General features: G+C 69.4%; 110 protein-coding genes, 1 pseudogene and 1 riboswitch (2 of these 112 running past the window's edge). Of the genes and pseudogenes, 76 read left to right on the top strand and 35 right to left on the bottom strand.

Features of this window, described 5'->3' with window-relative positions:
* The 5 genes from murD to ACRSBM_RS05610 form a co-directional block, all read left to right on the top strand.
* Positions 1–1,098, top strand: partial view of a UDP-N-acetylmuramoyl-L-alanine--D-glutamate ligase gene (gene murD, locus ACRSBM_RS05590; RefSeq protein ID WP_434440364.1) — the 3' portion only. Its footprint begins 276 nt before the window's first position; the window shows 1,098 of its 1,374 coding nt (coding positions 277–1,374); its start codon lies beyond the left edge, outside the window; the stop codon is at positions 1,096–1,098.
* A gap of 67 nt (positions 1,099–1,165) precedes the next feature.
* Positions 1,166–2,632, top strand: a complete 1,467-nt coding sequence (ftsW, locus tag ACRSBM_RS05595; RefSeq protein ID WP_434440366.1) for a putative lipid II flippase FtsW — start codon at positions 1,166–1,168, stop codon at positions 2,630–2,632.
* Between the two features lie 36 nt (positions 2,633–2,668).
* Positions 2,669–3,772, top strand: coding sequence for an undecaprenyldiphospho-muramoylpentapeptide beta-N-acetylglucosaminyltransferase (gene murG / locus ACRSBM_RS05600; RefSeq protein WP_434440368.1), 1,104 nt, complete (start codon positions 2,669–2,671; stop codon positions 3,770–3,772).
* Positions 3,769–5,136, top strand: coding sequence for a UDP-N-acetylmuramate--L-alanine ligase (gene murC / locus ACRSBM_RS05605; RefSeq protein ID WP_434440370.1), 1,368 nt, complete (start codon positions 3,769–3,771; stop codon positions 5,134–5,136). The genes murG and murC overlap by 4 nt, the downstream gene beginning before the upstream one ends.
* Positions 5,133–5,882: a cell division protein FtsQ/DivIB gene (locus ACRSBM_RS05610; protein WP_434440371.1), complete on the top strand. Its 750-nt coding sequence runs from the start codon at positions 5,133–5,135 to the stop codon at positions 5,880–5,882. The genes murC and ACRSBM_RS05610 overlap by 4 nt, the downstream gene beginning before the upstream one ends.
* A 126-nt stretch (positions 5,883–6,008) precedes the next feature.
* On the opposite strand, the gene ACRSBM_RS05615 is transcribed toward ACRSBM_RS05610, so the two are convergent.
* On the bottom strand, positions 6,009–6,134 hold the full coding sequence (locus ACRSBM_RS05615) for a hypothetical protein (RefSeq protein ID WP_434440373.1): 126 nt from the start codon (positions 6,132–6,134) through the stop codon (positions 6,009–6,011).
* Between the two features lie 518 nt (positions 6,135–6,652).
* On the opposite strand from ACRSBM_RS05615, the gene ftsZ reads away from it, so the two are divergent.
* The 7 genes from ftsZ to ACRSBM_RS05650 all read left to right on the top strand — a co-directional run bounded on the left by ftsZ (position 6,653) and on the right by ACRSBM_RS05650 (position 12,271).
* Entirely contained in the window at positions 6,653–8,011 is a 1,359-nt protein-coding gene (gene ftsZ / locus ACRSBM_RS05620) for a cell division protein FtsZ (protein WP_434440375.1), read from the top strand.
* 457 nt (positions 8,012–8,468) lie between these two features.
* Positions 8,469–9,173, top strand: coding sequence for a peptidoglycan editing factor PgeF (gene pgeF, locus ACRSBM_RS05625; RefSeq protein ID WP_434440377.1), 705 nt, complete (start codon positions 8,469–8,471; stop codon positions 9,171–9,173).
* Positions 9,170–9,880: a YggS family pyridoxal phosphate-dependent enzyme gene (locus ACRSBM_RS05630; RefSeq protein ID WP_434440379.1), complete on the top strand. Its 711-nt coding sequence runs from the start codon at positions 9,170–9,172 to the stop codon at positions 9,878–9,880. The genes pgeF and ACRSBM_RS05630 overlap by 4 nt, the downstream gene beginning before the upstream one ends.
* Before the next feature lie 68 nt (positions 9,881–9,948).
* Positions 9,949–10,602, top strand: coding sequence for a cell division protein SepF (locus ACRSBM_RS05635; protein ID WP_434440381.1), 654 nt, complete (start codon positions 9,949–9,951; stop codon positions 10,600–10,602).
* A 19-nt stretch (positions 10,603–10,621) separates the two neighbouring features.
* On the top strand, positions 10,622–10,897 hold the full coding sequence (locus ACRSBM_RS05640) for a YggT family protein (RefSeq protein ID WP_434452976.1): 276 nt from the start codon (positions 10,622–10,624) through the stop codon (positions 10,895–10,897).
* A 48-nt stretch (positions 10,898–10,945) separates the two neighbouring features.
* Positions 10,946–11,761, top strand: coding sequence for a DivIVA-like cell division protein Wag31 (wag31, locus tag ACRSBM_RS05645; protein WP_434440383.1), 816 nt, complete (start codon positions 10,946–10,948; stop codon positions 11,759–11,761).
* 15 nt (positions 11,762–11,776) lie between these two features.
* On the top strand, positions 11,777–12,271 hold the full coding sequence (locus ACRSBM_RS05650; RefSeq protein WP_434440385.1) for a hypothetical protein: 495 nt from the start codon (positions 11,777–11,779) through the stop codon (positions 12,269–12,271).
* On the opposite strand, the gene ACRSBM_RS05655 is transcribed toward ACRSBM_RS05650, so the two are convergent.
* Positions 12,259–12,903, bottom strand: a complete 645-nt coding sequence (locus tag ACRSBM_RS05655) for a hypothetical protein (protein WP_434440387.1) — start codon at positions 12,901–12,903, stop codon at positions 12,259–12,261. The two genes, ACRSBM_RS05650 and ACRSBM_RS05655, sit on opposite strands and share 13 nt — an antisense overlap.
* A 143-nt stretch (positions 12,904–13,046) precedes the next feature.
* On the opposite strand from ACRSBM_RS05655, the gene ACRSBM_RS05660 reads away from it, so the two are divergent.
* Entirely contained in the window at positions 13,047–13,790 is a 744-nt protein-coding gene (locus ACRSBM_RS05660) for an alpha/beta fold hydrolase (protein ID WP_434440389.1), read from the top strand.
* Positions 13,791–13,799: 9 nt separating this feature from the next.
* Positions 13,800–14,402 carry a TetR/AcrR family transcriptional regulator gene (locus ACRSBM_RS05665; RefSeq protein WP_434440390.1) on the top strand — a complete coding sequence of 201 codons (603 nt, stop codon included), beginning with the start codon at positions 13,800–13,802 and terminating at the stop codon, positions 14,400–14,402.
* Between the two features lie 21 nt (positions 14,403–14,423).
* Here the strand turns inward: ACRSBM_RS05665 and ACRSBM_RS05670 are convergent, their stop codons facing one another.
* Positions 14,424–14,768: a DoxX family protein gene (locus ACRSBM_RS05670; protein WP_434440392.1), complete on the bottom strand. Its 345-nt coding sequence runs from the start codon at positions 14,766–14,768 to the stop codon at positions 14,424–14,426.
* Between the two features lie 265 nt (positions 14,769–15,033).
* Between ACRSBM_RS05670 and ileS the strand changes: the two genes are divergently transcribed.
* Positions 15,034–18,138 (top strand): isoleucine--tRNA ligase, encoded by a 3,105-nt coding sequence (ileS, locus tag ACRSBM_RS05675; protein WP_434440394.1) that lies wholly within the window; start codon positions 15,034–15,036, stop codon positions 18,136–18,138.
* A gap of 119 nt (positions 18,139–18,257) precedes the next feature.
* Positions 18,258–19,196 carry a hypothetical protein gene (locus tag ACRSBM_RS05680; protein ID WP_434440396.1) on the top strand — a complete coding sequence of 313 codons (939 nt, stop codon included), beginning with the start codon at positions 18,258–18,260 and terminating at the stop codon, positions 19,194–19,196.
* Between the two features lie 251 nt (positions 19,197–19,447).
* On the opposite strand, the gene ACRSBM_RS05685 is transcribed toward ACRSBM_RS05680, so the two are convergent.
* Positions 19,448–19,906: an SRPBCC family protein gene (locus tag ACRSBM_RS05685; protein WP_434440398.1), complete on the bottom strand. Its 459-nt coding sequence runs from the start codon at positions 19,904–19,906 to the stop codon at positions 19,448–19,450.
* A gap of 64 nt (positions 19,907–19,970) precedes the next feature.
* Here ACRSBM_RS05685 and ACRSBM_RS05690 point away from each other — a divergent pair, with 64 nt between their 5' ends.
* Entirely contained in the window at positions 19,971–20,504 is a 534-nt protein-coding gene (locus ACRSBM_RS05690) for a TetR/AcrR family transcriptional regulator (protein ID WP_434440400.1), read from the top strand.
* 24 nt (positions 20,505–20,528) lie between these two features.
* On the opposite strand, the gene ACRSBM_RS05695 is transcribed toward ACRSBM_RS05690, so the two are convergent.
* Complete coding sequence (locus ACRSBM_RS05695) at positions 20,529–21,461, bottom strand: M28 family metallopeptidase (protein WP_434440402.1); 933 nt, start codon at positions 21,459–21,461, stop codon at positions 20,529–20,531.
* A 140-nt stretch (positions 21,462–21,601) separates the two neighbouring features.
* Between ACRSBM_RS05695 and ACRSBM_RS05700 the strand changes: the two genes are divergently transcribed.
* From ACRSBM_RS05700 to ACRSBM_RS05720, 5 genes are all read left to right on the top strand, one after another.
* Positions 21,602–23,080, top strand: coding sequence for a potassium/proton antiporter (locus ACRSBM_RS05700; protein WP_434440404.1), 1,479 nt, complete (start codon positions 21,602–21,604; stop codon positions 23,078–23,080).
* 73 nt (positions 23,081–23,153) lie between these two features.
* A riboswitch (SAM riboswitch) is annotated at positions 23,154–23,268 on the top strand.
* A 37-nt stretch (positions 23,269–23,305) separates the two neighbouring features.
* A complete protein-coding gene (locus ACRSBM_RS05705) occupies positions 23,306–24,670 on the top strand; it encodes an aminotransferase class V-fold PLP-dependent enzyme (protein WP_434440405.1) in 1,365 nt (454 codons plus the stop codon).
* A gap of 24 nt (positions 24,671–24,694) precedes the next feature.
* On the top strand, positions 24,695–25,441 hold the full coding sequence (gene lspA, locus ACRSBM_RS05710) for a signal peptidase II (protein ID WP_434440407.1): 747 nt from the start codon (positions 24,695–24,697) through the stop codon (positions 25,439–25,441).
* A gap of 143 nt (positions 25,442–25,584) precedes the next feature.
* Positions 25,585–26,469: an RluA family pseudouridine synthase gene (locus tag ACRSBM_RS05715; RefSeq protein WP_434452977.1), complete on the top strand. Its 885-nt coding sequence runs from the start codon at positions 25,585–25,587 to the stop codon at positions 26,467–26,469.
* Positions 26,470–26,542: 73 nt separating this feature from the next.
* Complete coding sequence (locus ACRSBM_RS05720; RefSeq protein ID WP_434440409.1) at positions 26,543–27,148, top strand: NAD(P)-dependent oxidoreductase; 606 nt, start codon at positions 26,543–26,545, stop codon at positions 27,146–27,148.
* On the opposite strand, the gene ACRSBM_RS05725 is transcribed toward ACRSBM_RS05720, so the two are convergent.
* On the bottom strand, positions 27,137–28,036 hold the full coding sequence (locus tag ACRSBM_RS05725; protein ID WP_434440411.1) for a LysR family transcriptional regulator: 900 nt from the start codon (positions 28,034–28,036) through the stop codon (positions 27,137–27,139). The genes ACRSBM_RS05720 and ACRSBM_RS05725 overlap by 12 nt on opposite strands.
* A 23-nt stretch (positions 28,037–28,059) precedes the next feature.
* Between ACRSBM_RS05725 and ACRSBM_RS05730 the strand changes: the two genes are divergently transcribed.
* Positions 28,060–28,836 carry an inositol monophosphatase family protein gene (locus ACRSBM_RS05730; RefSeq protein ID WP_434440413.1) on the top strand — a complete coding sequence of 259 codons (777 nt, stop codon included), beginning with the start codon at positions 28,060–28,062 and terminating at the stop codon, positions 28,834–28,836.
* Here the strand turns inward: ACRSBM_RS05730 and ACRSBM_RS05735 are convergent.
* Positions 28,833–29,657, bottom strand: a complete 825-nt coding sequence (locus tag ACRSBM_RS05735) for an AsnC family protein (RefSeq protein ID WP_434440414.1) — start codon at positions 29,655–29,657, stop codon at positions 28,833–28,835. The genes ACRSBM_RS05730 and ACRSBM_RS05735 overlap by 4 nt on opposite strands.
* A gap of 215 nt (positions 29,658–29,872) precedes the next feature.
* On the opposite strand from ACRSBM_RS05735, the gene dnaE reads away from it, so the two are divergent.
* The 3 genes from dnaE (at position 29,873) to ACRSBM_RS05750 (ending at position 35,912) form a co-directional block, all read left to right on the top strand.
* Positions 29,873–33,385 (top strand): DNA polymerase III subunit alpha, encoded by a 3,513-nt coding sequence (dnaE, locus tag ACRSBM_RS05740; protein ID WP_434452978.1) that lies wholly within the window; start codon positions 29,873–29,875, stop codon positions 33,383–33,385.
* A 54-nt stretch (positions 33,386–33,439) separates the two neighbouring features.
* A complete protein-coding gene (locus tag ACRSBM_RS05745; protein WP_434440416.1) occupies positions 33,440–34,645 on the top strand; it encodes a cytochrome P450 family protein in 1,206 nt (401 codons plus the stop codon).
* 64 nt (positions 34,646–34,709) lie between these two features.
* Positions 34,710–35,912, top strand: coding sequence for an adenosylmethionine--8-amino-7-oxononanoate transaminase (locus tag ACRSBM_RS05750; RefSeq protein ID WP_434452979.1), 1,203 nt, complete (start codon positions 34,710–34,712; stop codon positions 35,910–35,912).
* Here ACRSBM_RS05750 and ACRSBM_RS05755 read toward each other — a convergent pair.
* Positions 35,885–36,127, bottom strand: coding sequence for a glutaredoxin family protein (locus tag ACRSBM_RS05755; RefSeq protein WP_434440418.1), 243 nt, complete (start codon positions 36,125–36,127; stop codon positions 35,885–35,887). The two genes, ACRSBM_RS05750 and ACRSBM_RS05755, sit on opposite strands and share 28 nt — an antisense overlap.
* Before the next feature lie 36 nt (positions 36,128–36,163).
* On the opposite strand from ACRSBM_RS05755, the gene bioD reads away from it, so the two are divergent.
* The 4 genes from bioD to ACRSBM_RS05775 all read left to right on the top strand — a co-directional run bounded on the left by bioD (position 36,164) and on the right by ACRSBM_RS05775 (position 38,765).
* Positions 36,164–36,883, top strand: coding sequence for a dethiobiotin synthase (gene bioD, locus ACRSBM_RS05760; RefSeq protein WP_434440419.1), 720 nt, complete (start codon positions 36,164–36,166; stop codon positions 36,881–36,883).
* Between the two features lie 70 nt (positions 36,884–36,953).
* The gene (bioB, locus tag ACRSBM_RS05765) at positions 36,954–37,970 is read left to right on the top strand and encodes a biotin synthase BioB (protein WP_434440421.1); all 1,017 of its coding nucleotides are present in this window, start codon (positions 36,954–36,956) and stop codon (positions 37,968–37,970) included.
* Positions 37,970–38,158, top strand: coding sequence for a hypothetical protein (locus ACRSBM_RS05770; protein ID WP_434440423.1), 189 nt, complete (start codon positions 37,970–37,972; stop codon positions 38,156–38,158). Before bioB ends, ACRSBM_RS05770 begins: the two co-directional genes overlap by 1 nt.
* Before the next feature lie 13 nt (positions 38,159–38,171).
* Positions 38,172–38,765 carry a DUF2567 domain-containing protein gene (locus tag ACRSBM_RS05775; protein WP_434440425.1) on the top strand — a complete coding sequence of 198 codons (594 nt, stop codon included), beginning with the start codon at positions 38,172–38,174 and terminating at the stop codon, positions 38,763–38,765.
* 24 nt (positions 38,766–38,789) lie between these two features.
* Here the strand turns inward: ACRSBM_RS05775 and ACRSBM_RS05780 are convergent, their stop codons facing one another.
* From ACRSBM_RS05780 to ACRSBM_RS05795, 4 genes are all read right to left on the bottom strand, one after another.
* Positions 38,790–39,512 (bottom strand): putative hydro-lyase, encoded by a 723-nt coding sequence (locus ACRSBM_RS05780; protein ID WP_434440427.1) that lies wholly within the window; start codon positions 39,510–39,512, stop codon positions 38,790–38,792.
* A complete protein-coding gene (locus ACRSBM_RS05785; protein ID WP_434440429.1) occupies positions 39,509–40,753 on the bottom strand; it encodes an MFS transporter in 1,245 nt (414 codons plus the stop codon). The genes ACRSBM_RS05780 and ACRSBM_RS05785 overlap by 4 nt, the downstream gene beginning before the upstream one ends.
* A 356-nt stretch (positions 40,754–41,109) precedes the next feature.
* Positions 41,110–41,790: an LON peptidase substrate-binding domain-containing protein gene (locus ACRSBM_RS05790; protein WP_434440430.1), complete on the bottom strand. Its 681-nt coding sequence runs from the start codon at positions 41,788–41,790 to the stop codon at positions 41,110–41,112.
* A 10-nt stretch (positions 41,791–41,800) separates the two neighbouring features.
* Positions 41,801–42,469 carry an NUDIX hydrolase gene (locus ACRSBM_RS05795; RefSeq protein ID WP_434452982.1) on the bottom strand — a complete coding sequence of 223 codons (669 nt, stop codon included), beginning with the start codon at positions 42,467–42,469 and terminating at the stop codon, positions 41,801–41,803.
* A gap of 100 nt (positions 42,470–42,569) precedes the next feature.
* Between ACRSBM_RS05795 and nadA the strand changes: the two genes are divergently transcribed.
* From nadA to nadC, 3 genes are read left to right on the top strand one after another with little or no spacing between them, the layout of a single operon-like run.
* Positions 42,570–43,589 (top strand): quinolinate synthase NadA, encoded by a 1,020-nt coding sequence (nadA, locus tag ACRSBM_RS05800; RefSeq protein WP_434440432.1) that lies wholly within the window; start codon positions 42,570–42,572, stop codon positions 43,587–43,589.
* Positions 43,589–45,202 (top strand): L-aspartate oxidase, encoded by a 1,614-nt coding sequence (locus tag ACRSBM_RS05805; RefSeq protein WP_434440434.1) that lies wholly within the window; start codon positions 43,589–43,591, stop codon positions 45,200–45,202. The genes nadA and ACRSBM_RS05805 overlap by 1 nt, the downstream gene beginning before the upstream one ends.
* Positions 45,199–46,035: a carboxylating nicotinate-nucleotide diphosphorylase gene (gene nadC, locus ACRSBM_RS05810; protein WP_434440435.1), complete on the top strand. Its 837-nt coding sequence runs from the start codon at positions 45,199–45,201 to the stop codon at positions 46,033–46,035. The genes ACRSBM_RS05805 and nadC overlap by 4 nt, the downstream gene beginning before the upstream one ends.
* Here nadC and ACRSBM_RS05815 read toward each other — a convergent pair.
* Genes ACRSBM_RS05815 through ACRSBM_RS05825 form a run of 3 tightly spaced genes read right to left on the bottom strand, consistent with a single transcriptional unit; the run spans position 46,006 to position 47,661 of the window.
* Positions 46,006–46,434, bottom strand: coding sequence for a hypothetical protein (locus ACRSBM_RS05815; protein ID WP_434440437.1), 429 nt, complete (start codon positions 46,432–46,434; stop codon positions 46,006–46,008). The genes nadC and ACRSBM_RS05815 overlap by 30 nt on opposite strands.
* 40 nt (positions 46,435–46,474) lie before the next feature.
* Positions 46,475–46,882 (bottom strand): cupin domain-containing protein, encoded by a 408-nt coding sequence (locus ACRSBM_RS05820; RefSeq protein ID WP_434440439.1) that lies wholly within the window; start codon positions 46,880–46,882, stop codon positions 46,475–46,477.
* Between the two features lie 5 nt (positions 46,883–46,887).
* Positions 46,888–47,661, bottom strand: a complete 774-nt coding sequence (locus tag ACRSBM_RS05825) for a carbon-nitrogen hydrolase family protein (RefSeq protein ID WP_434440440.1) — start codon at positions 47,659–47,661, stop codon at positions 46,888–46,890.
* A 24-nt stretch (positions 47,662–47,685) separates the two neighbouring features.
* Between ACRSBM_RS05825 and ACRSBM_RS05830 the strand changes: the two genes are divergently transcribed.
* Positions 47,686–49,185: an ABC transporter substrate-binding protein gene (locus ACRSBM_RS05830; protein WP_434440442.1), complete on the top strand. Its 1,500-nt coding sequence runs from the start codon at positions 47,686–47,688 to the stop codon at positions 49,183–49,185.
* Here the strand turns inward: ACRSBM_RS05830 and ACRSBM_RS05835 are convergent.
* Together ACRSBM_RS05835 and ACRSBM_RS05840 are read right to left on the bottom strand one after the other, a co-directional pair.
* A complete protein-coding gene (locus tag ACRSBM_RS05835) occupies positions 49,178–49,669 on the bottom strand; it encodes a hypothetical protein (protein WP_434440444.1) in 492 nt (163 codons plus the stop codon). The two genes, ACRSBM_RS05830 and ACRSBM_RS05835, sit on opposite strands and share 8 nt — an antisense overlap.
* A gap of 10 nt (positions 49,670–49,679) precedes the next feature.
* The gene (locus tag ACRSBM_RS05840; protein WP_434440445.1) at positions 49,680–50,168 is read right to left on the bottom strand and encodes a hypothetical protein; all 489 of its coding nucleotides are present in this window, start codon (positions 50,166–50,168) and stop codon (positions 49,680–49,682) included.
* A gap of 27 nt (positions 50,169–50,195) precedes the next feature.
* On the opposite strand from ACRSBM_RS05840, the gene ACRSBM_RS05845 reads away from it, so the two are divergent.
* Complete coding sequence (locus ACRSBM_RS05845) at positions 50,196–51,320, top strand: aminotransferase class V-fold PLP-dependent enzyme (RefSeq protein WP_434440447.1); 1,125 nt, start codon at positions 50,196–50,198, stop codon at positions 51,318–51,320.
* A 279-nt stretch (positions 51,321–51,599) separates the two neighbouring features.
* Here ACRSBM_RS05845 and ACRSBM_RS05850 read toward each other — a convergent pair whose 3' ends face one another.
* Positions 51,600–52,898, bottom strand: a complete 1,299-nt coding sequence (locus ACRSBM_RS05850) for a M14 family metallopeptidase (protein ID WP_434440449.1) — start codon at positions 52,896–52,898, stop codon at positions 51,600–51,602.
* A gap of 132 nt (positions 52,899–53,030) precedes the next feature.
* On the opposite strand from ACRSBM_RS05850, the gene hisD reads away from it, so the two are divergent.
* Genes hisD through ACRSBM_RS05870 form a run of 4 tightly spaced genes read left to right on the top strand, consistent with a single transcriptional unit; the run spans position 53,031 to position 56,201 of the window.
* A complete protein-coding gene (gene hisD, locus ACRSBM_RS05855) occupies positions 53,031–54,347 on the top strand; it encodes a histidinol dehydrogenase (RefSeq protein ID WP_434440451.1) in 1,317 nt (438 codons plus the stop codon).
* Complete coding sequence (locus ACRSBM_RS05860) at positions 54,344–55,450, top strand: histidinol-phosphate transaminase (protein ID WP_434440453.1); 1,107 nt, start codon at positions 54,344–54,346, stop codon at positions 55,448–55,450. Before hisD ends, ACRSBM_RS05860 begins: the two co-directional genes overlap by 4 nt.
* Positions 55,447–56,046, top strand: a complete 600-nt coding sequence (gene hisB, locus ACRSBM_RS05865) for an imidazoleglycerol-phosphate dehydratase HisB (protein WP_030471230.1) — start codon at positions 55,447–55,449, stop codon at positions 56,044–56,046. Before ACRSBM_RS05860 ends, hisB begins: the two co-directional genes overlap by 4 nt.
* Positions 56,046–56,201 (top strand): hypothetical protein, encoded by a 156-nt coding sequence (locus tag ACRSBM_RS05870; protein WP_360041591.1) that lies wholly within the window; start codon positions 56,046–56,048, stop codon positions 56,199–56,201. The genes hisB and ACRSBM_RS05870 overlap by 1 nt, the downstream gene beginning before the upstream one ends.
* Here ACRSBM_RS05870 and ACRSBM_RS05875 read toward each other — a convergent pair.
* The 3 genes and pseudogenes from ACRSBM_RS05875 to ACRSBM_RS05885 all read right to left on the bottom strand — a co-directional run bounded on the left by ACRSBM_RS05875 (position 56,198) and on the right by ACRSBM_RS05885 (position 57,212).
* Complete coding sequence (locus tag ACRSBM_RS05875) at positions 56,198–56,461, bottom strand: hypothetical protein (protein ID WP_434453500.1); 264 nt, start codon at positions 56,459–56,461, stop codon at positions 56,198–56,200. The genes ACRSBM_RS05870 and ACRSBM_RS05875 overlap by 4 nt on opposite strands.
* Before the next feature lie 56 nt (positions 56,462–56,517).
* A pseudogene (locus ACRSBM_RS05880) lies at positions 56,518–56,733 on the bottom strand (hypothetical protein); the annotation flags it as partial.
* Complete coding sequence (locus ACRSBM_RS05885) at positions 56,688–57,212, bottom strand: RNA 2'-phosphotransferase (RefSeq protein WP_434440455.1); 525 nt, start codon at positions 57,210–57,212, stop codon at positions 56,688–56,690. The gene ACRSBM_RS05885 and the pseudogene ACRSBM_RS05880, both read right to left, overlap by 46 nt.
* A 54-nt stretch (positions 57,213–57,266) precedes the next feature.
* Between ACRSBM_RS05885 and ACRSBM_RS05890 the strand changes: the two genes are divergently transcribed.
* A complete protein-coding gene (locus ACRSBM_RS05890; RefSeq protein ID WP_434440457.1) occupies positions 57,267–58,142 on the top strand; it encodes an alpha/beta fold hydrolase in 876 nt (291 codons plus the stop codon).
* Here the strand turns inward: ACRSBM_RS05890 and soxR are convergent.
* The gene (gene soxR, locus ACRSBM_RS05895) at positions 58,086–58,532 is read right to left on the bottom strand and encodes a redox-sensitive transcriptional activator SoxR (RefSeq protein WP_434452983.1); all 447 of its coding nucleotides are present in this window, start codon (positions 58,530–58,532) and stop codon (positions 58,086–58,088) included. The genes ACRSBM_RS05890 and soxR overlap by 57 nt on opposite strands.
* Positions 58,533–58,605: 73 nt before the next feature.
* On the opposite strand from soxR, the gene ACRSBM_RS05900 reads away from it, so the two are divergent.
* The 6 genes from ACRSBM_RS05900 to priA all read left to right on the top strand — a co-directional run bounded on the left by ACRSBM_RS05900 (position 58,606) and on the right by priA (position 63,325).
* Positions 58,606–59,268 (top strand): thiamine pyrophosphate-dependent enzyme, encoded by a 663-nt coding sequence (locus ACRSBM_RS05900; RefSeq protein ID WP_434440458.1) that lies wholly within the window; start codon positions 58,606–58,608, stop codon positions 59,266–59,268.
* Entirely contained in the window at positions 59,268–60,161 is an 894-nt protein-coding gene (locus ACRSBM_RS05905) for a transketolase family protein (protein WP_434440460.1), read from the top strand. Before ACRSBM_RS05900 ends, ACRSBM_RS05905 begins: the two co-directional genes overlap by 1 nt.
* Before the next feature lie 98 nt (positions 60,162–60,259).
* Complete coding sequence (locus ACRSBM_RS05910) at positions 60,260–61,036, top strand: hypothetical protein (RefSeq protein WP_434440462.1); 777 nt, start codon at positions 60,260–60,262, stop codon at positions 61,034–61,036.
* An 8-nt stretch (positions 61,037–61,044) separates the two neighbouring features.
* Positions 61,045–61,857, top strand: coding sequence for a hypothetical protein (locus ACRSBM_RS05915; RefSeq protein WP_434440464.1), 813 nt, complete (start codon positions 61,045–61,047; stop codon positions 61,855–61,857).
* Positions 61,858–61,867: 10 nt separating this feature from the next.
* Positions 61,868–62,503: an imidazole glycerol phosphate synthase subunit HisH gene (gene hisH / locus ACRSBM_RS05920; protein ID WP_434440466.1), complete on the top strand. Its 636-nt coding sequence runs from the start codon at positions 61,868–61,870 to the stop codon at positions 62,501–62,503.
* A gap of 90 nt (positions 62,504–62,593) precedes the next feature.
* Positions 62,594–63,325, top strand: coding sequence for a bifunctional 1-(5-phosphoribosyl)-5-((5-phosphoribosylamino)methylideneamino)imidazole-4-carboxamide isomerase/phosphoribosylanthranilate isomerase PriA (priA, locus tag ACRSBM_RS05925; RefSeq protein WP_434440467.1), 732 nt, complete (start codon positions 62,594–62,596; stop codon positions 63,323–63,325).
* Here the strand turns inward: priA and ACRSBM_RS05930 are convergent.
* Together ACRSBM_RS05930 and ACRSBM_RS05935 are read right to left on the bottom strand one after the other, a co-directional pair.
* Positions 63,291–63,992: a Clp protease N-terminal domain-containing protein gene (locus ACRSBM_RS05930; RefSeq protein WP_434440469.1), complete on the bottom strand. Its 702-nt coding sequence runs from the start codon at positions 63,990–63,992 to the stop codon at positions 63,291–63,293. The genes priA and ACRSBM_RS05930 overlap by 35 nt on opposite strands.
* A 671-nt stretch (positions 63,993–64,663) precedes the next feature.
* A complete protein-coding gene (locus tag ACRSBM_RS05935; RefSeq protein WP_434440471.1) occupies positions 64,664–65,044 on the bottom strand; it encodes a PPOX class F420-dependent oxidoreductase in 381 nt (126 codons plus the stop codon).
* Between the two features lie 45 nt (positions 65,045–65,089).
* Here ACRSBM_RS05935 and hisF point away from each other — a divergent pair, with 45 nt between their 5' ends.
* Genes hisF through ACRSBM_RS05960 form a run of 5 tightly spaced genes read left to right on the top strand, consistent with a single transcriptional unit; the run spans position 65,090 to position 69,023 of the window.
* Positions 65,090–65,848, top strand: coding sequence for an imidazole glycerol phosphate synthase subunit HisF (hisF, locus tag ACRSBM_RS05940; protein ID WP_434440472.1), 759 nt, complete (start codon positions 65,090–65,092; stop codon positions 65,846–65,848).
* Positions 65,845–66,204, top strand: coding sequence for a hypothetical protein (locus tag ACRSBM_RS05945; protein WP_434440474.1), 360 nt, complete (start codon positions 65,845–65,847; stop codon positions 66,202–66,204). Before hisF ends, ACRSBM_RS05945 begins: the two co-directional genes overlap by 4 nt.
* Positions 66,201–66,551 (top strand): phosphoribosyl-AMP cyclohydrolase, encoded by a 351-nt coding sequence (hisI, locus tag ACRSBM_RS05950; protein WP_434440476.1) that lies wholly within the window; start codon positions 66,201–66,203, stop codon positions 66,549–66,551. Before ACRSBM_RS05945 ends, hisI begins: the two co-directional genes overlap by 4 nt.
* A gap of 31 nt (positions 66,552–66,582) precedes the next feature.
* Positions 66,583–66,936: a hypothetical protein gene (locus ACRSBM_RS05955; protein ID WP_434440478.1), complete on the top strand. Its 354-nt coding sequence runs from the start codon at positions 66,583–66,585 to the stop codon at positions 66,934–66,936.
* Complete coding sequence (locus ACRSBM_RS05960; RefSeq protein ID WP_434440480.1) at positions 66,933–69,023, top strand: caspase, EACC1-associated type; 2,091 nt, start codon at positions 66,933–66,935, stop codon at positions 69,021–69,023. The genes ACRSBM_RS05955 and ACRSBM_RS05960 overlap by 4 nt, the downstream gene beginning before the upstream one ends.
* 5 nt (positions 69,024–69,028) lie before the next feature.
* Here ACRSBM_RS05960 and ACRSBM_RS05965 read toward each other — a convergent pair whose 3' ends face one another.
* Positions 69,029–69,640, bottom strand: coding sequence for a TetR family transcriptional regulator (locus ACRSBM_RS05965; protein WP_434440482.1), 612 nt, complete (start codon positions 69,638–69,640; stop codon positions 69,029–69,031).
* A gap of 38 nt (positions 69,641–69,678) precedes the next feature.
* Here ACRSBM_RS05965 and ACRSBM_RS05970 point away from each other — a divergent pair, with 38 nt between their 5' ends.
* The 6 genes from ACRSBM_RS05970 to ACRSBM_RS05995 all read left to right on the top strand — a co-directional run bounded on the left by ACRSBM_RS05970 (position 69,679) and on the right by ACRSBM_RS05995 (position 75,431).
* Positions 69,679–71,217: an anthranilate synthase component I gene (locus ACRSBM_RS05970; protein WP_434440484.1), complete on the top strand. Its 1,539-nt coding sequence runs from the start codon at positions 69,679–69,681 to the stop codon at positions 71,215–71,217.
* Positions 71,207–71,608, top strand: coding sequence for a Trp biosynthesis-associated membrane protein (locus tag ACRSBM_RS05975; protein ID WP_434440486.1), 402 nt, complete (start codon positions 71,207–71,209; stop codon positions 71,606–71,608). Before ACRSBM_RS05970 ends, ACRSBM_RS05975 begins: the two co-directional genes overlap by 11 nt.
* Positions 71,609–71,740: 132 nt before the next feature.
* A complete protein-coding gene (trpC, locus tag ACRSBM_RS05980; protein ID WP_434440488.1) occupies positions 71,741–72,550 on the top strand; it encodes an indole-3-glycerol phosphate synthase TrpC in 810 nt (269 codons plus the stop codon).
* Between the two features lie 35 nt (positions 72,551–72,585).
* Positions 72,586–73,806, top strand: coding sequence for a tryptophan synthase subunit beta (gene trpB, locus ACRSBM_RS05985; protein ID WP_434440490.1), 1,221 nt, complete (start codon positions 72,586–72,588; stop codon positions 73,804–73,806).
* Positions 73,806–74,594: a tryptophan synthase subunit alpha gene (gene trpA / locus ACRSBM_RS05990; RefSeq protein ID WP_434440492.1), complete on the top strand. Its 789-nt coding sequence runs from the start codon at positions 73,806–73,808 to the stop codon at positions 74,592–74,594. Before trpB ends, trpA begins: the two co-directional genes overlap by 1 nt.
* 276 nt (positions 74,595–74,870) lie before the next feature.
* On the top strand, positions 74,871–75,431 hold the full coding sequence (locus tag ACRSBM_RS05995) for a Uma2 family endonuclease (protein WP_434440494.1): 561 nt from the start codon (positions 74,871–74,873) through the stop codon (positions 75,429–75,431).
* On the opposite strand, the gene ACRSBM_RS06000 is transcribed toward ACRSBM_RS05995, so the two are convergent.
* A complete protein-coding gene (locus ACRSBM_RS06000) occupies positions 75,428–76,576 on the bottom strand; it encodes an FAD-dependent monooxygenase (protein ID WP_434440496.1) in 1,149 nt (382 codons plus the stop codon). The genes ACRSBM_RS05995 and ACRSBM_RS06000 overlap by 4 nt on opposite strands.
* A gap of 248 nt (positions 76,577–76,824) precedes the next feature.
* Between ACRSBM_RS06000 and lgt the strand changes: the two genes are divergently transcribed.
* From lgt to ACRSBM_RS06015, 3 genes are read left to right on the top strand one after another with little or no spacing between them, the layout of a single operon-like run.
* Entirely contained in the window at positions 76,825–77,796 is a 972-nt protein-coding gene (lgt, locus tag ACRSBM_RS06005; RefSeq protein ID WP_434452984.1) for a prolipoprotein diacylglyceryl transferase, read from the top strand.
* 3 nt (positions 77,797–77,799) lie between these two features.
* Entirely contained in the window at positions 77,800–78,462 is a 663-nt protein-coding gene (locus tag ACRSBM_RS06010; RefSeq protein WP_434440497.1) for a response regulator transcription factor, read from the top strand.
* Positions 78,463–78,510: 48 nt separating this feature from the next.
* Positions 78,511–79,884, top strand: a complete 1,374-nt coding sequence (locus tag ACRSBM_RS06015) for an ATP-binding protein (protein WP_434440499.1) — start codon at positions 78,511–78,513, stop codon at positions 79,882–79,884.
* Here the strand turns inward: ACRSBM_RS06015 and ACRSBM_RS06020 are convergent.
* Positions 79,853–80,752 carry a TAXI family TRAP transporter solute-binding subunit gene (locus ACRSBM_RS06020; RefSeq protein ID WP_434440501.1) on the bottom strand — a complete coding sequence of 300 codons (900 nt, stop codon included), beginning with the start codon at positions 80,750–80,752 and terminating at the stop codon, positions 79,853–79,855. The genes ACRSBM_RS06015 and ACRSBM_RS06020 overlap by 32 nt on opposite strands.
* A 112-nt stretch (positions 80,753–80,864) precedes the next feature.
* Between ACRSBM_RS06020 and dctA the strand changes: the two genes are divergently transcribed.
* From dctA to ACRSBM_RS06055, 7 genes are all read left to right on the top strand, one after another.
* Positions 80,865–82,223, top strand: a complete 1,359-nt coding sequence (gene dctA, locus ACRSBM_RS06025) for a C4-dicarboxylate transporter DctA (RefSeq protein ID WP_434440502.1) — start codon at positions 80,865–80,867, stop codon at positions 82,221–82,223.
* Positions 82,224–82,765: 542 nt separating this feature from the next.
* Positions 82,766–87,289: a glutamate synthase large subunit gene (gene gltB, locus ACRSBM_RS06030; RefSeq protein ID WP_434440503.1), complete on the top strand. Its 4,524-nt coding sequence runs from the start codon at positions 82,766–82,768 to the stop codon at positions 87,287–87,289.
* Positions 87,282–88,787, top strand: coding sequence for a glutamate synthase subunit beta (locus ACRSBM_RS06035; protein WP_434440505.1), 1,506 nt, complete (start codon positions 87,282–87,284; stop codon positions 88,785–88,787). The genes gltB and ACRSBM_RS06035 overlap by 8 nt, the downstream gene beginning before the upstream one ends.
* 407 nt (positions 88,788–89,194) lie before the next feature.
* Positions 89,195–89,509, top strand: coding sequence for a hypothetical protein (locus tag ACRSBM_RS06040; RefSeq protein ID WP_434440506.1), 315 nt, complete (start codon positions 89,195–89,197; stop codon positions 89,507–89,509).
* Between the two features lie 57 nt (positions 89,510–89,566).
* The gene (locus ACRSBM_RS06045) at positions 89,567–90,139 is read left to right on the top strand and encodes a carbonic anhydrase (RefSeq protein ID WP_434440507.1); all 573 of its coding nucleotides are present in this window, start codon (positions 89,567–89,569) and stop codon (positions 90,137–90,139) included.
* A gap of 12 nt (positions 90,140–90,151) precedes the next feature.
* The gene (locus ACRSBM_RS06050) at positions 90,152–91,480 is read left to right on the top strand and encodes a SulP family inorganic anion transporter (RefSeq protein ID WP_434440509.1); all 1,329 of its coding nucleotides are present in this window, start codon (positions 90,152–90,154) and stop codon (positions 91,478–91,480) included.
* Positions 91,481–91,647: 167 nt separating this feature from the next.
* Positions 91,648–92,472 carry a DNA/RNA non-specific endonuclease gene (locus ACRSBM_RS06055; protein WP_434440510.1) on the top strand — a complete coding sequence of 275 codons (825 nt, stop codon included), beginning with the start codon at positions 91,648–91,650 and terminating at the stop codon, positions 92,470–92,472.
* On the opposite strand, the gene ACRSBM_RS06060 is transcribed toward ACRSBM_RS06055, so the two are convergent.
* Together ACRSBM_RS06060 and ACRSBM_RS06065 are read right to left on the bottom strand one after the other, a co-directional pair.
* Positions 92,462–95,326, bottom strand: coding sequence for an NACHT domain-containing protein (locus ACRSBM_RS06060; protein ID WP_434440511.1), 2,865 nt, complete (start codon positions 95,324–95,326; stop codon positions 92,462–92,464). The genes ACRSBM_RS06055 and ACRSBM_RS06060 overlap by 11 nt on opposite strands.
* 81 nt (positions 95,327–95,407) lie before the next feature.
* Complete coding sequence (locus ACRSBM_RS06065; protein ID WP_434440513.1) at positions 95,408–97,330, bottom strand: helicase-associated domain-containing protein; 1,923 nt, start codon at positions 97,328–97,330, stop codon at positions 95,408–95,410.
* A gap of 76 nt (positions 97,331–97,406) precedes the next feature.
* On the opposite strand from ACRSBM_RS06065, the gene ACRSBM_RS06070 reads away from it, so the two are divergent.
* Positions 97,407–98,054 (top strand): DUF2461 domain-containing protein, encoded by a 648-nt coding sequence (locus ACRSBM_RS06070; RefSeq protein ID WP_434440515.1) that lies wholly within the window; start codon positions 97,407–97,409, stop codon positions 98,052–98,054.
* Here ACRSBM_RS06070 and ACRSBM_RS06075 read toward each other — a convergent pair.
* Complete coding sequence (locus ACRSBM_RS06075) at positions 98,002–98,346, bottom strand: VanZ family protein (RefSeq protein WP_434440517.1); 345 nt, start codon at positions 98,344–98,346, stop codon at positions 98,002–98,004. The genes ACRSBM_RS06070 and ACRSBM_RS06075 overlap by 53 nt on opposite strands.
* 64 nt (positions 98,347–98,410) lie before the next feature.
* On the opposite strand from ACRSBM_RS06075, the gene pyk reads away from it, so the two are divergent.
* The 4 genes from pyk (at position 98,411) to ACRSBM_RS06095 (ending at position 102,265) form a co-directional block, all read left to right on the top strand.
* The gene (gene pyk, locus ACRSBM_RS06080) at positions 98,411–99,835 is read left to right on the top strand and encodes a pyruvate kinase (protein WP_434440519.1); all 1,425 of its coding nucleotides are present in this window, start codon (positions 98,411–98,413) and stop codon (positions 99,833–99,835) included.
* Positions 99,836–99,937: 102 nt separating this feature from the next.
* The gene (gene tesB / locus ACRSBM_RS06085; protein WP_434440521.1) at positions 99,938–100,849 is read left to right on the top strand and encodes an acyl-CoA thioesterase II; all 912 of its coding nucleotides are present in this window, start codon (positions 99,938–99,940) and stop codon (positions 100,847–100,849) included.
* Positions 100,850–100,959: 110 nt separating this feature from the next.
* Positions 100,960–101,523: a Uma2 family endonuclease gene (locus ACRSBM_RS06090; protein WP_434440523.1), complete on the top strand. Its 564-nt coding sequence runs from the start codon at positions 100,960–100,962 to the stop codon at positions 101,521–101,523.
* Positions 101,524–101,707: 184 nt separating this feature from the next.
* The gene (locus ACRSBM_RS06095; protein ID WP_434440525.1) at positions 101,708–102,265 is read left to right on the top strand and encodes a Uma2 family endonuclease; all 558 of its coding nucleotides are present in this window, start codon (positions 101,708–101,710) and stop codon (positions 102,263–102,265) included.
* Here the strand turns inward: ACRSBM_RS06095 and ACRSBM_RS06100 are convergent.
* Positions 102,262–102,771, bottom strand: coding sequence for an Lrp/AsnC family transcriptional regulator (locus ACRSBM_RS06100; protein ID WP_434440527.1), 510 nt, complete (start codon positions 102,769–102,771; stop codon positions 102,262–102,264). The genes ACRSBM_RS06095 and ACRSBM_RS06100 overlap by 4 nt on opposite strands.
* 59 nt (positions 102,772–102,830) lie before the next feature.
* On the opposite strand from ACRSBM_RS06100, the gene ACRSBM_RS06105 reads away from it, so the two are divergent.
* A complete protein-coding gene (locus ACRSBM_RS06105) occupies positions 102,831–103,424 on the top strand; it encodes a LysE family translocator (RefSeq protein WP_434440529.1) in 594 nt (197 codons plus the stop codon).
* Here ACRSBM_RS06105 and ACRSBM_RS06110 read toward each other — a convergent pair.
* The gene (locus ACRSBM_RS06110) at positions 103,407–103,709 is read right to left on the bottom strand and encodes a DUF2218 domain-containing protein (protein ID WP_434440531.1); all 303 of its coding nucleotides are present in this window, start codon (positions 103,707–103,709) and stop codon (positions 103,407–103,409) included. The two genes, ACRSBM_RS06105 and ACRSBM_RS06110, sit on opposite strands and share 18 nt — an antisense overlap.
* Positions 103,710–103,830: 121 nt before the next feature.
* Between ACRSBM_RS06110 and gndA the strand changes: the two genes are divergently transcribed.
* Both gndA and dacB read left to right on the top strand, forming a co-directional pair.
* Positions 103,831–105,261 (top strand): NADP-dependent phosphogluconate dehydrogenase, encoded by a 1,431-nt coding sequence (gene gndA, locus ACRSBM_RS06115; RefSeq protein WP_434440533.1) that lies wholly within the window; start codon positions 103,831–103,833, stop codon positions 105,259–105,261.
* Positions 105,258–106,784 carry a D-alanyl-D-alanine carboxypeptidase/D-alanyl-D-alanine endopeptidase gene (gene dacB, locus ACRSBM_RS06120; protein ID WP_434440535.1) on the top strand — a complete coding sequence of 509 codons (1,527 nt, stop codon included), beginning with the start codon at positions 105,258–105,260 and terminating at the stop codon, positions 106,782–106,784. Before gndA ends, dacB begins: the two co-directional genes overlap by 4 nt.
* A 54-nt stretch (positions 106,785–106,838) precedes the next feature.
* On the opposite strand, the gene ACRSBM_RS06125 is transcribed toward dacB, so the two are convergent.
* From ACRSBM_RS06125 to ACRSBM_RS06135, 3 genes are all read right to left on the bottom strand, one after another.
* Positions 106,839–109,052, bottom strand: coding sequence for a SulP family inorganic anion transporter (locus ACRSBM_RS06125; RefSeq protein WP_434440537.1), 2,214 nt, complete (start codon positions 109,050–109,052; stop codon positions 106,839–106,841).
* 147 nt (positions 109,053–109,199) lie between these two features.
* Entirely contained in the window at positions 109,200–110,819 is a 1,620-nt protein-coding gene (locus ACRSBM_RS06130; RefSeq protein WP_434440539.1) for an IS1634 family transposase, read from the bottom strand.
* Between the two features lie 386 nt (positions 110,820–111,205).
* Positions 111,206–111,523 (bottom strand): hypothetical protein, encoded by a 318-nt coding sequence (locus tag ACRSBM_RS06135; protein ID WP_434440541.1) that lies wholly within the window; start codon positions 111,521–111,523, stop codon positions 111,206–111,208.
* Positions 111,524–111,670: 147 nt separating this feature from the next.
* On the opposite strand from ACRSBM_RS06135, the gene ACRSBM_RS06140 reads away from it, so the two are divergent.
* Positions 111,671–112,078: the beginning of a helix-turn-helix domain-containing protein gene (locus tag ACRSBM_RS06140; RefSeq protein ID WP_434440543.1), read on the top strand. It continues 441 nt past the right edge of the window; 408 of the gene's 849 nt are visible here — the first part of the coding sequence; its start codon is at positions 111,671–111,673; the stop codon falls past the right edge of the window.

The raw sequence follows: 112,078 nt of genomic DNA on the forward strand, positions 1-112,078 counted from the left end.
GGCGAGGTCGAGCTGGCCTGGCGGATGGCGGCGGAGCTGGCCGACCCGCCGGTGTGGCTCGCGGTGACGGGCACGAACGGCAAGACCACGACGGTCGGCATGCTGGAGTCGATCCTGCACGCGGTCGGCGCGGACGCCGTGGCCTGCGGCAACGTCGGCCTGCCCGTCGTGGACGCCCTGCTGGCCGGGCACCGGGTGCTCGCGGTGGAGCTGTCGAGCTTCCAGCTGCACTGGGCGCCGTCGGTGCGGCCGCAGGCGGGTGCGTTGCTCAACCTCGCCGAGGACCACCTCGACTGGCACGGCGGCATGGACGCGTACGCCCAGGCCAAGGCCCGGATCCTCACCGGTGACGTGGCGATCGGCTGGCTCGGCGACGACCTGGTCGCCGACCTGCTGGAGGCCTCGCCCGCCCGTGACCAGGTCGGGTTCACCCTGGACGAGCCGGAGGCCGGTCAGCTCGGCGTGCGCGACGGCTGGCTGGTCGACCGCGCGTTCGCCGACGACGAGCCGTTGGTCGAGGTCGCGAAGATCCGTCCGGCCGGTCCTCCGGGCATCGCGGACGCCCTGGCCGCCACGGCACTGGCGCGCGCGTACGGCGTGCCGTCCGAGGCCGTGCGCGAGGGCTTGGAGGCGTTCGAACCGGCCGCGCACCGCGCCGTGCTCGTCACCGTCGACGCGGCCGGCGTCCAGTACGTCAACGACTCGAAGGCGACGAACCCGCACGCGGCCGTGGCGTCGTTGCGGGCGTTCGACAGCGTCGTCTGGATCGCGGGCGGGTTGCTGAAGGGCGCGTCGGTCGAGGAGATGGTGCGCGGCGAGGCGCACCGGTTGCGCGGGGTCGTGCTGATCGGCGCGGACCGCGCGGTGATCGCCGAAGCCCTGGCCCGGTACGCGCCGGACGTGCCGGTGCGCGTGCTCGACGCCGCCGGCGACGAGGAGCCGATGCTCGCGGTGGTCCAGGCCGCGCAGGAGCTCGCGCGGCCCGGTGACACGGTCCTGCTCGCCCCCTCGGCGGCGTCGATGGACATGTTCAGCGACTACGCCCACCGCGGGCAGGCGTTCACGGACGCCGTCCAGCGGCTGACGGGTGGCCGGTAGGGTTCGAAGAGCGCGACACGCCCCAGGAATCCCCGATCGAGCGCTTGACACAGGAGACGATGATCTGGTGACCGTCGTCGCCGACAAGCCGAGGAGCAAGCGGAAGGTTCGTCCCGCGGGCCGCGTCGCCTCGTTGCGCAGCGGTATGACCGCGTGGCTGAGCCGCCCGCTCGCCGACTTCCACCTGCTGCTCGCGATCTTCGGCATGCTCACCGTGCTCGGCCTGGTGATGGTGCTGTCGGCCTCGGCGCCCGGACAGGTCGCCTCCGGTGTTTCCCCGTACAGCGTGTTCCAGAAGCAGCTCATCTACGTCTGCGTCGGCGCGGTGCTGTTCTGGGTGACGCTGAGGTTCCCGTTGCGCAGGCTCCGGCACTTCTCGACGGCCGCGATGGGCATCGGCGTGGTGTTGCTGGCGCTGGTGCTGACGCCGCTGGGCGACGTCCGCGGTGGTGCCCGGTCGTGGTTCACGGTCGGGCCGATCTCGTTCCAGCCGATCGAGGCCGTGAAGCTCGCGCTGGCGTTGTGGGGCGCGCACGTCCTGGTCACCAAGAGGGCGTTGCTGTCGCAGTACCGGCACCTGCTGGTGCCCGTCGTGCCGGTCGCGATGCTGGTGTTCGCGCTGGTCATGCTGCAGCCCGACCTCGGCGGCACGATCACGCTCGGCGTGGTGCTGATCAGCCTGCTGTGGTTCGTGGGCGCGCCGATGAGGTTGTTCGGCGTGATCGCCGGTGGCGCGGTGGCGGGTGCCGTCGTGCTCGCGATCGGCGCCGCGTACCGGCTGCAGCGCGTCACGACGTTCCTCAACCCGGACGCCGACCCGCTGGGCGCCGGCCTGCAGGCCCGCCAGGCGATGTTCGCGCTCGCCGAGGGCGGCCTGTTCGGCAGGGGGCTCGCGCAGGGCAGCTCGCAGTGGCGGTACCTGCCCAACGTCGAGTCGGACTTCATCTTCGCCGTCATCGGCGAGGAGCTCGGGTTCGTCGGGTGTGCGCTGGTGCTCGCGCTGTTCGGCGGCCTCGCGTGGGTCGGCCTGCGGGTGGCGTCGCGCAACACCGACCCGTGGATCCGGATCGTGTCCGCCACGCTGACGGTGTGGCTGGTCGCGCAGGCCGCGATCAACATCGGCTACGTCGTGCGGCTGCTGCCCGTCACGGGCATCACGCTGCCGATGATCTCCTCCGGCGGCACCTCGATCGTCACGACCATGGTGGTGTTCGGCATCCTGGCGAACTGCGCCCGGCACGAGCCCGAGGCCGTGTCGGCGCTGCGGTCGCTCGGTCCCGGCCGCGTCGGCGGGCTGCTCAAGCTGCCCGCGCCCGAGGCGTACCGGCCTCCGCCCAAGCGCAAGCCCGTCCGCCCGTCGACGCCTCCGCGCGCACCGGGCAGGCGTACGCAGCAACTTCCCGTGGTCGACGAACGTCGTATGGCTGGGCGGTCCGCTCCGCCCTCGGAGTACCGTCGCCGCGAAACACGACGGGTGAACCAGAGCCGCTCCGAGCCTGGCCGGTCGACCCGCGGTCGCGGGCGATACAACTGATGTGAATCCTCAGCCAACACAAATTCGGGAGAAGTCTTGACCGGGCACCCTGCCCCCAGTGGTCCGTGCGTCGTGGTCGCCGGCGGTGGCACCGCCGGACACATCGAGCCGGCACTGGCGCTGGCCGACGCGGTCATGCGGCTGCGACCGGACGCGCGCGTCGTCGCGCTCGGCACCGAACGCGGTCTGGAAAGCAAGATCGTGCCGGCCCGCGGGTACCCGCTGGAGCTGATCCCGCCGGTGCCGATGCCGCGCAAGCCCACGATGGACCTGCTGAAGCTGCCGCTGAACGTGCGCGGTGCGGTGAAGCAGACGCGTGAAGTGCTGGACCGCGTCGGCGCGGACGTCGTCGTCGGCTTCGGCGGTTACGTGGCGCTGCCCGCGTACCTGGCCGCACGCGGCCGCGTGCCGATCGTCGTGCACGAGGCGAACGCCAAGGCCGGTCTCGCGAACAAGGTCGGCGCCAAGTTCGCCGCCCACGTCGCGGCGGCGGTGCCGGACTCGGGTCTCGCCGACGCGGAGGTCATCGGCATCCCGCTGCGCCAGTCGATCACGTCGCTGGACCGCGCGGCGCTGCGCGACGAGGCCCGCCGGTTCTTCGGCCTCGACCCGCACGCGCCGACGCTGCTGGTGTTCGGCGGTTCGCAGGGCGCGCGTTCGATCAACGAGGCCGTGGCGCCCGTCGCGGCCGAGTTCGCGCGAGCCGGCGTTGGCGTGCTGCACGCGTACGGCCCCAAGAACAACATTGCGGTGCAACAGGTTCCGGGCGCTCCGGCGTACGTGCCGGTGCCGTACCTGGAGCGCATGGACCTGGCGTACGCGGCGGCGGACGCCGTGCTGTGCCGCTCGGGAGCGATGACCGTCGCCGAGGTGTCGGCCGTCGGCCTGCCCGCGGTGTTCGTGCCGCTGCCCCACGGCAACGGCGAGCAGGCGTTGAACGCCGGTCCGGTCGTGTCCGCCGGCGGCGGCCTGCTGGTGCCGGACCACGAGCTCACGCCGCAGCAGGTCGCGTCGCTGGTCGTTCCGCTGGTGGCCGACCGTGACCGCCTCGCTCAGATGTCCGCGGCGACGCTCGGCACCGGCCGTCGCGAGGCGGACGAGGTCCTCGCCCGCATCGTGCTGGAGGTGATCAAGAAGTGAGCCTCGAACGCGTTCACCTCGTCGGCATCGGTGGTGCCGGCATGAGCGGCATCGCCAGGATCCTGCTGGCCCGCGGAGTGAAGGTGTCCGGTTCGGACGCCAAGGACTCGCGGACCGTGCTGGCACTGCGCGCCCAGGGCGCGCGCATCGCCGTGGGCCACGACGCCGCGAACCTGGACCAGCTCGCCGGCGGCCCGACCGAGGTCGTCGTGTCGACCGCGATCAAGGACACGAACCCGGAGTACGCGGCGGCGCGGGAGCGCGGCATCACCGTGCTCCGCCGTGCCGAGGCTCTCGCGGCGTTGATGGAAGACCACCGCGTTGTGTGTGTTGCGGGTACGCACGGCAAGACGTCGACCACGTCGATGCTCACCGTCGCGTTGCAGCACTGCCGGGTCGACCCGTCGTTCGCGATCGGTGGTGACCTGAACGAGTCCGGCGCCAACGCCCACCAGGGCACCGGCGGCGTGTTCGTGGCCGAGGCGGACGAGTCCGACGGCTCGTTCCTGTTCTTCTCGCCGTCGGTCGCCGTCGTGACGAACGTCGAGGCCGACCACCTCGACCACCACGGCACCGTTGAGGCGTACACGGCCGTGTTCGACTCGTTCCTCGACCGGATCGTGCCGGGTGGCGTGCTGGTGTCCTGTGTGGACGATCCCGGCGCGGCTCGGTTGATCGAGGAGGCGCGGTCCCGCGGGCTTCGCGTGCGCGAGTACGGCCGTTCCGCCGCGGACGCGCGTCTCGTCGACTACAAGCCGCTCGAGTCCGGTGGCCTGGCGTCGGTCGAGATCGACGGCGTCGCGGTCGAGGTCCGGGTCGCGGTGCCGGGTGAGCACATGGCGTTGAACGCCATCGCCGCTCTGCTGGCCGGTCTCGAGCTGGGCGCGGACCAGGCCGGGCTGCTCGAAGGCCTCGCCGCTTTCGGTGGCGTGCGGCGGCGGTTCGAGTTCAAGGGCCGTGCCGGTGGTGTGTCGGTCTACGACGACTACGCGCACCACCCGACCGAGGTCGACGCGCAGCTGCGGGCCGCACGTCCGGTGGCGGGTGCCGGCCGGGTCGTCGTGGTGTTCCAGCCGCACCTGTACTCGCGCACCCGTACGTTCGCCACCGAGTTCGCCGCCGCTCTGTCGCTGGCGGACGAGGTCGTCGTGCTGGACGTCTACGGCGCTCGCGAGGAGCCGGAGCCGGGCGTGACCGGTGCGTTGGTCGCGGACCAGGTCACGGCGTCCGTGCACTACGAGCCGTCGTTCGACCGCGTACCGGCCCTGGTGGCCTCGCTCGTCCGCGAGGGCGACCTGGTCGTGACCATGGGCGCGGGTGACGTGACGATGCTCGGCCCCGAGATCGTCAGCGCGCTGTCATGAGCGCACCGGTTCGCGGCAGGTCCACGCGAGTTCGCTCCGCGAACCGGAGACCGAAGAGTGCTGAGTACCGGGCGCGGCGCAGGGTGATCCTGCGCCGCCGCCTGGTCGCGCTGCTGACGTTGCTTTCCGTGGTGGCGTTGGTCTACTGCGTCTTCTTCACGCCGTTGCTCGGCGTTCGCCAGGTCGACGTCCGCGGCAACGCCGTGCTCACCGAGGACGAGGTCCGCAACGTCGCGGCGATCGCGTCCAGATCACCGTTGGCGCGCCTGGACCTGGAGGGCATCCACGACCGCGTCGCCGGCATCCCGCGCGTCGCCGCTGTCGAGGTCGAACGCCAGCTGCCCGGCACCGTGCGGCTGCTCGTCACCGAACGGGTTCCGGTCGGCTCGGTGAAGCTGCCCGACGGCTTCCACCTGGTCGACTCCACCGGTAAGGACTACGCGGTCCTGCCGGCGCCCGCACCGGGCGTGCCCGAACTGGTGCTCGCCGCGCCGTCGCCCGCGGACCCGGCCACGCGCGCCGTGGTCGGAGTGCTGAACGAGCTGCCGGAGAAGCTGCGGCCCGACGTCGTGTCCGTGGCCGCCACGTCCGGCGCCGACGTGACGCTGACCTTGAGCGGGAACCGCGTGGTGAAGTGGGGCAGCTCCGAGAACACGGCGCGCAAGGCGGCCGTGCTGCTCGTGCTCCTGTCACGGCCCGGCACCACCTACGACGTGTCGTCGCCGGACCTGGCCACGGTGTCCTAGCTTGCCGGTTCGCACGTCACGGACGCGGTGCCGGCGGCCGTGACGGCGTGGGGAACCGGCGAGGACGCCGGTGCAGGCGCCGGGGGTTCGGCTGGGAGCACAAAAGATTCTCCTGGAGTTCGCCGGTCAGCCGTTCGGCTTCAGCCGGGCCATCGCGACCCGCACGACCAGGCTGCCCAGCCTGCTCGTCACGAGTTCCAACACGATCGCTTCGACGAAGAGCGAACGCACGGATGCGGGTGCGGCTGCCAAGACGTGCCTCCTGTGATGAACGACTACGGTGGTCATCGGAGTGCTGCTCTCCGTATTAGCCACATTGATCGTTGTCACCCGAAGGAAGTACTCGAGGCGGCGTGCCGGCCGACTGGATCGTCCACAAGGGACGTTCCCGCTCCGGTCGTCGAGGAGGCCGGTCAGTGGACATCGTCTGGGGCCGCCGGACGGATCGACCGGCGACCGGCGGGCGCCGCGGGTGGAAAATCGTCGATTGGACGGGCGAGACGATCTCCGATTCGGAGTCCGACTACGCTTGTGGTGCGTCGTCCTCAGGACCGTACGCGCTACTTGACGGCACGACCGGGGAGTAGTAGCGCACAGTGTTGGGACCCTACGGCGTGGCTGCTGGACCGACGCACCGCCGGTGCTTACCGTCCAGCAGGAACATACGGGGTTGACATAACTCTGGACCTCGACGAGAGGTTGAGAGTTTCAATCCGGGTGCATCACCACCCAGCACCACAGCACGGACCACGATCAGGAAGGCGGATCCGATGACGCCCCCGCACAACTACCTCGCGGTGATCAAGGTCGTCGGCATCGGTGGTGGCGGTGTCAACGCCGTCAACCGCATGATCGAGGTCGGGCTCAAGGGCGTCGAGTTCATCGCGGTGAACACCGACGCACAGGCCCTGCTGATGTCTGATGCCGACGTCAAGCTCGACATCGGCCGCGAGTTGACGCGTGGCCTCGGCGCGGGTGCGAACCCCGAGGTCGGGCACAGGGCCGCCGAAGACCACCGTGAGGAGATCGAGGAGGTCCTCAAGGGGGCCGACATGGTCTTCGTGACCGCCGGCGAGGGCGGCGGCACGGGCACCGGCGGCGCGCCGGTGGTGGCCTCGATCGCCCGCAAGCTCGGCGCACTGACCATCGGTGTGGTGACGCGCCCGTTCTCGTTCGAGGGCAAGCGCCGCGCCAAGCAGGCCGAGGACGGCATCCAGGCCCTGCGCAACGAGTGCGACACGCTCATCGTCATCCCGAACGACCGGCTGCTGCAGCTGGGCGACATCGGTGTCAGCCTCATGGACGCGTTCCGGTCGGCCGACGAGGTGCTGCTCTCCGGTGTCCAGGGCATCACCGACCTGATCACGACCCCCGGTCTGATCAACCTGGACTTCGCCGACGTCAAGTCGGTCATGTCCGGCGCGGGTTCGGCGTTGATGGGCATCGGCTCGGCCCGAGGTGAGGGACGAGCCGTCCAGGCCGCGCAGAAGGCGATCAACTCGCCCCTGCTGGAGGCCTCGATGGAGGGCGCCCACGGCGTGCTGCTGTCGATCGCCGGCGGATCCGACCTGGGCCTCTTCGAGATCAACGAGTCCGCTTCGCTGGTCCAGGAGGCCGCGCACCCGGACGCGAACATCATCTTCGGTACGGTCATCGACGACTCGCTCGGCGACGAGGTCAGGGTCACGGTGATCGCCGCCGGGTTCGACAGCGGCGGCCCGACGCACAAGAAGCTGGAGCCGACCGCGCTGTCCTCGCCGCAGCGGACGGCCACCGGGCCGATCGCCTCGGCTTCCGCGGCGCCGACGCACGTGCCGCAGCCGGTCGCGCAGACCCCGCCTCCGGTGGTGCAGGCGCCGCCGGCCCAGCCCGTGGCCCAGCAGGCCCAGCAGGCGCAGCCTGTCCAGCCGGTGCAGCCGGAGGTCCGGCAGGCGCCGCCGGTGTCGCAGCCGCCGGTGTCGCAGCCTCCGACGTCGGTGCCTCTGCAGCCTTCGCCCTCGCAGGGCAACGGGTACGTGCCGGGTGTGCCTCGGTCGCTGTCGCAGAACGGGTCCCTGCCTTCGCGGCCGGTTCCCGTGACGGACGACCCTGATGACGAGGTGGATGTGCCGCCGTTCATGCGGCGGTGACGGTGTAGTTGTGGAGGTGGCCCGGCTTCGGCCGGGCCTTGCCTCTGTCAGGGCCTCAGGCCTTGCCTGGGCTTGCCTCTGCCAGGTCTCGGCCTCGCCTGAGCTTCGCCTTGCCAGGTCGGCCTCGCCTTGCCAGCTCTCGCCTGAACCTCGCCCGGACCGGCAATTCCGCGGTTCCTGATCTTGTCGGACCCCTCGAGTAGCGTTTGGGCTCAGGGGGTCTTCCGTTCGGGGGGACGCCTGCGTCAGCCTGCGGTTCCGGGCCGGGCGGCGCGGAGGCCGCCCTGGTGCGTTGACGACCGCCGGTTGGGGTGTGCGGGCGCGCAGGCCCGTCCTTGGGTGCGCCAGCGACCGCCGGTCGGGGGCATGCGGACGCGCAGCCCATCCCTGATGCGCCGGCGACCGCCAGTCAGGGCGTGGCCAGAGCAGGGCGATCGGCGCGAACTAGGGTGTAGGCGTGCGCATTCGTCGTGTTGTCACCACCCGCGCCGGTGGGGTGTCCAAGGGGCCGTACGAGTCGTTCAACCTCGGCGATCACGTAGGAGACGACCCGAAGGCGGTGGAGGCCAACCGGGTCAGGCTCGCCGAGGGCATCGGGCTGACGCCGGATCGACTGGTGTGGATGGAGCAGGTGCACGGTCGCACGGTCGCCACGGTGGACGGCCCTCAGGACGAGCCGCTCGAGGCCACCGACGCTGTCGTGACGAAACGGGCCGGTCTCGGGCTTGTCGTGTTGACGGCGGACTGCGTGCCGGTGCTGCTCGGCGATCAGGAGGCCGGGGTCGTCGGCGCGGTGCACGCCGGGCGGGTCGGCGCGCGGGTCGGTGTGGTCGTCGAGGCTCTCAAGGCGATGATGGCGCTCGGGGCAGAACTTGAGCGCATCGAGGTTCTGCTGGGGCCTTCGGTCTGCGGCGAGTGTTACGAGGTGCCCGCCGACATGCGGAAGGACGTCGAGAAGCACCTGCCGGGCAGTGCGTCGAAGTCGCGGAAGGGCACGCCCGCGCTGGACCTCCGTGCCGGGCTGTGGAACCAGCTCGCCAGTGCCGGGGTCGGGAAGATCGGTGTGGATCCGCGCTGCACGTTCGAGGAGAAGGATCTCTTCAGCCACCGGCGGCAGGCGCCGACGGGACGGCTCGCGTCGGTGGTCTGGATCGAGCCGTGAACCGGGCAGTGAACCGCGCCGACGAGCTGAAGGCGAACCTCGCGGAGGTCGAGGAACGCATCGCGAAGGCGTGCGAGGCGGCGGGCCGTGAGCGAAACGAAGTGATGTTGCTCGCGGTGACGAAAACCTGGCCGGCCAGCGATGTGGAGATCCTTTACGAGCTCGGGTTGCGGCACTTCGCGGAAAACCGGGACCAGGAAGCGAGTGCGAAGGTCGGCCAATTGAGACATCTCGGCGAAGCGAGATGGCACATGGTCGGGCGATTGCAGCGCAACAAAGCGAAGTCCGTCGTCGAGTGGGCGGATCAGGTCGACTCGGTCGACAGCGTGCGGTTGGCCGAGGCGCTGGCGAAGGCCGCACATGCTCGGGGCAAGAAACTCGACGTGTTGCTGCAGGTCAGCATCGACGGGGATACGTCGCGAGGCGGAATCGCCATCGCCGATGTGGCGGAACTCGCTGGCGTGATCACTCGTTCGGGTGATCTTATTCTGCGAGGTGCGATGACCGTCGCGCCTCTGACGATGGAGCCTTCGCAGGCGTTTGAAGCGTTGGCGTCAGTGGTATCAGGCCTACGTGATGATCATCCCACTGCTACTCGTGTGTCAGCGGGAATGAGCGGCGACCTGGAAGATGCCATCTCGCACGGATCGACCTGTGTGCGTGTCGGAACGGCGTTGCTCGGCAGCCGGCGACTAATCTCGCCATAGGTTGTCGGGAACCTCGGGACCGTCCGCACCGTCCCTATGAGTGGGGAAACCGCCGAGGAGGGGCTGGAATGAGCGCTTTGCACAAGCTGAAGGCCTACTTCGGGATGGTCCCCGCCGAGTACGCAGACGACCCCGGCTACGACGACGACCGAGGTCGCTACGGCGACTACCGGTCCGAGTACGCGGCCGAGGCCGACGACTACGACCCCTACCCGCGGCGCGGCCGCGTGTTCACACCGGGCCGGTCGGAGCTCCAGGGCTCCGGGTACCGGTCCGACATCGACGAGTCGGACGACTACGAGCCGGAGACGCGGCGCGGGGGCAGCCCCTCGGGCACGCGGCGCTGGAGTGCCGATGCACCCGTGCACGGCGCACTCGCGGTCGAGCCGCAGCGCGAGCCCGTGAGCAGGCTGCGTCCCGTCGCCGAGCCGGCAGGCAACCCGTTGGCGCGCATCACCACGCTTCACCCCCGTAACTACAGCGAGGCGCGCACGATCGGGGAGCACTACCGGGACGGCACACCGGTGATCTTGAACCTGACCGACATGGACGACGCGGACGCGAAGCGTCTCGTCGACTTCTCGGCCGGTCTCGCGTTCGCTCTGCGCGGGTCCATGGACAAGATCACCAGCAGGGTGTTCCTTCTCTCACCGCCGAATGTCGACGTGACGGCGGAGGACCGCAGGAAGCTGGCCGAGGGCGGGTTCTCCAACCACGGTTAGAGTTGACCCCGTGGACCCCATCCGTCTCGTCATCTTCTACGTCCTGTTCGCGTTCTCCCTGTTCCTGACCGCGCGTGTCGTGGTCGAGTTGGTGCGGACGTTCGCGCGGGAGTGGCGCCCAGCGGGCGGCGTAGCCGTGACGCTTGAGACCGTCTACACGGTCACCGACCCACCGGTCCGTGCGCTCCGTCGGGTGATCCCGACTGTGCGGATCGGAGGCGTCGGGCTGGACCTATCGATTATTGTGCTGTGGCTGGTCGTTATCATTCTGATGCGATTCGCAGATCCCAGGTGACGGGGAACCGTGGGATGACCGCAGCCCAGGAGTGCGAGAGGTGATCCGATGCCGTTGACCCCCGCTGACGTGCACAACGTTGCATTCAGCAAGCCGCCGATTGGCAAGCGGGGCTACAACGAGGACGAGGTGGACGCGTTCCTCGACCTGGTTGAGGGCGAGCTCGCCCGCTTGATCGAGGAGAACAACGACCTCCGTCAGCAGGTCGAGCAGCTCGACCAGCAGCTCGAGACCACGCGGGCCGACCTCGACGACGCCCGTGTGAAGGCTGCGTCCGGCCCCGTGACGAGCCGTATGCCGGTGGAGGAGCCGCGCCGCCTGGCGCCGGTGCCGCCGCCGTCGGTGATGGAGCAGACGTCCCCTGGTGGTGGCGGAGACCACCACGTGCAGGCCGCGAAGGTCCTGGGTCTCGCCCAGGAGATGGCGGACCGGCTGACGGGCGAGGCGAAGGCCGAAGCGGACGGCATGCTGTCCGAGGCCCGCACGAAGTCCGAGCAGCTGCTGTCCGAGGCCCGCGCCAAGGCCGACACGATGGTCAACGAGGCACGCACGCGTGCCGAGACCATGCTCAACGACGCGCGGACGCGTTCCGAGACGCTGGAGCGGCAGGCCCGTGAGAAGGCCACCGCGCTGGACCGTGACGCGCAGCGCAAGCACGCTGAGGTGATGGGCAACATCACCCAGGAGAAGAACACGCTCGAGAAGCAGATCGACAAGCTGCAGACGTTCGAGCGCGAGTACCGCACGCGACTGAAGACGATGCTCGAGTCATCCCTGCGCGACCTCCAGGACCGCGGCCCGGCCGCTCCGTCCGAGGGGCGTTCCCAGGGCTACTCCTTCGGCGCACGCGCCGAAGCGGGCTGAACTACTGTTCGCTAGGTGCTCTTCGTAGTTCTACTTCTGGTGCTGGCTGCCCTCGGGCTGCTCGTGCCTGCGTTGACCACGTCCAACACGATCTGGGCGTGGTCGTCCGTGGGAGCGAGCGTGCTCGCCGCCCTGGTCCTTGCTTGGGACTGGTGGCGGAGACGACCGGGGGACCCCGCGGCCGACGCGCAGAGTGTAGATCAACTAGCAGCAGCTGATGATCAACGGGTAGTGGTTGCGGCGACAGCCGACACGCCTCCCGCTGATGAGGAACCACCGGAAGAGGACACCGACGCGGCGGACCTGCTCGTTGTGGCCGATCTGGTGGACGAGGTGCGGGTGCTGGACGAGCGGCCCCGATACCACCTGAGCTCGTGTTCCTGGCTCGCCGGGAGGCCCACGCTGGGCCTCCCGGTGCAGGAGGCACGGCAACTGCAGTTCACGCCTTGCGCCTTGTGCACCCCGGACGCGGTGCTGGTGCGCAGGAGCCGTTCCGTTCAGGCGGACTGACGGGTGAGTGAACGTCTCCGGCATGGGTGAGGAAGTCGCCCATGTTCCCGGGGTCGTGTTCCGCAGGCGGAACACGACGACAGCCGAATCTCTAGTTCACGACCAGGACCTTCTGGTCTTTCGAAGTGTCCCTTGGTGATGCGCCGGCCGTCGCGGCAGTGCGCAGCTCGATTTCCCCTGGTGCGTGCCAGCGGTTGAGGTCGACCCTTGCGCGGAACGCGTTGAAGGGCTGGTCGCCGCAGGTGTGTGATCGACGCCGCGAACACGTCGGTCCACCCGTCGGCGTTGTACTCGACGCGGTCGACGGTGAAGTCGGCCGTGTTGTCGACGCAGCCGTAGCCGCCGTTCAGGACGACGACCTTCTGGTCGTGGTACGTGCCGTCGGTGATCAGTTGCCCGTCGTGGCGGGACAGCTCGACCAGGACGTAGTCCTGCAGGCCGTTGTGCTCGGCGTGGATCCTGATCGCGTTGTCGGACCGGCGCAGTCCTACCCGGATCTCCTCGGCCGGCGCCGACCACTGCGCGGACCGGCCGTGGACCGGCCACGCGTTGGGTTCGGCCTCGAAGGAGAACGCCTGCACCGGTGCGACGGCGGTGGTGCTCAGCAAAGCGGCGAGTGCCAGAAAGTTCACGTGATCCCCCAATCACCTCGCCGAGAAGTCTGGCGCGGTGAGCCCGCGTGCGCCATGAGTGGATCTATCCAGGGCACTGGCGCAAGTGGGACGCTGTCCCATATTTTAACGGGACAGCGTCCCACTTAGGTCGAGGAGACATCGTGCCGACGACGTACGTACTGGTCCACGGGGCCTGGCACAGCGGTCAGTGCTGGGCACGGGTGGTGCCGCGGCTGGGAGCGAGCGGCAGCAGGGTGTTCACGCCGACGCTCACCGGGTACGGCGAGACCCGCCACCTGCTGAGGCCGGACGTAGGCCTCGGCACGCACATCGCCGACGTGGTGCGGTTGCTGGTCGACGAGGACCTGAGCGACGTCGTCCTGGTCGGGCACAGCTACGCGGGCATGGTGATCTCCGGCGTGGCCAACCAGGTGCCGGAACGGATCGCGCGGCTCGTCTACCTCGACGCCATGGTGCCTGCCGACGGTGAGAGCGCGTTCGACGTCATGCCCATGCCCCAGGAAATGATCGGCAGCGACTGGCGGGTGCCCGTGCCGCCCGCACCGTTCGGGTTGTTCGGGCTCACCGACGCCGCCGACATCGCGTGGCTGAACACCATGGTCTCCGACCAGTCGGCGCTGTGCCTGCGGGAGCCGGTGGCCATGGACAACCCCGCTCTCGGCGAGATCCCGCGCACGCACGTCCACTGCACGGTGAAGCCGCCCGGGATCGAACCCCGCCCGGTTCCCGCCGTGCAGCCGAACGGCGACCCGGCCGACGTGCGCGAGCTGGCGACGGGCCACGACTGCATGATCACCATGCCCGCCGAACTGGCCGCGCTGCTGCTCGACGTCGGAGCCCCGGCCACTTCGCGGGTGCTCTCCGGGGCGGGCACCGCTGACTAGGATGCGGGCATGAGCGACGCCCCCGGCAGCGCGGAACGACCGCGGCGACGGGCCGACGCACGGCGCAACGCCGGGAGCGTGCTCGACGCCGCGGCCGCCGTGTTCGTCGCCTCCGGCGTCGACGCGCCGATCCGCGAGATCGCCGCCCGCGCCGGGGTGGGCACGGCGACCATCTACCGCCACTACCCGACGCGGGCCGATCTGATCGTGGCCGTCTACCGGTCACAGGTGCGGTCGCTCGTCGAGGCCGGACCCGCTCTGCTGGCCGCCGAACCGAGTCCCCACCGGGCTCTGACGAAGTGGATCGACCAGTTCGTCGACTTCGTCGTCACCAAGCAGGGGCTCGCGTCGGTGCTGCAGTCGAGCGAGTCGTGCTACGACCCGCTGCACGACTACTTCCTCGAACATCTCGTGCCCGTGTGCACGCGGCTGCTGGAAGCGGCCGCGGCGGCCGGTGAGATCGTTCCCGGTCAGGACCCGAACGAGCTGATGCGGGGCGTCGGGAGCATCTGCGCCGGCGCGAACGCGAGCAAAGGCGTCCGGTACGACGTGCGGCACCTCGTGCGGCTGCTGATCAACGGACTGAGGCCCGGCCTCGGCGTCGGCAGCTGACCTGCGGGCAGAACGGGCACCTCACCGGTCCAGGAACAGCAGCAGGATCAGCAACGCCAGCAGCGCCAGGTCCATGACCACGCCGGACGGCTTCGAGTCGTACCGTAGCCGGGTGATCGTGGCGCCGACCATCAGCAGCCCGAGCCCGACGGTGGCCGCGTGCGCCACCCATTGCCACGTGACCAGACCGATGACCAGGCCCGCCGCGCCCGCCCACTCCAGCGCGCCGATGGTGCGCCACAGCGCCGGGTTCATCCGGAAGTGGTCGCGGGCCTCGAGTGACGCCTTCGCCCCGAACAGCTTGCCCGCGCCCGTCGCCACGAACAGCAGGGCCAGCACGATCGACAACGCGATGGTCAACGTCATCCGGCGAGCATACGGTTTGCGCGCACCCGTACCCTGGTGACCACAGGCACCGATCCGGCCATCACCGGGGAGCCTCCGGAAGAACGGACGCGCGAGCGTCTCAGTAGAACCGGACGGGACCGGCCCGTCACAGCCGAAGAACGAGAGGCTCGCCCGCTGTGTTCGTCAAGCAGAGGGGTGAGCAAGCGGGGTGGTACCGCGGCAGGCCGAGCCACATCGGCGTGTCGTCCTCGCGTGTCACATCTGACCGCGAGGAGCAGTGGAGATGGCCTACCCCAGGGCCGGAGCGAACGAGGTCCCGGCGCAGCCGTCCTTTCCGAACCTCGAGCAGGACGTGCTCGGGTACTGGAAGGACGACGAGACCTTCCAGGCGAGCATCGACCGCAACCCGGTGGGCGAGAACGGCGACAACGAGTTCGTCTTCTACGACGGCCCGCCGTTCGCGAACGGCCTGCCGCACTACGGACACCTGCTGACCGGGTACGTCAAGGACGTCGTGCCGCGCTACCAGACCATGCGCGGCAAGCACGTCGAGCGCCGGTTCGGCTGGGACACCCACGGCATGCCCGCCGAGTACGAGGCGGAGAAGCAGCTCGGCATCACGCAGAAGCACGAGATCGACGAGCTCGGCATCGAGAAGTTCAACGAGGCGTGCCGCACGTCCGTGCTGCAGTACACGGACCAGTGGCGCGACTACGTGACGCGGCAGGCGCGCTGGGTCGACTTCGACAACGACTACAAGACGCTCGACCTCGACTACATGGAAAGCGTCATGTGGGCGTTCAAGGCCTTGTGGGACAAGGGCTTGATCTACGAGGGCTTCCGGGTGCTCTGGTACTGCTGGCGCTGCCAGACGCCGCTGTCCAACACCGAGACCAAGATGGACGACGCCTACCGCGACCGCCAGGACCCGGCCGTCACGGTGGCGCTGCGCCTCGAGTCCGGTGAGAAGGCCCTGGTCTGGACGACCACGCCGTGGACGCTGCCGAGCAACCTGGCCGCCGCCGTGCACCCCGACGTCGACTACGTGACGGTCGTGGGCTCGGACGGCGAGAAGTACCTGCTGGCCGAGGCCCGCGTCGCGGCGTACGCGCGTGAGCTGGGCGAGGAGCCCCAGGTCGTCGCCCGCTACCGGGGCTCGGACCTGGTCGGCAAGAAGTACCTGCCGCCGTTCGACTTCTTCGTGGGCCGCGAGAACGCGCACCAGGTGCTGACCGCGGACTACGTCACCACCGACGACGGCACGGGCATCGTCCACATCGCGCCGGCGTTCGGTGAGGACGACAAGGTCGTGACGGACGCGGCGGGCATCGAGGTCGTCGTGCCGGTCGGGCCGGACGGCAAGTTCACCGCCGAGGCCGGCCCGTACGCGGGTGTGCACGTGTTCGAGGCCAACAAGCAGATCATCCGTGACCTGCGCGAGGCTGGTCTGCTGCTGCGCCACGAGACCTACGACCACCCGTACCCGCACTGCTGGCGGTGCGCGAACCCGCTGATCCAGCGCGCGCTGTCGGCGTGGTTCGTCGCGGTCACGCAGTTCAAGGACCGGATGGTCGAGCTGAACCAGCAGATCAACTGGGTGCCGGCGCACATCAAGGACGGCCAGTTCGGCAAGTGGCTCGAGAACGCGCGCGACTGGAACATCTCGCGCAACCGGTACTGGGGCTCGCCGCTGCCCGTCTGGGTGTCGGACAACCCCGAGTTCCCGCGCACGGACGTGTACGGGTCGCTGGACGAGCTGGAGCGCGACTTCGGCGTGCGCCCGGACAACCTGCACCGGCCGTTCATCGACGAGCTCACGCGGCCGAACCCGGACGACCCGAGCGGTCAGTCGGTCATGCGGCGCATCCCGGACGTGCTGGACTGCTGGTTCGAGTCCGGCTCGATGTCGTTCGCGCAGGTGCACTACCCGTTCGAGAACGCGGAGTGGTTCGAGAACCACTACCCCGGCAACTTCATCGTCGAGTACAACGGGCAGACGCGCGGCTGGTTCTACACGATGCACGTGCTCGCGACGGCGTTGTTCGACCGGCCCGCGTTCCGCGACTGCGTGGCGCACGGCATCGTGCTCGGTGACGACGGCCAGAAGATGTCCAAGTCGCTCAAGAACTACCCGGACGTCAACGAGGTCTTCGACCGCGACGGCTCGGACGCCATGCGCTGGTTCCTCATGGCGTCACCGATCCTGCGCGGTGGCGACCTGGTGGTGACCGAGCGCGGCATCCGTGACGCGGTGCGCCAGGCGGTGCTGCCGTTGTGGAACTCCTGGTACTTCCTCGCGTTGTACTCCAACGCTTCCGGTCGCGAGGGCACGTGGCGGACCGACTCGAAGCACGTGCTCGACCGGTACGCGCTGGCGAAGACGCACGACCTGGTGCGCGACGTCCAGGCGGCGATGGACGTCTACGACATCTCCGGCGCGTGCCAGCTGGTGCGTGAGTACCTGGAGGTGCTGACGAACTGGTACGTGCGGCGGTCGCGGCAGCGGTTCTGGGACGGTGACCAGGACGCGATCGACACCCTGCACACCGTGCTGGAGGTCGTCACGCGCGTGGCGGCGCCGTTGCTGCCGTACACGACCGAGGTCGTGTGGCGCGGGCTGACCGGCGGTCGTTCGGTGCACCTGACGGACTTCCCGGCCGTCGCCGACCTTCCGGCGGACGACGACCTGGTGGCGGCGATGGACGAGGTGCGGGACGTCTGCTCGACGGCGTTGTCGCTGCGCAAGGCGAACAAGCTGCGCGTGCGGCTTCCGTTGGCGCGGTTGACCGTCGCGTCGCCGGTGGCGGGCTCCTTGGAGGACTTCGCCGAGATCGTGCGCGACGAGGTCAACGTCAAGGAGGTGTCGCTCTCCACGGACGTCGACGCGTACGGGCAGTTCCAGCTCGTCGTGAACGCGCGCGCCGCCGGTCCGCGGCTCGGGCCGAACGTGCAGAAGGTCATCAAGGCCGTCAAGGCCGGTGACTGGTCCGAAGTGGACGGTCACGTGGTCGCCGCCGGTGTCGAGCTGTTCGAGGGTGAGTACGAACAGCGTTTGGTGGCAACGGATCCGGCTGCCACGGCGGCGCTTCCGGGCGGTGCCGGTGTCGTCGTGCTCGACACGGTGGTGACGCCGGAACTGGAGGCCGAGGGTGTGGCGCGTGACCTGGTGCGCGTTGTGCAGCAGGCACGTAAGGACGCCGCGCTGGACGTGTCCGACCGGATCACGCTGACGCTGGAACTGCCGGACTCGGTGCGTTCCGCCGTGGAGCCGCACCTGCCGTTCGTGCAGGCGGAGACTTTGACGTCTTCGGTGGTGTTCGGTTCGGGTGTTTCCGAGGGCACCGTCGGGGACGGCCTCAAGGTCAAGGTGGCTGTCGCTCGGGTGTGACCGTGGATTCACGCGGGGCCGCTGTCTTCGGATAGCGGCCCCGCGTCATTTCTGTCTTCAGAAAGTGTCAGACCCCCTCGCTACGGTCGAACCAGACCAACCAGCAAGGGGGAAATGCGATGGTCCTGACTGGGGGATGGCGCGTCCTCGCGGGCGCACTGCTCCTTTCGGCCGGTCTGGTGGCGCCCGCCGCCTCGGCCGATCCGGTTGCGGCCTGCACGTCCTGGAACTTCGTCGAACTGCCGGTGCCGCCCGCCGTGCAGAGCAGTGGGGTCGTGGCCGGAGCGGGCTCGTTCGCCGTCGGCAACGGGTCGTTCTGGTCGATGGACGGCACGACGGTGCTGGTGTGGAAGGACGGACAGCAGGTCGACCAGCTGTCCTTCTTCCGCAACGTCGTGCGAGCGCACGACGTGAACTCGTCCGGCGTGGTCGTCCTCTCGGCGTACACGTTCCCGTCGGCCTCGCAGTGGAAAGCCGGCGTGTACGAGTCGCTGCCGGGCTTACCGGGCGAGTACCGGGTCGAGGCGTTCGACGTGAACGAACGCGGCGACGTGCTCGGCCGCTCCGACGGCAAGCCCGTGGTCTGGCCGGCGGACTCCGCTGTGCCGTACCAGGTTCCGGGCACGGACGCGTCCTGGACCGCGGTGGGCATCGCCGACGACGGTTCGGTACTGGCGTCGTCGAGCACCGGCGCACACTGGATCCGCCCGTCCGGCGCTCTCGTCCCGCTCGGTGAGGCGGAAGTGCGGGCGGTGCGGGGCAACTACGCGGTCGGCGTCACGGACTCGAAGGTCGTGCGCTGGGATCTGTCAGGCGCCGCCAGCGAGTCCTTCGCCTTCGCCTCGCGGGCGTTAGCCGTGAACTCGCACGGCCACTTGCTGGGTGCGGCGGCCTGGGGCGACACCCAGGTGTGGGAGACCCCGCAGCGCTCGGTCCCGGTGCCCGCCGGCGGGACGTTCGCGTCGTTGACCGACGAGGGCGACGTCTACGGCACGCTCGGCGCCGATCCGCGCACCCTGGTGCCGCTGCTGCTCGACTGTGCCGGGGGTGCGCGATGAGGCGCTGATCGCGGACCTGGCGGGACGGGCAGCTTTCAGGATCGCTGCCTCGTCCCGCCAGGCTCCGGGCATGCCGTGAGGCGGCCGAGTGCCGGGTTTCCGTTCTGCTGTGGGGGACTGATCTGTGGCACGACGGGCTCGGGTTCGCTGACGGTTGGCGGCCAGGAAGGCCCGCCGCAACCCCGCCAGCACCCACGGCGACCGTTGTGCCGGTGCCGCGAGTGACCCCACGGCCCGGCGGCACAACGCACTCAGGCGCGCTGTGGCCGGCGGTTGGCGAGAATAAAAGCCCGCCGCACCAGCCGCACCCACGGCGACCACCGTGCCGGTGACACGGGCTCACGCCCAGCCGCGCGCTCGACGTTGTCGAACAGGTCCTCCAGGCAGGCGTCGTGCAGCCAGCGGATCACGAAGGCCCACTTCAGGCGTTTGCCGAGGCTGAAGTCGCCGACGAGTTCGTGGCGCAGGACGGTGCCCGACGCCGACAGGGTGTGGGTGCCGTCGCCGTCGCCGAAGGTGAAGGTGATCGACGAGCCCGGCGTGAACTCCGTGCAGTGGTAGCGGATCGGGCCGTGGCCGCCGTCGGCGCCGACGCCGAGCGGTCGGTCGAACTCCTGCTTGCCCCAGGCGGGCGGCCAGAGTTCCTGGACGCGGTCGACGAACGGGCCCGCGGGCACGCCGAGGTCCCTGGTGTGGACGTTCCTGATCACAACTGTCCCCTCTTCCATACGCAACCGTATGTTCCTGAACCGTACGGTAGCGTATGGAGCCGTGGTGCGGAGGAGTCGCGACGACTGGACTGAGATAGCGCTGAGAGCGCTGGCCGAAGGCGGACTTCAGGCCGTGGCGGTCGAACCGCTCGCGGCGAGGGCCGGCGCGACCAAGGGGAGCGTCTACCACCACTTCCCGAACCGGGAGGCGTTGCTCAGGGCGACGGTCGAGCGGTGGGAGCGGGAGCATACCGAGAAGGTCATCGAGCTGGTCGAGGCCGAGAAGACCCCGCAGGACAAGCTCAGGACGTTGTTCGGCACAGTGCTCGACCGCACCCGCAAGGGGTCGGTGGAGATGGCGTTGCAGGCGGGCGCCGAGCACGACGTCATCGCGCCGGTGCTGCACCGCGTCACGAGAAAGCGGATCGGCTACCTGACCGAGCTGTTCGGCGAGCTCGGGTTCGACGAGGAGCACGCGAAGAAGCGCGCGCTGATCGCGTTCAGCCTCTACCTGGGGCAGGCGCAGATGTGGGTGACCCTGCCCGGCCTCGTCGAACCGATGCTCGACGAGGCCGTGCAGGTGCTCACAGCCAGGTGATCAGGCAGGTGATCAGCCAGGCGATCAGGCCGCGGTCGCCCACAGCGCGGAGGCGATCACGTCCGCGTTGCGGTCGAGTGCCGTCACGTTGATGTTCGACGTGGTGTCGCAGGAGCGGTGGTAGCAGCGGTCGTAGGCCTGGCCGGCCGTGCCGCCCCACTTCTGCGCCTGGGCCGCGGTCTTGATGCCCTCGGCGCCGGTGAAGGTGCCGCCGACCGGGATGCCCGCGCGGGCGAACGCCGCGTGGTCGGAGCGGCCGCCGACGCTGGTCAGCTCGGTCTGGACGTTGATCGCCGTGAAGCCCGCCTGCAGGCGCTGCTGCAGGGCCAGTGAGCCGGAGGGCTGGCCCGAGGCGCTGTAGACGAAGTAGCCGGGGTTCGGCGAGCCGGTCATGTCGAAGTTCAGGTAGGCCTTGATCTTCGACCTGTCGGTCGTCGTCAGGGAGTTCACGTAGTAGGTCGAGCCGATCAGGCCGCGCTCCTCGGCGCCCCACCAGCCGAACCGCACGTGCTTGGTCGGCTGGAACCCGGTGGCCTTCATCTGGAGGGCCACTTCCAGCAGCGACGCGGAGCCCGAGCCGTTGTCGTTGATGCCGGGGCCCGCGGTGACGCTGTCGAGGTGGCCGCCCAGCATCACGACGTTGTTCGCGTCGCCGCCAGGGTAGTCCGCGATCAGGTTGTAGCCGGTGGCGCCGCCGTAGCTGAACGACTGCACGCGCGTCGTGAAGCCGGCCGCGTCGAGCTTGCTCTTCACCCAGTTGACCGAGGCCAGGTACCCCGGACGCCCGTGAGCGCGGTTGCCGCCGTTGGCGTTCGCGATCGACTGGAACTGGTTGAGGTGGGCTTGGACGTTCGCGACGCTGATGTTCGGCGCCGCCAGGGCCGCGGGAGCGGCCGCTTGCGCTGTGGTCGCTCCGGCCGCCATCAAGGCGGCCGCCAGCGCGATCAGGATCCTCATGGTTCAACTCCGGTGCAGGGTTGGGATTGAGCCACTGATCAACATGCTCCGATGTGCATGAGCCGGGTAGGTGCGATCGGCTGGAGTTCTTAACGCGCCTGATTCGTCGGATTCGGTGGTGATCAACCAGAATGGTCCAGGTGGGTGACGTCACGGTCGTGCTGGGCGTCGGCGCCGCCGTGCTGCTGATCTCCGTGATCGCGGTGCGCGTGTCGACTCGGCTCGGCCTGCCCTCGTTGTTGCTGTACCTCGGCATCGGCGTGCTGCTCGGCGAGTCCGTCGTCGGCATCAGGTTCGACGACGCCGACCTCACCCGGTCCCTCGGCATCGCGGCACTCGTGCTGATCCTGACCGAGGGCGGCATCACGACCCGGTGGCAGGCGGTGAAGTCCTCGCTGTGGCTGGGCGTCGCACTGTCCACAGTGGCCGTGGCGGTGAGCGTCGCGGTGACCGGAACGGCGTTGCACTACCTGCTCGGCCTCGACTGGCGGATGGCGTTGCTGTGGGGCGCGGTGCTGTCGTCCACCGACGCGGCCGCCGTCTTCAGCGTCCTGCGGTCGTTGGGCGTCGGAGCGCGGCTCACCGGCGCGCTCGAACTGGAGTCCGGCCTGAACGACGCGCCGGTCTACATCGCCGTCGTGCTGCTGGCCTCGTCGGACCGGATCACGTGGGCCGCGCCGCTGCTGGTGATCTACGAACTGGGCGCGGGCGCGCTCATCGGTGTCGCACTGGGCTTCCTCGGCGGGGCCGGGCTCAGACGCGCGGCGTTGCCGTCCACCGGTCTGTACCCGCTCGCCACTGTGGCGGTGTGCGTGATGGCCTACACGGCGGCCGATCTCGCGCACGCGTCCGGATTCCTCGCCACCTACGTCGCCGCGTTGGTCCTCGGCAACGCCCGCCTGCCGCACCGCGCCGACACGCTGTCGTTCGCCGAAGGTCTCGGCTGGCTCGCCCAGATCGGGCTCTTCGTCCTGCTCGGCCTCTACGCCTCGCCGTCACGGCTGCTCGACGTGCTGTTCCCCGCGCTGATCGCGGGTGTGGTGCTGACGTTCGTCGCGCGGCCGCTGTCGATCATGCTCTCCTCGCTGCCGTTCAAGGTGCCGTGGCGTGAACAGGCGTTCCTCTCCTGGTCGGGGCTGCGGGGCGCGGTGCCGATCGTGTTCGCGCTGATCCCGTTGATCCAGGGCGTCGAGGGTGCGCGCGAGCTGGTCGACGTGGTGTTCCTGCTGGTCATCGTGCTGACGGTGGTGCAGGGCACGACGCTGCCATTCCTCGCGCGGCGCCTGGGCCTGGTACGGGCCGGTGAGGCGCAGGAGATCCAGGTCGACGCCTCGCCGCTCGACGAGCTGGGTGCCGAACTGCTGCAGGTGCACATCCAGCGCGGGTCGAAGCTGCACGGCGTTTACATGTCGGAGCTGAGGCTGCCGACGGGTTCCACGGTCAGTCTCGTGGTGCGCGCCGGGAAGAGTTTCACGCCACAACCGACGACCCGGCTGCAGACCGACGACCAGTTGCTCATCGTCACCACCGAAGAGGCACGTGACGCCGCTGAGCGGCGCGTACGTGCCGTCGACAGGGCCGGCCGCTACGCCAGGTGGAAGGGCGAGACCGGCGAATAGTCGGTCTCCGAGGCTTCTCACCATGTGATCGGGTGTCGACACGCACCGTGACCCTCCGCTAACGTCCTCGGCAGGTCATGAGAGCCAGCGTCAAGCCCAAGCTTGCTGGCCGGCAACCCTCCAACCGCGGTGGGGTGCCCTTGGTGAGGACCTGGTCCGGCGCGTGGGGCGCCGGTCAAGCGCGGGCCTTCGCACAACGGGGCCCCTGGCCTCGGAGGCAGCTCGATGACGCTCGCGATCACCCCAGCCACGAACACCGTCACGAACACCGCGGTTCCGGCTGTCGTCGGCGCTGACCTGCGCGTTCCGCTCGTCACCGGAGAGCGCGTCACCTACGCCAACCTCGATCACGCGGCGAGCGCGCCCTGTCTGCAAGAGGTGCGCGACGCCGTCGACGAGCTGCTGCCCTGGTACGCCAGCGTGCACCGCGGCGCCGGCTTCGCCTCCCAGGTCTCGACCCGCGTCTACGAGCAGGCCAGGGACCGCATCCGCAAGTTCGTCGGGGCGCGTTCCTCCGACACCGTCGTCTTCACCCGCAACACCACCGATTCGCTGAACCTGTTGGCGCGCAGCGTTCCCAAGGGCACCGCCGTCGTCCTGTTCGACAGCGAGCACCACGCGGCGTTGCTGCCGTGGCGCGGGCCGAACGTCCAGCGCGTCCCCGCTCTCGCCGAAGAATCAAACACTGAGTCCGGTGCTGCCGCTTTTGTCGTCGCGCTGGACCGGGCGTTGGCCGCCGCCCCGGTCGGCCCCCGGCTCGTGATCGTCACCGGGGCGTCCAACGTCACGGGGGAGCTGTGGCCGGTCGCGGAGCTCGCGAAGGTCGCCCGCCGGCACGGCGCGCGCATCGCGCTCGACGCCGCGCAGCTCGCCCCGCACCGTCCGATCAACGCCCGTGAGCTGGGCGTCGACTACATCGCGTTCTCCGGCCACAAGATCTACGCGCCGTTCGGCGCCGGTGTGCTGGTCGGCCGCGCGGACTGGCTGCAGCAGGCCCAGCCGTACCTGGTCGGCGGCGGCGCCACGGCGAAGGTGACCGACCACGGCGACCGCCTGGGCGTGGCCTGGTCCGCGGTGCCCGAGCGGCACGAGGCCGGCAGCCCGAACGTCGTCGGCGTGCACGCGCTGGCCGCGGCCTGCGAGATCCTGTCGCGGCACTGGGAGCAGACCGTCGCGCACGAGCAGGAGCTGCTGACGCGCCTGCGGGACGGCCTGCGCACCGTCCCCGGCTTCCGCGAGCTCGCGATCCTGACCGACGCCGACAAGGTCGGTGTCGTGAGCTTCACGATCTCCGGCTTCGACGCGGGCTTCCTCGCGGCGGCGCTGTCGGCGGAGTACGGCATCGGCGTGCGCGACGGCGCGTTCTGCGCGCACGTGATCGTGGGCCGCCTGGTCAAGCAGGCCGGATCGCACGAGCAACGCGCCGTGCGCGCGTCGATCGGTCTCGGCACGACGGCCGAGCACGTGGATCGCTTGGTCGCGGCGCTGCGCACCCTGGTCACCGAGGGTCCGAAGTGGACCTACACGCAGCTCGACGGCCGCTGGGTCCCCGAGGACGACGGCCGAACCCTGCCGCCGTTCCTCGCGTAGTCCCTGTACGTGGACAATGACCTGGTGAGTGACGAGTCCGAGGCGGCGGAGAAGGTGTCCGAGAAGGCCGCTGACCAGCCTGCCGACGAGCAGGTCAGCGAGCCCGAGACGGTCGCGACGCCGGTCGCCGGGCAGCCGGTCGCGGAGGAGACGGCGGAGGAGAAGCCCGCCGAGCCGCCCGCGAAGGCCCAGGACGACGACGAGGGGTTCTCGATCACCGGCTCGTTGCCGGAACCGAAGACCAGGGTTCTGGCGGTCCTGGCGGCCGGGGTGCTGGCCCTCGACGTGCTCACCAAGGTGCTGTCCGTGGCCTTCCTCGAGGGCGCCGACCCGATCAAGGTCTTCGGCGGCGCGCTCTACCTGACGTTCGTCCGCAACCCCGGTGCCGCGTTCGGCATGGCCGAGGGCTGGACGTGGATCCTCGCGCTGATCGCGCTGGGCGTCGTCGGGTTCATCCTCTGGATCTCGCGCAACCTCCGCTCCCAGGGCTGGGCCGTCGGCCTCGGCCTGGTGCTGGGCGGCGCCGTCGGCAACCTCGCCGACCGCCTCTTCCGCGAGCCGGGCCCGATGCGCGGCCACGTGGTCGACTTCCTGTCGCTGTTCGACCCGTACGGCCGGGTGTGGCCGGTGTTCAACATCGCGGACATGGCGATCGTGGGTGGTGGCGTGACGGTCATCGTCCTGGCGCTCATGCAGCACGATTACGACGGGACCGTCCACAAGCAGGTTCCGGCGCTCGAGGAGCAGGCCGGGCTGCGGGAACCGAAGTAGCGGCTGCCTGGTAAATTCAGGGGTCTGCCTGGCCCGGTTGGTGGTGTAACCCCGGCGCCGTGAGGCGTACTCCAGCCAGAAGAAGGTCGAGGCCCCGCGTGAGCGGATACCGAACGCTGCCGATTCCCGACGGTCTGGACGGCATGCGCGTCGACGCCGGCCTCGCGAAGCTGCTCGGGCTGTCCCGCACCGTCGTCGCGGCCATCGCCGACGCTGACGACGTGCTCGTCGACGGCCGGGTCGTCGGCAAGTCCGACCGGCTGACGGCGGGGGCGATGCTGGAGATCACGCTGCCCGCGCCGCCGCAGCCGATCACCGTCCAGGCGATTCCCGTCGAGGGTCTGAAGGTCATCCACGAGGACGACGACATCATCGTCGTCGACAAGCCCGTCGGTGTCGCCGTGCACCCGTCGCCGGGCTGGACCGGACCGACGGTGGTGGGCGGGCTCGCCGGTGCCGGCCACCGCGTCGCCACCTCCGGAGCCGCCGAGCGCCAGGGCGTCGTGCACCGGCTCGACGTCGGCACGACCGGCGTGATGGTGGTCGCGAAGTCCGAGTCGGCGTACTCCGCCCTGAAGCACGCCTTCAAGGAGCGGACCGTCGACAAGGTCTACCACGCGATCGTGCAGGGCCACCCGGACCCGATCAAGGGCACCATCGACGCGCCGATCGACCGCCACCCCAAGCACGACTACAAGTTCGCCGTGATGAACTCCGGCAAGCCCTCGATCACGCACTACGAGGTGATGGAGGCGTTCCGGGCGGCGTCGCTCGTCGAGGTGCACCTGGAGACCGGCCGCACGCACCAGATCCGTGTGCACTTCTCGGCGCTGCACCACCCGTGCGTCGGCGACCTGACCTACGGGGCCGACCCGACGCTGTCCAAGCGGCTCGGGGTGACGCGGCAGTGGCTGCACGCCCGGCAGCTCGGGTTCCACCACCCGGCCGACGGCCAATGGGTCACCTTCACCTCGGACTACCCGGACGACCTGGCGCAGGCGCTGGAAAAGCTGCGCGAAGAAGGCTGATTGCGTCTGAGTAAATCACCGATTAAAGACATTGCACTTGATGTTAATCGGTGTGCTCAATAGCGTTTTCGGCATGTACCTGACAATTCTCGCGGCCTCGGGCCGGACCGGTCTCGCCCTCACCCGCAAGGCGTTGGAGCGCGGCCACACCGTCACGGCGATCGCCCGCGACCCGCGGCGCGTCACCGCGGACCACCCGAACCTGCGCAAGGTCGCCGGTGACGTGAGTGACCCGGCGAGCATCGCCGCGGCCGTCGGCGCGGACTCCGTCGTCCTGTCCGGCCTTGGCACGGACCGCGCGGGCGTCCTCCTCGACGGCGCGAAGGCGGTCGTCGCCGCCCGTCCGCGCCGGATCATCTGGCTCGGCGCGTACGGCACGGGCGCGTCCGCCGAGGCGGCGGGCGAGGGCGCCGGAGTGCTCTGGAAGGTGATGGGCGACCGGATCCCGGACAAGGTCGCGGCCGACAACGCCGTCCTCGCCACCGGTGGCACCGTCTTCCACGCCGGGGTGCTCAGCGACGAACCGGAGAGCCCCGCCCGGCGCACGGCCGGTCTGGACGCCGCGCCGCCGTTCGACCTCGGCGCGAAGGTCAGCCGGGAGACCGTGGCCGCGGCCATGCTCGACGAGGCCGAGGAGCCACGCTTTCCCGGCGCCGTCGCCCTGCCGCTAGCCGGCTAGAACCTCGGTGACGGTCGTCCGCACCTGGTCGCGCAGCCAGGCGTGGGCGAGGTCGGAGTCGTAGCGCTGGTGCCAGTTGCAGTTGATCGACGCCTCCGGTGACTCGGCCGGCAACGGGCGGATGACCAGCCCGAACGCCTCGACCAGCGGACGGCAGAGGACCGCCGTCGTGGTGACGAGCACGTCGCTCGCGGCCGCGATCTGCAGGGCGGAGTGCACGGTCGCCACGGTCGCGATCACCCTGCGCCGCAGGCCTTCCGCCGCCAGCAGGTCGTCGATCGGGGCGCTGAGCCGGCCGCGCCGGGACACCACCACGTGCGGATGTTCCGCGTAGGCGCGCAGGTCCAGGCCCTCGGTGCACGGATGGCCGGACCGCATGACCACGGCGAGCGGATCGGTGCCGAACGTCTCCGAGCGGAACTCGGGAAGGCCGGGCGTGCCACCGCCGAGCTCCAGGTCCACCCGGCCGTGCCGCAGGTCGTCGGTGTCGGCGGAGTGTTCGGCGAGCACCCGCAGCCGCACGCCGGGTGCCTGCTCCGCGATCTTCGCGATCAACGCCGGCACGACCGCCGAGGCGAGGGCGTCGTGGCACTGGACGGTGAAGGTCCGTTCCAGTTCGGCGAGGTCCAGCTCACGGCTCGGCGCCAGCACGGCGTTGGCCTGCCGCACCAGCCGGTGCACCTCGTCGGCGATGCCGAGCGCGTACGGCGTCGGCGTCATCGTGTGGCCCGTCCGCACCAGGATGTCGTCGCCGGTCACCTTCCTGATCCGCCCGAGCGTGCGGCTGACCGCGGGCGACGACAGGTGCAGCCGTTCCGCCGCCCCCATCACGCTGCCCTCTTCGAGCAGGGCGTCCAGCACCGTCAGCAGGTTCAGATCCGCTTGCATGACAACCAATCTTGGAGGAACCCATGCTCGCCGCCGCCGCCACCGCCGCCGTCCGCCGGGCAGGAGCACGGATGACGAAGCGGTACTCGACCGAGTCGCGCGCCTCCAGCCTCGGCGAGATCGTCGCGGCCGTCCGGGCCAACGACGACGCCATGACCGACCTGCTGAGGCCGGAGTTGGAGGCGATCCGCCCGAGCGCGAGGTGGCTCGACGACGAACACGGCTCCGGCGCGCTGGAACCCGGCGAGTGGTGGCTCGTGGACCCGGTCGGCGGCAACATGAACGCGGTCCACGGCATGACCGACTTCAACATCGGAGTGAGCCTGGTCCGCGACGGCCGCCCGGTGCTCGCGGTCGTGTACTTCCCGTTGTCCGACGAGATGTTCACGGCGGAAGAGGGTGGCGGCGCGTTCCTCAACGGCGTCCGCCTGAAGGTCTCCGGCAAGATCTCGCTGGACGGCGCGCTGGCCGGCACCGGTCAGGCCCAGCCGGGCCAGGGACCGGAGATGGCGGGCCGGGTCGGCGCCTCCTACAGCGCGATGGCGAAGAAAGCCCTCTACGTCCGGATCTCCGTACCCGTGACCCATCAACTCGCCCAGGTCGCCGCCGGACGCATGGACCTGCACTGGCAGTACGACAACGTACGCGCGCACGCGTCCGGTGTGCTGCTTGTGCGGGAAGCAGGGGGGATCGTCACGGACCTCGACGGCAAGCCGTGGGAGCTGACGAGCCGTGAGTACCTGGCAGCGGCTCCGGGAGTGCACGCGGCGGCGCTGGAGGTGCTGGGTCAGGCGGCCTAGTCCTCGACGGTCCAGACCAGGGTGTTCAGGTCCACCTCGGGGCGCACGCTCCAGCGGATCTGGATCACCTCGGTCGTGTCCGGCAGCACGAACACGCTGTGCCCGCCCGCGGTCTCGCCCGGCTGCACGCCGAGCTTGTGCGCGGGCCGCGAGGACAGCGACACGGGCGCCTTCGTCACGGTCTCGCCGGTCTTGGTGACCAGGACGAGGTACATGTCCGGCAGCGAGGTGTAGGGGATCTGCGAGGTGTTCGTCACCTCGGTGTGGACGACCACGGCCCGTTCGCCCTCGGCGAGCTTGTAACCGGCCGCGGTGAACAGGAAGTCCGCCGGGTCGACGACCTCGACGAGCTGGATCGACAGGCGCGCGCCCTCCAGACTGTCCGCGTCCAGCGCCGAGCCGATCTTGCCGGTCCGCGAGACGGGCTTGGGCTGCGGCTGGTCCGCGCGCACCCAGCCCGCCGACTGGGGCGGGCCCCACATGGCCTGGGGCTGGGCTTGGGGCTGGGCCGGGAACGGCTGGCTGATCGGCGGCGGCTGCACCTGGTGCGGCCCGCTCTGGTGCACGGCGTACGAGCCGGACGGGGGCGGACCCGTGTAGCTGCCGTACGCGGCCGCGTTCGCGAGGGCGCGGCGCAGGCCGTTCGGGTCGCCCTCGACGCCCACGAGCAGGGGCAGGCCGCTGCCGGAGAGTGTGATCAGGCGCATGGCGGCTTCGCGCGGGTCCATGCCCAGGCGCTGGGCGATCTCGTGCACGGCCGCGCGGCCTGACTCGGCTAGGACGGCGAGCAGACGGGCGTCAACGGGATCAGGGGCCACCACGTAAAAGAACGCTACCCGGCGCTCTCGATCTCCGCGTCACCGCGTACCGGATCGAGATCACCGCGACAAACCCACGAGCCTCCGTGAGGTGATCTTCGAGGCGGGATAGGGTTGGCAAATCCGGAATTCGCGTACCTTCCCACGCGTCCGTTCGATCTCCTGGAGGTACGGTGGCGGACTCGTTTGTGCACCTGCACGTGCACACCGAGTACTCGATGCTCGACGGAGCGGCCAAGGTGGCGCCGCTGTTCGAGGAGGCCGAGCGGCTCGGCATGACCGCTGTCGGTATGAGCGACCACGGCAACATGTACGGGGCCGACGAGTTCTACCAGACGGCGACGAAGACCGGCATCAAGCCGATCATCGGCATCGAGGCCTACCTCGCCCCGCACAACCGCCTGCACAAGAAGCCGGTGTTCTGGGGCGACCCCGGTCAGCGCGGCGACGACATCTCCGGTGCCGGCGCGTACACCCACATGACGATGTGGGCGCGGAACGCGGCCGGGCTGCGCAACCTCTTCCGCCTGCACACCGAGGCGAGCAAGACGGGCTACTACTACAAGCCCCGCATGGACCGTGAGCTCGTCGCGCAGCACGCCGACGGCATCATCGCCACGACCGGCTGCCCGTCCGGCGAGGTGCAGACCCGGCTGCGGCTCGGGCAGGTCGACGAGGCGATCCAGGCCGCGTCGGACTACCAGGACATCTTCGGCAAGGACAACTTCTTCCTGGAACTGATGGACCACGGCCTCGACATCGAGCGCCGGGTCCGCGACGGCCTGCTGGAGATCAGCCGCAAGCTCGGCATCCCGCCGCTCGCGACCAACGACAGCCACTACGTCACCAAGGACCAGGCGGACACGCACTCCGCACTGCTGTGCGTGCAGTCCGGCAAGATGCTGACCGACCCGAACCGCTTCAAGTTCGACGGTGACGGCTACTACCTCAAGTCCGCCGAGGAGATGCGCCAGGTCTGGAAGGACCTGCCCGAGGCGTGCGACAACACCCTGCTGGTCGCGGAGAAGATCGAGTCCTACGACGACATCTGGACCGTCAAGGACCGCATCCCGAACTTCGAGGTGCCCGAGGGCGAGGACCAGGCCTCCTGGTTCCGCAAGGAGATCCGGCGCGGCCTGGAGTGGCGGTTCCGCGGCCAGGAGGTTCCCGACGAGTACATCAAGCGCTGTGACTTCGAGGCCCAGGTCATCATCGACAAGGGCTTCCCGGCGTACTTCCTGATCGTCGCCGACCTGATCAACTACGCCCGCAGCGTCGGCATCCGGGTCGGTCCCGGCCGTGGTTCGGCCGCGGGCGCCGCGGTGTCGTGGGCGATGGGCATCACGAACATCGACCCCATCCCGCACGGTCTGCTGTTCGAGCGGTTCCTGAACCCCGAGCGCACCGCCATGCCCGACATCGACATCGACTTCGACGACCGCCGCCGCGGCGAGATGATCCGCTACGCCAGCGAGAAGTACGGCGCCGACAAGGTCGCCCAGGTGATCACGTTCGGCACCATCAAGACCAAGGCCGCGCTGAAGGACTCGGCGCGGGTGCACCACGGTCAGCCGGGCTTCGCGATCGCCGACAAGATCTCCAAGGCGCTGCCGCCGCCGATCATGGCGAAGGACATCCCGCTCAACGGCATCGTCAACAAGAGCCACCCGCGCTACGGCGAGGCCGCCGAGGTCCGCTCGCTGCTCGAGACCGACGCGCAGGTGAAGGAGATCTTCGACACCGCGCTCGGGCTCGAGGGCCTGATCCGCAACGCCGGCGTGCACGCCTGCGCGGTGATCATGTCGAAGGACCCGCTCACCGAGTCCATTCCGCTGTGGTACCGCGACGACGGCTCGTTCATCACCGGCTGGGACTACCCGTCGTGCGAGAACATCGGCCTGCTGAAGATGGACTTCCTCGGGCTGCGCAACCTCACGGTGATGGGCGACGCCATCGAGAACATCGAGGCCAACCGCGGCAAGGACGCGGTCCCGGACTTCGACACGCTCCCGATGGACGACCCGGAGACCTACGCCCTGCTCGGCCGCGGTGACACGCTCGGCGTGTTCCAGCTGGACGGCGGGCCGATGCGCGACCTGCTGCGCCGCATGCAGCCGACGTCGTTCGAGGACATCGTCGCCGTCGGCGCGCTCTACCGCCCCGGTCCGATGGGTGTGAACGCGCACAACGACTACGCGGACCGCAAGAACGGCCGCCAGGAAGTCAAGCCGATTCACCCGCAGCTCGAGGAACCGCTCAAGGAGATCCTCGGCGAGACGCACGGCCTGATCGTCTACCAAGAGCAGATCATGTTCATCGCCCAGGAGGTCGCCGGCTACTCGATGGGCCGCGCGGACGTGCTGCGCAAGGCGATGGGCAAGAAGAAGGCCGAGGTCCTCGCGAAGGAGTTCGAGGGCTTCCGGGAGGGCATGCGCAACGACCCGCGCGGCTTCTCCGACGAGGCGATCCAGGCGCTGTGGGACACGATCCTCCCGTTCGCCGGCTACGCGTTCAACAAGTCGCACGCGGCCGCGTACGGTCTGATCTCGTACTGGACGGCGTACCTCAAGGCGAACTTCCGCGCCGAGTACATGGCCGCCCTGCTGACGTCGGTCGGTGACAACAAGGACAAGTCGGCGGTCTACCTCGCCGAGTGCCGCCGCCTGGGCATCAAGGTCCTGCCGCCGGACGTCAACGAGTCGGCGCTGCGCTTCGGTGCGGTCGGCACGGACATCCGCTTCGGCCTGGGCGCGATCCGCAACGTCGGCGCGAACGTCGTCGAGTCGATCATCAAGTCCCGCAAGGAGAAGGGCGCCTACACGTCCTTCATCGACTTCATGGACAAGTCCGAGCTCGTCGTGTGCAACAAGCGCGTGATCGAGTCGCTGATCAAGGCCGGTGCGTTCGACTCGTTCGGCAACACCCGCCTGTCGCTGATCCAGATCCACGAGGACGCGGTCGACGCCGTCGTCCCGATCAAGCGCAAGGAGGCGGAGGGGCAGTTCGACCTGTTCGGCGCCGACAGTGGCGACGAACCGGACGACAGCGCCTCCCCGCTCGCGCACCTCAAGTTCGGCACCGAGGAGTACCCGCGCAAGCAGATGCTGAGCCTCGAGAAGGAGATGCTGGGGCTCTACGTCTCCTCGCACCCGCTCGACGGCGCGGAACGGATCCTGCGCAAGTACGCACCCCGGCCGATCGCGGTCGTGCTCGACGATCCGCCCAAGGAAGGCGAGCTGATCGTCTCGGGCATGATCTCGTCGATCGAGCGCCGGGTGAACAAGAACGGCCTGCCGTGGGCGATCACGGTCATCGAGGACCTGGACGCCTCGATCGAGGTGCTGTTCTTCCCGAAGTCGTACGAGGTGCTGCGCGACGACCTGGAGCTCGACTCCGCCGTGTGCGTGAAGGGGCGGGTGAACTGGCGCGAGGACAAGATGGCGATCTTCGGTGACGGTGTCGTCCCGCTCGACATCAGCGACGCGGAGGCCAACCCCGGCGCGGACCCGCCGCTCGTCCTCGGGCTGCACACCAGGACGCTGACGCCCGAGCTGATCGAGGAGCTCAAGATCGTGTTCAAGTCGCACGAGGGCCAGGTCGCCGTGCACCTGGAGGTGCAGAAGCGCGACAAGTCGAAGGAGATGCTGGTGGTGGACAACTACCGCGTCCAGCCGACGCCGTCGCTCTTCGGTGACCTCAAGACGATCCGCGGTGTGACGATCCAGCGTTAGAGGCCGCGCGAGAAAGAGTGGCGAGCGTCGAGTTAACGGGGTTAACTGGGTGAGGTGACGACACTCACCCAGTTGCCCGACGACTACGTTCAGAACCCACACGAAGTGCACGAGATGTTGCGTGCCGAGGGGCCCGTGCACGAGGTCCGCATGCCGCACGGGCTCAAGGTCTGGCTCGTGACCCGGTACGACGAGGCCAAGATCGCCCTCACCGATCCGAGGGTCAGCAAGAACGTCCTCGAGGGTGGTCACCTCCTGCGGGTCCACGCCGCCGACTCGTCCGAGCGCCGCGAGCTCGAGCAGGCGCTCTCCGTGCACATGCTGAACATGGACCCGCCCGGTCACACGCGGCTGCGCAAGCTCGTGACCAAGGCGTTCACCGCCCGTCGCGTCGAGCTGATGCGCCCGCGGGTGCAGGAGATCGCGGCCGACCTGATCGCGAAGCTGCACGACGGTGACGAGGTCGACCTGCTGGCGGCCTTCGCGTTCCCGCTGCCGATGACCGTCATCTGCGAGCTGCTCGGCATCCCGATCGACAACCGCGACGAGTTCCGCGAGTGGTCGAACCAGCTGCTGACCTTCGGCACGCAGGAGCAGGTGCAGGCCGCCGGCGCGGCGATGGCGGGCTTCCTGTTCCGGCACGTCGAGAAGGTGCAGGCGGCCGAGCCCGACGACACCTTCTTCTCCGCTCTCGTGCACGCCGACGACTCGGGCGACCGGCTGAACACCGAAGAGCTCGTCTCGATGGCGTTCCTGCTGCTCGTGGCAGGCCATGAGACGACGGTGAACCTCATCGGCAACGCGGTGTTCTCGCTGCTGAAGAACCCCGACCAGCTGCAGATCCTCAAGGACCGCCCCGAGCTGATCCCGGCCAGCGGCGAGGAGTTCCTGCGGCTGGAGGGCCCGATCAACGTCGCGACCTTCCGCTACACCCTGGAGGACATCGACCTGGGCGGGGTGACCGTGCCGGCCGGCGAGATCATGATGGTGTCGCTGGTGGCGGCCAACCGGGACCCGGCGAAGTACGAGAACCCCGACCAGCTCGACGTGACGCGGTCCGCGCAGGGGCACGTGGCGTTCGGCCACGGCATCCACTTCTGCCTCGGCGCGCCGCTGGCCCGTCTCGAGTTCGACGTCGCGCTGACGCAGCTGCTCGCGCGGTTCCCGAACCTGCGGCTCGCCGCCGAGCCGGAGACGTTGGTGTGGCGGAACAGCACGTTGGTCCGCGGCCTGCACACGTTGCCCGTGCGCCTCGCCTAAGGTTCGGCGGGTGGACGACCTGCTGAAGCTCGACCAGGCGCACGTCTGGCACCCGTACGGGCCCATGCCGGGCACTCAGGAACCGCTGCTGGTCGCCGAGGCCTCGGGTGTCCGGCTCACGCTCGCGGACGGCCGCGAGCTCGTCGACGGCATGTCGTCCTGGTGGGCCGCGATCCACGGCTACCGGCACCCGGTGCTGGACGCGGCGGTCACCGAGCAGGTCGGCCGGATGAGCCACGTGATGTTCGGCGGGCTCACGCACGAGCCCGCCATCCGGCTCTGCTCGAAGCTCGTCGAGATCACGCCCGCGGAGTTGCAGCACGTGTTCCTGTGCGACTCCGGCTCGGTGTCGGTCGAGGTCGCGGTGAAGATGTGCCTGCAGTACTGGCGCTCGCAGAACCGGCCGGAGAAGCACCGGCTGCTGACGTGGCGTGGCGGGTACCACGGCGACACGTTCAACCCGATGTCCGTGTGCGATCCCGACGGCGGCATGCATTCGCTGTGGCGCGGAATCCTGCCGGTGCAGGTGTTCGCGGACGCCCCACCGGCCGAGATGGACACCGCGTACGTCCAGCACCTCGCCGATCTGGTCGAACATCATGCCCACGAGCTGGCGGCGATCATCGTCGAGCCGGTCGTGCAGGGTGCGGGAGGCATGCGTTTCCACGATCCGCGTTACCTGCATGTGTTGCGCGAGCTCGCGTACACGCATGACGTGCTGCTCGTGTTCGACGAGATCGCCACGGGCTTCGGCCGCACCGGCGAGCTGTTCGCCGCCGGTCACGCGAACGTCAGCCCGGACGTGATGTGCCTCGGCAAGTCGCTGACCGGTGGTTACCTGTCGATGGCCGCCACCCTGTGCACGTCACGGGTGGCGGACGGGATCAGCAGGGGCGAGGTGCCGGTGCTCGCGCACGGGCCGACGTTCATGGGCAACCCGCTGGCGTCGGCGGTGTCGCTCGCGTCGATCGACCTGCTGTTGTCCCAGGACTGGAAGCGTGAGGTCGCGCGCATCTCCGCAGGGTTGTCGAAAGGGCTCGCGCCCGCACGCGCGTTGCCCGGCGTGAAGGACGTGCGCGTGCTGGGCGCCATCGGTGTCGTGCAGCTGCATGAGCCCGTGGACATGGCACGAGCCACCAAGGCCGCTGTCGACGCGGGCGTGTGGCTGCGGCCGTTCCGCGACCTGATCTACACGATGCCGCCGTTCGTCAGCACGGACGACGACATCGCGGCGATCTGTCAGGGCGTGATCGCGGCGGCGAGCTGAGAGTCGGTCGGCTCGACCAGGAACTCGCCGTTCGGCAGCACGACGACGGGGATCTGCTTGCGGCCGGAGATCTCGATCGCCCGGTCCCGCGCCTCGTCGTCGTTCTCGACGTCGACGTAGGTGAACGGCACGTTGTTGCGGGTCAGCCACGACTTGGCCCGGCGGCAGTCGCCACACCATTCGGCGCCGTACATCACGATCGGTTGCTCAGTCATGTGGTCACGGTAGGTCACGCTCTAAGGTGAGGCTTCGTGAGCGTGCTGGTGATCACCGGAACCGGGACAGAGGTCGGCAAGACCGCCGTCACCGCGGGCATCGCGGCGCTGGCCAGGGCAGAGGGCAGGCGGGTCGCGGTGCTGAAGCCCGCGCAGACCGGCCTGCTGCCCGGCGAGCCGGGCGACGTGGCGGAGGTGGCGCGGCTGGCGGGCGACGTGACGACGCGTGAGCTGGCCAGATACCCCGACCCGCTGGCGCCCGCCACCGCGGCCAGACGGGCGGGCATGGCCACCGTGCACCCCAAGGACGTCGCGGCCGCGGTCACCGCGCTCGACGAGACCCACGACCTGGTGCTGGTCGAGGGCGCGGGCGGGCTGCTGGTGCGGTTCGACGAGGGCGGGTCCACGCTGGCCGACATCGCGTGGGCGGTGAACGCGCCCGTCCTGATCGTGGCTCAGGCGGGGCTCGGGACGTTGAACGCGACGGCGTTGACGGCGGAGGCGTTGCAGCGGCGTGGCCTGGAGTCGATCGGTGTCGTGGTCGGCAGCTGGCCGTCGCACCCGGACCTCGCGTCGCTCACGAACCTGGCCGACCTGCCGGAGGCGGCGGGTGCTCCACTGCTCGGCGCGCTGCGCCAGGGTGTGACGAAGCTCGGGTCCGTGGACTTCCTGGCGGTCGCCAAGAGATCGTTTTCACCCTGGTTCGGCGGGGAGTTCGACCCGGAGACGTTCGCGGCTCAGTTCGCGGTCCAGTGACCTACATCGCTCCACGATGAAGGATTCAGTGCGGCATAGTGCACGCCAGGCCACCGGAGGAGGAGAGACCGTGACCGCAGCACCGGAACAGATCGACGTGCTCGACGAAGCTCGTGAGCAGGTGCTCGAACGAGGCGTCGGGCTCACCGAGGCTCAGGTGCTGAAGGTGCTGGAGCTCCCGGAGGACCGGATTCCCGAGCTGCTGGCGCTGGCGCACGAGGTGCGTGAGCGCTGGTGCGGACCGGAGGTCGAGGTCGAGGGAATCGTCTCGCTCAAGACCGGCGGCTGCCCAGAGGACTGCCACTTCTGCTCGCAGTCGGGCCAGTTCCCCTCGCCCGTGCGCTCGGCGTGGCTGGACATCCCCGGCCTGGTCCGCGCGGCGCGGCAGACCCGCGAGACCGGCGCGACCGAGTTCTGCATCGTCGCTGCCGTGCGCGGCCCGGACAAGCGGCTGCTCTCGCAGGTGCGCGACGGCATCAAGGCCATCCGCGAGGACGGCAACGACATCCAGATCGCCTGCTCGCTCGGCATGCTCACGCAGGAGCAGGTCGACGAGCTCGTGGCGATGGGCGTGCACCGCTACAACCACAACCTCGAGACGGCCCGCTCACACTTCCCGAACGTCGTCACCACGCACTCCTGGGAGGAGCGCTGGGACACGTTGAGGATGATCCGCGACGCCGGCATGGAGGTCTGCTGCGGCGGCATCATCGGCATGGGGGAGACGCTGGCGCAGCGCGCGGAGTTCGCCGTGCAGCTGGCCGAGCTGGAGCCCGACGAGGTGCCGCTCAACTTCCTCATCCCGAACCCCGGCACGCCGTACGAGAACTACCCGGTCGTCGAGGGCGCCGAGGCGCTGCGCACGGTCGGCGCGTTCCGGCTGGCGCTGCCCCGCACGATCCTGCGGTTCGCGGGCGGCCGTGAGCTCACGTTCGGCGACCTGGGCGCGAAGCAGGGCATGCTCGGCGGCATCAACGCGATCATCGTCGGCAACTACCTGACGAACCTCGGCCGTCCCGCCCAGCAGGACCTCGACATGCTGGAAGAGCTGTCGATGCCGATCAAGGCGCTGAGCCAGACCCTGTGATGACGTACTGCTCCTTCTGCGGCAAAGAGGACGCTGACGGCGACCACGCGTTCTGCCGTCAGCGGCTGTCGATGATCGACCCGCCGCGGTACTGCTCGGAGTGCGCGCGCCGCATGGTCGTCCAGGTGACCCCGGACGGCTGGGCGGCGCGCTGCAGCCGTCACGGGGAGATCACCTCAGGTCGGTAGTAACCTCTCGCGAATGGACGAGAAAGCAGCGCCGGTCCGCGTCGAACCCGTTCCGGAGCCGCCGTACGTCTACCACTACTACCTCCGGCCACGGCCGAAGGTGGTGGTGAAGCGGGACCTGCTGCCGGGCCTGGCGGTGGCGCTGACGACGTTCATGGCCGGCATCCCGGCCGCGTTCCTCTTCTCCCGCCTCGCCCCGGCACAGCTCAAGATCGTCTCGCCGCAGGACGGCAAGTTCTACCCGATCGGAGTGGAGAGCTACCACCGGCTCGACGCGCTGATGGTGTTCGTGCTGATCTGCCTCGGTGCGGGCACGATCACCGGTATCGCGGTGTGGCTGCTGCGGCAGCGGCGAGGACCCGTGGTGATGCTGGGGATGACGGCGGGCTCGTTCGCCGCGGCGTGGTTCGGGCAGTACCTGGGCGGATCGCTGGCAGCGGGGCGGTACCCGATGCCGCCGGAGATCAAGCCGAACGACACCCTGCTGGTGGCGCCGGCCCTGGAAACATGGTGGGGAATCCTGGCCTGGCCGCTGGCGGCCGCGCTGGCCTACGGCTGCTGCGCGGCGTGGAACGGTCTGGACGACCTGGGGCGGCGCCTCGGCTGAGCGCGAGACGCCGCCTTCTTCGGGTTACCCGACGCGGTAGGCGAAGTCGGGCATGTCGGTCACGAACATCTGACCCGGCGCGTGCGTGATCGCGAACGGTGGCCGGGACTTCATCAGCACCGCCTGCGGAGTCACCCCGCACGCCCAGAACACCGGCACGTCACCGGGTTCGGGCGTGACGGCGTCGCCGAAGTCCGGCGTGTGCACGTCGTCGATGCCGAGCATCCGCGGATCTCCCGCGCCGACCGGGGCACCGTGCACCGACGGCATGAGCGCCGTGACCTTGTGCGCGATGTCCACAAGGGACTCCGGGATCCAGCGCATCGACACGACCATCGGCCCGTGCAGCCGTCCGGCCGGACGGCACTGGATGTCCGTGACGAACATGGAGACGTTCTTGCCCTGGTCCACGTGCCGCAGCGGCACTCCAGCGCTGTCCAGTGCCGTCTCGAAGGTGAAGCTGCAGCCGATCAGGAACGTCACCAGGTCGTCGCGCCAGTAGCCGGTCGCGTTCTCCGGTTCCGCCGTCAGCTCACCGTTCTCCCAGATCCGGTAGCGCGGCGCGTGGGTGCGCACGTCGGCGTCCCGCTTGAGCGCGCTGACCGTCTCGCCGGCGTCCAGCACGTCGAGCACCGGGCACGGCTTGGGGTTGCGGTGGGTGAAGAGGAGGAAGTCGTACGCCCAGTCCCTGGGGATGGCGATGAGGTTGGCCTGCGCCTGTCCCGGCGCTTGTCCCGCGGTCGTCATTCGAGCTCCTTGTTGACCGTCTCCGGCAGCCAGATCAGTGCGACGACAGCGATTCCGTACGCGGCCGCCCCGAACAGCATCGCACCGCCGATGCCCAGCCGGTCGGCCATGAACCCGACCAGACCGGGGAACACCGCGCCGAACGCGCGCCCGAAGTTGTAGGTGAAGCCCTGCCCGGTACCCCGCAGCTGCGTCGGGTAGAGCTCGGACAGGTAGCTGCCGAAGCCGCTGAAGATGGCCGACATGCAGAACCCGAGCGGGAAGCCGAGGAACATGACCAACGTGTTGGCGCCGTTGGGAATCTGCGTGTAGGCGACGATCAGCAGCGCGCTGGCGATCGCGAACACCACGAACGTCTTCTTACGCCCCAGGTAGTCCGTGAGATAGCCACCGCAGACGTACCCGATCCACGCGCCGGTGATGAGGAACGCGAGATATCCGCCCGTGCCGATGATCGTGAGACCTCGCCCGGTCTGCAGGAACGCCGGCAGCCACGTCGCGAGCGTGTAGTACCCGCCCTGCACACCGGTCGCGAGCAGCGCGGCGAACAGCGTGGTCTTGAGGATCGGGCCCTGGAAGATCTTCGGGAACGTGCCGCGTTGCTTCGGCTGCGACTTGGTCTCCGGCGCGTCGTCGACGTTGCGGCGCACGTAGAAGATGAGGATCGCGGGCAGCGCACCCGTCCAGAACATGATCCGCCAGGAGATCGCCGGGTCGGCCAGGCTCGCCACCAGCGTGTTGACGACGACCGCGAGGCCCCAGCCCACCGCCCACGCGCTCTGGATGAACGCCACCGTGCGGCCGCGGTACTTCGGCTTGCAGTACTCGGCCACGAGGATCGCCCCGGCCGCCCACTCGCCACCGAAACCGAGACCCTGCAACGCGCGGAAGACCAGCAACGTCTCGTAGTTGGTGGCGAAGCCGCACAGCACCGTGAAGAACGCGTACGCCGCGACCGTGATGATGAGCGTTTTGGACCGGCCGAACCGGTCGGCCATGACGCCCGCCACCGCGCCGCCGATGGCGCTCATCAGCAGCGTGCTCGTGCCCAGCAGGCCGGCTTCCGCCTTGGTGAGGCCGAAGTAGCCGGTGATCGCGACCAGGCTGAGCGGCAGGACCCAGTAGTCGTACGAGTCCAGTCCATAGCCGCCGAACGCGCCGATGAACGCGCGCCTGCCCTTCTGGCCGAGACTGCGGAACCAGGCGAAACGGCCTGTGTCCTCGGTCGTGGTCGTGCTCATGCGACACCTCGCAGCGTGGTGGAGGAGTGGTCGAGTGTGATGTGGCCCTCAGCGTAAGGATTGTTCAACAATCCCACAAGGCCACAATTCAACGATCCGACGATCGGCGTGTGGGGATGGGCTTGATGGCGCCCAGTGGGTGAACGGTCTGGGTGCTTGCGCGCGGCGGTGTGGTCGGAGCCGCGGTCCACGGGCGGCAGTGCTTAGCGCGCCTGCACGCAGTCGGCTGGGGTCTCGTTCGGCGAAACCTGATCTGCCGCCACACTCCGAAAATGTCCTCGACGAGAACGCGCACCGCTCCGAGCGAACCCCACCTGAGCGCTGCCGGCGTTCAAGGGCGCCCCGAAACCGCGAACTCAGTTCTGGCTCGGCACGTGCCCGTACTCGGTCAACGGCACCGGCACCGCCTTCAGCGCGCTGAGGATCCCGGTCTCCCGGTGCAGCATCCGCCGGACCAGCCGCAGCCGCCGCGCCGGCGACCTCTCCTCCAGCAACCGCTGCCGGTCCTCGACGGGCAGCAGGCAGTCGGCGGCCAGCAGGTACGACAGCGCTCCCAGGTCGGAGTCCTCGGCGGGCGGCGACCAGTCCTCGCGGTGCCAGGCCGCGCCGCAGTAGCGTTCGTGGGCCGCGCGGGCGCCGCGTTCCAGGATGGGCACGACCTCCAGGGCCGCCTCGGGCACCGGGGCGTCGTCCACGTAGTCGACGTGGCCCAGCAGGTACGGCGCCGTCGTCGTGTCGACGTCCAGCAGCCGGAAGCGGCGCACTCCGCGCGCGACGATGTCGAAGCGGCCCTCCGGCAACGGGCGGGCGTCCAGCAGGTCGGCGGAGCAGCCGATGTCCTGCAGGGACCGGACGTTGTCGGCGCCCACCTCCCAGCCCTCCTTGATGCACACGACGCCGAAGGTGCGGCCGAAGAGCGAACCCGTCATCAGGTCGACGACCAGCTGACGGTAGCGCGGCTCGAAGATGTGCAGCGGAAGAGACGCCCCAGGCAGCAGAACGGTGCCCAGGGGGAACAGCGGAAGCGTCTCTGCCACGCGTGCAACGTTACGGGGTGCCACCTCCGCCTGCTGGACGGCCGGATCCCGGCGGCCTCAGCACGGCGAACGGGTCGGTGACCTTGATTCCCTTGGCGCTGAACCGGAACAACGCCGCCGGGCGGCCGCCGGACGGGCCGGGGGGAGCGGTGCCGCCGGTGGGTTCCAGCAGCAACCGGCGGGACAGCACGCGTTGCAGGTTCGTCGCGGACACGCGGTAGCCCAGTGCGGCGGAGTAGTGGTCGCGCAGCAGGGAGATGGTGAACTCCGGTGGTGCCAGGGCGAAGCCGACGTTCGTGTACGACAGCTTCGAGGCCAGCCTGTGCCTCGCTCGATGCACGATCAGGGCGTGGTCGAACGCCATCGCGGGGAGCTTGTCGACGCAGTGCCACCGGGTGTCCGACGGGACCTCCGGATCGACGTCCGAGGGGACCAGTCCGAGGAACGCCGTCGCGACGACACGGGGTCCGGGGACTCGGTCCGGGGTGCTGAAGACGGCCAGCTGTTCGACGTGTGACAGTTGTCGCACATCGACTTTCTCCGCCAGCTGGCGGCGGATGGAGGACTCCACGTCCTCGTCCACCCGCAGCTCCCCACCGGGCAGCGACCAGCGGTGAGCGTGTGGTTCCCGTGCGCGCTCCCACAGCATGACCTGGAGTGACGCACCTCTCACCCGCAGCACAGCTGCCAGAACTTCATGTCCCACGCCCGCCACTCGGCTGATACTATCGACGACGTTTTCGACCAGTAGGCGAAAACCTGGCATCGAGGAGGCAGTGATGGTCGCTACCGCAACCGTGGAGCGAACCGCGTCGGGTGTGTACGGCGGAGTCGAGCCGGACGCCGCGTGGCGGGACGAGGTGTTGCGTCTCGCGAAGGAGCGGGACGCCGTCATCCTGGCGCACAACTACCAGCTGCCCGAGATCCAGGACATCGCCCACCACACCGGCGACTCCCTCGCGCTGAGCCGGATCGCCGCGCAGTCCGACGCGCGGACCATCATCTTCTGCGGTGTGCACTTCATGGCCGAGACGGCGAAGATCCTCGCGCCCGCGAAGACGGTGCTGATCCCGGACGAGCGCGCGGGCTGCTCGCTCGCCGACTCGATCACCGGCGCGCAGCTGCGCGAGTGGAAGGCGCAGCACCCCGGCGCGGTCGTCGTGTCGTACGTGAACACGACCGCCGAGGTGAAGGCCGAGACGGACATCTGCTGCACGTCCTCGAACGCCGTCGACGTCGTCAGGTCGATCCCCGCGGACCGCGAGGTGCTGTTCTGCCCGGACCAGTTCCTGGGCGCGCACGTCAAGCGCGAGACCGGCCGCGAGAACCTGCACATCTGGGCGGGCGAGTGCCACGTCCACGCCGGCATCAACGGCCCTGAGCTGGCCGAACGCGCCGCCGCGAACCCGGACGCCGACCTGTTCATCCACCCGGAGTGCGGGTGTGCGACCTCCGCGCTGTACCTGAGCGGCGAGGGCATCGTCCCGGCGGAGAAGGTCAAGATCCTCTCGACCGGCGACATGATCACCGAGGCCCGCTCGACGAAGGCGACCAAGGTGCTCGTAGCCACCGAGGTCGGCATGCTGCACCAGCTGCGCAAGGCCGCCCCGGAGATCGACTTCCGCGCCGTCAACGACCGCGCGTCCTGCACCTACATGAAGATGATCACGCCGGCCGCGCTGCTGCGGTGCGTGCGTGAAGGCCTGGACGAGGTACACGTCGACCTGGAGACCGCCAAGCGCGCCCAGGGCGCCGTGCAGCGCATGATCGAGATCGGCCAGCCCGGCGGCGGTGAGTGATGGCCGCGCGCTGGGAGGCGCGAGCCGACCTGATCGTGGTCGGCACGGGCGTGGCGGGGCTGACCGCCGCGCTGCGGGCTCGTGAGCTGGGACTGCGCGTCCTGGTCGTCACGAAGGCCGCGGGGGACGACGGCAACACCCGCTGGGCCCAGGGCGGCGTCGCCGTCGTCATGGAGGACCAGCACGACCCCGGCGACTCGGTGCACCGGCACATCGAGGACACGCTGACGGCGGGCGCTGGCCTCTGCGACGACGCGGCGGTCGCGGCGATCATCACCGGCGGCCCGGCCGCCGTCGCGCGGTTGCGCGAGCGGGGTGCCGTGTTCGACGCTCGTCCCGACGGCCTGCTGGAACGCACCCGCGAAGGCGGCCACAGCGCGTTCCGCGTCGTGCACGCCGGTGGCGACGCGACCGGTGCCGAGGTCGAACGGGCGCTGCTCAAGGCCACTGTGGACGGACGGGTTCCGCTGCTGGAGAACCACGTCGCGGTCGACGCCGTGAAGACGCCGCTCGGTGCCGTCGGCGGGCTGCTGGTCCTCGACGGCAACGGCGTGCCCGGTGTGCTGACCGCGCCCGCGGTGCTGCTCGCGACCGGCGGCATCGGGCAGATGTACCAGGCGACCTCGAACCCGTCCGTCGCGACGGGTGACGGTCTCGCGCTGGCGCTGCGGGCCGGCGCGCTGGCCGCGGACGTCGAGTTCGTCCAGTTCCACCCCACCGTCCTCTACACCGGCCGCGGTGCCAGGGGCCGCTGCCCGCTCGTCACCGAGGCCGTGCGCGGTGAGGGCGCCGTCCTGGTCGACGCGACCGGCGCCCGCGTGATGAAGGGCGTGCACCCGCTGGAGGACCTGGCTCCGCGCGACGTCGTGGCGGCCGCGATCACCCGGCACCTGGCCGCCGAACCCGGCGGCGTCGACGACCACGTCTTCCTGGACGCGACGGCGTTGCACGACATGGCGACCCGCTTCCCGACCGTGTACGCGGCCTGCGTCTCCGTGGGCGTCGACCCGGCCGTGGACCCGATTCCCGTTGCCCCGGCCGCACACTTCGCCTGCGGTGGCGTGGTTTCCACCATCGACGGCCGCACCGGCGTCACCGGTCTGTACGCGGTCGGCGAGGTGGCGCGCACCGGCCTGCACGGCGCGAACCGCCTGGCCTCCAACAGCCTGCTCGAAGGCCTGGTCTGCGGCACCCGTGCCGCCGACGCGGTCGCCGCGGACCTCGCCGCCGGCCTGATCGCACCCGCGCGCGCCGCCGAGGCCTCGCTGCCCACCGCTCCCGTGGCGGACCGGGACCTGCTCCAGCGCGTGATGTCCCGTTACGCCGCGATCGGCCGTGACGCGGAAGGGCTCGCCGTGGTCGGTTCGGTACTCGACGTGTCCACTGTGGACAAGCAGCTGGAGTCGCGCGAACTGGTCGAGGACGCGGCACTGACCCTGGCCGCCCGCGCCCTGATCGCCGCGGCCCAGGAACGCACCGAGTCGCGCGGCTGCCACGTCCGCACGGACTTCACCGAGCGTTCCGGGGCGTGGCAGCGCAGTCAGCTCGTCCGGCTCACCCCGACCGGCCAGCCCGTGCTGGCCGATCCTGTACTGGCGGAGGGTGTCGCATGACCATCGACTGGGACGACGCGAACCGGGTCATCCAGCTCGCGTTGGAGGAAGACCTCCGCTACGGCCTCGACGCCACGACGCTGGCGACCGTGCCGGAGAAGGCCGTCGCCACCGCCGAGATCACCCCTCGCTCGCCCGGCGTGCTGTGCGGCGTTTCCGTGGCGCGCACCGCTTTCCAGCGCTACCTGCCCGAGATCGAGGTGCTCGCGGAGTCGGCCGACGGCGCCAAGGCGGTGCCCGGCGAACCCGCGCTGGTGCTGGCCGGTCCGGCCCGCGGCCTGCTCACCGTCGAACGCACGGCGTTGAACCTGGTCTGCCACCTGTCGGGGATCGCCACGCAGACCGCCCGCTGGGTCGACGCGATCGAGGGCACCGGTGCCGCCGTCCGCGACTCCCGCAAGACGTTGCCGGGCCTGCGCTTGCTGCAGAAGTACGCCGTGCGGTGCGGTGGCGGCGTGAACCACCGAATGGGCCTCGGCGACGCGATCCTCATCAAGGACAACCACGTCGCCGCGGCCGGCTCGGTCGGTGCCGCGATCCGCGCGGCCCGTGCGCACGCGCCGGAACTGCTGATGGAGGTCGAGGTCGACAGCCTGGAGCAGCTCGACGAGGCACTGGCCGAAGGCGCGGAACTGGTGCTGCTGGACAACTTCACGCCCGAGCAGTGCGCGGAGGCGGTGCGGCGCCGTCCTGGGAACGTGAAGCTGGAGGCGTCCGGCGGACTCACGCTCGACGTGGCCCGCCGGTACGCCGAGACCGGGGTGGACTACCTCGCGGTCGGCGGACTCACGCACTCCAGCCCGTCACTCGACCTCGGCCTGGACCTGCGCTAACGGTTGGTACCGCACGAACCCACCCTGCCTGGTTCCGGGGAAGCTCTGCACCCGGCGCCAGTCAGCGGTGGCCGAGCCGACACCCTTGCCGTCTCCCAGCGCGTCGATGTGGTCCTGCGCGCTGACCCACTCGGCATAGTTGATCACCTGCTTGCCGTCGTCGCGGATGTGGAAGGCGGCGGAGATGCCGCCGGGGTGCGGGTTCGGCTCGCTCGCGAGCGCCACGAACACCGAGTCGACCCACGCCCGCGCGGTGGCCTCGTCGTCCGTGTCGATCGTGACCAGGACGACGCAGCCGACGGTCTTGGTCCCGGAGGCCATGCCACCCGTGCGGTAGAGGTGGTAACCGTCGAGCTCCTTGCGGTTGCGGACGAACGAGGGCAGCGGAGGAAGAGTCATGCCCCTGATCCTGTGAGCTCGACCTAGCTGGAGGTCAAGCTCATTCGAAGGAACAGCCCGGATTCGGTTCGTCGCGCGACAACGGCGTGCTGGGCGGGTTCACGTACAGCACCTCCAGCACCATCGGCGACGTGCCGAGGTTGCGCCCGATGTGCACGTGGTTCGGCTCCTCGGTCAACGCGTCCCCGCGGTGGTGCACGAAAGTCGTGGTGCAGTCGCCAAGAGTCCGCGTCAGCACGCCCTTCTTCACGTACGCGTACACCGTGCCGTCGTGGTTGTGCCAGCCGGTGCTGCCACCGGGGTCGATGACGATCTCCCGCAGCGTGTAGTCGCGGCCACCGGCGGACCACTGCGCCACGATCGTGCCCGTCACCCCGCGCGAAGGCGTCGCGTGCGCGACACCCGGGAACAACAGCAAAGCGGCCACCACGGCCGAAACGATGCGCATGAACCTCAACGTAGCCGTCGGTTCGCCAGCACGGGCAACACGGAACGGGCTTGTTCCACCGAAGCCAGGTCCAGGTCGACCACCGACACCTCAGGCTGGCCGGAGAGCTGCAGGACGACGTTCCCGAACGGGTCCGCGACCGTCGAGTACCCGATCCCGGTCGGCGCGGACGAGCCCAGGTCACCGGGATAGGCCTGCCCGCACGCCACGACGAACGAGGTGCAGTCGAGCGCGCGCGCCCGCACCAGCAGCTCCCACTGCTCCTTCTTGCCCGGCCCGGCACCCCACGACGCCCCGACCAGCACGGCGGAGGCGCCCTTGTCCGCCAGCGCGCGGAACAGCTCGGGGAAGCGGACGTCGTAGCAGGTCGCCACGCCCAGGGTGACGCCGTCCACCTCGAAGGTAACCAGGTCGGACCCCGGCGCGACCGTGCGCGACTCCTGGAACCCGAACGCGTCGAACAGGTGGATCTTGTCGTAGCCGAGGTGGACGTCCGGTCCGGTCACCAGCAGGGTGTTCGTCACGCGGTCACCGGAAGGCGTGAACATGCCCGCGACGACCACGACGTCGTGCGAAGCGGCGATCTCGTGCACGGCGGACGCCCACGGCCCGTCCAGTGGCTCGGCGACAGGCCCGAGGGGCACGCCGAAGCGGCACATCGTCGCCTCGGGCAGCAGCACGACCCGCGCACCTTCCGCTCTGCGCACCGCGTCCCGCACGAGTTCCAGGTTGGACCTCGGGTCGGTGGTGGAGCTGATCTGACTCACGGCGATCCGCATGGGCATCACTGTAGGGTCCGACTCGTGCGTTCCCCACTGCTCCTAGTCGTGTTGCTGGCCGTCGCGGGCTGCACCGAGACCGCCACACCCCGCCCGGACGGTGGCTCGAACGGCACGTCGATCGTGCTGGCCGAACGTGACGAGCCGACGACGCTGAACCCGCTGCTCGGCTACGGCGCGCAGGGCGTGTCGAAGATCTACGACGGGCTCGTCGAACACCGCCAGGACGGGTCGCTCGGCCCGCGGCTCGCCGCCGACCTGCCGGAGCCTGCCGCGGACGGGCTGAGCTGGACGGTGAAGCTGCGCGGCGGCGTGAAGTTCACCGACGGCAGCACGTTCGGTGCCGAGGACGTCGTCGCCACCTACACCGCGGCGCTGCGGAACCCGGTCAAGGAGCGGTTCAGCACGCTCAAGAGCGTCGAGCAGGTCGACCCGTCGACCGTGCGCTTCACCCTCAACCAGCAGCACGCCGCCTTCCCGCACCTGCTCGTGCTCGGCCTCCTGCCCAGTGAGCAGGCGAACCCGGACGCCCGGCCGGTCGGCACCGGCCCGTACCAGGTCACCGAGTGGAAGAAGGGCGACCGGCTGCTGCTGGAGGCCAACGAGAGCTACTTCGACGGCGCTCCGAAGATCAAGAAGGTGACTGTCGTCTTCGTCACCGACGACAACCAGCGCGCCGCCCGCATGCAGGCGGGCGAGTTCGACGGCACGGTGCTGCCGCCCAAGATGGCGGAGCAGTTCACCGGCAAGTCGGGCCTGCTGGTGCAGAACCACCGCAGCGCCGACTACCGCGCCGTGCGGCTGCCCGCGGCCAACCCGGTCACCGGCAACGCCGCCATCCGCCTCGCGCTGAACTTCGCCACGAACCGCCAGGGCATGATCGACGGCCTGCTCGACGGCAAGGGCACGATCGCCTACACGCCGGTGCCGGACGCGCTGGCCGAGGTGTTCGACCCGACCGCCAAGTTCCGCTTCGACAAGAACGAGGCCACCCGGCAGCTCGACGCGGGCGGCTGGGTGCCCGGCGCGGACGGCATCCGGGCCCGCGAGGGCGTGCCGGCCCGGTTCACGCTGATGTACCCGCTGGGCGACGACCTGCGCGCCGACCTGGCCACGGCGTTCGCGGCGGACGCCAAGGCCGTGGGCGTGGACGTGCAGCTCGCCGGCCTGTCGTGGGAGGCGATCCGGCCGCGCATGGCCCAGGACGCGCTGCTCTACGGCGAGGGGTCGCCGTTCGACCCGGACCTGATGCTCTACGACCTGCGCGGCCAGGGCAGCCCGGCGGCGGACGCGGCGCTGGACAACGGCCGCAAGCTCATCGACCCGGCGCAGCGCGCGGTGGCGTACAAGCTCTTCCAGCAGGCGTTCGTCGCCGCGCCGTCGATGGTGGTGCTGGTCTTCCCCGAGCACACGTACGTGATGCGCGACTCGTGGAACGGCTACCAGTCCGTGGTCGACCCGAACTCCTACGGCGCGCTCGCCTGGGGTCCGTGGTGGAACCTGGAGAAGTGGGAGCCTAAGTAGTACGGCTGTTGATCTCGCGGACGGCGCGTTCGGGGTCGTCCGCCCAGAACTCGACGCGCTCCACCTGCCTCGGCCCGGTCTTGCCGAGGTCGACCAGCTGCGGCTCGTGGAACGGCACCGAGACGTTCGTCCTGGTCAGCGACTGGATGACGAGCGCGTCGCCGATCACCTCGACGCTGCGCTGCCCCTTGTGGGTGCGTTCGGCGAGCTGGGCGGCGCCGAGGTCCGAGGTCGGGATGCGCCAGTCGAAGAACCCGAGCTGCCGCAACCGCAGTTCGTCGTCGGACACCGTGTGCGGCTGGCGGTACAGCACGTAGAGAGCGCCCACGCACACGACCGCGTTCAATGCGCCCAGGACGATCAGCGTGATGAGCAGCCACGGGATGTCCAGGCCCAGTGCGACCAGTGCGATCCCGACCGCCGTGATGATCAGGAACCGCACGTACCGCGGCCGCATGCGCTTGCCGTAGGGGATCTCCACCATGGCACGGAGCCTATTTTCGCAGCGCACGAACCATGCCATCGGGGTCGTCGGTCCAGAACTCGACCGCCGTCACCTCGTGCGCGCCCTTCCGGCCGAGGTCGACCTCCTGCGGTTCGGTCAGCCGCAGGAGGACGTTGGTGGAGCCGGAGATCTCCAGCACGAGGGTTCCGTCCACAACGGACCGCGTCCGGTTCAGCGACCGGCTCGTCAGGCCCTGCGTCACGGCGCCGACGGCCGCCAGCGGGATCCGGTACTCGAACTCACGCGCGTACCTGAGCCACACGTGTTCGTCGTCGATCTCGTGCTTGAACCTGGAGAGCATCCACAGCTGGTAAGCGAGCCCCAAAGCGCCGAGCAGCCCGAACACGAGCAGCACGGCCCGCAGCCAGAACCACGGCACGAGCAACTCGACGAGCAGGATTTCCGCAGGTGTGAGCACGATGAACACCCACAGGAAGGGTCTGACCTGAGCGCTGTACCCGAACGAGCGATCCCCCATGTACCCGATGGTGGCAGAGTTGGGCCGGTGAGCGACCTGATCTTCCTGGACAGCGCCGGTTCCTCGATCCCTCCCGCTCCGGTGGTGGACGAGGTCATCGGCCATCTGAAGCGGGAAACCGAGATCGGCGGCTACCGTGCCGCCGCCGAACGCCGGGATGACCTGGAAGCGGGGTACGGCGTCCTCGCCGACCTCTTCGGGTGTCGCCCGAACGAGGTCGCTTTCACGGACAGTGCCACTCGATCATGGTTGGCGGCGTTCGACGCGGTGCCCCTGGAAGCCGGGGACCGAATTCTTGTCACAGAGGTCGAATACGGTGGCAATGCGATCCCGGTTCTGCGTCGTGCGGCGGAGACTGGGGCGGTCGTCGAGGTCATCCCGTCCGACGTCCACGGGCAGGTCGACCTCGACGCTCTGCACCTTGACAACAGAGTCAAGCTGATCTCGCTCGTGCACGTGCCGACGAACGGCGGCTTGGTCAACCCGGTCAACGACATCACGGCGGCGGCTCGTGAGGTCGGTGCGCTGGTGTTGCTCGACGCCTGCCAGTCGACCGGCCAGCTCGATCTGCGCGGCCTCGACTACGACATGTTGGCGTGTACAGGTCGTAAGTGGCTGCGCGGACCGCGCGGTACCGGCGCGCTCGTCGTGCGCGACGAAGTGCGGGAGAAGCTCCACCCGCGTCTGGTGGACCTGCACAGTGGCGTCTGGACCGGGCAGAACGAGTACCGGCTGCGCGACGACGCGCGGGTGTTCGAGCTGTGGGAGTGCAGCGTCGCCGACCGGCTCGGCCTGATCGCGGCCGCCCGGTACGCGCTGGACATGGGCCTGGACGTGATCGAGGCCGAGGTCGCCGACCGTGCCAAGCGCTTGCGCGAGGGGCTACGGGCCATCCCCGGCATCACCGTGCGGGACCTCGGCGAGCGGCAGTCGGGCATCGTCACCTTCACGTCGGACCGTGTGCCGGCGACGGAGCTCAAGGACCGGCTCTGGGCCGCGAACGTGGCCGTCACGGTGTCGCAGAGCGGGTCGACGCTGATCGACATGACGAAGCGGGGCCTGGACGAAGTAGTGCGGGCGTCTCCGCACTACTTCGTCACTCCGCAGGAGATCGACCAGGCGCTCGATCGGATCAGCGGGTGTGCCCGATGACCCGTTTCACCTGGTGCTCCTTCACTTCGCGGGGTCGTTCAGGGTTCGGGCGGGTCAGCAGGTGTGACCTGTCGCGCCTCCTACGTGGTCACGTCGCTGTGGGCCGATCAGGCGCTTGATCGGATCAGCGCGTGTGCCCGATGACCCGCTTCACCCGGTGCTTCCTCACTTCGCAGGGGTCGATGAGGGGTTCGGGGCGGGTCAGCAGGTGTGACTGGTGACCTGTTTCGGCCCCCCGCGTCGTCACTCCGCTGGGAGCCGATCAGGCGGTCGATCGGGTCAGCAGGTCTGCCCGATGACCCGCTTCACGCAGTCCGAGTAGCTCATGAGCAGGTCGACGGCGCGGTCGTTGCGGGCGGTCTGCGCCGGGATGACCGTGTCACGAGGGTAGAAGCCGTTGAGGCCGCCGCCGCTGGCCGGGTACATCTCGAAGGTGTACGCCCAGATCTTGTGCTGGCCCCACATCCAGTCGTCGCTGCTGCCGTCGGTGATGTACAGGTCGCTCGCCTGCTCCGGCGTGTAGCCGTTGGTGGCGGCCATCTGCCGGCCGAGCGTCTGGAACGCCCGTGCCTCGTCCGCGTTGAGGCCGGTGTCGGTGTCCGCGCGGGTGTAGCCGTACGGCCACAGCACGAGCTCCGAGTACGAGTGGATGTCGATGAACGTCTTGATCTGCTGGGCGCCGCCGACCACGCGGGAGTTCACGAAGTCGCGGATGCGGGCGGTCTCCGGCGCGGAGAACGCCGACGTGCCGCGGTACGTGTCGGAGGTGGGACTGCCGCTGGAACCGCCGCAGCAGCCCCACTTGTAGCCCCAGTTGCGGTTGAGGTCGGTGCCGCTGCCCTGGCGGTTCTTGCGCCAGCCGCGGAACGAGCCGGTGGCGATGTCGTACTCGGCGCCGTCCGGGTTCATCATCGGGACGATCCACACCTCGCGGCTGTCGACCAGGTTCTTGACCGCGGGGGTGGCGTAGTTGTCGGTGTAGCGCTTGGCGATCTGCAGGCACTGCTCGACGGTCAGGTGCTCGCGGGCGTGCTGGCCGCAGACGAACAGCACCTCCGGCTCGCTCTCGTCGGAGGTCACGTTGTCGCTGACCTTGAGCGCCCAGATGTCCCGGTTCTGGTAGCTCTTGCCGATGCTGCGCAGGCTCGCGAGGCCAGGGTGGTCGCGGACCGTCTGCTGCAGCTCCGCGGTCATCTCCGCGAAGTTGTGGTAGCCGGTGTAGCCGGACGGGAAGTCCTGCGTGCCGATCTGGCCGGGCTGCGGGTCGGCGAACTGGACCTTGCCGAGCTTGCGGAGCTCCTGCTCGAAGTCGCCGACGTACTTCACGGGCAGCCCGGTCGCCTGCAGGGCGCGGTACTGGGCCTTGTCGGCGACGACCGACACAGTGGTGAGCTTGGTCGCTCCGAGCACGTCGACGCCGATCTGGGCGACCTGGGTGCGTTCGGCGGACGTGTTCGCCGTGACCTCCAGCAGGTAGCGGCCGGAGTCGGCGTTGCTGGGTGCTGCCATGCCCGCGACCAGCACGGGCAGGCAGATCCCGAGCACTGCGGCGATCATGCCGCGGCGCTTGGTGAACATGGTTCCTCCATCATCAGCAGGGGTTTGCGACGGAGTGGTGCTCGACCGAGCGTGGCCGTGCCGTCACAGGCTGAGTAGCGCCGATAGCGGGCTGACCGTTGACAGATTTCCGCAGGAACTACGCTGTAAGGCATGCTCAACCGCATCGACCTGCGAGGTCGCACCACGACTCCCGCTCAGCTGCGCGCCATCGTGCCGCGCGCCGAGGTGGACGTGGACGCGGTGCTGCATCACGTGCGTCCCGTGGTGGACGCGATCGCCGAACGCGGTGTCGAGGCCGCGCTCGAGTACACGGAGAAGTTCGACCGGGTTCGTCCGGCTTCTGTCCGTGTGCCCGCTTCGGAGATCTCGTCCGCTTTGTCCTCGTTGGACCCGGCCGTGCGCGAGGCGTTGGAAGAGGTGATCGCGCGCACCCGGCGCGTGCACGCCGACCAGCGCCGCACCGACACGACCACCCAGGTCGTGCCCGGCGGCACCGTGACGGAAAAGTGGGTGCCGGTCGCGCGCGTGGGCCTCTACGCGCCCGGCGGTCTCGCCGTGTACCCGTCGACGGTCGTGATGAACGTCGTGCCCGCCCAGATCGCCGGTGTCGAGTCGCTGGTGGTGTGCTCGCCGCCGCAGGCCGAGTTCGGTGGCCTGCCGCACCCGACGATCCTCGCGGCGGCCGCACTGCTCGGCGTCGACGAGGTATGGGCCGTGGGCGGCGCGCAGGCCGTGGCGCTGCTGGCGCACGGCGGCGTGGACACCGACGGTGCCGAGCTGGCTCCGGTCGACATCGTCACCGGGCCCGGCAACATCTACGTGACGGCGGCCAAGCGGTTGCTGCGCGGCCTGATCGGCATCGACTCCGAGGCGGGGCCGACGGAGATCGCGATCCTGGCGGACTCCTCGGCCGACCCGGTGCACGTGGCCGCCGACCTCATCTCCCAGGCCGAGCACGACCCGCTCGCGGCCTCGGTGCTGGTCACCGACTCCGTCGAGCTGGCGGACGCGGTCGATGTCGAGCTCGAACGCCAGGTCATCGCGACCAAGCACGCCGAGCGAATCCGGACCGCCCTGGTGGGCAAGCAGTCCGGCGTCGTGCTCGTGTCCTCTGTGGATGAAGGCGTCCGGGTCGTCGACGCTTACGCGGCCGAGCACCTGGAGATCCAGACGCGCGACTCGCGTGAGGTGGCGGCGCGGATCCGGTCCGCCGGCGCGATCTTCGTCGGCGCCCACTCGCCGGTGTCGCTCGGCGACTACTGCGCGGGCTCGAACCACGTGCTGCCGACCGGTGGCTGCGCGCGGCACTCGTCCGGGTTGTCCGTGCAGACGTTCCTGCGCGGCATCCACGTGATCGACTACTCCGAGGAAGCACTGCGCGAGGTCGCGGACAAGGTCGTCGCGCTGGCCAACGCGGAAGACCTGCCCGCGCACGGGCAGGCCGTCACAGCGAGGTTCACCCGATGAAGCCGGTGGTGGGCGCGCGGGTGGAGCTCTCCGACCTGCCCCTGCGCGAGGACCTGCGCGGCCGCACGCCGTATGGCGCGCCGCAGCTCGACGTGCCGTATCGCCTGAACACCAACGAGAACCCGTACGCGCCGACGGACGCGCTGGTCGCCGACGTCGTCGCGGCGGTGGCGGAGATCGCGGGCGACCTGCACCGGTACCCGGACCGCGACGCGGTGGCGCTGCGCGAGGACTTGGCGGCGTACCTCACCGAGGCGACGTCGGTGCCGCTGACGGCGGAGAACGTGTGGGCCGCCAACGGCTCCAACGAGATCCTCCAGCAGATCCTGCAGGCGTTCGGCGGGCCGGGACGCGTGGCTCTGGGCTTCGAGCCGTCGTACTCGATGCACCCGATCATCGCGGCCGGCACCCGCACCGAGTGGACGCCGACCCCGCGCCGTCCCGACTTCTCGCTCGACGTGGAGAAGGCGGCGGAGATCATCGCGTCGACGCGTCCGGACGTGGTGTTCGTGACGTCGCCGAACAACCCGACCGGCCAGTCGATCCCGATCGAGGACCTGCGGCTGCTGATCGCGTCCTCGCCGGGCATGGTCGTGGTGGACGAGGCGTACGCGGAGTTCTCCTCGCAGGAGAGTGCGATCACGCTGCTCGACGAGTTCGGCTCACGGCTGATCGTCTCCCGCACGATGTCGAAGGCCTTCGCGTTCGCGGGCGGTCGCCTGGGCTACCTCGCCGCCGCACCGGCCGTCGTCGAGGCGTTGCTGCTGGTGCGCCTGCCGTACCACCTGTCGGCGCTGACACAGGCGGCCGCACGCGCGTCACTGATGCACGCCGGCGAGACCCTGGGTTCGGTCGCGAAGCTCGCCGCCGAACGCGATCGTGTGGTCGTGGCGTTGACGGACCTCGGCTTCCAGGTCGTGCCCTCGGACGCGAACTTCGTGCTGTTCGGCTGGTTCGAGGACGCACGTGAGGTCTGGAAGTCCTATTTGGACAACGGCGTGCTGATCAGGGATGTCGGAATCGCGGGTCACCTGCGGGTGACCATCGGAACGCCCGAGGAGAACGATGCTTTCCTCGCGGCCAGCAAGGAGGTCGGCCGGTGAGCCGTGTTGGCAAGGTGGAGCGCACCACCAAGGAGTCGTCGGTCTACGTGGAGATCGACCTGGACGGCACCGGCCAGGTGGAGATCAGCACGGGCGTGCCGTTCTACGACCACATGCTCACCGCGTTCGGCGTGCACGGTTGCTTCGACCTGATCGTCCGCGCCACCGGCGACACGCACATCGACGCCCACCACTCGGTCGAGGACATCGCGATCGTGCTGGGTCAGGCGCTGCGGGAGGCGTTGGGGGACAAGAAGGGCATCCGCCGCTTCGGCGACTGCTGGATCCCGATGGACGAGACCCTCGCGCACGCGTCGGTCGACGTCTCCGGCCGCCCGTACACCGTGCACCGCGGCGAGCCGGAGCAGTTCAACTCGTTCGTGATCGGCGGCAACTACCCGTTCGTGCTGAACCGGCACGTGTTCGAGTCGCTGGCCTTCCACGCTCAGATCGCGCTGCACGTGCGCGTCGAGTACGGCCGCGACCCGCACCACATCGCGGAGGCCGAGTACAAGGCGATCGCGCGTGCGTTGCGTGCGGCCGTGGAGCCCGACCCGCGCGTCGGCGGCATCCCGTCGACCAAGGGTGTGCTCTGATGCCGAAGGAAGTCGTCGTCATCGGCCTGCTGGCCCTCGCGGGCTTCCTGGCCGGTGGCGTCTACACCACGTGGAAGACCGCCAAGTTCATGGCGATCATCCTGCTGGTGCTGACCGTGGTCGCGGTCGGCGGCGCCGTCCTCTGGCTGCTCTAGCCCTTGCGGGCGAGGACCCAGTGGAACGGCGCCGGGTCCGGCTCGTGCATGGTCACCAGGTCGTCGACGACGATCTCCAGGTGCTCCGCGAGCAGGTCTCTGTTCACACCGGGTGTGTTGCTGCCGAAGAACATCTCCACGCCGAGCCAGGTCTCGGTGACGTCCGGCGTGCCGGTGCCGAGCGAGGCGAGGAACAGCCCGCCGGGCCTGAGCCAGCGCGCGATCTTCGCGAACAGCGCGGGCTGTTCGGCGCGCGGCACGGCAGGATCGAGTAGAACGCCGCGATGCCGTCGAACTCGCCGTCCGGGAAGTCGAGCACGGTCATGTCGGCCTTCTCGAACCGTGCCCGCGGCACAGTGGCCCTGGCCAGTTCCACCTGCTGCTGTGACAGGTCGACGCCGAGGACGTCGTGCCGCTCCGCGATCCGGGCGGACCAGGTGAGGTACCGCTCCGCGATGGCGTCGTAGCCGTCCTCGACGACCCGTTTCAGGCGGTGCCCAGGTAGCGGGCCGGAACGTGCTGGGTCAGCCACACCCCGTTCGTGCTCAGCCGGAACTCGTGCCCGTCCGCGTGCATCGCCTTGGCGTCCACGGTCAGGATCAACGGCCGTCCGCGCCGTGCACCCACGCGGCGTGCGGTCTCGCGGTCGGGTGAAAGGTGCACGTCGTGGCGTGACATGGGGCGCAGGCCATCACGCATGATGTCGTCCAGGTACCGCGCAACCGTGCCGTGGAACAGCTGGTCCGGCGGGACGGCGGTGGGCAGGCCGAGGTCCACCTCGACGCTGTGGCCCTGGTTCGCGCGGATGCGGTCGCCGTCGATGGTGAAGCGCTTCTTGTCGTTGCGCTCCACGACCTCGCGCAGGTCGGCGGCGGAGATGCCGAGCGCGTTCAGCAGGTCGGCCACCGGGACCCAGCCGGCGGGGTCGAGGGCGAGGCCGACGCGCTCGGGCTGGTGCCGGAGCGCCTTGGACATCCGCTTCGAGAGGCGGATAATTCTTTCGTCTTCCATTTGCTGCTCAGGAAACCACAGCGCGTCCACTCCTTTTGCGGTTTCATGGGCCGGGTGTGGCGTGAGCGGCGGGTTCTTGGCGAGCCCGAGATCTTCGTGGCCTGGCAGGAGTCGCCGGAGGACCGGGCGTTGCTGGCGATCCACGGTGGCCCGGACTGGGACCACAGCTACCTCCGCGACCCGCTCTCCGGGCTGGACTGCCGGCTCCTCCTGCCGGACCTGCGCGGATGCGGCCGCTCGGGCCGGGTGACCGAATACCACCCGGACGGCGTGGTGGAAGACCTGGTGCGCGTGCTGGGCGCGTTCGACGTCGAGCGCGCGGACGTGCTCGGGCACTCGTACGGCGGCATGGTCGCGCAACGGTTCGCGATCACCCACCCGTCTCGCGTGCGCAGTCTGATCGTGTCGGGCAGCAGCGTGTTGCCGGTCCCGCCGGACGCCTTCGAGGGGTGGTCTGAGCGCGACGAGGTCTTGGCGCGCCAGGAGGATCCGTGGCAGCGCGAGGATCTGACACCGGAGGAATGCGTGCGCGCCGAGGCGTTCGCGGCCGCGAACGCCAACATCTGGCGTGCGGCGGCGATGCCCCGTTACCTGCGGCGGCTCGAGGAGGTGCGCTTCGGCGCGGAGTGGATGCGGCAACTGCGGGCCGGCGGCCTGGTCTCACCGCGACTTCCCGACGCCGCACAGCGGATCGCGGAACGCGGGATCCCGGTGCTCCTGCTGCACGGACGGCAGGACATGACGTTCCCCGTCAGTCTCGTCGAGCCCACGCTGGAGCTGATCCCACGTGCCCGCGCTGTCGTAGTCGAGAACGCGGGTCACATGCTGCACGTCGACGAGCCCGAGGGTTATCTGCGCGCGGTGCGGGAGTTCCTAGATGGTGCCGCCCTCGAGGGCGGGCTTGAGCTTGGGAGCGCCCGGCCCGTGTGAGGCCTGCTCGTCGTCGATGTTCTGCAGGGCGCAGCTGCGCAGCGATAGGCAACCGCACCCGATGCAGCCGGTGAGCCGGTCGCGCAGGCGGTACAGGGCGTCGATGCGGGCGTCGAGCTCGGTCTTCCACGAGCGGGAGAGGCGTTCCCAGTCGGACTTCGTGGGCGTGCGGTTGTCGGGCAGCTGGGCGAGGGCGTCGCGGACGTCCTCCAGGGTGAGGCCCACGCGTTGCGCGGTGCGGATGAAGGCCAGGCGGCGCAGCACCGAGCGCAGGTAGCGCCGCTGGTTCCCCGCAGTGCGCACGGAGGTGATCAGGCCGCGGTCCTCGTAGAAGCGCAGGGCGGTGTGGGGGACGCCGCTGCGTTCGGCGACCTGCCCGATGGTCAGCATTTCCGGCAACTTGCTCACCAGATCATGGTAACCGCTTGACCTCCAGCATGGTGGAGGTTGAACAGTTGGTGGCATGCAACGGATACCAGAGCTGTTCGCGAGGATGACCGGGGACGAGAAGCACGAGTGGGCGGCGGCCTCCACGATCGACGTGCTCTGGGTCCTCTACGACAAGGTCCTCAACGTCACGCCCGCCACCGTCGACGACCCCGACCGCGACCGGTTCCTGCTCTCCAAGGGCCACGGCCCGATGGCCTACTACGCCGTCCTGGCGGAGAAGGGGTTCATCGACGAGTCCATTCTGGACGACTGGACGTCGTGGGACAGCCCGCTCGGCCAGCACCCCGACCGCGTGCTGGTGCGCGGCGCGGAGATCAGCAGCGGCTCGCTCGGCCACGGGCTGCCGATCGCGGTGGGCACGGCGATCGGGCAGCGGATCGCGGGCAGCCGCGGTCGTACGTTCGTGCTCGTCGGCGACGGTGAGCTCGACGAGGGCAGCAACCACGAGGCGATCGCCGTGGCGTCCCGGCTGCGCGTCGCGAACCTCACCGCCGTCGTGATCGACAACCAGTCCGCGATGTACGGCTGGCCGGGCGGCATCGCGCAGCGCTTCGCCGTGGAGGGCTGGCAGACCGCCGAGGTCGACGGCCGCGACCACGAGGCCATCTTCACCGCACTGACCGCGCCGCACGACCGCCCGTACGCGGTGGTCGCCAAGATCGAGAAGGGCTACTGATGACCACGATGCGCCAGGCCTTCGTCACGGCGGTCAACGACGGGATCGCCGCCGACCCGCGGATCGCCGTGGTGACCGCGGTGATCTCCAGCAACGAGTTCCCGCAGGAGAACGAACGCGTCGTGGACGTCGGAATCCGCGAGCAGACCATGGTGGGCGTGGCGAGCGGTCTGGCGTTGACGGGACTGCGACCGGTCGTGCACAGCTACGCGCCGTTTCTGGTCGAACGGCCGTACGAGCAGATCAAGCTCGACATCGGGCATCAGGACGTGGGTGCGGTGTTCGTGAGCATCGGTGCGTCCTATGACGACCCCGTGTGGGGCCGCACGCACCAGTCGCCGGGCGACGTCGCGTTGTTCGACACGCTGCCCGGCTGGACTGTTCACGTACCTGGACACCCGGACGAGGTCACGCCTCTGCTCCAGGAGGCGTTGAAGGGAGACGACCGGGTCTACATGAGGCTTTCGCTACACGAGAACACCCATGCGTACCCGGTGGGCGCGGGCTTCACGGCGCTGCGTCACGGAAAGCGCGGCGTGGTGCTCGCCGTCGGGCCGATGCTCGACCGCGTGCTCAAGGCCGTCGACTCCGAGAACGCCGACGTCACAGTGTTGTACGCGGCCACGGTTCGACCGTTCGACTCGGACGGTCTGCGCAAGGCGGTGCAGGAGACGGACCACGCCGACGTCATGGTGGTGGAGCCGTACATCGAGGGAACGTCATCTCATCTTGTGTCCGAAACGCTGCAACAAACTCCGCACCGTGTGCGTTCTATAGGCGTCAAACGACACGCAGAGCTCCGCAACTACGGCACGGCTGAGGACCATGACGCTGCGCATGACCTCGACGTGGTCGGGCTGGGGAGCGCTGTGCGGAGTTTCTTCAGGGGGTGAAGAAACATGTTCGCAGTCATGGGGGATGACTGGACCGGAGCGCCTTCGCGCGCGGTTTAGCGGTGACGTGGTGGCACGATCAGGCAGAATCCCTGGTCGTGTACCCCCCACCACGTGTGGTCATCTGGACCACCTCGGACTCGGAGTCGGCACGGGCGGAGCTGAGCAAGCGTGCTGCCCGCCCACGCCTGCTGGTGCCCGTTCCGCACGGCACCTTCGTGCTCGGCCCGGAGCCGTACACCTCCCAGACGCTGATCGACGGCCTGCGGATGGTGAAGGGCCGGCGGATCGGTCTGGTGTGGACGGAGACGACGGCGTGGCTCGTCTACTTCGACGGTGTGATCCGCGGGTGGCGTTTCGGCCAGGAGGACTTCTTCGAGCCGGACACGCCGCGACGACTGCCGGAAGGGCTCAGCTGGCTCGACGAGGCTGTCGAGGCCGTGCGCGAACAAGGCACGATCGACGGCATCGGCGCGTTGAGGACCGCGTTGGAGTCCACCGGATTCTTCTTGGACGCCGCCGCGTTGGTCAGGATCGATGGCGGTGAGGTCGACGAGGCCGTGCCGCGCCATGAGAAGAAGTGGTGGGAAGGCATCGTCGGTGAGCGCCAGGGCATGTCCGACGCACCGTGGGTCAACCCGTTCCTGCCGCTCGGCAGCATGCTGCTGATGGCCCCTGCTCTGGTCCTCCTGCTTGCGCTGCTGAAAATTCCACTCGTGGTCACGATTCCGCTGTACGTCCTGTTGGCGGCGACGTTGGTGATGTTCACGGCGACCGCGGCGGTGGTGTGGCACCGCGGCCGGCGCGCCGACCCGTTCCCGGTCCGGGACGTCCTTGGCATGTCCGCATGGGCGCGCGAGGCGCACCAGGAATGATGTCGCGCGTGAGAATGCTGATCTGGACCCCGTTGAACGCCGCCGAGCTGCAGAAGGCCATGCACAGCGGCAACGTGGGTCCCGCGGCGCTCGTCCCGGTGCAGTCCGGCACGGTGCTGCTGCCTCCTCCGGCCACCAAGCTCAACGAGGCCGCGTACATGGCGAACAAGGTGCGCAAGATCGGTGGCGGCGCGGCGCTGGCCGTGTGGAACGACGACGCCGCCCTGCTCTACCTGTTCACCACGACGCTCGGCCGCGCCTCGATGTGGGGTTCACGCGAGGCGGTGCTGCGGTTGTCGGCGCAGGCGAAGCAGTCGGGTCCGATCGGGCGGTCCTTCGACCGCGCCACCGCGGGCATGGTCAACCTGCGCGAGAAGGAGAAGTGGCAGCTCGACGCCGTCGACAAGCTGACCGCGCTGTACCCGGCGGCCAGCCGCAAGGGCGCGCTCGAACGCATCCGCGACTTCGACAACGGCGGCGATGCCATCCCCGGCTTCTTCCGCGCGGCCGGGTTGCCGGAGATCGCGCAGGTCGCCGAGCTCACGGAGCAGGGGCGGGCGGACCTCGTGCTGCGGACGCTCGAGGCGCCGCACGTGCAGAAGTGGCCCCTGGCACTGCTCTTCCCGTTGATCGTGCTGGCGGCGACGGCGACGGTCGTGTTCGACATCTCCGCGGTCGTGTACTACGTCGCCGTGGGCCTGTTCCTCGTGCTGATGGCCGGACTGATGGTCTTGCTCAGGCAGCAGCTCGTGCGCAAGAAGCCGATCAACGCCGTGTTGCCGGTCATACCGGTTACGCAGGGTGCGGTCCCGACCGACTAACCTGGTGTACGTGGCACGCGTCGTCGTACTTGACTATGGCTCCGGCAACCTGCGCTCGGCCGAGCGCGCGCTCCAGCGTGTCGGCGCCCATGTCGAGGTGACGTCGGACGCGAAGGCCGCGCGCGAGGCGGACGGCCTGGTCGTGCCCGGCGTCGGCGCCTACGCGGCGTGCATGGAAGGCCTCAACTCGGTTCGCGGCGCCCGGATCATCGGTGAGCGCCTCGCCGGCGGCCGTCCGGTGCTCGGTATCTGCGTGGGCATGCAGATCCTGTTCGAGCACGGCATCGAGCACGGCGTGCGGACCGAGGGCTGCGGCGAATGGCCCGGCACCGTCGAACGGCTCGACGCGCCGATCGTGCCGCACATGGGCTGGAACACTGTCCGCGCGCCCGAGGGGTCGAAGCTCTTCGCGGGCCTCGACAAGGACACCCGGTTCTACTTCGTGCACTCCTACGGCGTGCGCAAGTGGGAGCTGGAGGCGGCCGAGCACATCAAGCCGCCGCTGGTGACGTGGGCGGACCACGCTGGCGACGAGTTCGTCGCCGCGGTCGAGAACGGGCCGCTGTGGGCGACCCAGTTCCACCCGGAGAAGTCCGGGGACGCCGGAGCGCACCTGCTGCGGAACTGGCTGACCACCCTGTCGTGATCGCGGTGTCCGATCAGGACGCCGACGGCGGCTCGCCGCTGCTCAGGAGCACGTGGCAGCGCTCGTGCCGCGGGCAGCTAGGCTGAACGCGTGACGTTCACACTCCTCCCCGCTGTTGACGTGGCCGACGGTCGTGCCGTTCGCCTCGTGCAGGGCGAAGCCGGTACCGAGACGAACTACGGCGAGCCGCTCGACGCGGCCCTGCAGTGGCAGCGCGACGGAGCGGAGTGGATCCATCTCGTCGACCTCGACGCGGCGTTCGGCCGTGGCTCTAACCGCGAGCTCATCGCCCGCGTCGTCGGCGAGCTCGACGTGAAGGTCGAGCTGTCCGGCGGCATCCGCGACGACGCGTCGCTGGAGGCCGCGCTCGGCACCGGCTGCGCCCGCGTGAACCTGGGCACGGCCGCGCTGGAAGACCCGGAGTGGTGCGCGAAGGCGATCGCGGCGTACGGCGAGAAGATCGCGGTGGGCCTCGACGTCCGCATCACCGAGCAGGGCCACCGGGTCAAGGGCCGCGGCTGGACGTCGGACGGCGGCGACCTCTGGGAGGTCCTCGACCGGCTCGACCGCGACGGCTGCTCGCGCTACGTCGTCACGGACGTGTCGAAGGACGGCACGCTGACGGGCCCGAACCTGGAGCTGCTCAGCGAGGTCTGCGCCCGCACCGACGCCCCGGTGATCGCGTCCGGCGGCGTGTCCACTGTGGACGACCTGGTCGCTTTGTCGAAGCTGTCGCGCGACGGCGTGGAGGGCTCCATCATCGGCAAGGCCCTGTACGCCGGTGCCTTCACGCTCCCGGAAGCGCTTGCTGCGGTCCGTTGACCACATTCTCGATGTGAGCGGCCGCGGCGGCGTGCGTGACACCGGTGTTGTGCAGCACGTCGGCCGCGGTCCCTTCTTCGGCGAGCAGCACGCCGAGCAGGATGTGCTCGGTGCCGATGAACATGTGACCCATCCGCAGCGCCTCCCGCACGGCCAGTTCGAGGGCCTTCTTGCAGTGCGTCGTGTACGGCTGCTTCTCCGGACGCTGCTTGGCCTCGTTGTCGAGCCGGTTGAGCGTCGCGATCCGCGTGCTGCCGTCGCCTGACTCCAGCTTCGCGATGGTTTTGGCCGCCAGCCCGCCCGACTCGTCGAGCAGCCCGAGCAGCAGGTGCTCGGTGCCGATCCGCTCGCTGAACCGCGCGTGGTGGCGAGCCAGCGCGACGACCCTCCTCGACCGCTGGGTGTAGCGGTCCATCGACGGCTTGGACAGTTCCGGCGACTCCCTGGGCACGAACCGCTTCTGCGCGGCCTGCTTGGTGACGCCGAGACTCTCGCCGATCTCGGCCCAACTAGCCCCGCCACGTCGTGCCTCGTCGACGAAGTGGCCGATCAGGTGGTCGCCGAGCTCGTTGAGCTGACCGCTCATCTCGACGGCCTTCGCGAGGCGCACGAGGGCGTCGTCTGCTTCTCGAGCGACCGTGACGATGAGGTCGGTCAACTGGATCACGTGTCAACTCTAGGTTGACGCCTGATGGCTGGTCAACCTCGGGTTGACGCTCAACGTTGACTCAACGTGTACCGCCCGCCGTCGATATGGAGTCAACATTGATGGTCAGTGATCAACGTTGATAGGCAGGATCAATGTGCACAGTGACAACGTTGTCATGCGTGCGCAGGCGACACCCTGCAGGCGCGAACGAAGGTCAACCGGTGGTGGCGGCTCGGCGGCTCGGTCGGTGGATGACGGCCAGGCCGTGTGGCGCGACTTGGGGCTGGGGCGGCGGCCTGGTCGATGGCGCGCTTGGGTCGGCGGTCGGTGGCCTGGTCGACCGTGGTCGGCCTAGTCGGTGCTGGCTGGTGCCGGGCTGCTCGGCGGTGACGGCCTGGTCGGCCTAGTCGGCGGTGTGGCGTGGTTCGTCCAGCTAGTGCTGGCGTCCAGTCGGCGGTCGTCGGCCGGCGGTGCTGGTCACCCAGCGGCGCCGCCGCGGGGCGGCGTTGACAGGACTCGACCCAGATTGATCGAGCACCTGTCCACGTTGACAAGGCGGCCCGTCCACGTTGATGCCGGCCAATTCATGTTGACCGGCGAGGTCCATGTTGATTTCTGGCAGCGTCAACGTTGAGTCAATGTTGATTCGGCGTCGTCGATGTTGACCAGCTTGGATCAACGTTGACCGGTCAACCCGCCGCCGTGATCTCGATGCCGACCGTGCCCGCCCGCCCGCGCCGCAGCTTGCTGCCGGTCATCGTCAGCCAGCCCATGAACCGGTACTTCTTCACGATGCGCGCACGCACGTCGTCGCTGGCGTCGTCGTCCAGCAGGCGGGCGTGAGCCTTGATCGACGAACCCTTGGGGTTGCCGCGGAAGTCGCAAGGTCCGATCTCGACGTCGCCGCTGCGCCGGATCCGCTTGACCTTGCCGGTGTCCTTGGCGCTCCAGGCGTAGATCACGTCGTCGGTCGGGCCTGGGGCGACCCAGACCGGTGTGGGTACCGGGGTGCCGTCCTTGCGGAACGTCGTCAGCAGCAGGTAGTTGCCACGGCCCAGTTCGGTGATCATGGCGCCGTAGCGTAGTCCGGAAAGGCTGCTTGTAGGCTTTCCCGCATGTCAGTCGCGGTCCGTGTCATCCCCTGTCTCGACGTCGACCGGGGTCGGGTGGTGAAGGGCGTCAACTTCACGAACCTCGTCGACGCGGGCGATCCCGTCGAGCTGGCCAGGGCGTACGACGCCGAGGGTGCCGACGAGCTGACGTTCCTCGACGTGACGGCCAGCAGCGGTGATCGTGAGACGACGTTCGACGTGGTCCGGCGCACCGCCGAGCAGGTGTTCATCCCGCTCACGGTCGGTGGCGGCGTGCGCAGCCCGGAGGACGTCAACAAGCTGCTGCGTGCCGGCGCGGACAAGGTCAGTCTCAACACCGCGGCGATCGCGCGGCCCGAGCTGCTCAGGGAGTGCTCGGAGCGGTACGGCGCCCAGTGCATCGTGCTGTCGGTCGACGCGCGGCGCGTGCCCGGTGGCACCGGCTTCGAGGTCACCACGCACGGCGGGCGCACCGGCACCGGCATCGATGCCGTCGCGTGGGCCGCGAAGGGTCAGGAGCTGGGCGTTGGCGAGATCCTGCTGAACTCGATGGACGCCGACGGCACCAAGGCCGGGTTCGACCTCGAGCTGATCGAGCTGGTGCGGCGCGAGGTCGACGTCCCGCTGATCGCGAGTGGTGGCGCCGGGGCGGTCGACCACTTTCCGCCGGCTGTCGCCGCGGGCGCGGATGCCGTGCTGGCGGCCAGCGTGTTCCACTTCGGGCAGCTTCGCATCGGCGAGGTCAAGGACGGCCTGCGCCAGGCGGGTGTCGTGGTGCGGTGAAGCCGGTCGAGGTGCGGGTGGCCTCGGCGGTCGCGTTCGGCGGCGCGCTGGTGTTCTTCGCGGTCGGGCTGGTCATGTGGCGCTTGACCGGCGATGCGGACGTGCTGAAGCTGCCGTCGTTCTTCGCGCTCGTCGAACTGCCCGTCGCGGCGGCGTTGCTGCTCAGGCTGCGGTTCATGCACTACCCGGCGATGCTCGTGTTCGTCCTCGTCGCGCTGCTGCACCTGGTCATCGTGCTCGCCGAGGGACCGGCGTGGGCTCGTGTCGCGTCCGGCGTGCTGTCCGCCGTGCACATCTACGGCGTGGTCCTGCTCAACACCGGACCCGCTCGTGAACACCTGGGAGGACCCCGTTGAGCAGCCCGCTCGATCCCGCCGTCGCCGCGCGGCTCAAGCGCACCCCGGACGGCCTGGTGTGCGCGGTCGCGCAGCAGCGCGGCACCGGTGAGGTGCTCATGGTGGCGTGGATGGACGACGAGGCGTTGCACCGCACTCTCACGACCCGCCGCGCGACGTACTACTCGCGCAGCCGCCAGCAGCTGTGGGTGAAGGGCGAGACCTCCGGGCACACCCAGTACGTGCACGAGGTCCGGCTCGACTGCGACGGCGACACGCTGCTGCTGACCGTCGACCAGGTCGGCGCCGCCTGCCACACGGGCGACCGCACGTGCTTCGACGCCACGGTGCTGCTCGCCGACGCGTGACGCATCGGCGCTAGATCACGATGATGTCGGTATGGCTGACTTCACGGTCCGCGTCGAGGCGTCGGGCGAGAACCTGGCTCAGGTCACGGCGGAGCTGCTCGAACTTCTGACCACCGCCGTGCGCCTGGACGCCCGGCCGGCCACTGGACCGGCGCCGGACGGGTCGAAGTCCGGTACCGGCCTCACGATCGGCGAGCTCGTCGTGAGCGGCGCGCTGTCGGCGACCACGGTGCGCGCCGCGTCGGCCGTCCTGGTGTCGTGGCTGCAGGGCCGGGCGGAGCGCAAGGTCACCTTGAGGTCCGGCGACGGCGAGATCGTCCTCGACGGCACCCCGACGCCTGCCCAGCAGGCCGTGGTCGAGAAGTGGCTGAGTGAACTCGGATGAGCCGGCACGCGCTGCTCGTCGCGGTCGGTGACTACGAAGATCCTCGCCTCAACGCCCTGCGCGCGCCGCAACAGGACGTGACGCGCCTGGCCGCCGTGCTGGAGGACCCGGAGGTCGGCGGCTTCGACTCCGTGCGAGTCGTCGTCGACGCTCCCGACCACGAGATCCGGCGAGCGCTCGAGGACACGCTCGCCGAACGCGGCGCGGACGACCTCGTGCTCGTCTACTTCTCCTGCCACGGCATCAAAACCCCGCAGCAGCGCCTGTACTTCGCGGCCACCAACACCCGGCAGGACCGTCCGGCGGGCACGGCCGTGGCGCGGACGTTCGTCAACGAGCTGTTCGAGGACTGCCGCGCGGCGAGCCGGGTTCTGCTGCTGGACTGCTGTTTCAGCGGTGCGTACGGCAAGGGCATCAAGGCGTCCGTCGGCGGATCGGTGCTCGACGACCGCGGCGGTGAGGGCTACCTCGTGCTGACCGCGTCGAACGCCTTCGAGTACGCCTTCGAAGAGGAACGGCTTTCGCTTGAGGCGCCTCAAGCTTCCGTCTTCACCGACGTGTTGCTGCAGGGATTGTCCAGCGGTGCGGCCGATCTGGACGGCGATGGCTGGATCGACGTCCAGGAGCTGTTCAACTACGTGCACCGCGAGGTGACCGCACGCCGCCGCGACCAAACGCCGAAGTTCTTCGCGCACGGCGCGGATGCCGCGATCCGGATCGCACGGGCCGGCGGCTCGCGGCTGGTGCCCGCGCAGGCCGTCAAACCGCTGTACACGCCTCAGCAGATGTTGGTGGCACGCGGTTTCCGGGCGGCCGCCGAACCGATCTGCCGGACGCTGGGACCGTTGGGGCGCCGGTCGGTCGTGCTGCGCGAGGACGGCCGGTACGTCGAGCTGGCCGAGGCGGCGACGATCGCGGAGGCGTTCCGCGTCTCCGATCCGCGCGACGAGCTGGGGGCGTCGTACGTCCGCGAAGTGGTCCGGCAGGTGCACCAGCACGTCGGGGACGGTGCGGCGACGGCGGTGGTCATCGCGCAGGCGCTGGTCGAGAACCTGCTGGAGGCCCTGCGGGCGGGCGCCCACCCGATCCGGTTGATGCGCGACCTGGACGCGGCGTACGAGGCCGTGTGGCAGCACCTGGCGGACAGCCGGCGGGTGCTCGGCACCGCCGACGAGGTCGTCGAGCTCGCCACGTCGTCGTCCGACCAGGAGATCGGGGAGCTGATCGGCAGGGCCGTGTCACAGGTCGGCTGGGACGGCACGCTGATCGTGGAGGAGAGCAACAGGCTGGGGCTGGGGGTGGAGCTGACCGGTGGCTTCCGGTTCGCCGGCGGGTACCTGTCCGGCTACTTCCTCACCGACAGCACTCGCCAGGTGGCCGAGCTCGAGGACGCTTACGTGCTCGTCTGCTTCGACGAGATCAGCACGGTCGCACCTCTGGTGCCGGTGCTGGAGAAGGTGATGAAGGAGGGCCGGCCCCTCCTGGTGGTCGCGCACGACGTCACCGGGGAGGCGCTGGCGACGCTCGTGGTCAACAAGGTCAGGGAGACGTTCAAGTCGGTCGCGGTGCGCGGGCCGAGCACCGCCCCCGAGATGGACCGGCTCGCGTCCGTGCTGGAGGCGCGGGTGCTCTCCGCTGACATCCTCCACCGAGCCGAACTGGCCTGGCTGGGGAGAGCGCGCAAGGTCGTGGTGAGCGAACACGAGACCGTCGTCGTGGTCGACGGCGACTCCGAGGACTCCCGCGTGGCCGTGCTGACGGTCGGGGCGTTGAGCGAGTCCGCGCTGGCTGAACGGCGCCGGCGAATCGAGCGTGCGGTGCTCACGGTCCGTCTCGCGGTGGCCGAGGGTGTGGTCGAAGGCGGCGGTGTCGCGCTCGCCCGCGCCGCGGACGCCCTGGACGGCACCGTTCCCGCTCACGCCGCACTGGCCGACGCGCTGCGGCAGCCGCAACGGCGTCTCGCGCTCAACGCGGGCCTTGACTCGCCGGAGGAGCCGGAGACGCCCGTGCTCGACTCGGCGCGGGTGCAGACGGCGGTCGTGGACGTCGCCGTACGGACCGCCAAGCGGTTCCTGCTGCTCGGGTGACGCGGTCAGTCCAGGTCGCCGGTCAGGTACCGCTGCAGGTTCGGGGCGATGGTCCTGACCAGCGTGTCGACGTCGACCGATGCCAGCGGCTCGAACCGCACGACGTAGCGGACGATGCCGAGTCCGACCATCTGGGTCGCGCACAGCGTCGCCCGCAGCTCGTGCTGCTCGGAGCCGATCTCCGCGAGCACGTTCCTGAAGATCGCGTTGACCAGGAACGACTTCAGTGCGCCCGCCACCTCCGGCTGGCTGGTGACGCTGCGGATCAGCGCGGTGAACGTGCCGCCACCGGTCGCGTCCCACACGGTCACGAAGGTGCGGACGATGCGCTCGCCCGCTTCCTCGACCGGGCCGTCGAGCAGGCGCTTGAGGATCTCGGCCGGGTCGAACGGCAGCTGCAGCACGGACTGGGCGAACAGGCCCTCCTTGCCGCCGAACCAGTGGTTGACCATCGCGGCGTCCACGCCCGCCTTGGCGGCGATCGCGCGGACGGTGGCACCGTCGTAGCCCTTCTCGACGAACACCTCGCGGGCCGCGGCGATCAGCGCGGCCCTGGTGTCCTCGCCCGCGGCGCGGCGGCCTCGCCGTTTCTGGTTGACTTGCTCCACACGGGCCATAGTTCAACAGATGTTGAATTTATGCAACAATTGACGGCATGGTGAGCGTCATCGGGGCTGTGGCCGCCGCAGGTCTGGGGGCCGTGAGCCCCACGCGTGAGGAGTTCCGCGAACTCGCGGTCAACCGCCGGGTCATCCCGGTGGTGCGCAAGCTGCTCGCGGACGCCGAGACCCCGGTCGGCCTGTACCGCAAGCTCGGGGCCAATCAGGCCGGCACGTTCCTCTTCGAGTCGGCGGAGAACGGGCGGTCCTGGTCGCGCTGGTCGTTCATCGGCGTGCGGTCGACGGCGGCGCTCACGGCGACGGGCGGTGAGGCGTTCTGGACGGGCACGCGGCCCGTCGGCCTGCCGGACGGTGGCGACCCGCTGCAGGCCCTGCGCGAGACCATCGAGGTGCTGCGCACGGACCCGTTGCCGGGGATGCCCCCGCTGACCGGCGGCATGGTCGGCTATATCGGTTACGACGCGGTGCGGCGGCTGGAGCGGTTGCCCGTCATCGCCGAGGACGACCTGAAGATTCCCGAGCTCGTGATGCTGCTGGCGACCGACCTCGCCGCGCTCGACCACCACGAGGGCACCGTCACGCTCATCGCGAACGCGATCAACTGGGACGACTCGCCCGAGCGGGTCGACGCCGCGTACGACGACGCGGTGCGCCGCCTCGACGAGATGACGACGGCGCTGCACACGCCCGCGCCGCCGACCGCGGCGGTGTTCTCGCGGCCCAAGCCCGAGTTCCGGCGCCGGCGCTCGCAGGCCGAGCACTTCGCGGCCGTCGAGAAGGCCAAGGAGGCCATCCGGGCGGGTGAGGCGTTCCAGATCGTGGTGTCGCAGCGGTTCGAGATCGACACGGACGCCGACGCGCTCGACATCTACCGGGTGCTGCGCGCGACCAACCCCAGCCCGTACATGTACCTCCTGCGCCTCGACGGGTTCGACATCGTCGGGTCCAGCCCGGAGTCGCTGGTGACGGTGCGCGACGGCAAGGCGACCACTCACCCCATCGCGGGCACCCGGTGGCGCAGCGAGGACCCCGAGGAGGACGCCCTGCTCGAGAAGGACCTCCTCGCGGACCACAAGGAGCGCGCCGAGCACCTGATGCTCGTCGACCTCGGCCGCAACGACCTGGGCCGGGTCTGCAAGCCGGGCTCGGTGCACGTCGTCGACTTCTTCAAGGTCGAGCGGTACAGCCACGTCATGCACATCGTGTCGACCGTGACCGGTGAGCTGGCCGAGGGGAAGACGGCCTACGACGCGGTCGCGGCCTGTTTCCCGGCCGGCACCCTGTCCGGTGCGCCCAAGCCGCGCGCGATGGAGCTCATCGAGGAGCTGGAGCCCACGCGGCGCGGCCTCTACGGCGGTGTCGTCGGCTACTTCGACTTCGCCGGTGACGCGGACACGGCCATCGCCATCCGTACGGCACTGGTGCGCGACGGGGTGGCCTACGTGCAGGCCGGTGGCGGCATCGTGGCCGACTCGGACCCGCTGGCCGAGGACAACGAGTGCCTGAACAAGGCGGGCGCGGTGCTGGCCGCGATCGCCACCGCGCAGACGATGGCGCCCGCAGTTGAAAGCTAGCCGCCTGCTGTGGATCGCCGCGCTCCTGCTCGTGGGCGCGGCGGGTGCCTTCTGGGGCGCCGGCTCGGTGCCGGTCGCGCTGCTGAGCCTCGCGGCCGTCGCGGCGGTCGTCGCGCTGAGCGGGGTGCCGCGCCGGGTCCTCGGCGCGCTGCTGGTCGTGGTGGGCGTCGCCGGGGCGTTCACCGGCCACTGGCTGGCGGTCGTGGGCGGCGTGCTCGTGGTGGCCTCCGGCGTGCTCCTGGTAGCGCTCGGGGCCCGGATGCCGAAGATCGGGGTGGGTGGGCAGAAAGCCCGCGCGCACGACCCGGAGACGGACATGTGGCGCGCGCTGGAGCGCGGAGACGACCCGACAGACGATAAGACCCCCGGCGGACCGTCCTCGAACGAGTGAAGATCATCCATCCACGTTCACGCATGTGACACGTGCACAACCTTGGTTAGCTGCGTTGACACTTGAACCCCGGTGGCTGGGGCGTTACTCCGCCGGGGTTAGCATCCCCGTAGCGGGAAGGGGAGCAAGACTGTGACGGTTCTCGAGTCGATCCTCGAAGGTGTGCGTGAGGATCTCGCCGCTCGTGAGGCCCAGTTGTCCTTCGACTACGTCAAGGAGCGCGCGGCCAAGACCGCCCCGCCGCTCGACGTGCTGTCGGTGCTGCGCGGGCCGAACGTGGGCGTGATCGCCGAGGTCAAGCGCCGCAGCCCCTCCAAGGGCGCGCTGGCGGAGATTCCGGAGCCCGCCGAGCTCGCGTCCGCGTACGAGGCGGGCGGCGCGTCGGTGATCAGCGTGCTGACCGAGCAGCGCCGCTTCGGCGGGTCGCTGGCGGACTTCGACGCGGTCCGCAGGGCGGTGAAGATCCCGCTGCTGCGCAAGGACTTCATCGTGTCGCCCTACCAGGTGCACGAGGCGCGGATGCACGGCGCGGACGTGGTGCTGCTGATCGTGGCGGCGCTGGAGCAGAACGCGCTCGTGTCGCTGCTCGACCGGGTCGAGTCCCTCGGCATGACGGCGCTCGTCGAGGTGCACACGGCTGAAGAGGCCGACCGTGCGCTCGAGGCGGGTTCGACGGTCATCGGGGTGAACGCGCGCAACCTCCACACGCTGGAGGTCGACAAGGATGTTTTCGGCAGGATCGCCCCGGGACTACCCTCCGAGACGATCAAGATCGCCGAGTCGGGTGTGACCGGCCCCGGCGACCTGATGTCGTACGCCGGCGCCGGTGCCGACGCGGTGCTCGTCGGCGAAAGCCTGGTGACCAGTGGTGACCCCAAGGCCGCCGTGAACAAGCTCGTGACCGCGGGCTCACACCCCGCGTGCCCCCGGCCCAGCCGGTAGGGCACCGCGACCAACAGCGTCAGAGGAGTTACCCGATGGGCCAGTTCACGCCCACGCCGCACGATCCCGACGCGCGTGGCCACTTCGGCCCGTGGGGAGGCAGGTTCGTTCCGGAGGCCCTGATCGCCGCGGTGGACGAGTTGGCCGCCGAGTACGACAAGGCGCGGCTCGACCCGGAGTTCGTGAACGAGTTCAAGCGGCTGCTGAAGGACTTCGCGGGCCGGCCGTCCCTGTTGACCGAGGCCCCGAAGTTCGCCGAGCACGCCGGGACGCGGGTCTTCCTCAAGCGCGAAGACCTCAACCACACGGGTTCACACAAGATCAACAACGTGCTCGGCCAGGCGTTGCTGACCAAGCGCATGGGCAAGAAGCGCGTGATCGCAGAGACCGGCGCCGGCCAGCACGGTGTCGCGACCGCCACCGCGTGCGCGCTGCTCGGCCTCGACTGCGTCGTCTACATGGGCGAGGTCGACACCGAGCGGCAGGCGTTGAACGTCGCCCGCATGCGCCTGCTGGGCGCCGAGGTCATCCCGGTGAAGTCCGGCTCGCGCACCCTGAAGGACGCGATCAACGAGGCGTTGCGCGACTGGGTCACCAACGTCGACGAGACGCACTACCTGCTCGGCACCGCGGCGGGCCCGCACCCGTTCCCGCTGCTGGTGCGCGACTTCCACCGCGTCATCGGCATCGAGGCGCGCGAGCAGATCCTGGAGAAGGCGGGCCGGCTTCCCGACGCCGTCGTCGCCTGCGTCGGTGGCGGCTCGAACGCCATCGGCATCTTCCACGGCTTCATCGACGACCTCGACGTCCGCCTCGTCGGTGTCGAGCCCGGCGGTTCCGGCCTCGACAGCGGCAGCCACGGCGCGACGCTGACGGCCGGTACGCCCGGTTCGCTGCACGGCGCGATGTCGTACGTCATGCAGGACGAGGACGGCCAGATCACCGAGGCGCACTCGATCTCCGCCGGTCTCGACTACCCCGGCGTGGGCCCGGAGCACTCGCACCTGAAGGACATCGGCCGCGCCGAGTACTTCCCGGTCACCGACGCCGAGGCCATGGAGGCGTTCGCGCTGCTCTCGCGCACCGAGGGCATCATCCCGGCCATCGAGTCCTCGCACGCGCTGGCGGGCGCGCTGAAGCTCGGCCCGTCGCTCGGACCGGACGGCCTGCTGGTCGTGAACCTCTCCGGTCGCGGCGACAAGGACATGGACACGGCCGTGAAGTACTTCGGCCTCGCTGACGGGGGACAGGCCTGATGTCGTTGTCCGACGTGTTCTCCGCCGCGCGTGCCGAGTCGCGTGCCGCCCTGATCGGCTACCTGCCCGCGGGCTTCCCGACGGTGTCAGGTTCCAAGGACTACCTCCGTTCGATGGTCGATGCCGGTTGTGACCTGGTCGAGGTCGGCCTGCCGTTCTCCGACCCGGTGATGGACGGCCCGACGATCCAGGCCGCCGCCGAGCAGGCCCTGTCCGCGGGATTCCGCGTGCGGGACCTGTTCGACGTGGTGTCCGCCGTCTCCGACGCCGGTGGGCGTGCGGTCGTGATGACGTACTGGAACCCCGTCCTGCGCTACGGGGTGGACGCGTTCGCCCGTGACCTCGCCGCCGCGGGTGGCCTCGGACTGATCACGCCCGACCTCGTCCCGGACGAGGCCGGCGACTGGATGGCGGCCTCCGAGGCGCACGGGCTGGACCGCACGTTCCTGGTGGCGCCCTCGTCGACCTCCGAGCGGATCGCGATGACCGCGCGGGCGTCGTCCGGATTCCTCTACGCCACCGCGGTCATGGGCGTCACCGGTGCCCGTGACGTGGTGTCGTCCGACGCTCCCGCGCTCGTCGCGCGGGTCCGTGAGCACACCTCGATGCCGGTCGGTGTCGGGCTGGGCGTGCGGTCCGGTGCGCAGGCGGCCGAGATCGCCGGGTTCGCGGACGGCGTCATCGTCGGGTCGGCGTTCGTGTCGGCCGTGGCCGAGGGCGACGCTGCCGTGCGCGCGTTGGCCGCTGATCTGGCCAAGGGCGTGCGGTCGGCGACCGCGACCGTCTGACTCCTCTCTCGGGTGAAGCCGCTCGGCCCTTTTCGGGCCGAGCGGTTTTGCGTTGTGCCGGCGCGGTGATGAACGTGCCTCCTTTCGGAGTCCTTGATGTTGCTCCGACAGCATGACATGGATTCGAACACCTGATCGAGTGAATCCGCGTCGATTGGGGCCAAAACCCCCTTTGGTTGTCGGTCTGACCTGCGATCGTGGTGTCATGCACAAGCCAGCTACTCGTCCGGCGTGCCACACTGGTACTCGCCGGGCGGTTTTCGGAGGTGATGCCCTGTGGCGGCTCCAGCAGAAGCGGCACCAGCCGACTACCTGTTGCCGAGGCACGTGGGCCCCTGGTCGCTCGACGACGTCCTGTCGTTGCCGGAGGACAACAGCCAACGTGTCGAACTGGTCGACGGGATGCTTCTCGTGAGCCCGCTGGGGTCGTACCGCCACCAGCAGCTCGTGGGGCGTGCGTACGGAGCCTTGGTCGGCGCTTGTCCGGTCGAGTTGGAAGCGACGATCGAGCTGAACGTCCTGCTCTCCAGTGGACGTCTGGTGATTCCCGACTTCACCGTCGTCAGGCCGCGCGAAGCGGGCGTCATGTTCCCCGTCTCCGACGTGGTGCTCGTCGGCGAGGTGTTCTCGCCGAGCACGCGCCTGAACGACGAAGGCCTCAAGCGCGGGCTGTACGCCAGGGCGGGTATTCCCTACTACCTCATGGTCGACCCGAGTCGGCAGGTGGTCGAGGCCACGCTGCTCGAACTCCAGGGCGACCAGTACGTCGAAATCGCGACCAGCGCCGACGGCGTGCTGCAGGCCGAGCGGCCGTTCCCCGTCACCATCAAGTTCTAGCCGTAGAGCCACTCCAGTCGTTCGTGCAGGTCGGCCACGGTCCACGAGGCGAACATCGCGTCGCGGGCCTCCGCTGCCCCGTCGGCTGGGTGGTAGACCTCCCTGCCCATCAGCCGTGAGACGTGGTGGACGCGCGCGGTGCGCTCCGAGCGGAGCGACACGTACCGGGCGAAAGAGCCGGCCACGTCGCGGGGGTCGAACACCGAGGAGAGGCAGACGGCGTCCTCCAACGCCTGGCAGGCTCCCTGGGCGGCGTACTGCAGCACGGGATGGGCGGCGTCCCCGAGCAGAACGACCCGCGAGTCCTGCCACGTCGTGATCGGCGCGCGGTCGCACAGCACCCACGCCCGCCACTCGCCAGCAAGCTCCATGATCCGCGTCGCGTCGTCGCACAACGGCGTGAAGTGCCGCAACACCTCGGCGTGTTCGACGGGCTCGCCGGTCATGGGTGTGGTCGCGCCGTTGTCGATGGTGGCCACGAGGTTCACGTACCGGCCACCGGCGATCACGTACCACACGACGTGATAGCGCGGCCCGGCCCAGAGCGTGACGACGTTCTCCTGCAACGAGCGCGGCACGTCCTGAGCGGGGATGACCGCGCGAAAGGTCGTGTGCCCGGACACCTGCGGATCCCCGTCGCCCACGAGCTGCCGCCGCACCGCCGACCGTAACCCGTCCGCGCCGACCATCGCCTCACCGTGCACGAGGTCGCCCGACCGCAGTACCGCCGTGACCCCGCCGACGTCCTGCGTGTACGCCGCCACGCCGCTGTTCACCCGCAGGTCGATGCGCTCATCGTCCTGGCAGGCGTCGAGCAACGGCGTGAGGACGTCGTCGCGATGCACCACCGCATAGGTACCGAACCGCTGCCGGAAACCTTCGTCGATCGGTAACCCGGCGATCTGCCGACCGGAGACCCCGCACCGCAGCCGCAACTCGTCCACGTGCACGGCGCGCGCCCGCACCACCGGCCCCACGCCCAGCGCGTCGAGCATGCGGAACCCGTTGGGCCCGACCTGGATGCCCGCGCCGATCTCCTCGAACGCCGCGGCGGCCTCGAGGACCGTCACGCGCTGCCCGGCCCGCGCGAGCCCGAGGGCCGTCGCCAGCCCACCGATACCGCCGCCGACCACCAGGACCGTCATGTCCGACCTTTCGCGCGTCCGCCAGAGCCCGCGTCCGAGTATCTCGGCTCAGCGATCACGAACCCACGGGGTCGCGAGCTCGGCCCGGTCGCGAGGAGTGCGGTGCCCGTTGGCGCGCCGAGACCGTCCGGCAGGGATTCTCGAGCGCGCCGACTTCGCCCATTCAGGGGCCGGCAGGGTTCGGGCTCGATAACGATCGCGCGTCCCAACGGGACGCTCACAGGGCGACCGGTACGGTGGGCGCCGTGTTGGACGCCCTTCTGGCCACGATCCCGAGTCCCGACCGCGGTGTTTGGTACCTCGGTCCGCTCCCTATCAGGGCCTACGCGCTGTGCATCATCGCCGGCATCATCGTCGCCATCTGGTGGGGTGAACGTCGCTGGGTCGCACGCGGCGGCATCAAGGGCGAGGTCACCGACATCGCCGTGTGGGCGGTGCCGTTCGGCCTGGTCGGCGGGCGGATCTACCACGTCATCACCGACAACCAGAAGTACTTCGGGCCGGGCAAGGACCCGCTCGCGGCACTGGAGATCTGGAACGGCGGCCTCGGCATCTGGGGTGCCATCGCGCTCGGTGCCGTGGGTGCGTGGATCGCATGTCGCCGCAGGGGCATTCCGCTGCCCGCGATGGCGGACGCGCTGGCGCCCGGCATCGTCGTGGCGCAGGCCATCGGGCGGCTCGGCAACTACTTCAACCAGGAGCTCTACGGTGGCGACACGACGTTGCCGTGGGGTCTCGAGATCTACCGCCGCGTCACGCAGGACGGGCGTGAGGACGCGCTCGCCGGCGTCGCGATCGACCACACGCCGATCCAGGTCGTGCACCCGACGTTCCTCTACGAGCTGCTGTGGAACCTCGGTGTCGCCGTGCTGATCGTGTGGGCGGACCGCAAGTTCCGGCTCGGCCACGGGCGGGTGTTCGCGCTGTACGTCGCGGGCTACACGGCCGGCCGGTTCTGGATCGAGCTGATGCGCACCGACGAGGCGACGCTGATCTTCGGCCAGCGCGTGAACGTGTTCGTGTCGGCACTCGTGTTCCTCGGTGCGATCGCCTACTTCGTCATCGCCAAGTCGCGCGGTGAGCGTGAGGACGTCGCAGCGCTGCGCAGCAGCACCGGCGAACCCGTTGAGGCCGAAGTGGCGCAGACCGGGAGCGTCGAGGACGACGAAGCCGCCGCGAAGGACAAGAAGGACTCCCCGGAGTCCGTCAAACCGGAGTGATCTGTGCGCGTGCTCGTCGTCGAGGATGACGACCGGGTGGCCAGAGGCCTGCTGACCGCGTTGCGGCACGCCGGCTACGAGGTGCATCGGGTGGCCACGGCCGCCGACGCGTTGCGTGCCGCGCCCGCCGACGTGGTGCTGCTCGACCTCGGCCTGCCCGACGGGGACGGCCTGGAGGTGTTGCGCGAGCTGCGGCACCGTCCGGGCACGGCCGTCATCACGGTGACCGCGCGCGGCGAGGAACGCGAACGCGTGCTCGGGCTGCGGGCGGGCGCGGACGACTACGTGGTGAAGCCGTTCGGTACGTCCGAGCTCCTCGCCCGGATCGAGGCCGTGCTCCGCCGCACCCGCACCCACCGGGCGGAGCCGGACAGCGAGGGGCCGATCCAGGTCGGCCCGCTTCAGCTCTCCGCCTCCACGCGCGCCGTCACGCTGGACGGCGCGCCGCTGTCGTTGACGCGCAAGGAGTTCGACCTGCTCGCCCTGCTCGCGACGAGGGCGGGCGAGGTGGTGAGCCGCGACTTCATCGTGGACCAGGTGTGGCAGGCGCACTGGGAGGCGCCGTCGCGGACGCTGGACACGCACATCGCGGCGCTGCGCGGAAAGCTCGGCGACCACGTCAGGATCGAGACGGTCCGGGGTGTCGGCTACCGCCTCGCCACGTGACGAGGCTCCGAGAGACATCCGCAGGTGGGTGCGGAACAATCGCAACCGATGCTCCGCCGACTGCTCGTCATCATGGTTCCGCTGCTCGTCGCCCTGGTCGCGGCGCTCGGCATTCCGCTGGCGTCCGCGGTGGTGCAGCGCGAAACGCAGACCACGTACCTCGACCGCCTCGGTGACGCCAGCCGGTTCGCCTCCCTCGGCGAGAGCGCGCTGCAGTCGGACCGGCTGGAGGCGCTGAGCCAGGAGATCCAGCGCTACGACAACCTCTACGGCATCCCGGTCGCGCTGGTCAGCGCCGACAAGCGGATCGTGCTGGCCTCGCGGCAGGGGTTCAACCCCAGCGACGACCCCGAGGTCACCGGGCTGCTCAACACGGCGCTGAACGGCGGCATCCGGCCCGAACCCGACTACACGGGCTGGCCGTGGCGCACCGGGCCGATGGTCGTCGTCGAACCGGTCGGCCGTGACAGCGAGGTGGTGGCCGCCGTCGTCACCATTTCGCAGACGCGCGGCCTGCGGACCGAGGTGCTGCGGCAGTGGGGGCTGATGGCGCTGGCGGGCCTCGCCCCGATGCTCGCCGTGGTCGCCGCCGCCTGGCCGATGTCGCGGTGGGTGCTGCGGCCCGTCAGCAGGCTCGACGAGGCCACCGCGGCCGTCGCCGGGGGCAACCTCGACGTCCGGGCGGACGAGGTGGGCGGGCCGCCGGAGCTGCGCAGGCTCGCGAAGAGCTTCAACACGATGGTCGACGTCGTCGGCAGGGCGCTGAACAGGCAGAAGGCGTTCGTCGCCGACGCGTCGCACCAGCTGCGCAACCCGCTGGCCAGCCTGCGGCTCGCCGTGGACAACCTCGAACCGCACATCCGCGGCGAGGACGCGCTGGAGGCCCACCAGATCGCCGTCGAGGAGGCCGAGGAGATGGGGCGCGTGCTCGACACGCTGCTCGCCGCGACCCGCCTCGACAGCGCCCGGCAGACCGAACCGGTCGAGATCGACCAGCTCATCACCACCCACCGGGCGGCCTGGCAGGCGCTCGCGACCAGGTCGGGCCTCACGCTGAAGATCGACGTGCCGGCGGGCCTCACCATGCAGGAACCGCCGGGCGGGCTCGGCAGCGTGCTCGACGAGCTGGTCAGCAACGCGGTCCGGCTCGCCAACGCGACCGAGGTCGTGGTCACCGGCAAGCCCGGTGAGCTGCACGTCATCGACAACGGCGACGGTCTCAGCCGCGAGGAACGCGACCTCGCGCTGCAGCGGTTCTGGCGTGCGCCCAAGCACCAGAACATCGCCGGTACCGGACTCGGGCTCGCGATCTGCGCCGAACTCATCTCCTCGGCCGGCGGCACGCTCACGCTGCACGACGCCGGCCCCGGCCTGGACGTGAAGGTCGCCCTCAGCGCTTCACGGAACGGAACCAACGCATAGCGCCCTCGTGCAGCGGCACGAGACCGGTGGCGATGCCGGTGCGGACGTTGATCCGCGACGCCTCCGGGTGGCCCTGCACGATCCGCGCGGTCTCGGTGAAGACCGTGCGCGTCACGACCTCCACCACGTCCGGGCTCAGCGACTCGCGCGCCAGCAGCAGGTTCGGCACCGCGAACGTCTGGTTCGCCGACACGCCCTCGTAGGTGGTGCTCGGGATCGTTGCCGGGATGTACGGGCCCTTGTACTCGTCGGCGAACCTGACGGCCTCGTCCGGGATGTTGATCAGCCGCACGTTGCCCAGCAGGTCGGTGATCGCGGGCGTCGGGATGCCGGTCAGCGCCAGCAGCGCGTCCAGCGACCCGTCCGCGACCCGGCGCGAGGCCTCCGCGTGCGCCATGCGTTCGTCCATTGCGGACAGTTTGAAGAACTCGAACATCCGCTCGGCGGTGAACTCCGTGCCGGAACCGATGGGGCCCAACGAGATCCGCTTGCCCGCGAGGTCGGAGAAGGTGTGGATCGGTGACGCCGCCGGCACCGCGATCTGCATGAAGCTGTCGTAGAGCCGCCCGACCGCGCGGACGCTCTGCGGGTCGTCGATCGGGTCCAAAGAGGACAAGGCGAGCTGCGCCTCACCGGAACGCAGCAGCTGCAGGTTCTCCACCGACGCGGCGGTGGGGATGGCGGTGACCTTCGTGCCGGGCAGCTGCTCGGCCAGCGCGGCCGCCAGCGCCCCGCCGACCTCGCGGAAGACGGCGCCCTCCGGACCGGTCGCGAGCAGCAGTTCAGCGGGAGCCTCGACCTTGCGCGGGGTGCACCCGGCAAGAGCCAGTCCGGCCCCTAGCAGAAGCGTGCGACGGCTGAGCGACACCGGCGAAGCCTAGCTGTTACGTCAGGGCTGTCTGAAGTTTCCCGGCGTCGGCTTGTCGGGCCTGGTGGCGCCGCTCACTCTCTGTCCCAACACGAAGTTCGAGGAGGAACAAGTGGCGACCACCACCACAGGCCGCAAACCGATCTACAAGCACCTCTACTTCTGGGTGCTGGTATCCATCGTGCTGGGCGCCGCCGTCGGCTTCCTGTTCCCGAAACAGGCGTCGGAGATGAAGTGGCTCGCCGACCTGTTCGTGAACCTCGTCAAGGTCGTCATCGCGCCGACCATCTTCGCGACGATCATCGTCGGCATCGCGGGCCTCGGAAACCTCGCCAAGGCGGGCGGGCTCGCACTGCGGACGATCCTCTACTTCACCGCGATGACCACGGTGGCGCTCGCCATCGGCCTCATCGTCGTGAACATCGTCCAGCCGGGTCACCACGGCGGCGAGATCACGCTCAACGCGAGCCAGGCGGACGCCACGCTGAAGTCGGCGTCGACGGCGGAGACCGGCGTCACCGGCTTCATCCTGAGCCTGGTGCCGAAGTCGTTCGTCAGCGCGTTCACCGACGGTCAGCTGATCCAGGTGCTCGTGGTCGCCATCCTGGTGGCCGTCGCGGTCGCCGGCATGGGTGAGCGTGGTGCCAAGGTCGTCTCCGCGATGGAGACGCTCTCCAAGGTGATGTTCGGCATCATCAAGATCGTCATGTACGTCGCGCCGATCGGCGCCTTCGGCGGCATCGCCTACACCGTCGGCAAGTTCGGCGGCAGCGTGCTCGGCAAGCTGCTCTGGCTGATGGGCTCGTTCTACGCCACCTGCATCTTGTTCGTGATCGTGGTGCTTGGTCTCGTGGCGAAGTTCGCGGGCTTCAGCCTCTTCAAGTTCCTGCGCTACATCAAGGACGAGATCCTGATCGTGCTCGGCACCTCGTCGTCCGAGTCGGTGCTGCCGCGCATGATGGTCAAGCTGGAGGCGGCGGGCGCGCAGAAGTCGGTCGTTGGCCTCACCATCCCGACCGGGTACTCGTTCAACCTCGACGGCACCTGCATCTACCTGACGATGGGTGCGATCTTCATCGCCCAGGCCACCGGTCACGACGTGTCGATCGGTGTCCAGATCGGCCTGCTGCTGTTCATGCTGATCGCGTCAAAGGGCGCGGCGGGCGTCACCGGCGCCGGCCTCGTCACCCTGGCGGCCTCGCTGCAGGCCTTCGAGGCCCACTCGGCCATCCCCGCGGTCGGCATCGCGCTGATCGTCGGCATCGACCGCTTCATGTCCGAGGCCCGCGCCATCACCAACGTGATCGGCAACGGTGTCGGGTCGCTCGTGGTCGCCGCCTGGCAGAAGGGCCTCGACAAGGAGCGCCTGACCGAGGTTCTCAACAACCCCGGCAGCGTCGACGTCGACGACCTGCTGGCCAAGCAGTCCGGCGAGGGCGGGGAGAAGAAGGAGCCGGTCGCGGCTCACTGAGACGTCCGTGGCCGGAGGCGTCTCTTCCCGCCTCCGGCCACGCGACCAGCGACCTCCAGGTATGCCGAGGTCCCGCTCTCCCCGCCTGCGGCGCGGGGTGGACGGGGCCTCGGTCTCGTTTGGCAGCCAACAACCCTGGCGTGCGCGAATGGACGGTGCCCGCGCGGTCACGGTCGGTCCAGGTGAGCGTCCGCTAACTGGGACGGCAGGCGGCTGACGAGCCAAAACAGCGGGATACCCAGCTATTCCAGTGTCAAACCGCGAATGTCGCGCAGCTCTCATCAGGCTGGACCGAGATGAACGGTCGGTTACGCTAACCCGGCTGTAACGAACACCGACGTTGGCGGCAATGTCGCTCCGCAGTGGGGAATCGTTACACATCCATGACCTAGATCACCCATTGGCGGGTGTCCCTGGGTTTCGCGGCTGTTAAAGTCGCGTCAACACGCGGGCCATCGTCGTCCCGTGCTCCCACCTGTTGGTTCGAGGTCTGAGCACGAGGACTTTGTTCTTTAGCGAGGACGACGAAGGAGGTCTGCGCAGTGATCTTCTCCGCCATCCCCGGCCCCCAGGGTCTCTACGACCCGGCTGATGAGCGCGACGCCTGTGGTGTCGCCATGGTGGCCGACATCCAGGGCAGGCGTTCCCACGGCATTGTGAGCGATGCCCTGACCGCGCTGGCGAACCTGGAGCACCGGGGCGCGGCCGGCGCCGAGCCCACCTCTGGTGACGGTGCCGGCATTCTTCTGCAGCTCCCGGACGAGTTCCTGCGTGCTGTGGTCGAGTTCGACCTGCCAGAGCGCGGGCAGTACGCGGCGGGAATCGCTTTCCTGCCGTTTGAGTGCGAAGAACGCGCCTCCGCGATGCGGCAGATCGAACGCCTCGCCGAAGAGGAGAACCTCGTCGTTCTCGGCTGGCGCGATGTCCCGGTCGACCCGGAGAAGGCAGGCGTCGGCCCGACCGCGATGTCCGTGGCGCCGCACTTCGCGCAGCTGTTCGTGCGCGGCACGCGCGACGAGGCCGGGATCGCCCTGGACCGCCTGGCTTTCTGCCTGCGCAAGCGGGTCGAGCACGAGGGCAGCGTCTACTTCCCGTCGCTGTCGGCGCGCACGATCGTCTACAAGGGAATGCTGACGACCGAGCAGCTGCCGGCGTTCTTTCCCGACCTGCACGACGAGCGCCTCTACACGGCGATCGCGTTGGTGCACAGTCGTTTCTCCACGAACACCTTCCCGTCGTGGCCGCTCGCGCACCCGTTCCGGTTCGTCGCGCACAACGGTGAGATCAACACCGTCCGCGGCAACCGCAACCGCATGCGTGCCCGCGAGGCGTTACTGGAGAGCGACCTGATCCCGGGCGACCTCGCCCGGCTGTTCCCGATCTGCAACCCGGACGGCTCGGACTCGGCGTCGTTCGACGAGGTCCTGGAGCTGCTGCACCTCGGTGGCCGCAGCCTGCCGCACGCGGTGCTGATGATGATCCCGGAGGCGTGGGAGAACCACGCCACGATGGACCCGAAGCGCCGCGCTTTCTACCAGTTCCACGCGTCGTTGATGGAGCCGTGGGACGGCCCGGCCTGCGTCACGTTCACCGACGGTGAGCTCGTGGGCGCGGTCCTCGACCGCAACGGTCTGCGTCCCGCCCGCTGGTGGCAGACCGCCGACGGCCGCGTCGTGCTGGCGTCCGAGACCGGTGTGCTCGACGTGCCGTCCGACCAGGTGGTCGCGAAGGGCCGCCTGCAGCCCGGCCGCATGTTCCTGGTGAACACCGCCGAGGGCCGGATCATCGACGACGAGGAGTTCAAGTCGTCGCTGGCCTCGGAGTCGCCCTACGACGAGTGGCTGCACGCCGGCCTGCTCGACCTCGCCGACCTGTCGGACCGCGAGCACGTCGTGCAGAGCCACGAGTCCGTCGTGCGCCGCCAGCTCACCTTCGGCTACACCGAGGAGGAGCTGCGGATCCTGCTCACGCCCATGTCGATCATGGGCATGGAGCCGCTGGCCTCGATGGGCAGCGACACCCCGGTCGCCGCGCTCAGCCAGCGTTCCCGGCTGCTCTACGACTACTTCGTGCAGAACTTCGCGCAGGTCACGAACCCGCCGCTGGACGCGATCCGCGAAGAGATCGTCACGTCCGTCAAGCGCGTGATGGGCCCCGAGCAGAACCTGCTCGACCCCGGCCCCGTCTCGTGCCGCCACGTGACGCTGGACTACCCGGTCATCGACAACGACGAGCTCGCCAAGCTCATCCACATCAACGACGACGGCGACCTGCCGGGCTTCGCCTGCACCGTCCTGTCCGGACTGTACGAAGTGGACGGCGGCGGCGAGGCGCTCAGCCTGGCCATCGAGCGCGTGCGCCGCGAGGCGTCGGAGGCCATCGCGAACGGCGCCCGGACGCTGGTGCTGAGCGACCGCGACTCCGACCACCGGATGGCGCCGATCCCGTCGCTGCTGCTCGTCTCCGCGGTGCATCACCACCTGGTGCGCACCAAGGAACGCCTGCGCGTCGCACTCGTCGTCGAGTCCGGTGACTGCCGCGAGGTCCACCACGTCGCCGCGCTGCTGAGCTACGGCGCCGCCGCGGTGAACCCGTACCTCGCGTTCGAGACGATCGAGGACCTGATCAGCCAGGGCGCCATCACCGGCGTGCCCGCGCACAAGGCGATCCGCAACTACGTCAAGGCGCTCGTCAAGGGCGTCCTGAAGATCATGTCGAAGATGGGCATCTCGACCGTCGGCGCCTACACCGCGGCGCAGATCTTCGAGGCCGTCGGCCTGTCCAACGACCTGCTCGACGAGTACTTCACCGGCACGCAGTCCAAGCTCGGCGGCGCCTCCCTGGACGTGCTCGCCGAGGAGGTGGCGCTGCGCCACCGCCGCGCGTACCCGGACAACCCCACGGACCGCGCGCACCGCAGGCTCGAGGTCGGCGGCGAGTACTCGTACCGCCGCGAGGGCGAACTGCACCTGTTCACGCCGGAGACGGTGTTCCTGTTGCAGCACGCCACGAAGACGCGCAAGGAGGACGTCTTCCGCCAGTACACGGCGGAGGTCGAGCGCATCTCGCGGCAGGGCGGCACGTTGCGCGGGCTGTTCAAGTTCCGCAACGAGGGACGCACGCCAATCCCGATCGACGAGGTCGAGCCCGTCAGCTCGATCGTCAAGCGCTTCAACACCGGCGCCATGTCGTACGGCTCGATCTCGGCCGAGGCGCACGAAACCCTTGCCATCGCGATGAACCGCCTCGGTGGCCGGTCGAACTCCGGTGAGGGCGGCGAGGACCGCGAGCGCCTCTACGACCCGGAGCGCCGTTCCGCGGTGAAGCAGGTCGCGAGTGGACGGTTCGGCGTCACGAGCGAGTACCTCGTGAACGCCACGGACATCCAGATCAAGATGGCGCAGGGCGCGAAGCCCGGCGAGGGCGGCCAGCTGCCCGGCTTCAAGGTCTACCCGTGGGTCGCGCGCACCCGGCACTCCACGCCGGGCGTCGGTCTCATCTCGCCGCCGCCGCACCACGACATCTACTCGATCGAGGACCTGGCGCAGCTCATCCACGACCTGAAGAACGCGAACGAGCAGGCACGGGTGCACGTGAAGCTCGTCTCGTCGATCGGCGTGGGCACGGTCGCGGCGGGTGTCGCCAAGGCGCACGCGGACGTCGTGCTGATCTCGGGCTACGACGGCGGCACCGGTGCTTCGCCGATCAACTCGCTGAAGCACGCGGGAACGCCGTGGGAGATCGGCCTCGCCGAGACCCAGCAGACGTTGCTGCTCAACGGTTTGCGCGACCGCATCACCGTCCAGGTCGACGGCGCGATGCGCACCGGCCGGGACGTCGTCGTCGCGGCGCTGCTGGGCGCCGAGGAGTTCGGCTTCGCCACGGCGCCGTTGATCGTCGCGGGCTGCGTGATGATGCGCGTCTGCCACCTGGACACCTGTCCGGTCGGCGTCGCGACGCAGAACCCGGACCTGCGCGCCCGCTACACCGGCCAGGCCGACCACGTCGTGAACTTCTTCGAGTTCATCGCGCAGGAGGTCCGCGAGATCCTGGCGGAGCTCGGTTTCCGCACGATCGACGAGGCCGTCGGGCACGCGGAACTGCTCGACAAGGACGAGGCGATCGAGCACTGGAAGGCGGAGGGCCTGAACCTGAACCCCGTCTTCGAGGTGCCGGAAACCCCGTACCCGACGGCGAAGCGCAAGATCCGCGACCAGGACCACGGCCTGGACAAGGCACTGGACCGCACGCTGATCCAGCTCGCCGAGGCGGCGCTGGAGGACGCGCACCAGGTCAACCTGGAACTGCCGGTCCGCAACGTCAACCGCACGGTTGGCACGCTGCTCGGCGCCGAGGTCACCCGCCGCTTCGGCGGCGAGGGCCTGGAGGACGACACGATCCGGGTGAAGCTGACCGGCTCGGCCGGCCAGTCGCTCGGCGCGTTCCTGCCGCGCGGCATCACGCTCGAGATGGTCGGCGACGCGAACGACTACGTCGGCAAGGGCCTGTCCGGCGGGCGGATCATCGTCCGGCCGCACGACGACGCGCCGTTCCGCGCCGAGCAGCAGGTGATCGCGGGCAACGTGATCGGCTACGGCGCCACGTCCGGTGAGGTCTTCCTGCGCGGACGCGTCGGCGAACGGTTCTGTGTGAGGAACTCCGGCGCCTTGCTGGTGGCGGAGGGCGTGGGCGACCACGCGTTCGAGTACATGACCGGTGGCCGGGCAGTGGTGCTGGGGCCGACCGGGCGCAACGTCGCGGCCGGCATGTCCGGCGGTATCGCGTACGTGCTCGACCTGGACCCGTTGTCGGTGAACCAGGAGATGGTGAATCTGCAGCGCCTCAGCGCCGAGGACCTGCGTTGGCTCAAGGACGCCGTCACCAAGCACCACCAGCACACCGGTTCCGCGGTGGCTGCGTCGCTGCTCGGTGACTGGACCCGTCGGGCCGGTGCGTTCACGAAGGTCATGCCCGGCGACTACCAGCGCGTTCTCGAGGCCATGCGCCTCGCGCGCGCTGAGGGCCGGGACGTTGACGCGGCTGTCATGGAGGCGTCTCGTGGCTGATCCACAGGGTTTCATGAAGTACTCCCGCTCCGACGCGCCGAAGCGTCCGAAGCCGGAGCGGTTGCAGGACTGGAACGAGGTCTACCTCGCCGAGGAACCGGCGGAGCGCAACGCCGCCGTGCGTACGCAGGCGACGCGGTGTATGGACTGCGGCATTCCCTTCTGCCACAGCGGAACCGCGGGCTGTCCGCTCGGGAACCTGATCCCCGAGTGGAACGACCTGGTGCGCCGCGGCGACTGGGAGCTGGCCTCGGACCGCCTGCACGCCACCAACAACTTCCCGGAGTTCACGGGTCGTCTGTGCCCCGCACCGTGTGAGGCCGCCTGCGTCCTGGCGATCTCGCACGACGCGGGCGGTGCCGTCGCGATCAAGCGCGTGGAAGAGACGATCGCGGACATGTCGTGGGAGAACGGCTACGTGCAGCCGTCCCACGCTGCCGTGTCCTCGGGCAAGCGCGTCGCGGTGGTCGGCTCCGGTCCCGCCGGACTCGCCGCCGCCCAGCAGCTGACCCGCGCCGGGCACGAAGTCGTCGTGTACGAACGGGACGACCGTCTTGGCGGGCTGCTGCGGTACGGCATCCCCGAGTTCAAGATGGAGAAGAAGGTCCTCGACCGCCGGCTCACGCAGCTTCGCCGTGAGGGCACCAAGTTCGTCACCGGCTGTGAGGTCGGCGTCGACATCACGGTCGAGCAGCTGCGTGCCGAGTTCGACGCGGTCGTGCTCGCGGTGGGCGCGCTGCGCGGCCGTGACGACAAGACGACTCCGGGACGCGAGCTCAAGGGCGTGCACCTCGCGATGGACCACCTGGTCCCCGCGAACCGCGCCGTCGAGGGCGACGGCCCGTCCACGATCTCGGCTGAGGGCAAGCACGTCATCGTCATCGGCGGTGGCGACACGGGCGCCGACTGCTACGGCACCGCGACCCGCCAGGGCGCGTTGTCGGTGACGCAGCTCGACCAGTACCCGATGCCGCCCTCGGTGCGCGACGACGACCGTTCGCCGTGGCCGGTGTGGCCGCACATCCTGCGCACGTACCCCGCGCACGAGGAGGCCGGCGAACGCCGCTTCACCGTGGCGGTGCGCCGTTTCGTCGGTGACGACGACGGCCACGTGCGCTTCATCGAGCTGCAGCAGGTGCGCGTCGAGAAGGACTCGTCCGGCCGCCGCTCGGTCGTACCGATCTCCGACGAGATCGAGGTGCTGCCCGCGGACATGGTGCTGCTGGCCATCGGCTTCGAGGGCGTCGAGCACATGCGGCTCCTGGACGACCTCGGAATCTCCCTGACGCAGCGCGGCACGATCTCGTGCGGCTCCGACTGGCAGACGACCGCGCCCGGCGTGTTCGTCTGCGGGGACGCCCACCGCGGCGCTTCCCTCGTGGTGTGGGCGATCGCGGAGGGCCGGTCCGTGGCCAACGCCGTGGACAGCTTCCTCACGGGTTCCTCGAACCTGCCCTCGCCGGTCATCCCCAACCAGCTTCCGCTCGCTGTGGTCTGACAACGGAGTCCGACCTGCGGAGAGCAGCATGACGCCCCGGCCGACAACGACGTCGGCCGGGGCGTTCGCCTTTCCTGCCTTGTCATCGCGATGAACTTCGGCGAAACTTTCCCGCTCGCCGTCGAGCCGGATTCGCATATGTGTCCCGATCGCCACATTCTGTGTCACGTGCCATTCGGTTACCGACCGTGTGGATCGGGCCGAGATCGAGTGTCGGTTGTCCACTAATCGGCATATCTACCAAACAAGACGCTCACTCTCCGCATATGTACTTTTCTGTGAAACCAGAAATCCTTTCGGGTGAACCTGGTGTCACATACGGGCAAAACCAGTCTCGTATATCGCGAAGGTTGTCCAGTTCGGGCGAAACTGGTAGTTCTAGATCAACTCGGTCAGGGGGTGAGAGCATGCGCAGCGTCCTTCTGGCTGTCGTCGTCGCCTTGTGCGCCGTGCTCGCTCCGGCCGTCACTCCCGCGTCCATCGGCGCACCGCCGCCGAAGTCCAAGACGTCCGCTCCCAAGGAGGAAGCGCCCCGCGAGGAACGCGAGACGAGCCGTCTGCGCTTGCTCGTGACCTCGGTCGAGCGCGAGTCCACGGTCGCCAGGCCGTCCTTCGTGACGGTGTTCGCGGCCCACGCCGAACCCGGCCTCACGCTGGTGTCCGCCGCCGAACCGATAGCGGTGTGGCGCACACCCTCCGCGCTGCAGGTGTTCAGAAACTGATCGATGCGCTTCTCCCGATCAAACCGAACACTTTTCTCATAGCAGTGAGGGATTCCCATGGACTTCCATCGCTTTGTTCAGCATGCCCGCGCACACGCCGCATCGCGTTCACGCGCGCAGGGCCGCAAGCTCGCCGCGGGCCAGCAACCCACGACGATGTTCATCACCTGTGCCGATTCGCGCATCGTGACGGCGGCCATCACCGGCGCCGAACCCGGCTCGTTGTTCGAACTCCGCACGGCGGGCAACATCGTCCCGCCGTACTCGCTCACGGCGCCGTCCAGCGAGATGGCGACGATCGAGTTCGCTGTTCTGCAACTGGGCGTCAGTGAAATCGTCGTCTGTGGCCACTCCCATTGCGGTGCGGTGGGAGCTCTGAACGGTGGCGCCATCGACCACCTGCCCGCGATGCGCGGCTGGCTGCGTCCCCAGCAGCCGGGCACGCCGTCCGACCCGGCGATGCGTTCGGAAGGGCAGGCGCACGTCCGCGCCCAGCTCGAGGTCCTGCTGGCGTACCCGTTCGTGGCCGAGAAGGTCGCCGCGGGCTCGTTGCGCGTCCACGGCTGGTTCTACGACATCGAGACCGGCGAGGTCTCCGCGTGTGCCGAGCACGCCTTCCTTCCGCTGTAGGGGTCTCTGGTGATGAAGAAACATTGGGCCGATCTCGGCGCATCGGTCGTCGTGTTCCTGGTGGCGCTACCGCTGTGCGTGGGCGTGGCGGTGGCGTCGGGCGTCCCGGCCGAACTCGGCATCGTGACGGGTGTGGTGGGCGGCATCGTCGTCGGCCTGCTGCCCGGCAGCACGATGCAGGTAAGCGGACCGGCCGCCGGCTTGACGGTGCTGGTGGCGGACGCCGTCGGCAAGCACGGACTCCAGGCGCTGGGCGTCATCGTCCTCGGCGCGGGCCTGCTGCAGGTCGCGCTGGGCTTAGCGAGGTGCGGACGCTGGTTCCGCGCCATCTCCCCGGCCGTGGTGCAGGGCATGCTCGCGGGCATCGGCCTGGTGCTGATCTTCGGACAGCTCAAGCCGATCGTGGCGTCCCCGGTCGCACTGGCATTGGGCCTGCTCACCGTGGTCATCATGCTGCTGTGGCAGCGGACCCCGCTCCGGGTCGTGCCGGGCGTGCTGGTGGGTGTGATCGTCTGCACCGGCGTCGCGGCGCTGTTCGCGTCACCGGTGGACAAGATCGTGGTCGGCACCCTGTCGACCGACGTCCACCTGCCGAACTTCTCGTTGCTGGACACGGGAGTCATCGGCGCGGCCGTGGTGTTCGCGCTCGTCGCGTCGGCGGAAAGCATGTTCAGCGCCGCCGCTGTGGACCGCATGCACGACGGCCCGCGCACGCAGTACAACAAGGAACTGGTCGCGCAGGGCGTCGGCAACACGATCTGCGGCCTGCTCGGCGCGCTGCCGATGACGGCGGTGATCGTCCGTAGCTCGGCCAACGTCTCCGCCGGTGCCCGCACGAAGGCGTCGCGGGTCCTGCACGGCGTGTGGCTGCTGCTGTTCGTCGTACTGCTACCGGGCCTGCTGACGCTGATCCCGGTCGCCGTGCTGGCGGCGGTGCTCGTGCACGCCGGGTGGAAACTCCTCGGCCTCAAGCAACTGGTCACGTTGTGGCGCACCGACAAGCCGGAAGGCGCGGTCCTCGTGCTGACCGCCGGTCTCATCGTGGCCACCGACCTGCTGACCGGAACGCTCGTCGGCCTCCTGGCGGCGGTCGTGAAGACGGCCTGGGACGTGTCCCGCCTGTCCGTGGTCGTCACGCCGGACGGCGTCGCGCTGCGCGGCAACGCGACCTTCCTGCGCCTGCCCAGGCTGCTGGACGAGCTGGACCGGGTCGACCGCGAGCACGTCCGGATGGACCTGAGCGGGGTCCGGCACCTCGACCAGGCCTGCGGCCAGGCGATCGACCAGTGGGTGGACGAGTCACGGCGGGCCGGCAAGACCGTCGAACTGGTCGGCCGATAGCGCACGCGGGGAGCCTTCGTACTGTCCGGCGGTACGGAGGCTCCCCGCCGCGCGGACGGGAAACTGATCGCGAAGAGCTGATGAACACTGGGCCGTTCGGGTGCATCCGGGTAACGGCCCCATGAGATGAGTCGACCCTGAGAATGAACCAGTAGGGGGCGACACACATGACCAGCACAGCCGTGAAGATCGGGTTCGACGCGGAGTTCCTCGGCACCGCCGCGGGCACCCCGGTCCTGACCGAGTCGGGCGCAGCCGACGCGGTCGAGCTCGACGGCTCGACCACCATCGACTACACGCACTTCTCGCTCGCGATGAGCAGGTCCCGCAAGTTCGCGAGCTGGGTCGCGTGGAACATCGACGGCGGCGAGATGAAGGCACTGAGCCGCAGCAACATCCCGTTCGTCAAGGACCCGCGCATCCCGGCCGAGTTCCAGACCGGCGACGAGCTCTACCGCGACAACAGACTCGACCGCGGCCACCTCGCGCGCCGCGCCGACCTGTGCTGGGGGCCGAAGTCGGAGGCGCAGCGGGCGAACAAGGACTCGTTCTTCTTCACGAACATCACGCCGCAGATGGACGACTTCAACCAGAGCACCAAGGAAGGGCTCTGGGGCCGGCTGGAGGACGCGGTGCTCGCCGACGTCGACGTCGACAACCTCAGGGTCAGCGTCTACGGCGGACCGGTCTTCAACGCCGACGACAGGGTGTTCCGCGGCGTCGCGATCCCGCGCGAGTTCTACAAGGCGATCGCGTTCGTCGTGGACGGCGAGCTGCGGTGCAGCGCGTTCCTGCTCACCCAGAACCTCGTGCTCGCCGAGGCGCTCGACCTCGACGAGTTCCGCGTGTTCCAGGTGTCGCTGACCGAGCTGGAGAAGCGCACGAGCTTCACCTTCCCGGACGCGCTGCAGGCCGCCGACACGGCATCGGTCCAGCTGCTCGACGAGTCCGAGCGCAAGCCCCTTGACAGCCTCGGCGACATCAGGTGGTGATGCTCACCCCGGGCAACGCCTGACGCAGTTCCTCCAGCCGGGCAAGCGATTCCGGCTGGTGCACGATGAGGTGTTCCAACGCGGGCAGCACGCGCAGCGAGTCCGCGGCAGGCACGCCGAACACCTCCAGGACAGCGATGGACGGCCACCGCTCCAGCCCCGTCAGCTCGTAGGGCGGGCGGTGGTCGATCGCCAGCTCGCGCAACGCGGGCAGCGGCGGCAACGCAGCCAGCCCCTCGTCGATCGCCGAGTCACGGATCTGCAGGCGACGTACGGCACCGCCCTCCAGCGACGCCAGGTCGACCCGGCTGAAGTGCAGGTGCAGCTCGTCGAGGTCCTTCACCGGCGCCAGGTCGATCCGCCCGAGTGGACGGCACCGGCTCAGGTGCAGTTCCTTCAGCGACCCCGAGGCGGCCAGCGGCGAGAGGTCGCGCATGACCTCGTTCTGCCACAACTCCAGCCGGTGCAGCGACGGCATCGAGCCCAGCGGGTCGAGCGGGTTGATGTTGCCGATGCACCGCACGTACCGCAGCTTCTCCAGGTGCATGATGAACTGGATCCGGTGCCAGCCGCGCACGTCGACCCGGCGGTCGCCGAAGTCCACTTTGGACAGCACGGTCCGTGCGTACTTCTCGGCGTCCGGCGTGTTCCGCCACGCCCGCAGCAGCTCGTCGATGACCATCGCGTGGTCCACGGCGACGAACTCGGCGATCCGCTCCCACGCGGCCTCGCCGCCGATGTTCGCGAGCGTCCGCACGATGTACGCGGCTTCCTCGGACGCCTCCGGTCCCGGCAGCAGGTCCACGACGAACGACCCGGCCTCGGACAACGCGTCGGCGTGCGCGAAGCTCGTCGGCGGGATCAGCGAGGCGGCGGCGGACGTCACCTGCGCCCGCGCGGTCTCCGGTTCGATCACATCGGCCTGCTCCAGGCACGCCAGGGCGAGCAGCCGCAGCCTGTCCCGCCCGCGCTCGTCCTTGCGCGTGTCGTCGTTGCCCGCCAACAGGTCCATCAGCACGCGGGCCCGTTCGCGTGGCCGGGCGTGCGCGACCGCCATGACCACGACGTCGTGCCACTCGTCGAGATGTGCCCTGTCCACCAACAGGTTCAGGTCGCCTGCGTCCACGACCTCCTTGGCCGCCAGGTAGTCCCGGAACGTCCGATGCACGAACTGCACGCGCTCGAACTGCACCTCCCGCAGCAACCCGGCGCGTTCGAGCAACCGCTGCATCGCCTCGTCCGGGTCGATGTCGTGCGACCGCAGCCCGCGCATCGCGTTCCCGAGCCGGTGCACGGCTTCCTCGCGAGGCACCATCAGCTCCCGGTTGCGCACCAACGAGTACGCGAACCGTTGCAGCAGGACGAGCTGCTCTTCCTTGGAGAACGACGGCAGCGCGAGCCCGCGGTCCTCGTCCCACCGCACCAGCAGCAGGTCGAGCGCGGCCTCGTACAGCGACCGGCGGTCGCGCGGCAGGTGCATGTTCCGGTCCTGGTGCAACGCGCACAACAACCCGGCCAGCAACGGACTCGACGCGAGCCGCCGCAGGTCGGGCCGCTTCGCGAGCGTGCCCACCAGCCGCGCCTCGCAGTCGGTCAGCCACACCCGCGCGTCCCGCGTCAGGCCCGGCTCGTCGCGGGCCGCGGTGTGCCAGGCCTCCACGAAGTCGCGCACACCCTTGTCGCTCAACGGCAACAGGTCGAACGCCGCGAAGTCGACGTCGTCGAGCCAGTCCTCCGGCACCGCGGCGGGACGTGTGGTGATCGCGTACCGGGCCTGCGGGTAGGCGTTGACGAGCTTCTCGAGCCACAGCCGGGCCTCGGCCCGCCGCTCCGGCACCAGCTCGTCCACGCCGTCCACCAGGACCAGCGCGCGCCCCTCCTTGAGCCGCGCGGTGACCCATCCCGCCGGCTTCTCCTCCTCGATCATGGAGGCGGTCGAGGAGATGAACTGCTCCGGCTTCGGCAACGTCGTGTACTGCCGCAACGGCACGAAGAACGGCACCAGCCCGAGCCACTCGTTGCCCGAGGTCCGCGTCTCGCCCAGCGCGTTCATCGCGAGCCAGCGCAGGAACGTCGTCTTGCCCGCGCCCGCGCCACCGCGGATCAGCACCCTGGGCGTGTCCGCCAGCGCCGCCGCCACCGGCAGCCCGGCCCCCGTCAGCTCGTCGGTGTCACCGACCCGCGCCACCGCCAGCGACACGTACGAGGTGTCGAACGAGTGCCGCCGCGGCGCCCGCCCCCGGGACACCCCGAACAGCTCCAGCCCGCCCAGCGCGTGCGCGACCTGGTCGGCGTAGCGGTCCTCGAAGTCGCGATGTGCCGCCGCCAGCGCGAGTTGCTGCTGGTCGGCGAGCCGGGCCACCGCGTCGGCGGTCGCCCGGCCGATCCGGAACATCTCCACCGCGAGCCGCCGGGCGTACTCCGGCTGCGACCACACCAGCTCCACGACCGCGGTGCAGACCCGCAGCAGCAACGCGTCGTAGACCGCCGTCGCATGGTCGGACAGGCCTGCCGCGCGCCGGATCTTCACCGACCTGGCCAGCACGTGGGCCCGCAGCGCCTCCGGCGTCAGCATCACCCGCAGCGCCTCGTCGGGCCGCAACGGCAGCGAGGCCTCGATGGACTCGCGGACCGCGTCCACGGCGGCCTGCCACTCGTGCTGCTCGACGGTGCTCAGCTCACCACGGGCGAGTTCGGCGCTGACGCGCTCCACCAGTGGTCCCGGCCTGGTCAGCTCGCGCTTGCGCTTCTTGTCCCTGGCGCCCTTGTGCACGACGTCGAAGAGACCGAGCAGCACGCGCTCCAGCACGGTCTCCAGCACCATCAGCAGTCCGGCGGAAAACGGATCGGCCACACTGCCAGTATCAGCGCGTGATCACCGCGGTCAGCGGAACTTCACCAGCTGTTCATCCCGGCTGGAATCACCGGGCTGGAATCAGCCGGTGGGAAGCAGCACCTTGCGGACGTGGCCGATGTCGAACTCGCGGCTCGACCCGTCCTCGCACTCCGCGGTCAGCACGCCTTCCAGGTGCTTGGTCGGGATGATCAGGTGCGTGTCCGTCCTGCGCGGGCCGCTCGCGTACTTGATCTCGACGCGGCTCCCGTCCACCAGCGCCGAGGCGAGGACCAGCACCTCGTCGTCGCGCAGGACGACGTTCTGGTCACGCAGCATCCGTGCCGCGTCGGCGCGCGGCATGCCCCGCCCGGCGCTCGGGCGTTCCTGCTCCACCAGCCGGACCGCGAGCTGGGCCAGCTCCAGGTCCGTCAGCTCGGTACGCCACCACGTGTCCTGACGGCGCTCGCCACGGGCCGCCGCCCGCACCCGCTCGAGCCGCTCCACAATGGACTGATCACCGCCGTCCACGCCGGTCGGCGCGTAGCCGGACCGGCGCAACGCCGCCAGCGTCTCCGCCATCGGCCGGGCCGACGCCAGCACCGTCGGCGCCAGGAACCGCAGCTTCAGCGACGCCAGCCGCTTCGACCGGGCGATCTCCTGCAGCAGCGCGGGATCCGACCCCCGGATGCAGCTCGCCACGTCCGTGACCGTCAGCTGCCCGTGCCGCCGCGCCACGTCCTGCACCTGGTACTCGATCACCTGCGGCAACGGCGCCTCCGACACGGCGGCCAGCCGCGCGAGCACCTCCTGGGCCGACAGCCCCGAGTCCAGTGCCCGCCGCACCGACCCGGCGGACAGGCGCCACACTCGTGCGGCGTCGTTGTCCTCCAGGTCCGCCACCAGGTTCAGCGTCGCGCTCAGCTCCGGCGACGGCAGCCCGTTCACCACCGCGGTCATGTCCGTCTGGAACGCGGCCTTCTCCGCCGCCGGCGGCATCAACCGGGTCGCGGCGGCCTCGACGTCCCCGCCCTGGAGCACGGCCACACCTAACGGGGTGAGCGCGCCCCCGGCCACCAGTCCCAGTGCCTCCATCTCACCGATCACCGCCGCGGTCGCCCGCGGGTCGTGCACGGCGGGGCGTTCCCAGGCCAGGTCGGCGACCAGGTCGGCGGTGTTCGTGAAGGCTTCCTCCGCCGAGAACCGCTCCAGCGTGCCGCGGCGCAGGACCAGCCCGTGCGCGCCGGTGTAGTCGCGCAACGCCGCCCGCGCCAGGTCCGGTTCGGGCCGCCAGTCCATCCGCCGCCACGCGGTGACCAGCGCCGCGAGCCGCGGGCCTGGCTGCGAGTCGAGCCAGGCATCGCCGTGCTGGGTGGGCAGCAACCGGGAGCGGTTCACCCCGAGCAGCTGTGCCTCGACCGCGAGCTCCAGCCACAGCCGCAGCACGCCGTCCGGTATCCGCAGCGCCCGCGCGACCCGCCGGATCTCCACCGTCGCCACGCCACCGGTGTAGCGGGCGTCGAACGTGTCCTGCTCGCAGTGGGCCAGCAGCCGCGCGACTCCGTCCACAGTGGACATGGCCGGCACGATCGGGGAGGTCTCCGACGCCCTGCGCCGCGCCGGGGGCTTCGGCCGCGGTGTCAGCTGCCCGCGCACCGCGCCGGTCGCCCGCACCGAGTTCACCGCGATGAGCCGCGGCCCCTCCGGCCACGCCAGCGCCCGTTGCTTCAGCTCGCCCAGCGCCCGTTCGAAGTCGCCGGTCGAGCACCGCAGTTCGGCGCACAGCGTGTCGATGGTCGCGGAGTTGCCCTGCGCCACGATCGCGCCGAGCACGTCGAGCGCGCCTTGGTCCAGTGTGTCCTCGACGGCGTGCACGGAGTCGGAGTCGGTGAGCTGCGTCGCCAGGTCCTTCAGCGTCCGGAGGTAGCGGTCCGCCACATCTCGGCGGTGCATGAGTATCGAGGCCACCTCGTCCGGCCCGAGTTGAAGGAGCCAGGTCGCGAGCGCGTTGATACGGCGTGGCATTCGTCGGATTATGGCCCAGATTGTCAGCACTCAAACGAATTTTCACGCGCATGGGCGATCCGCCTAGGCTGACTCGGTGACATTCAGCGGTTTCGGCGAGTACGCCATCGACTTCTACGACGGCCTCGTGCTGGACAACTCGAAGGCGTACTGGGACGACAACAAGGAGACCTACCTGCGCGACGTGCGGGGCCCGATGGAAGCGCTGCTGCTCGCCCTGGAGAAGGAGTTCGGCGAGGGCAAGGTGTTCCGGCCCTACCGCGACGTGCGCTTCGCCAAGGACAAGACGCCGTACAAGGACCACTGCGGCGGTGTCGTCGAGAAGGGCCGCGGCGGCGGCGCCTACTACGTGCAGCTCAGCCCCGAGGGGCTGATGACCGGCGGTGGCTCGTTCCACATGCAGCCCGACCAGCTCGCCCGCTACCGCGCCTCGGTCGGCGCGCACGGCGTGCTGCTCCGCCGGATCGTCGACAAGCTGCTCAAACAGGGCTGGGACCTGGCCGGTGACGTGATGAAGTCGAAGCCGCGCGGGTTCGCCGACGACCACCCGCACCTCGACCTGCTCCGGCACCGGTCGATCTACGTGCGCAAGGTCTGGGAGCCCGACGACGTGCTGCACGAGCCGGAGTGCCTCGACCGCGTGCGCAAGGCGTGGCGGCAGCTCAGGGACTTCAACGCGTGGTGCGAGGACCACGTCGGCGTGAGCGAATCGCCCAGGCGGTAGCCCAGCCCAGCGCGATGCCGGCGACGTCCACCAGCGCGTCGACCACGTCGCCACTGCGGTGCAGCGGCGTGATGACCTGCTGGAGGACCTCCGAGACGCCCGCGTAGGCGACCAGCGCCAGCAAGATGTGAGGAATCCTCGCGTATAGGCCGGTGAACGCCAGCAGGGCGAACAGCAGCGTGTGGATCACCTTGTCCGTACCGGGCGGAGCGGTCGGCACACCTGACTCGGGGGTGAACAACACGACGACGCTGAGCAACGCCGCGATCACGAACGGGAAGACTCGACCCATTGTCAGAACATTACCGAGGAGTAGTTCGGGATCGGTCCAGGAACGGGGTCTACTCTCTCTAGACGTGAGTCGACGCGCAAAGATCGTCTGTACCCTCGGTCCCGCCACTGGCACGCCGGACAAGGTCCGCGACCTGGTAGCGGCCGGTATGGACGTGGCCAGGATGAACTTCAGCCACGGCAGCCATGCCGACCACAAGCAGGTCTACGACATGGTCCGCGCGGCAGCCGACGAGTCCGGCCGCGCCGTGGGCATCCTCGCCGACCTCCAGGGTCCCAAGATCCGGCTCGGCCGGTTCGCGGCAGGCCCTGTCGACTGGAACACCGGCGACATCGTCCGCATCACCGTCGAGGACGTCGAGGGCACGCACGACCGCGTGTCGACGACGTACAAGGAACTCGCGAAGGACGCCAAGGTCGGCGACCGCATGCTCGTGGACGACGGCAAGGTCGCCCTCGTGGTCGTGGACGTCGAAGGTTCCGACGTCGTGGCCGAGGTGACCGAGGGCGGGCCCGTCAGCAACAACAAGGGCCTCTCGCTGCCCGGCATGGACGTCTCCGTGCCGGCGCTGTCGGAGAAGGACATCGAGGACCTCGAGTTCGCGCTCTCGCTGGGCGTGGACTTCATCGCACTGTCGTTCGTGCGCTCGCCCGCGGACATCGACCTGGTCCACCAGATCATGGACCGCTCGGGCAGCAAGCGTCTCCCGGTCGTCGCCAAGATCGAGAAGCCGGAGGCAGTGGACAACCTCGAGGCCATCGTGCTGGCCTTCGACGGCGTCATGGTCGCCCGCGGTGACCTGGGCGTCGAGCTGCCGCTGGAGCACGTTCCGCTCGTGCAGAAGCGCGCGATCCAGATCGCCCGCGAGAACGCCAAGCCGGTCATCGTCGCGACGCAGATGCTCGACTCGATGATCACCAACTCCCGCCCGACCCGCGCCGAGACCTCCGACGTCGCGAACGCGGTGCTCGACGGCGCGGACGCCCTGATGCTCTCCGGTGAGACCTCGGTCGGCCGCTACGCCATCGAGTCCGTGCAGACCATGGGCCGCATCATCGAGGCAGTCGAGACCGAGTCGGTCGTCGTGCCGCCGCTGACCCACGTCCCGCGCACCAAGCGCGGCGTGATCTCCTACGCGGCCCGCGACATCGGCGAGCGCCTCAACGCCAAGGCCCTGGTCGCGTTCACGCAGTCCGGCGACACGGTCCGCCGGCTGGCCCGGCTGCACACGCACCTGCCGCTGCTGGCGTTCACGCCGGAGCCCGCGGTGCGCTCGCAGCTCGCGCTGACGTGGGGCACCGAGACCTTCCTGGTCCCGCGGGTGGAGTCCACCGACGAGATGGTCCGCCAGGTCGACACGGCCATGATCGAGATCGGCCGCTACCAGGCCGGCGACCTCATGGTCGTCGTCGCCGGATCGCCTCCCGGCACCATCGGGTCGACGAACCTCATCCGGGTGCACCGGCTGGGGGAGGACGACCACGCGTAAGTGCTCCGGCTCTCAGTCTGGTGCGTCGTGATGCCGGCCCCGCTCCCTCATACTGGAGGAGCGGGGCCATTGCCTTGCTGAGATGCTAGGGAGAGTTTCGCTGTGACTGAGGCCGCCCGTGCCGCTGCTACGAGCCCGTCGGGCCTGAGCGGACAATCCGCAGTGGACGACCTTGTCGCGTTGCTCGACCTGGAACGCATCGAGGAGAACATCTTCCGCGGTGTCTCGCCCGCAGAGTCGCCCCTGCGCGTGTTCGGCGGGCAGGTGGCCGGCCAGGCCCTGGTGGCCGCGGGCCGCACCGTCCCGGTCGAACGCCGCGTGCACTCGCTGCACTCGTACTTCATCCGGCCGGGCGACCCGCGCGTGCCGATCGTGTACGAGGTGGACCGCATCCGCGACGGCCGCTCGTTCACCACCCGCCGCGTCGTCGCCGTGCAGCACGGCAAAGCCATCTTCTCGTTGTCCGCGTCCTTCCAGATGGAGGAGCAGGGCGTCGAGCACTCGTCGGACATGCCGGACGTGCCGGACCCCGAGTCGCTGCCGACGTGGACCGAGTCTGCCAAGAGCTACCCGCTGGTGAACCTGAAGTTCCCGCGTCCCATCGACGTCCGCTACGTGACCGAGCCGCCGTGGGAGTCGCGTGAGGACGGTCCGGGCGAGGCCGCGTCACGGGTGTGGATGAAGGCCGACGGCAAGCTGCCGGACGACCCGATGCTGCAGCTCTGCGTCATGACGTACGCCTCCGACATGACCCTGCTGGACGGGGTTCTGGCCCGGCACGGCGTCTACTGGGGACTGGACAAGGTCCTCGGGGCCTCCCTGGACCACGCGATGTGGTTCCACCGCCCGTTCCGGGCCGACGAGTGGCTGCTGTACGACACGGCTTCGCCTACCGCTTCCGGGAACCGCGGGTTGGCCACCGGGCGGTTCTTCACGCGGGGTGGGGAGCTGGTAGCGACGGTGGTGCAGGAGGGCCTGATCCGGGTGATCAAGTCTTCACCTGATGAGGTGTGAGTTCGTACTTCTGTTCGAATCACCCGCGTGAGTGATCAAGTCTCGGTGACTTGCGGTCGATGCCTAGACTGGCTGGTAGCGAAACTCCGGGGCGGAAGGGCGGTGTGCACGTGACTGCGGAAGCGTGGCGTGATCACCTGGTGAGCCTGGACGAGTGGGACGCGATGCCAGAGGAAGAGTGTCGTCGTCTAGAGATCGTCGATGGAGTACCGCACGTGGTTCCCGCCCCCGCAACGTTTCATTCGCTTGCGCAGAACAAGCTCGCATATTGGCTCAATGAGCAACTTCCTGATGAGCTGACTGCTGTGCCCGAGGTTGATGTCGTGCTCGACATCGCCCACGCGTTGAACGTTCGACGTCCTGACGTGTCGGTGGTGCCGACTCACCTGGCCGAGCACAACGCCAAGAGGTACGACGCCGCTGATGTGGTGGTGGCGGTCGAGATCGTGTCGCCTGGATCGGAGCGAGCCGACCGCGTCACCAAGCCGATGCAGTACGCCAAGGCTGGGATCGCACACTATTGGCTTGTTGAGCTTGACGAGCCGATCACCCTGACGACGTTCGAGCTCGTTGATGACGTTTATGAACCGGTCGCGGATGGCACGGGCAAGGTTGCGTTGAGCCTTCCTGCTCCGCTCGTCTTCGACCTCGACGCGCTGACGCGGCGGCGTTAGTCCGCTCGGCGCCGCCGATGGGTCGGCCGCAGCGTCGCCGGCGGTGATCAAGTCTTCACCTGATGAGGTGTGTGTTCGTACTTCTGTTCGAATCACTCGCGTGAGTGATCAAGTCTCGGCTTCTTGCGGTCGATGCCTACACTTGTCTGGTAGTCGAGCTCGAAGCAGAGGGATGGTGAGCGCCTTGACCGCGCAAGCCTGGCCGGATCACCTGGTGACCTTGGACGAGTGGGACGCGATGCCAGAGGACAAGAACCTCGAGCTCGTGGATGGAGTCCTGCACGTGGTGGCCGCCGCCATACCTCCGCATCAGATGGCCCAGAATCGGCTGGCCTACTGGCTCAACGAGCAACTTCCGGACAGTCTGGTCGCCTACGCCGATGTCGACGTGACGATCGACAGCTCGAACCGGCCGACCGTGCGCAAGCCCGACATCACCGTGGTGACGGCGGAAGCGGCGGACCGCAACCCCAAGCGGTTCGACGTGAAGGACGTGGTTCTCGCGGTGGAGATCGTGTCTCCTGGTTCCGAGCGCGTCGACCGCGTCACCAAGCCCACCGAGTACGCCAAAGCCGGGATCGCGTACTACTGGCTGGTGGAGCTCGGGGACCAGATCAGCCTGACGGCGTTCGAGCTCGTTGATGGCGTGTACAAACACGTGGAGGACGGCGTCGGCAAGGTACGGCTGACTCGGCCCGCTCCGCTCGTCTTCGACCTCGACGCGCTGACGCGGCGGCGTTAGTCCGCGCGACGCCGCCGATGGGTCGGCCGCAGGGTCGCCGGCGGCGTCAGCGCGCGGGTCTCCACCCGCTCCAGCACCACCGAGCTGGTCAGGTTCCGCACCTCCGTCCGCGAGGCGATCTTGTCCATCAGGAACGCCTGCAGGTGGGTGGAATCGGCCACCGCGATATGGAGCAGGAAATCGGCCTGCCCGGACACGTGGAAGATCGACCGTGTCTCCGGCTGGGCCATCACGAACGCCCGGAAGCCGGCCACGACGGTCCGCGTGTGCGGGCGCACGTTCACCGAGATCACGGCCTCCAACGGCAGTCCGGTGGTGGCCGGGTCGACGACGGCGTGAGAGCCGGTGATCACGCCGAGGTCGCGCAGGCGCCGGACCCGTTGCAGGCAGGACGAGGGTGCCAGGCCGACGATCTCCGCCAGGGTCCTGTTCGGCAGGGTGGCGTCGTTCTGCAACTCCTCCAGGATGTGCCAGTCGACCGAATCCAGTTCGGCTTGTTCGCGCATAACCGAACATCGTACTGACCAGCTGGAACGCGCACGAACAAGTGGCGACGATCGGCCCTATGCACATCGCGTGGACGTCGTTCCTGGTGGCTCTGCTGATCATCATGATCGTGCCGGGGCCCGACTTCGTCCTGATCATGGGGAACGCGGTCCGCAGCCTCCGCAAGGGCGTCGAGGCGGCGCTCGGTGTGATGACCGGCCTGCTCGTCCACGCCACGCTCGCCACTATCGGGCTGTCGGCGCTTGTGGCGGCGGCGCCGGCGGCGCTGATCGTGGTCAAGGCGGTCGGAGCGCTCTACCTCGCGTACATCGGCTTCATGACGCTGAGGTCCGCGAACAAGCCGCTCACCGAACAGCCTCGGCGCGACAACGTCTTCCTGCGCGGGTTGTTGTGCGATCTGTTGAACCCCAAGGTGATGCTCACGTTCCTGAGCCTCATCCCGCAGGCGATGGACCCGAACGCCGCGCCACTGCCGCAGGCGGCGGTGCTCAGCGCGGTCACGGTCGGCGTGTTCGCGGCGTTCTGGGTGATCGTCGTGCCGTCGGCGCGTCAGCTGGGCACACTGCTGAGCAAGCCCCGGATCCGCGCCGTCTTCGAGCGGGTCTGTGGGACCGCTCTCATCGGGATGGCCGCGTCAGTTCTCGCTGCCTGAGTCCCAGGTGACCGTCAGCTCGTCACGGACTCCGAACCGGACCAGGTGCCGTTCGACGACGTCCCGCAGGCGTGCCACGTCCTCCTCCGACGAGGACACCACGCGCATGACCAGAGCGTCGTCCAACGCCTCGAACTCGGCCAGGCCGCCCGAAAAACGGACAAAGCCGCGGGTGTCCTCCCAGGACCCTTCGAGGTCCTTGTGCGTGAAGTGCTTCACCAGCTGCGATCCGTACCTGGAGGCACGGTCGGTCGCCGAGCGGCCCACGCTCGTGAATTCCGTCATGAAGCCAACTTACGCCTAGCCATACGTACCGCGGCGTGACGCGGTTCACCTGGCGAAACGGAGTCTGAGAACAACCTGTGACGTCTCGCGTAATCACGGAGAACACGGCAGGCTGTCGCGTATGACGGAAGGCAAAGCACGTATCGCGGTCACCGGTCTTGCCACCATGGGCAGCAATCTCGCGCGCAACCTCGCGCGCCACGGCTTCAAAGTCGCCGTGCACAACCGGACGCCCGCGAAGATGAAGGCCCTGCTCGACGAGCACGGCCACGAGGGCGACTTCGTCGGCGCCGAGACGCTGCAGGACCTGGTCGACAGCCTGCAGACGCCGCGCCAGATCATCATCATGGTCAAGGCGGGTGGCCCGACCGACGCCGTCATCGACGAGCTGAGCGGGCTGCTGGAGCCCGGCGACATGGTCATCGACGGCGGCAACGCCCACTACGCCGACACGCGCCGCCGTGAGGCCGCGTTGAAGGAGAAGGGGCTGCTGTTCGTCGGCGCCGGCATCTCCGGTGGCGAGGAGGGCGCGCTCAACGGCCCGAGCATCATGCCGGGCGGTCCCGCCGAGTCCTACCGGCACGTCGGGCCGGTCTTCGAGGAGATCGCGGCCAAGGTGGACGGTCAGCCGTGCTGCGTGCACGTCGGGCCGGACGGCGCCGGGCACTTCGTGAAGATGGTGCACAACGGCATCGAGTACGCCGACATGCAGCTGATCGCCGAGGCGTACGACCTGCTGAGCCGCATCGGCGGGCAGACGCCGGCCGAGATCTCCGAGGTCTTCACGCAGTGGAACTCGGGCGACCTGGAGTCGTACCTGGTCGAGATCACCGCCGAGGTGCTCAAGCACGTCGACGCGAACGGCACGCCGCTCGTGCAGGTCATCGAGGACGCCGCGGAGCAGAAGGGCACCGGTCGCTGGACCGTGCAGGAGGCGCTGGAGCTGGGCGTGCCGGTCACCGGCATCGCCGAGGCCGTCTTCGCGCGCAGCCTGTCCGGCCACACCGACCAGCGCAAGGCCGTGCGCGACGCGTTCGGTGCCAGCGAGGTCGTCGCGAAGCCGGACGCCGAACTGGTCGACGACGTGCGCCAGGCGCTCTACGCGTCGAAGGTCGTCGCGTACGCGCAGGGCTTCGACATGATGCGCGAAGCGTCGAAGAACTTCGACTGGAACATCGACCTCGGCGCGATGGCGACGATCTGGCGTGGTGGCTGCATCATCCGCGCGCAGTTCCTCAACCGCATCCGCGAGGCGTACGACGCGAACGCGAACATCGCGTCTCTGTTGGTGGACAACTACTTCCGGGACGCGGTGCAGAACGCCGAGGCTGCTTGGCGGCGTGTTGTGGTCCGTGCGGTGGAATCCGGCGTGCCGACGCCCGGTTTCGTGTCCGCTTTGGCCTATTACGACGGTCTGCGCTCCGAACGGCTGCCCGCCGCACTCGTCCAGGGACAGCGGGACTTCTTCGGGGCACACACGTACAGGCGCGTCGACCGGACCGGTAGCTTCCACACGTTGTGGTCGGGCGATCGATCAGAGGTGGAAGCGTGAAATTTCGCATTCTGGGGGCGGTCGTCGCTGCGGCGGCAGGGTTGACCCTGACGTCCAGCGGTGGCGCGGTAGCCGTCGACAACGAGGCGCTGACCCGCGATCTCGACGCGATTCTGGCCGACCCGGCGCTCACCGGCGCCGACGTCGGCCTGGTCGTGCGGGACGCGAACACCGGCGACGTCGTGTACACGCGGACGAGCTCGCGTCGTCAGCAGGTGGCTTCGAACCTGAAGCTGCTCACGACGGCGGCGGCGCTCGACCTGCTGGGACCGGACTTCAAGTGGAAGACCGAGTTGCTGTCCTCGGGCACGCGCAACGGTTCGACGTTGCAGGGCGACCTCGTCCTGCGCGGCACCGGTGACCCGACGATGAGCGGTTCCCGGTACGCGGCGCTGGCGACGACGCTGAAGAACAGCGGCGTCACCAAGGTCAGTGGCTCGCTGGTCATCGACGACACCGCTTTCGACGCGCAGCCGTACGGTTCTGGCTGGGCGTGGGACGACGAGCCGTACTCCTACAGCGCGGAGACCTCCGCGCTGACGCTGTCGCCGGACGCGAGGTTCAGCGCCGGCACGGTGCTCGTGCGCGTCAAGCCGGGCGCCGCGGCGGGTGCTCCGGTCACGGCGACGGTCGAACCGGAGAACGACCGCGTGCGCGTGGTGAGCACGGCGACCACCGGCGATGGTGGCGTCAGCGTCGAACGCGAGCACGGCACGAACATCATCAGGGTCAGCGGCTCGACGAACGTCGAGACGACGGCTCTGTCGACGGTGAAGGACCCGACCGGCGTGGTCACCTCGGTGTTCCGCAACGCGTTGCGGGACAACGGGATCGAGGTCGTCGGTGACGTACGCGAGGCGGCGGCGCCGGCCGGTGCCGCGGTGCTCGCGTCCGACGAGTCGCAGTCGCTCGGCCAGCTGGTCACGCCGTTGCTCAAGAACAGCAACAACATGCTGGCCGAGGTGCTGGTCAAGACGGCGGGCAAGTCGTTCACCAACGGCGTCAACCGGCTGAGCACCAAGTGGTCGGGGCTGGGCGTCAACCCGAACCTCGTCGAGGTCTTCGACGGCTCGGGCATGTCGCGGCTGAACCAGTTCGCGCCGGACGACCTGACGTCGATCCTGATCAACGCGAAGTCCAGGCCGTGGTTCGCCGCGTGGCAGGCGTCGCTGCCGGTCGCCGGTGTCGACGGCACGCTGGTCAACCGCATGAAGAACACCCCGGCCGCGAACAACGTGAAGGCCAAGACCGGATCGCTCAGCGGCGTTTCGGCCCTGTCCGGGTACGTGACGACGCAGGCGGGCCGGGAGCTCGTGTTCTCGGTGGTGCAGAACAACGTCCTGTTGTTCAACAGCCCGAGGAACATCGAGGACAGGATCGCCGTGCGCCTGGCCTCCGACGGTGGCACGCAGGTGGCCACGCAGTCGGTGCCGGAGCAGCGCAAGGCTCCGGCGCAGGAACGCGCCACGGTTCCCGTGCAGGAGCGCTTCGACGTGGAGTGCTCCTGGATCGGCACCTGCTAGCCGGATGAACGACTCTGGAGCCGCCCTGGGACACCGGGGCGGCTCCAGTGCTTTCTAGGCCGGTGCCGGCACCGGCTCGAGCCCGTTGCGGTCCGGGTCGACCAGGTACACGCGGGCGTTCGAGATGTCGAAGTACATGCCCTTCAACGACAACGTGCCGGCGGCGATCGCCTCCCGCACGCTCGGGTAGCCGAGCAGGTTGTCCAGCTGCTGCGCGACGTTGGCGACGGCGAGCCGGTCCGCCACCGGCAGGTCCGCGCAGCCGGGCGACGTCGGCGCGTGGAACCGGATCAGCGACGGTTCCGCGTTGCGCAGCCACGAGTGCAGGTGCGAGCCGCGCGCGGCGGAGCCCTGCACCAGCGCCTTCATCGCGCCGCAGTCGGAGTGTCCACAAACGACGATGGTGCTGACGTTGAGGATCTCCACCGCGTACTCGATCGCCGCCCCGACCGACCTGTCGTCCGCCGACGACATCGGCACCAGGTTGCCGATGTTGCGCACGCAGAACAGGTCGCCGGGCCCGGAAGTGGTGATCAGGTTCGGCACCACGCGCGAGTCCGCACAGGTGATGAACAGCTGCTGGGGTCGCTGCCCGCGCAACGCCAGCTCGTGCAGGAACGGCCGCACGAGCGGCGCGGAACGGCGCTCGAACTCGTGCATGCCGCGGATCATCGGGTCGCTGTCGGCCGAGGAACGCTGCGCGGGCAGCGTCACCGCGCCGGGCGTGCCCTGCCAGTGCGACCACGGCGCGAACCAGCGCGGCAACGGGCCGGGCAACGTCTTGCGCAGCACCGGTTTGCCCTGGTCGGCCCGGTCGTACCAGCTGTCGTGCACCTCGTCGACCTGCACGCGGCCGCCGAGCCGCTCGTATCCCTCGCGCCAGTCGTTGATCGCCTCGTAGGACGCGTGGTCGAGGTAGTCGACGTGCAGCTCCAGCACCACGGTCTGCCCCAGCGGCAGCCTGCGCAGCTCGCGCACGAGCCGCCCGACCCCGAGGAACACCAACGACCCCCGCACGCACACCCGGTTGCCCTCGACGCGCACCGAGCAGTGCGTCAACCGGTACAGCGCGCGCAGCAACGCGATGGCGAGCCCGACGACCACGCCTTCGAGCAGTCCAAACAGGACGACACCGGTCGCGGTCGCCGCGTAGACCAGGAACTCCCCGTGCCGCAGGAGGGTTCGCATCCGGTTGATCGACACGAGCTTGAGCCCGACGAGGAACAGCACACCCGCCAGCGCCGGCAACGGGATCAGCTCCAGGGCGGGGGCGAACGCCAGCACCGCCACCGCGATCCACCCGCCCTGCAGGATGGCGGCGTAACGGGTCTTCGCGCCCGCCGCGACGTTCGTGGAGCTCCGCGCCAGGCCGCCGCTGATCGGGAACCCGCCGAGCGCGCCCGCGAGCACGTTCCCGGTGCCCTGCGCGATGAGCTCCTTGTCCAGCCGGGCGCGCGGCCCGTCGTGCAACCGGTCGGTGGCCACGGCGGACAGCAGCGACTCCATGCTGGCGACCAGCGCGACCGTGATGATGGCCGTGACGACCGTGCCGGCGCTGCCCTGCGGCATCTCCGGGAACACCAGCGCGTGACTGTCCGGCAAATCGACTCGGGCGACGTCGAGGGGCAGCACGTGTGCCAGCGCCGTCGCGGCGGCCACGGCGACCAGCGGCGCGGGCACCAGCGAGGCGCGCGGAACCCGCGGCCACAGCAGCAGCACCGCGATCACGACCGCGCCCGCCACCACCGGTCCGAGGCGCGATCCGGTCAGTTGTCCCGGCAGCAGGGCGAGGTTCGCCGGCGCGGACGACGCCGCCGTGCCGCCCAGCACCACCACGAGCTGCCCGGCGGCGATCGAGACGCCGATGCCCGCGAGCATGCCGTGCACCACGGCGGGGGACAGCGACAGCACCAGACGGCTGATCCCGGTGAGCCCCAACGCCAGTTGCAGCACGCCCGCGGCCAGCGTGATCGCCGCGGTGGCCGCCCACCCGAACTGCGCCACCAGCCCGGCCACGATCACCACGAGCCCGGTGCCGGGTCCGCTGATCTGCAACGGCGCCCCGCTGATCGCGCCGACGACCACGCCGCCGATGATCGCGGAGATGATCCCGGCCATCAGCGGCGCGCCGGTGGCGTGCGCGATGCCGAGCGACAACGGGATCGAGATGAGGAACAGCACGAAACTCGCGGGCAGGTCGTGCCTCAGGACCAGCGGTGGAGCGTGCGGGGTGTGCTCGCCGGCGTTGGACCTCGGCTGGTGGTTCACGGCAGATTCCCTTTCCTGCAATGGCGGCATGGCCCTGTGCGACAGAGGGCACAGGGCAGGGGTGAGCGAGAAGGAAGGCGCTCTAGACCCGCGTTCCGCACATGGGGGTTGATCAACTTTGGTGATCATTTCCGAGGTGGGATTTGATCATCTTGGCCTGGTTGGATCAACCTCTAGCAGGGCCAGGAGTGTGGCCTGTAGTGGTGGTGGTTGCGGGATGCCGGGAGGTTCGTTCGCGGTGGCAGGGATGAGCCGGAGCCGGGCCAGCGCCTCGAAGATCAGCCGGCCGGTGGGTTTGGCGGGGCGTCCGACGTAGAGTCCGTCGAGTGTGGTGTGCGGGGCGATCGCGAGTCGTGTCTGGCGTTCGATCAGGCAGAAGATCAGCAGTGCCAGGCAGATCACGGTGATCAGCGCGGCGATGCGCCGGTTGTTCTTGAGGAACAGCGGCGCCACCGCGAGTGGTCCCTTGAACGCGCCGTAGCGGCGTTCGACGGTTTCCTGGCCCTTGTAGCGGCGCAGCACTTCGGCCGTGTCGGCGTCGGCGGGATGAAGGTTGGTCAGCAGCGCGTGCCAGCCGTCGAGGGCGGCCTCGGCGGCCAGGGCCTGGTCGTCGAACTCCCAGGCCAGGGCGGGTTTGCTGGTGGCGGGGTCGGTGCTCACCGTGGCGCGCAGCAAGGCGCTGACCCGGCGGGCCTTGCTGATCGTGGCGATCCGGGCGGTGACTGACGCGGCGTCGGGATAGTGCCGGCTGCCCAGCCCGCGTGCCAGCCGCCCCAGGTCGGCGCGGGCCTGGGCGAGTTTGCGTTCTCGTGCGGTGACGGCGGCCTGGGCGCGGGCGGTGGAGTGCACGAACACCCGGCGCAGCGTGAGCACGGGGTCCTTCTTGCGGGGCCCGGTCAGCGTCATAGTGTCCTCGAGCACCCGCCACCGGCCCTGCTCGGCGGTAGGCTTTCCCAGGTCTCGTTCGGCCACGTGGTCGACCTCGACTGCGGCGTGGATGTCCAGCGTGGCAAGGACAGCGGCCGGGACGTAGGTCTTGGACGCGGGCGCCAGGAACGCGACACCGGCATCAGCCATCGCCACAAGGTTGCTGTAGGACACCAGTTTGGAATCCCCGACCAGCAAGAAGTCCCGCGGCGCGGCCATTTTCGTCAGCGCGGTCATCGCCGCGACGACCTGAGTCACCTCGCCGGCGTTGCCGTCGTAGGCGCGGTGGAACACCGGGACCGCGCCGTCGGAGGTGACCGCCAGCCCGGCCTGGATCTGTTTGAGGTCGTGGCGGCGGTCTTTGGGGTGGCCGTACTTCGGGGCCGGGTAGTCCTCGTCGTTGCCGGCGAAGTCCCCGTGCAGGGAGATCGAGGTCATGTCCCAGTGCAGCCGGGACACCTCCAGCCCGAACGCCGAGATCGCCTGGGCCCCAACGGATCCGATGATCCCGTCCAGCTCGGGCGCGATCGCGTCCAGCGCCCGGCCGATCCGGTCGTCGTTGAGCAGCTCGGCGGCGATGCCGAAAACCTCCTCGACCGCCCACTGGCCGGCCCATTCCGATACCCGGACCAGCGGCGCGGGCGAGGTGAGCCGGTTCGCGATCAGCGCCTCGATCACCTGGCCGTGGCTCAGATGCGCGAGATCACGCACCGGACACGCCCGGTCGATGATCCCGGCCAGGTCCAGGCGGCGGCAGTAGTCGGCCACGACCGGCAACGCGCCCAGCGACTTCTCCAGCCTCGCCGTCACATACCGGGCCCGCTGTCCACGTTGATCCACGACCGGACACCCTGGCAGAACTCCCTGATCAGGCAGCCACTGGGCCGCCTGATCAAGTCACTCACTTCTATGTGCGGAAGACGGGTCTAGAGGCGCTCTAAAGGCAGCATTCGGCGCGGCCGGACGGCAGCGAGCGCGTCGGCGCGGTCATGCGGGGTCGGCACGGGAACACCTCCGTGTCGGCACAGGCATCGAGGGTCGAGATCAAGCCGCGTCGCCACCATGATGACGGCGGAATCGGTGCTGTGACAGATCTTTCAGCCGACCGTGTTGATCTTGACTCGAGACGTCACGCGAGGTGACGAAGAAGAAGGGCCGGCTCCGGTCGGGGGGTGCGGAGCCGGCCCAAGTCCTGACAGTTCTGAAGAACTATCGAGTTTCGAAATTCAGCCTACCGAGCGCAGGTGCTTGCCGTGCGAATTCTCCTGCCCGACGACGGTCAGGATCAGTTGCGCCGATAGGTATGCACGGCACGGTGCGGGCATCCGCCGTGAGAACCAGCCGCGCTTGCAGGTCGCGCACCGGCCGTGCTCGTCGGGCTGGTGCTCGTCCAGCAGCGCTTTGACGACCGCGACCACCCTCGGTAGCTCAACCCTGGCGAGCACGAGAGCGGTCTGGTCGTCGCCGCGCTGGGCCAGATCGGTGAGTGTGGCCAGGTGCGAGTGCAGCGACTTGTCCAGTTGGCTGAACACCGTGACGGCCATCAGGCTCAGAGCTCCAGTCCCTACGTAAGCGGCCCATGCAGCCTGTCGCGCCGAACCTGCGAACTGCAAGTTGCAGTACACGAATGGATGACGTCTCTTTGCGACGGGCTCCTTTGCTCTCAAACTGGGACGGACCAGGAGGTGTGGATGCCAAGGGGTAGCAGCCCGATACTGCGCAAGCGGCGGCTCGTCAGCGAGCTCCGGCGCCTGCGTGAGGTGTCCGGGCTGACGATCGAGGAGGTCGGAGAGCGCCTGGAGTGCTCGGCTTCCAAGATCAGCCGCATCGAGACCGGCAGGGTGGGGGTGAGCCCGCGCGACGTGCGGGACATGCTCACCGCCTACGAAGCGGACGCCGCCACCCTCGAGGAACTGGTCCAGCTCGCCAGGGAAGCCCGTCGCAAGGCGTGGTGGGACGAGTTCGGCGACATCGTGCCCGGTCGTTACGTGGGGTACGAGGCCGACGCGGACTCGATCAGGACCTACCAGGGGCTGATGATCCCTGGCCTGCTGCAGTGCGAGGCGTACACGAGGGCGTTGATCTCCCAGGTGCTGCCG

The sequence above is a fragment of the Lentzea xerophila genome, from assembly GCF_051094245.1.
GTDB classification, from domain to species: Bacteria; Actinomycetota; Actinomycetes; order Mycobacteriales; family Pseudonocardiaceae; genus Lentzea; species Lentzea xerophila.

Bases quoted from the DNA above. Each gene is read 5' to 3' on its own strand.
- ACRSBM_RS05610 (WP_434440371.1), top strand. From the start codon at position 5,133: ATGAGCGCACCGGTTCGCGGCAGGTCCACGCGAGTTCGCTCCGCGAAC.
- ftsZ (WP_434440375.1), top strand. From the start codon at position 6,653: ATGACGCCCCCGCACAACTACCTCGCGGTGATCAAGGTCGTCGGCATC.
- ACRSBM_RS05635 (WP_434440381.1), top strand. From the start codon at position 9,949: ATGAGCGCTTTGCACAAGCTGAAGGCCTACTTCGGGATGGTCCCCGCC.
- wag31 (WP_434440383.1), top strand. From the start codon at position 10,946: ATGCCGTTGACCCCCGCTGACGTGCACAACGTTGCATTCAGCAAGCCG.
- ACRSBM_RS05665 (WP_434440390.1), top strand. From the start codon at position 13,800: ATGAGCGACGCCCCCGGCAGCGCGGAACGACCGCGGCGACGGGCCGAC.
- ACRSBM_RS05670 (WP_434440392.1), bottom strand. From the start codon at position 14,768: ATGACGTTGACCATCGCGTTGTCGATCGTGCTGGCCCTGCTGTTCGTG.
- ileS (WP_434440394.1), top strand. From the start codon at position 15,034: ATGGCCTACCCCAGGGCCGGAGCGAACGAGGTCCCGGCGCAGCCGTCC.
- ACRSBM_RS05680 (WP_434440396.1), top strand. From the start codon at position 18,258: ATGGTCCTGACTGGGGGATGGCGCGTCCTCGCGGGCGCACTGCTCCTT.
- ACRSBM_RS05695 (WP_434440402.1), bottom strand. From the start codon at position 21,461: ATGAGGATCCTGATCGCGCTGGCGGCCGCCTTGATGGCGGCCGGAGCG.
- ACRSBM_RS05705 (WP_434440405.1), top strand. From the start codon at position 23,306: ATGACGCTCGCGATCACCCCAGCCACGAACACCGTCACGAACACCGCG.
- ACRSBM_RS05715 (WP_434452977.1), top strand. From the start codon at position 25,585: ATGCGCGTCGACGCCGGCCTCGCGAAGCTGCTCGGGCTGTCCCGCACC.
- ACRSBM_RS05720 (WP_434440409.1), top strand. From the start codon at position 26,543: ATGTACCTGACAATTCTCGCGGCCTCGGGCCGGACCGGTCTCGCCCTC.
- ACRSBM_RS05725 (WP_434440411.1), bottom strand. From the start codon at position 28,036: ATGCAAGCGGATCTGAACCTGCTGACGGTGCTGGACGCCCTGCTCGAA.
- ACRSBM_RS05730 (WP_434440413.1), top strand. From the start codon at position 28,060: ATGCTCGCCGCCGCCGCCACCGCCGCCGTCCGCCGGGCAGGAGCACGG.
- dnaE (WP_434452978.1), top strand. From the start codon at position 29,873: ATGCTCGACGGAGCGGCCAAGGTGGCGCCGCTGTTCGAGGAGGCCGAG.
- ACRSBM_RS05750 (WP_434452979.1), top strand. From the start codon at position 34,710: ATGCCGGGCACTCAGGAACCGCTGCTGGTCGCCGAGGCCTCGGGTGTC.
- ACRSBM_RS05755 (WP_434440418.1), bottom strand. From the start codon at position 36,127: ATGACTGAGCAACCGATCGTGATGTACGGCGCCGAATGGTGTGGCGAC.
- ACRSBM_RS05770 (WP_434440423.1), top strand. From the start codon at position 37,970: ATGACGTACTGCTCCTTCTGCGGCAAAGAGGACGCTGACGGCGACCAC.
- ACRSBM_RS05775 (WP_434440425.1), top strand. From the start codon at position 38,172: ATGGACGAGAAAGCAGCGCCGGTCCGCGTCGAACCCGTTCCGGAGCCG.
- ACRSBM_RS05780 (WP_434440427.1), bottom strand. From the start codon at position 39,512: ATGACGACCGCGGGACAAGCGCCGGGACAGGCGCAGGCCAACCTCATC.
- ACRSBM_RS05785 (WP_434440429.1), bottom strand. From the start codon at position 40,753: ATGAGCACGACCACGACCGAGGACACAGGCCGTTTCGCCTGGTTCCGC.
- nadA (WP_434440432.1), top strand. From the start codon at position 42,570: ATGGTCGCTACCGCAACCGTGGAGCGAACCGCGTCGGGTGTGTACGGC.
- ACRSBM_RS05805 (WP_434440434.1), top strand. From the start codon at position 43,589: ATGGCCGCGCGCTGGGAGGCGCGAGCCGACCTGATCGTGGTCGGCACG.
- nadC (WP_434440435.1), top strand. From the start codon at position 45,199: ATGACCATCGACTGGGACGACGCGAACCGGGTCATCCAGCTCGCGTTG.
- ACRSBM_RS05815 (WP_434440437.1), bottom strand. From the start codon at position 46,434: ATGACTCTTCCTCCGCTGCCCTCGTTCGTCCGCAACCGCAAGGAGCTC.
- ACRSBM_RS05820 (WP_434440439.1), bottom strand. From the start codon at position 46,882: ATGCGCATCGTTTCGGCCGTGGTGGCCGCTTTGCTGTTGTTCCCGGGT.
- ACRSBM_RS05825 (WP_434440440.1), bottom strand. From the start codon at position 47,661: ATGCGGATCGCCGTGAGTCAGATCAGCTCCACCACCGACCCGAGGTCC.
- ACRSBM_RS05835 (WP_434440444.1), bottom strand. From the start codon at position 49,669: ATGGTGGAGATCCCCTACGGCAAGCGCATGCGGCCGCGGTACGTGCGG.
- ACRSBM_RS05840 (WP_434440445.1), bottom strand. From the start codon at position 50,168: ATGGGGGATCGCTCGTTCGGGTACAGCGCTCAGGTCAGACCCTTCCTG.
- ACRSBM_RS05850 (WP_434440449.1), bottom strand. From the start codon at position 52,898: ATGTTCACCAAGCGCCGCGGCATGATCGCCGCAGTGCTCGGGATCTGC.
- hisD (WP_434440451.1), top strand. From the start codon at position 53,031: ATGCTCAACCGCATCGACCTGCGAGGTCGCACCACGACTCCCGCTCAG.
- ACRSBM_RS05860 (WP_434440453.1), top strand. From the start codon at position 54,344: ATGAAGCCGGTGGTGGGCGCGCGGGTGGAGCTCTCCGACCTGCCCCTG.
- ACRSBM_RS05870 (WP_360041591.1), top strand. From the start codon at position 56,046: ATGCCGAAGGAAGTCGTCGTCATCGGCCTGCTGGCCCTCGCGGGCTTC.
- ACRSBM_RS05885 (WP_434440455.1), bottom strand. From the start codon at position 57,212: ATGGAAGACGAAAGAATTATCCGCCTCTCGAAGCGGATGTCCAAGGCG.
- soxR (WP_434452983.1), bottom strand. From the start codon at position 58,532: ATGCTGACCATCGGGCAGGTCGCCGAACGCAGCGGCGTCCCCCACACC.
- ACRSBM_RS05900 (WP_434440458.1), top strand. From the start codon at position 58,606: ATGCAACGGATACCAGAGCTGTTCGCGAGGATGACCGGGGACGAGAAG.
- ACRSBM_RS05905 (WP_434440460.1), top strand. From the start codon at position 59,268: ATGACCACGATGCGCCAGGCCTTCGTCACGGCGGTCAACGACGGGATC.
- ACRSBM_RS05935 (WP_434440471.1), bottom strand. From the start codon at position 65,044: ATGATCACCGAACTGGGCCGTGGCAACTACCTGCTGCTGACGACGTTC.
- hisF (WP_434440472.1), top strand. From the start codon at position 65,090: ATGTCAGTCGCGGTCCGTGTCATCCCCTGTCTCGACGTCGACCGGGGT.
- ACRSBM_RS05955 (WP_434440478.1), top strand. From the start codon at position 66,583: ATGGCTGACTTCACGGTCCGCGTCGAGGCGTCGGGCGAGAACCTGGCT.
- ACRSBM_RS05960 (WP_434440480.1), top strand. From the start codon at position 66,933: ATGAGCCGGCACGCGCTGCTCGTCGCGGTCGGTGACTACGAAGATCCT.
- ACRSBM_RS05965 (WP_434440482.1), bottom strand. From the start codon at position 69,640: ATGGCCCGTGTGGAGCAAGTCAACCAGAAACGGCGAGGCCGCCGCGCC.
- ACRSBM_RS05970 (WP_434440484.1), top strand. From the start codon at position 69,679: ATGGTGAGCGTCATCGGGGCTGTGGCCGCCGCAGGTCTGGGGGCCGTG.
- trpB (WP_434440490.1), top strand. From the start codon at position 72,586: ATGGGCCAGTTCACGCCCACGCCGCACGATCCCGACGCGCGTGGCCAC.
- trpA (WP_434440492.1), top strand. From the start codon at position 73,806: ATGTCGTTGTCCGACGTGTTCTCCGCCGCGCGTGCCGAGTCGCGTGCC.
- ACRSBM_RS06000 (WP_434440496.1), bottom strand. From the start codon at position 76,576: ATGACGGTCCTGGTGGTCGGCGGCGGTATCGGTGGGCTGGCGACGGCC.
- ACRSBM_RS06015 (WP_434440499.1), top strand. From the start codon at position 78,511: ATGCTCCGCCGACTGCTCGTCATCATGGTTCCGCTGCTCGTCGCCCTG.
- ACRSBM_RS06040 (WP_434440506.1), top strand. From the start codon at position 89,195: ATGCGCAGCGTCCTTCTGGCTGTCGTCGTCGCCTTGTGCGCCGTGCTC.
- ACRSBM_RS06045 (WP_434440507.1), top strand. From the start codon at position 89,567: ATGGACTTCCATCGCTTTGTTCAGCATGCCCGCGCACACGCCGCATCG.
- ACRSBM_RS06050 (WP_434440509.1), top strand. From the start codon at position 90,152: ATGAAGAAACATTGGGCCGATCTCGGCGCATCGGTCGTCGTGTTCCTG.
- ACRSBM_RS06055 (WP_434440510.1), top strand. From the start codon at position 91,648: ATGACCAGCACAGCCGTGAAGATCGGGTTCGACGCGGAGTTCCTCGGC.
- ACRSBM_RS06065 (WP_434440513.1), bottom strand. From the start codon at position 97,330: ATGCCACGCCGTATCAACGCGCTCGCGACCTGGCTCCTTCAACTCGGG.
- ACRSBM_RS06075 (WP_434440517.1), bottom strand. From the start codon at position 98,346: ATGGGTCGAGTCTTCCCGTTCGTGATCGCGGCGTTGCTCAGCGTCGTC.
- ACRSBM_RS06100 (WP_434440527.1), bottom strand. From the start codon at position 102,771: ATGCGCGAACAAGCCGAACTGGATTCGGTCGACTGGCACATCCTGGAG.
- ACRSBM_RS06105 (WP_434440529.1), top strand. From the start codon at position 102,831: ATGCACATCGCGTGGACGTCGTTCCTGGTGGCTCTGCTGATCATCATG.
- ACRSBM_RS06110 (WP_434440531.1), bottom strand. From the start codon at position 103,709: ATGACGGAATTCACGAGCGTGGGCCGCTCGGCGACCGACCGTGCCTCC.
- gndA (WP_434440533.1), top strand. From the start codon at position 103,831: ATGACGGAAGGCAAAGCACGTATCGCGGTCACCGGTCTTGCCACCATG.
- ACRSBM_RS06135 (WP_434440541.1), bottom strand. From the start codon at position 111,523: ATGGCCGTCACGGTGTTCAGCCAACTGGACAAGTCGCTGCACTCGCAC.